This is a genomic window from Gracilibacillus halotolerans (assembly GCF_014206945.1).
Lineage (GTDB): Bacteria > Bacillota > Bacilli > Bacillales > Amphibacillaceae > Gracilibacillus > Gracilibacillus halotolerans.
Genome location: NZ_JACHON010000001.1, coordinates 294,543 through 409,885, shown reverse-complemented (window position 1 = coordinate 409,885; position 115,343 = coordinate 294,543). Strand labels below are relative to the sequence as shown.

The 115,343-nt window shown below is 35.9% G+C and carries 104 protein-coding genes, 1 other RNA gene, 1 pseudogene and 1 riboswitch (2 of these 107 cut by a window edge); of the genes and pseudogenes, 47 read left to right on the top strand and 59 right to left on the bottom strand.

The window, feature by feature from the left end; genetic code table 11:
* From panC to nth, 9 genes are all read left to right on the top strand, one after another.
* Positions 1-429: the final stretch of a pantoate--beta-alanine ligase gene (gene panC, locus GGQ92_RS01980; protein WP_184244027.1), read on the top strand. It extends 444 nt beyond the left edge of the window; 429 of the gene's 873 nt are visible here — the last part of the coding sequence; its start codon lies beyond the left edge, outside the window; the stop codon is at positions 427-429.
* A gap of 11 nt (positions 430-440) precedes the next feature.
* Positions 441-824, top strand: a complete 384-nt coding sequence (panD, locus tag GGQ92_RS01975; RefSeq protein WP_184244025.1) for an aspartate 1-decarboxylase — start codon at positions 441-443, stop codon at positions 822-824.
* Positions 825-1,224: 400 nt separating this feature from the next.
* Positions 1,225-3,915: an ATP-dependent DNA helicase DinG gene (gene dinG / locus GGQ92_RS01970; protein ID WP_184244023.1), complete on the top strand. Its 2,691-nt coding sequence runs from the start codon at positions 1,225-1,227 to the stop codon at positions 3,913-3,915.
* Between the two features lie 75 nt (positions 3,916-3,990).
* Positions 3,991-4,809, top strand: coding sequence for a ComEC/Rec2 family competence protein (locus tag GGQ92_RS01965; protein WP_184244020.1), 819 nt, complete (start codon positions 3,991-3,993; stop codon positions 4,807-4,809).
* A gap of 69 nt (positions 4,810-4,878) precedes the next feature.
* A complete protein-coding gene (locus GGQ92_RS01960) occupies positions 4,879-5,052 on the top strand; it encodes a YpmA family protein (protein WP_184244018.1) in 174 nt (57 codons plus the stop codon).
* Positions 5,018-5,542, top strand: coding sequence for a hypothetical protein (locus tag GGQ92_RS01955; RefSeq protein ID WP_184244016.1), 525 nt, complete (start codon positions 5,018-5,020; stop codon positions 5,540-5,542). The genes GGQ92_RS01960 and GGQ92_RS01955 overlap by 35 nt, the downstream gene beginning before the upstream one ends.
* A 19-nt stretch (positions 5,543-5,561) precedes the next feature.
* Positions 5,562-6,743 (top strand): pyridoxal phosphate-dependent aminotransferase, encoded by a 1,182-nt coding sequence (locus GGQ92_RS01950; RefSeq protein WP_184244014.1) that lies wholly within the window; start codon positions 5,562-5,564, stop codon positions 6,741-6,743.
* Between the two features lie 200 nt (positions 6,744-6,943).
* Complete coding sequence (locus GGQ92_RS01945; protein WP_184244013.1) at positions 6,944-7,618, top strand: DnaD domain-containing protein; 675 nt, start codon at positions 6,944-6,946, stop codon at positions 7,616-7,618.
* A 10-nt stretch (positions 7,619-7,628) separates the two neighbouring features.
* A complete protein-coding gene (nth, locus tag GGQ92_RS01940) occupies positions 7,629-8,285 on the top strand; it encodes an endonuclease III (protein ID WP_184244010.1) in 657 nt (218 codons plus the stop codon).
* A 63-nt stretch (positions 8,286-8,348) separates the two neighbouring features.
* Here the strand turns inward: nth and GGQ92_RS01935 are convergent, their stop codons facing one another.
* Both GGQ92_RS01935 and recU read right to left on the bottom strand, forming a co-directional pair.
* Complete coding sequence (locus GGQ92_RS01935; RefSeq protein WP_184244008.1) at positions 8,349-11,114, bottom strand: penicillin-binding protein 1A; 2,766 nt, start codon at positions 11,112-11,114, stop codon at positions 8,349-8,351.
* A 15-nt stretch (positions 11,115-11,129) separates the two neighbouring features.
* The gene (recU, locus tag GGQ92_RS01930; protein ID WP_184244006.1) at positions 11,130-11,720 is read right to left on the bottom strand and encodes a Holliday junction resolvase RecU; all 591 of its coding nucleotides are present in this window, start codon (positions 11,718-11,720) and stop codon (positions 11,130-11,132) included.
* 781 nt (positions 11,721-12,501) lie between these two features.
* Here recU and GGQ92_RS01925 point away from each other — a divergent pair.
* The 9 genes from GGQ92_RS01925 (at position 12,502) to GGQ92_RS01885 (ending at position 17,088) form a co-directional block, all read left to right on the top strand.
* Complete coding sequence (locus tag GGQ92_RS01925; protein WP_184244004.1) at positions 12,502-12,657, top strand: hypothetical protein; 156 nt, start codon at positions 12,502-12,504, stop codon at positions 12,655-12,657.
* 99 nt (positions 12,658-12,756) lie between these two features.
* The gene (locus tag GGQ92_RS01920) at positions 12,757-13,101 is read left to right on the top strand and encodes a DUF1798 family protein (protein WP_246383887.1); all 345 of its coding nucleotides are present in this window, start codon (positions 12,757-12,759) and stop codon (positions 13,099-13,101) included.
* A 3-nt stretch (positions 13,102-13,104) separates the two neighbouring features.
* Positions 13,105-13,506 (top strand): cytidine deaminase, encoded by a 402-nt coding sequence (locus GGQ92_RS01915; RefSeq protein ID WP_184244002.1) that lies wholly within the window; start codon positions 13,105-13,107, stop codon positions 13,504-13,506.
* Positions 13,507-13,598: 92 nt separating this feature from the next.
* Entirely contained in the window at positions 13,599-13,949 is a 351-nt protein-coding gene (locus GGQ92_RS01910) for a CotD family spore coat protein (RefSeq protein WP_184244000.1), read from the top strand.
* A gap of 151 nt (positions 13,950-14,100) precedes the next feature.
* On the top strand, positions 14,101-14,646 hold the full coding sequence (locus GGQ92_RS01905; RefSeq protein ID WP_184243998.1) for an SLOG family protein: 546 nt from the start codon (positions 14,101-14,103) through the stop codon (positions 14,644-14,646).
* Positions 14,647-14,701: 55 nt separating this feature from the next.
* A complete protein-coding gene (gene gpsB, locus GGQ92_RS01900) occupies positions 14,702-14,995 on the top strand; it encodes a cell division regulator GpsB (protein WP_184243996.1) in 294 nt (97 codons plus the stop codon).
* A 74-nt stretch (positions 14,996-15,069) separates the two neighbouring features.
* Positions 15,070-15,457: RNase P RNA component class B (gene rnpB, locus GGQ92_RS01895), an RNA gene on the top strand.
* 169 nt (positions 15,458-15,626) lie between these two features.
* The gene (locus GGQ92_RS01890; protein ID WP_184243994.1) at positions 15,627-16,763 is read left to right on the top strand and encodes a THUMP domain-containing class I SAM-dependent RNA methyltransferase; all 1,137 of its coding nucleotides are present in this window, start codon (positions 15,627-15,629) and stop codon (positions 16,761-16,763) included.
* Between the two features lie 46 nt (positions 16,764-16,809).
* The gene (locus GGQ92_RS01885) at positions 16,810-17,088 is read left to right on the top strand and encodes a DUF6123 family protein (RefSeq protein ID WP_184243992.1); all 279 of its coding nucleotides are present in this window, start codon (positions 16,810-16,812) and stop codon (positions 17,086-17,088) included.
* Here the strand turns inward: GGQ92_RS01885 and GGQ92_RS01880 are convergent, their stop codons facing one another.
* Positions 17,089-17,481 carry a ribonuclease HI family protein gene (locus GGQ92_RS01880; protein ID WP_184243990.1) on the bottom strand — a complete coding sequence of 131 codons (393 nt, stop codon included), beginning with the start codon at positions 17,479-17,481 and terminating at the stop codon, positions 17,089-17,091.
* 147 nt (positions 17,482-17,628) lie between these two features.
* Positions 17,629-17,829, bottom strand: a complete 201-nt coding sequence (locus tag GGQ92_RS01875) for a cold-shock protein (protein ID WP_184243988.1) — start codon at positions 17,827-17,829, stop codon at positions 17,629-17,631.
* A gap of 272 nt (positions 17,830-18,101) precedes the next feature.
* On the opposite strand from GGQ92_RS01875, the gene GGQ92_RS01870 reads away from it, so the two are divergent.
* Entirely contained in the window at positions 18,102-18,953 is an 852-nt protein-coding gene (locus GGQ92_RS01870) for a DUF72 domain-containing protein (RefSeq protein ID WP_184243986.1), read from the top strand.
* Here GGQ92_RS01870 and GGQ92_RS01865 read toward each other — a convergent pair.
* Positions 18,945-19,955, bottom strand: coding sequence for a C40 family peptidase (locus GGQ92_RS01865; RefSeq protein WP_184243984.1), 1,011 nt, complete (start codon positions 19,953-19,955; stop codon positions 18,945-18,947). The two genes, GGQ92_RS01870 and GGQ92_RS01865, sit on opposite strands and share 9 nt — an antisense overlap.
* A 131-nt stretch (positions 19,956-20,086) precedes the next feature.
* Between GGQ92_RS01865 and GGQ92_RS01860 the strand changes: the two genes are divergently transcribed.
* From GGQ92_RS01860 to GGQ92_RS01835, 6 genes are all read left to right on the top strand, one after another.
* On the top strand, positions 20,087-21,037 hold the full coding sequence (locus GGQ92_RS01860; RefSeq protein ID WP_184243982.1) for a thymidylate synthase: 951 nt from the start codon (positions 20,087-20,089) through the stop codon (positions 21,035-21,037).
* A gap of 10 nt (positions 21,038-21,047) precedes the next feature.
* On the top strand, positions 21,048-21,539 hold the full coding sequence (locus tag GGQ92_RS01855) for a dihydrofolate reductase (RefSeq protein WP_184243980.1): 492 nt from the start codon (positions 21,048-21,050) through the stop codon (positions 21,537-21,539).
* Between the two features lie 80 nt (positions 21,540-21,619).
* Complete coding sequence (gene tatA / locus GGQ92_RS01850) at positions 21,620-21,796, top strand: twin-arginine translocase TatA/TatE family subunit (protein ID WP_184243978.1); 177 nt, start codon at positions 21,620-21,622, stop codon at positions 21,794-21,796.
* 31 nt (positions 21,797-21,827) lie between these two features.
* Positions 21,828-22,007 carry a twin-arginine translocase TatA/TatE family subunit gene (gene tatA / locus GGQ92_RS01845; protein WP_184243976.1) on the top strand — a complete coding sequence of 60 codons (180 nt, stop codon included), beginning with the start codon at positions 21,828-21,830 and terminating at the stop codon, positions 22,005-22,007.
* A gap of 100 nt (positions 22,008-22,107) precedes the next feature.
* Positions 22,108-22,863, top strand: coding sequence for a twin-arginine translocase subunit TatC (gene tatC / locus GGQ92_RS01840; RefSeq protein ID WP_184243974.1), 756 nt, complete (start codon positions 22,108-22,110; stop codon positions 22,861-22,863).
* A 24-nt stretch (positions 22,864-22,887) separates the two neighbouring features.
* On the top strand, positions 22,888-23,109 hold the full coding sequence (locus GGQ92_RS01835; RefSeq protein ID WP_184243972.1) for a YozE family protein: 222 nt from the start codon (positions 22,888-22,890) through the stop codon (positions 23,107-23,109).
* A 94-nt stretch (positions 23,110-23,203) separates the two neighbouring features.
* On the opposite strand, the gene GGQ92_RS01830 is transcribed toward GGQ92_RS01835, so the two are convergent.
* Complete coding sequence (locus GGQ92_RS01830; protein ID WP_184243970.1) at positions 23,204-23,527, bottom strand: YolD-like family protein; 324 nt, start codon at positions 23,525-23,527, stop codon at positions 23,204-23,206.
* 100 nt (positions 23,528-23,627) lie between these two features.
* Between GGQ92_RS01830 and GGQ92_RS01825 the strand changes: the two genes are divergently transcribed.
* From GGQ92_RS01825 to GGQ92_RS01800, 6 genes are all read left to right on the top strand, one after another.
* Positions 23,628-24,779 (top strand): exonuclease SbcCD subunit D C-terminal domain-containing protein, encoded by a 1,152-nt coding sequence (locus GGQ92_RS01825; protein ID WP_184243968.1) that lies wholly within the window; start codon positions 23,628-23,630, stop codon positions 24,777-24,779.
* Positions 24,776-27,868, top strand: coding sequence for an AAA family ATPase (locus GGQ92_RS01820; protein ID WP_184243966.1), 3,093 nt, complete (start codon positions 24,776-24,778; stop codon positions 27,866-27,868). The genes GGQ92_RS01825 and GGQ92_RS01820 overlap by 4 nt, the downstream gene beginning before the upstream one ends.
* 140 nt (positions 27,869-28,008) lie before the next feature.
* Positions 28,009-28,656 carry a VrrA/YqfQ family protein gene (gene vrrA / locus GGQ92_RS01815; RefSeq protein ID WP_184243964.1) on the top strand — a complete coding sequence of 216 codons (648 nt, stop codon included), beginning with the start codon at positions 28,009-28,011 and terminating at the stop codon, positions 28,654-28,656.
* A 122-nt stretch (positions 28,657-28,778) separates the two neighbouring features.
* Complete coding sequence (msrB, locus tag GGQ92_RS01810) at positions 28,779-29,741, top strand: peptide-methionine (R)-S-oxide reductase MsrB (RefSeq protein ID WP_184243962.1); 963 nt, start codon at positions 28,779-28,781, stop codon at positions 29,739-29,741.
* 130 nt (positions 29,742-29,871) lie between these two features.
* A complete protein-coding gene (locus tag GGQ92_RS01805; RefSeq protein WP_184243960.1) occupies positions 29,872-30,075 on the top strand; it encodes a DUF6501 family protein in 204 nt (67 codons plus the stop codon).
* Positions 30,076-30,193: 118 nt separating this feature from the next.
* Positions 30,194-30,433: a ferredoxin family protein gene (locus tag GGQ92_RS01800; RefSeq protein WP_184243958.1), complete on the top strand. Its 240-nt coding sequence runs from the start codon at positions 30,194-30,196 to the stop codon at positions 30,431-30,433.
* Positions 30,434-30,459: 26 nt separating this feature from the next.
* Here the strand turns inward: GGQ92_RS01800 and GGQ92_RS01795 are convergent, their stop codons facing one another.
* A complete protein-coding gene (locus GGQ92_RS01795; RefSeq protein ID WP_246383884.1) occupies positions 30,460-30,729 on the bottom strand; it encodes an acylphosphatase in 270 nt (89 codons plus the stop codon).
* 383 nt (positions 30,730-31,112) lie between these two features.
* On the opposite strand from GGQ92_RS01795, the gene GGQ92_RS01790 reads away from it, so the two are divergent.
* From GGQ92_RS01790 to GGQ92_RS01770, 5 genes are all read left to right on the top strand, one after another.
* The gene (locus GGQ92_RS01790) at positions 31,113-31,856 is read left to right on the top strand and encodes a metal ABC transporter ATP-binding protein (RefSeq protein ID WP_184243954.1); all 744 of its coding nucleotides are present in this window, start codon (positions 31,113-31,115) and stop codon (positions 31,854-31,856) included.
* The gene (locus GGQ92_RS01785; protein ID WP_184243952.1) at positions 31,856-32,722 is read left to right on the top strand and encodes a metal ABC transporter permease; all 867 of its coding nucleotides are present in this window, start codon (positions 31,856-31,858) and stop codon (positions 32,720-32,722) included. Before GGQ92_RS01790 ends, GGQ92_RS01785 begins: the two co-directional genes overlap by 1 nt.
* A gap of 4 nt (positions 32,723-32,726) precedes the next feature.
* Complete coding sequence (locus GGQ92_RS01780; protein WP_184243950.1) at positions 32,727-33,689, top strand: metal ABC transporter substrate-binding protein; 963 nt, start codon at positions 32,727-32,729, stop codon at positions 33,687-33,689.
* Between the two features lie 186 nt (positions 33,690-33,875).
* Positions 33,876-34,304, top strand: coding sequence for a transcriptional regulator MntR (gene mntR / locus GGQ92_RS01775; protein ID WP_184243949.1), 429 nt, complete (start codon positions 33,876-33,878; stop codon positions 34,302-34,304).
* A 130-nt stretch (positions 34,305-34,434) separates the two neighbouring features.
* Entirely contained in the window at positions 34,435-35,934 is a 1,500-nt protein-coding gene (locus tag GGQ92_RS01770) for an FAD-dependent oxidoreductase (protein ID WP_184243947.1), read from the top strand.
* Between the two features lie 335 nt (positions 35,935-36,269).
* On the opposite strand, the gene GGQ92_RS01765 is transcribed toward GGQ92_RS01770, so the two are convergent.
* The 5 genes and pseudogenes from GGQ92_RS01765 to GGQ92_RS01750 all read right to left on the bottom strand — a co-directional run bounded on the left by GGQ92_RS01765 (position 36,270) and on the right by GGQ92_RS01750 (position 44,237).
* Complete coding sequence (locus tag GGQ92_RS01765) at positions 36,270-38,408, bottom strand: YhgE/Pip domain-containing protein (protein WP_246383881.1); 2,139 nt, start codon at positions 38,406-38,408, stop codon at positions 36,270-36,272.
* A gap of 573 nt (positions 38,409-38,981) precedes the next feature.
* Positions 38,982-39,077: pseudogene (locus GGQ92_RS01760) on the bottom strand (transposase); the annotation flags it as partial.
* Positions 39,078-39,470: 393 nt separating this feature from the next.
* Positions 39,471-41,174 carry a methyl-accepting chemotaxis protein gene (locus GGQ92_RS01755; RefSeq protein WP_184243945.1) on the bottom strand — a complete coding sequence of 568 codons (1,704 nt, stop codon included), beginning with the start codon at positions 41,172-41,174 and terminating at the stop codon, positions 39,471-39,473.
* A gap of 331 nt (positions 41,175-41,505) precedes the next feature.
* Positions 41,506-41,643, bottom strand: coding sequence for a putative holin-like toxin (locus GGQ92_RS16660; protein WP_221437191.1), 138 nt, complete (start codon positions 41,641-41,643; stop codon positions 41,506-41,508).
* A gap of 122 nt (positions 41,644-41,765) precedes the next feature.
* Positions 41,766-44,237: a LamG-like jellyroll fold domain-containing protein gene (locus tag GGQ92_RS01750; protein WP_184244759.1), complete on the bottom strand. Its 2,472-nt coding sequence runs from the start codon at positions 44,235-44,237 to the stop codon at positions 41,766-41,768.
* Positions 44,238-44,552: 315 nt separating this feature from the next.
* Positions 44,553-44,732, top strand: a riboswitch (Lysine riboswitch).
* Positions 44,733-44,845: 113 nt separating this feature from the next.
* Between GGQ92_RS01750 and dapA the strand changes: the two genes are divergently transcribed.
* On the top strand, positions 44,846-45,736 hold the full coding sequence (gene dapA / locus GGQ92_RS01745; RefSeq protein WP_184243943.1) for a 4-hydroxy-tetrahydrodipicolinate synthase: 891 nt from the start codon (positions 44,846-44,848) through the stop codon (positions 45,734-45,736).
* 39 nt (positions 45,737-45,775) lie between these two features.
* Here dapA and GGQ92_RS01740 read toward each other — a convergent pair whose 3' ends face one another.
* Positions 45,776-46,912 carry a M20 family metallopeptidase gene (locus GGQ92_RS01740; RefSeq protein WP_184243941.1) on the bottom strand — a complete coding sequence of 379 codons (1,137 nt, stop codon included), beginning with the start codon at positions 46,910-46,912 and terminating at the stop codon, positions 45,776-45,778.
* Between the two features lie 75 nt (positions 46,913-46,987).
* Here GGQ92_RS01740 and GGQ92_RS01735 point away from each other — a divergent pair, with 75 nt between their 5' ends.
* Positions 46,988-47,431, top strand: a complete 444-nt coding sequence (locus GGQ92_RS01735) for a YaiI/YqxD family protein (protein ID WP_184244757.1) — start codon at positions 46,988-46,990, stop codon at positions 47,429-47,431.
* On the opposite strand, the gene GGQ92_RS01730 is transcribed toward GGQ92_RS01735, so the two are convergent.
* Both GGQ92_RS01730 and GGQ92_RS01725 read right to left on the bottom strand, forming a co-directional pair.
* A complete protein-coding gene (locus tag GGQ92_RS01730) occupies positions 47,419-47,574 on the bottom strand; it encodes a hypothetical protein (RefSeq protein ID WP_184243938.1) in 156 nt (51 codons plus the stop codon). The genes GGQ92_RS01735 and GGQ92_RS01730 overlap by 13 nt on opposite strands.
* A 24-nt stretch (positions 47,575-47,598) precedes the next feature.
* The gene (locus GGQ92_RS01725) at positions 47,599-48,351 is read right to left on the bottom strand and encodes an alpha/beta hydrolase (protein ID WP_184243936.1); all 753 of its coding nucleotides are present in this window, start codon (positions 48,349-48,351) and stop codon (positions 47,599-47,601) included.
* A gap of 186 nt (positions 48,352-48,537) precedes the next feature.
* On the opposite strand from GGQ92_RS01725, the gene GGQ92_RS01720 reads away from it, so the two are divergent.
* Positions 48,538-48,828, top strand: coding sequence for a hypothetical protein (locus tag GGQ92_RS01720; RefSeq protein ID WP_184243934.1), 291 nt, complete (start codon positions 48,538-48,540; stop codon positions 48,826-48,828).
* Between the two features lie 138 nt (positions 48,829-48,966).
* Here GGQ92_RS01720 and GGQ92_RS01715 read toward each other — a convergent pair whose 3' ends face one another.
* From GGQ92_RS01715 to GGQ92_RS01645, 15 genes are all read right to left on the bottom strand, one after another.
* Entirely contained in the window at positions 48,967-49,614 is a 648-nt protein-coding gene (locus GGQ92_RS01715) for an SDR family oxidoreductase (RefSeq protein ID WP_184243932.1), read from the bottom strand.
* 299 nt (positions 49,615-49,913) lie between these two features.
* Complete coding sequence (locus GGQ92_RS01710) at positions 49,914-50,618, bottom strand: LutC/YkgG family protein (RefSeq protein ID WP_184243930.1); 705 nt, start codon at positions 50,616-50,618, stop codon at positions 49,914-49,916.
* Positions 50,611-52,041 (bottom strand): LutB/LldF family L-lactate oxidation iron-sulfur protein, encoded by a 1,431-nt coding sequence (locus GGQ92_RS01705; protein WP_184243928.1) that lies wholly within the window; start codon positions 52,039-52,041, stop codon positions 50,611-50,613. Before GGQ92_RS01705 ends, GGQ92_RS01710 begins: the two co-directional genes overlap by 8 nt.
* Positions 52,042-52,043: 2 nt before the next feature.
* Positions 52,044-52,766 carry a (Fe-S)-binding protein gene (locus GGQ92_RS01700; protein WP_184243926.1) on the bottom strand — a complete coding sequence of 241 codons (723 nt, stop codon included), beginning with the start codon at positions 52,764-52,766 and terminating at the stop codon, positions 52,044-52,046.
* Between the two features lie 94 nt (positions 52,767-52,860).
* The gene (locus GGQ92_RS01695) at positions 52,861-54,927 is read right to left on the bottom strand and encodes a bifunctional aldolase/short-chain dehydrogenase (protein WP_184243924.1); all 2,067 of its coding nucleotides are present in this window, start codon (positions 54,925-54,927) and stop codon (positions 52,861-52,863) included.
* A gap of 173 nt (positions 54,928-55,100) precedes the next feature.
* Entirely contained in the window at positions 55,101-56,360 is a 1,260-nt protein-coding gene (gene rhaA, locus GGQ92_RS01690) for an L-rhamnose isomerase (RefSeq protein ID WP_184243922.1), read from the bottom strand.
* Between the two features lie 12 nt (positions 56,361-56,372).
* Positions 56,373-57,764 carry a rhamnulokinase gene (rhaB, locus tag GGQ92_RS01685; RefSeq protein ID WP_184243920.1) on the bottom strand — a complete coding sequence of 464 codons (1,392 nt, stop codon included), beginning with the start codon at positions 57,762-57,764 and terminating at the stop codon, positions 56,373-56,375.
* A gap of 294 nt (positions 57,765-58,058) precedes the next feature.
* Positions 58,059-59,021, bottom strand: coding sequence for an AraC family transcriptional regulator (locus GGQ92_RS01680; RefSeq protein ID WP_184243918.1), 963 nt, complete (start codon positions 59,019-59,021; stop codon positions 58,059-58,061).
* 56 nt (positions 59,022-59,077) lie between these two features.
* Positions 59,078-60,337: a threonine ammonia-lyase IlvA gene (ilvA, locus tag GGQ92_RS01675; protein WP_184243916.1), complete on the bottom strand. Its 1,260-nt coding sequence runs from the start codon at positions 60,335-60,337 to the stop codon at positions 59,078-59,080.
* Positions 60,338-60,503: 166 nt separating this feature from the next.
* On the bottom strand, positions 60,504-60,941 hold the full coding sequence (locus GGQ92_RS01670) for a PH domain-containing protein (protein WP_184243914.1): 438 nt from the start codon (positions 60,939-60,941) through the stop codon (positions 60,504-60,506).
* Positions 60,942-61,060: 119 nt separating this feature from the next.
* The gene (locus GGQ92_RS01665) at positions 61,061-63,076 is read right to left on the bottom strand and encodes a beta-galactosidase (RefSeq protein WP_184243912.1); all 2,016 of its coding nucleotides are present in this window, start codon (positions 63,074-63,076) and stop codon (positions 61,061-61,063) included.
* A 168-nt stretch (positions 63,077-63,244) separates the two neighbouring features.
* Positions 63,245-64,168 (bottom strand): manganese-dependent inorganic pyrophosphatase, encoded by a 924-nt coding sequence (locus GGQ92_RS01660; RefSeq protein ID WP_184243910.1) that lies wholly within the window; start codon positions 64,166-64,168, stop codon positions 63,245-63,247.
* Between the two features lie 128 nt (positions 64,169-64,296).
* Complete coding sequence (locus tag GGQ92_RS01655; RefSeq protein ID WP_184243908.1) at positions 64,297-65,541, bottom strand: glutamate-5-semialdehyde dehydrogenase; 1,245 nt, start codon at positions 65,539-65,541, stop codon at positions 64,297-64,299.
* A gap of 31 nt (positions 65,542-65,572) precedes the next feature.
* Complete coding sequence (gene proB / locus GGQ92_RS01650) at positions 65,573-66,709, bottom strand: glutamate 5-kinase (RefSeq protein WP_221437190.1); 1,137 nt, start codon at positions 66,707-66,709, stop codon at positions 65,573-65,575.
* A 464-nt stretch (positions 66,710-67,173) separates the two neighbouring features.
* A complete protein-coding gene (locus GGQ92_RS01645) occupies positions 67,174-68,247 on the bottom strand; it encodes a branched-chain amino acid aminotransferase (protein WP_184243906.1) in 1,074 nt (357 codons plus the stop codon).
* A gap of 233 nt (positions 68,248-68,480) precedes the next feature.
* Here GGQ92_RS01645 and gltC point away from each other — a divergent pair, with 233 nt between their 5' ends.
* Entirely contained in the window at positions 68,481-69,380 is a 900-nt protein-coding gene (gene gltC / locus GGQ92_RS01640) for a glutamate biosynthesis transcriptional regulator GltC (RefSeq protein WP_184243904.1), read from the top strand.
* 27 nt (positions 69,381-69,407) lie between these two features.
* Here the strand turns inward: gltC and GGQ92_RS01635 are convergent, their stop codons facing one another.
* Positions 69,408-70,280, bottom strand: a complete 873-nt coding sequence (locus GGQ92_RS01635) for a 5'-3' exonuclease (RefSeq protein WP_343068735.1) — start codon at positions 70,278-70,280, stop codon at positions 69,408-69,410.
* Positions 70,281-70,381: 101 nt separating this feature from the next.
* On the opposite strand from GGQ92_RS01635, the gene msrA reads away from it, so the two are divergent.
* The gene (gene msrA / locus GGQ92_RS01630; protein ID WP_184243902.1) at positions 70,382-70,906 is read left to right on the top strand and encodes a peptide-methionine (S)-S-oxide reductase MsrA; all 525 of its coding nucleotides are present in this window, start codon (positions 70,382-70,384) and stop codon (positions 70,904-70,906) included.
* 86 nt (positions 70,907-70,992) lie between these two features.
* Here msrA and ilvD read toward each other — a convergent pair whose 3' ends face one another.
* The 7 genes from ilvD to GGQ92_RS01595 form a co-directional block, all read right to left on the bottom strand.
* The gene (gene ilvD / locus GGQ92_RS01625) at positions 70,993-72,672 is read right to left on the bottom strand and encodes a dihydroxy-acid dehydratase (protein WP_184243900.1); all 1,680 of its coding nucleotides are present in this window, start codon (positions 72,670-72,672) and stop codon (positions 70,993-70,995) included.
* 366 nt (positions 72,673-73,038) lie between these two features.
* Complete coding sequence (hisIE, locus tag GGQ92_RS01620; protein ID WP_184243898.1) at positions 73,039-73,686, bottom strand: bifunctional phosphoribosyl-AMP cyclohydrolase/phosphoribosyl-ATP diphosphatase HisIE; 648 nt, start codon at positions 73,684-73,686, stop codon at positions 73,039-73,041.
* Complete coding sequence (gene hisF, locus GGQ92_RS01615; RefSeq protein ID WP_184243896.1) at positions 73,676-74,434, bottom strand: imidazole glycerol phosphate synthase subunit HisF; 759 nt, start codon at positions 74,432-74,434, stop codon at positions 73,676-73,678. Before hisF ends, hisIE begins: the two co-directional genes overlap by 11 nt.
* A 27-nt stretch (positions 74,435-74,461) precedes the next feature.
* Positions 74,462-75,049, bottom strand: coding sequence for an imidazoleglycerol-phosphate dehydratase HisB (gene hisB, locus GGQ92_RS01610; RefSeq protein ID WP_184243893.1), 588 nt, complete (start codon positions 75,047-75,049; stop codon positions 74,462-74,464).
* Complete coding sequence (hisD, locus tag GGQ92_RS01605; protein ID WP_184243891.1) at positions 75,049-76,335, bottom strand: histidinol dehydrogenase; 1,287 nt, start codon at positions 76,333-76,335, stop codon at positions 75,049-75,051. The genes hisB and hisD overlap by 1 nt, the downstream gene beginning before the upstream one ends.
* Positions 76,328-76,951, bottom strand: coding sequence for an ATP phosphoribosyltransferase (hisG, locus tag GGQ92_RS01600; protein WP_184243889.1), 624 nt, complete (start codon positions 76,949-76,951; stop codon positions 76,328-76,330). Before hisG ends, hisD begins: the two co-directional genes overlap by 8 nt.
* Entirely contained in the window at positions 76,948-78,081 is a 1,134-nt protein-coding gene (locus GGQ92_RS01595; protein ID WP_343068734.1) for an ATP phosphoribosyltransferase regulatory subunit, read from the bottom strand. Before GGQ92_RS01595 ends, hisG begins: the two co-directional genes overlap by 4 nt.
* A 174-nt stretch (positions 78,082-78,255) precedes the next feature.
* On the opposite strand from GGQ92_RS01595, the gene hisJ reads away from it, so the two are divergent.
* Positions 78,256-79,059 (top strand): histidinol-phosphatase HisJ, encoded by an 804-nt coding sequence (hisJ, locus tag GGQ92_RS01590; RefSeq protein WP_184243885.1) that lies wholly within the window; start codon positions 78,256-78,258, stop codon positions 79,057-79,059.
* Positions 79,060-79,122: 63 nt separating this feature from the next.
* Here hisJ and GGQ92_RS01585 read toward each other — a convergent pair whose 3' ends face one another.
* The 4 genes from GGQ92_RS01585 to GGQ92_RS01570 form a co-directional block, all read right to left on the bottom strand.
* Complete coding sequence (locus GGQ92_RS01585; RefSeq protein WP_184243883.1) at positions 79,123-82,719, bottom strand: dynamin family protein; 3,597 nt, start codon at positions 82,717-82,719, stop codon at positions 79,123-79,125.
* Between the two features lie 69 nt (positions 82,720-82,788).
* Positions 82,789-85,239 (bottom strand): DNA topoisomerase IV subunit A, encoded by a 2,451-nt coding sequence (parC, locus tag GGQ92_RS01580; RefSeq protein ID WP_184243881.1) that lies wholly within the window; start codon positions 85,237-85,239, stop codon positions 82,789-82,791.
* An 18-nt stretch (positions 85,240-85,257) separates the two neighbouring features.
* Positions 85,258-87,210: a DNA topoisomerase IV subunit B gene (gene parE / locus GGQ92_RS01575; RefSeq protein ID WP_184243879.1), complete on the bottom strand. Its 1,953-nt coding sequence runs from the start codon at positions 87,208-87,210 to the stop codon at positions 85,258-85,260.
* Between the two features lie 236 nt (positions 87,211-87,446).
* On the bottom strand, positions 87,447-87,851 hold the full coding sequence (locus GGQ92_RS01570) for a CoA-binding protein (RefSeq protein ID WP_184243877.1): 405 nt from the start codon (positions 87,849-87,851) through the stop codon (positions 87,447-87,449).
* A gap of 285 nt (positions 87,852-88,136) precedes the next feature.
* On the opposite strand from GGQ92_RS01570, the gene plsY reads away from it, so the two are divergent.
* The 3 genes from plsY (at position 88,137) to yidD (ending at position 89,960) form a co-directional block, all read left to right on the top strand.
* A complete protein-coding gene (gene plsY / locus GGQ92_RS01565) occupies positions 88,137-88,721 on the top strand; it encodes a glycerol-3-phosphate 1-O-acyltransferase PlsY (RefSeq protein WP_184243875.1) in 585 nt (194 codons plus the stop codon).
* Positions 88,722-88,800: 79 nt separating this feature from the next.
* Positions 88,801-89,724: a GTP cyclohydrolase FolE2 gene (folE2, locus tag GGQ92_RS01560; RefSeq protein ID WP_184243873.1), complete on the top strand. Its 924-nt coding sequence runs from the start codon at positions 88,801-88,803 to the stop codon at positions 89,722-89,724.
* A gap of 11 nt (positions 89,725-89,735) precedes the next feature.
* Entirely contained in the window at positions 89,736-89,960 is a 225-nt protein-coding gene (yidD, locus tag GGQ92_RS01555; protein ID WP_184243871.1) for a membrane protein insertion efficiency factor YidD, read from the top strand.
* Positions 89,961-89,998: 38 nt separating this feature from the next.
* On the opposite strand, the gene GGQ92_RS01550 is transcribed toward yidD, so the two are convergent.
* The 6 genes from GGQ92_RS01550 to GGQ92_RS01525 all read right to left on the bottom strand — a co-directional run bounded on the left by GGQ92_RS01550 (position 89,999) and on the right by GGQ92_RS01525 (position 97,831).
* Positions 89,999-90,298 (bottom strand): hypothetical protein, encoded by a 300-nt coding sequence (locus GGQ92_RS01550; protein ID WP_184243869.1) that lies wholly within the window; start codon positions 90,296-90,298, stop codon positions 89,999-90,001.
* Positions 90,299-90,724 carry an acyl-CoA thioesterase gene (locus GGQ92_RS01545; RefSeq protein ID WP_184243867.1) on the bottom strand — a complete coding sequence of 142 codons (426 nt, stop codon included), beginning with the start codon at positions 90,722-90,724 and terminating at the stop codon, positions 90,299-90,301.
* Positions 90,721-93,000 (bottom strand): AAA family ATPase, encoded by a 2,280-nt coding sequence (locus GGQ92_RS01540; protein WP_184243864.1) that lies wholly within the window; start codon positions 92,998-93,000, stop codon positions 90,721-90,723. The genes GGQ92_RS01545 and GGQ92_RS01540 overlap by 4 nt, the downstream gene beginning before the upstream one ends.
* Before the next feature lie 34 nt (positions 93,001-93,034).
* A complete protein-coding gene (locus GGQ92_RS01535; protein ID WP_184243862.1) occupies positions 93,035-93,625 on the bottom strand; it encodes a TlpA family protein disulfide reductase in 591 nt (196 codons plus the stop codon).
* A 178-nt stretch (positions 93,626-93,803) separates the two neighbouring features.
* The gene (gene acnA / locus GGQ92_RS01530; RefSeq protein WP_184243860.1) at positions 93,804-96,509 is read right to left on the bottom strand and encodes an aconitate hydratase AcnA; all 2,706 of its coding nucleotides are present in this window, start codon (positions 96,507-96,509) and stop codon (positions 93,804-93,806) included.
* A gap of 248 nt (positions 96,510-96,757) precedes the next feature.
* The gene (locus GGQ92_RS01525; protein ID WP_246383860.1) at positions 96,758-97,831 is read right to left on the bottom strand and encodes an ATP-binding protein; all 1,074 of its coding nucleotides are present in this window, start codon (positions 97,829-97,831) and stop codon (positions 96,758-96,760) included.
* 232 nt (positions 97,832-98,063) lie between these two features.
* On the opposite strand from GGQ92_RS01525, the gene GGQ92_RS01520 reads away from it, so the two are divergent.
* Positions 98,064-98,549, top strand: coding sequence for a DUF2621 domain-containing protein (locus GGQ92_RS01520; RefSeq protein ID WP_184243858.1), 486 nt, complete (start codon positions 98,064-98,066; stop codon positions 98,547-98,549).
* Positions 98,550-98,618: 69 nt separating this feature from the next.
* Here GGQ92_RS01520 and GGQ92_RS01515 read toward each other — a convergent pair whose 3' ends face one another.
* The 6 genes from GGQ92_RS01515 to GGQ92_RS01490 all read right to left on the bottom strand — a co-directional run bounded on the left by GGQ92_RS01515 (position 98,619) and on the right by GGQ92_RS01490 (position 103,403).
* Complete coding sequence (locus tag GGQ92_RS01515; RefSeq protein ID WP_184243855.1) at positions 98,619-99,050, bottom strand: Na(+)/H(+) antiporter subunit B; 432 nt, start codon at positions 99,048-99,050, stop codon at positions 98,619-98,621.
* A 13-nt stretch (positions 99,051-99,063) separates the two neighbouring features.
* Positions 99,064-99,768 carry a cytochrome c biogenesis protein CcdA gene (locus GGQ92_RS01510; protein ID WP_184243854.1) on the bottom strand — a complete coding sequence of 235 codons (705 nt, stop codon included), beginning with the start codon at positions 99,766-99,768 and terminating at the stop codon, positions 99,064-99,066.
* Between the two features lie 165 nt (positions 99,769-99,933).
* A complete protein-coding gene (locus GGQ92_RS01505; RefSeq protein WP_184243852.1) occupies positions 99,934-100,161 on the bottom strand; it encodes a YneF family protein in 228 nt (75 codons plus the stop codon).
* Between the two features lie 130 nt (positions 100,162-100,291).
* Positions 100,292-102,292 (bottom strand): transketolase, encoded by a 2,001-nt coding sequence (gene tkt, locus GGQ92_RS01500; protein WP_184243849.1) that lies wholly within the window; start codon positions 102,290-102,292, stop codon positions 100,292-100,294.
* A 161-nt stretch (positions 102,293-102,453) separates the two neighbouring features.
* Positions 102,454-102,678: a DUF896 domain-containing protein gene (locus GGQ92_RS01495; protein ID WP_184243847.1), complete on the bottom strand. Its 225-nt coding sequence runs from the start codon at positions 102,676-102,678 to the stop codon at positions 102,454-102,456.
* Between the two features lie 62 nt (positions 102,679-102,740).
* Complete coding sequence (locus GGQ92_RS01490; RefSeq protein ID WP_184243845.1) at positions 102,741-103,403, bottom strand: YneB family resolvase-like protein; 663 nt, start codon at positions 103,401-103,403, stop codon at positions 102,741-102,743.
* 262 nt (positions 103,404-103,665) lie between these two features.
* Here GGQ92_RS01490 and lexA point away from each other — a divergent pair, with 262 nt between their 5' ends.
* The gene (gene lexA / locus GGQ92_RS01485) at positions 103,666-104,286 is read left to right on the top strand and encodes a transcriptional repressor LexA (protein ID WP_184243843.1); all 621 of its coding nucleotides are present in this window, start codon (positions 103,666-103,668) and stop codon (positions 104,284-104,286) included.
* 383 nt (positions 104,287-104,669) lie between these two features.
* Here lexA and GGQ92_RS16330 read toward each other — a convergent pair whose 3' ends face one another.
* The 5 genes from GGQ92_RS16330 to GGQ92_RS01460 form a co-directional block, all read right to left on the bottom strand.
* A complete protein-coding gene (locus tag GGQ92_RS16330; RefSeq protein WP_246383962.1) occupies positions 104,670-104,735 on the bottom strand; it encodes a Fic family protein in 66 nt (21 codons plus the stop codon).
* A 335-nt stretch (positions 104,736-105,070) separates the two neighbouring features.
* Positions 105,071-108,160: a type I restriction endonuclease subunit R gene (locus GGQ92_RS01475; RefSeq protein ID WP_184243841.1), complete on the bottom strand. Its 3,090-nt coding sequence runs from the start codon at positions 108,158-108,160 to the stop codon at positions 105,071-105,073.
* Positions 108,161-108,175: 15 nt separating this feature from the next.
* Positions 108,176-109,420: a restriction endonuclease subunit S gene (locus tag GGQ92_RS01470; RefSeq protein ID WP_221437189.1), complete on the bottom strand. Its 1,245-nt coding sequence runs from the start codon at positions 109,418-109,420 to the stop codon at positions 108,176-108,178.
* A complete protein-coding gene (locus GGQ92_RS01465; RefSeq protein ID WP_184243839.1) occupies positions 109,417-111,978 on the bottom strand; it encodes a type I restriction-modification system subunit M in 2,562 nt (853 codons plus the stop codon). The genes GGQ92_RS01470 and GGQ92_RS01465 overlap by 4 nt, the downstream gene beginning before the upstream one ends.
* 373 nt (positions 111,979-112,351) lie before the next feature.
* A protein-coding gene (locus GGQ92_RS01460) for a UvrD-helicase domain-containing protein (protein WP_184243836.1) crosses the window boundary here: on the bottom strand, positions 112,352-115,343 show its 3' portion. Its footprint extends 200 nt past the window's final position; 2,992 of the gene's 3,192 nt are visible here — the last part of the coding sequence; its start codon lies beyond the right edge, outside the window; it ends in the stop codon at positions 112,352-112,354.

Here is a 115,343-nt window from a genome sequence, read left to right as displayed (position 1 = left end):
AAGGATGCACAGCAGTTTGCTATTGTTAAAGGATTTGTAAAAGATTTCAACCTACCTGTTCATGTAGTTGGAATACCAACGGTGCGTGAAAAGGACGGATTAGCTAAGAGTAGTCGGAATGTTTATCTCAATACTAATGAACGAGCAGAAGCTACTCACCTTTACCAATCATTAATTTTGGCTCAACAATTTATCATTGACGGGAATCAAAATACTGATATGATAAGAGAGAAAGTAACGAAATATTTGGAAGAACATACGTCAGGTAAAATTGATTATGTTGATATTCTTAGTTATCCGAAGCTGGAACCAATAACAACTTTCGATAACCAATTTATTATAGCAATAGCGGTCTATTTTAATGGGGCGCGTTTAATTGATAATATTATTCTTGATCCTTCAGGGAAAATGATAGAAGTGATATCTTAGGGGGAAGAAACATGTTACGAACGATGATGAAAGCGAAAATTCATCGCGCAAGGGTAACAGAAGCGAATTTAAACTATGTAGGTAGTATTACCATTGATGAAGATATTATAGAGCGAGTTGGAATCCTCCCTCATGAAAAGGTGCAAATTGTTAACAATAATAATGGAGAAAGACTAGAAACGTATGTAATACCTGGTGAAAGAGGTAGTCGTACTGTTTGTTTAAATGGTGCAGCTGCTCGTCTTGTTCAGCCCGATGATATTATTATTATTGTAAGCTATGGAATCCTGTCAGAAGAAGAATTAATAGACTTCAAGCCAAAAGTAGCAGTAATGGATGAAAATAATAACATTAAGGAAATCATTGAACAAGAACCACCTTTATCGATTTTATAGTTTCAACTAAGAGGCTGTAGCAAAAGGAGTTCCATCGTTAATTCTAATCGTAATAATTAGTAATACTGGGTCACTGTACATCACTTCTTGCATGTAACGCCTCAATTTATTTTAAGACGCTTTGTTACGTTTAAAATAATTTAGGACAGTATATTAATGCAGAAGTCTTGTACTTGGCTCAGTTTTTGAATTCTCGTTTTTTAATATTTCGTTCCGTTTATTTAGCTTTTGATATCCGCCAGCTTGTCTTTTATAGTCTACGTCATTTATGTGGATTGTGATAGATCGTTCACCATTCTTGCGCAATTGCATGTACGTGTATAAGATGAGAGTAATAGGATTATTATGAGTATAAACATTCGTTCCAGAATAGTTGATATATTTAATGGGGTTGATTTTTTTGACACGTATTGCAGTTATTGACATTGAAACTACTGGCCAGTCAGCAACAAGAGGGGACAAGATAATTGAGATAGGTATTGTCCTAATTGAAAACAATAAAATAATAGGAACATATAGCCAATATGTAAATCCAGGTAAGTTAATACCGCCATTTATAACACAATTAACTTCTATTACGAATGAGGATGTATTGGATCAACCTACATTTAAAGAAGTCGCACCAAAAGTTATGGAGATTATTGAAGGAACAGTCCTTGTTGCTCACAATGTGTTATTTGATATCCCTTTTTTACGAACGGAGCTTGACTATGCTGGTTATTCATTAGGACGGAAACCAATGATTGATACTGTAGAGCTTTCACGTATTTTATTACCCCAAGCACCAGGATATAAGTTAACAGAGCTAAGCCAGTACTTGCATTTAGAACATTCTCAACCACATCGTGCAATTTCTGATGCTATTGTAACCGCGCATCTATTCCTTCATTTAAAAGATAAATTGAATAGACTACCGAATCAGACGATTCAACAGCTGGAAGAATTATTTGGAGGACTTAAAACAGATTTTGCTACATTAAGAAGAATGCTCCAACCAAAACAGAAGCGACAGGATCTTTTTTACTATAATGGTTTTTATTTAAAACGCGAATCTGATAAAACGAACACGTTTCATTCTATAAATATGGGTTCCTACCAAGAGTTTATAGATGCCTTTTATGGTCACGGGAAAATATTATCTACTATCTATAACGATTATGAAGAACGTGAAAGTCAGCAAAAAATTAGCGAAACAATATTTAATCAATTTAGAAGTAAGAGACATGCGATGATTGAAGCAGACACTGGGTCTGGGAAGACTATGGCGTATTTAATACCTGTTATGTATGAAAGCATTAAGTATGGGGATAGAGTGGTTATTAGCACCTCAACGACTAATTTACAAACACAATTGCTACATGACGAAATTAGGAAACTCCAACCTTTTCTGCCTAAGCCAATTCGCGTAACAATTGTGAAAGGAAAAAATCATTTCCTAAGTCTAGCAAAATTTTATAGTTATTTTAATGATAAAGATGCAAATAATGAATATGATTGTATTCTTAAAGGAAAAATACTAGTTTGGTTAACAGAAACGAAGACTGGTGATATTGATGACATTGCACTACATAGACAAGATAACCCAGTTTTTCAAAATTTACTTGTCGGTAGTGAATTACGTGAAAATCGAAGCTTTAAGAGTATCTGTTTCTATGAACGGATGAAGCAACGAGCTGCTGAATCTCAACTCATTATTACAAATCATGCTGTTGTTGCATTAGATTTATTGAAAAAGGAACAAATGTTACCTCCTTATAAAAAAATAATAATGGATGAAGCACATCATATAGAAACAGCAGTTACAAAACATATGGGAGAAACTATCTCCTATGTGCAATTCGCGATACTTTATAACCAAATTGAGAAACAAATACTGTCTCAATCCGATTTAAAGCTTCAACATCATTTAGAAGAGTTAAAGTATGAAACAGATCGATTATTCCGTTTCTTATTTACTTTTGTGAAAGAAAATAACCGCTTGAAGCAGCAGACGAATGATGTTGGTAGGTTGCAATTTATGTTAGAAGATTATTCCATGTCATTAAGAGACGATCTAAGAGAAATAATCGATCGTTTAAAAGCTATGTGTAAAGTGTTTCATTACGAATTAAAGGATCCTACCGAAACATTTCTATCATCTGAATTGCTACAACTTGAGGCTTATATTCAAGAATTAAGAGAAATATTACTTGACCCTAAAGATGAAGATGTATCGTGGATTGAAATCGATAAAAACGGTGCGGAAAATGCTGTTTATCTTTATAGAGAACCGATCAATGCTGGAAAAACGTATGTCCGGGCACTTCTAGAAGAGAAAAATACAGTTGTTTTAATTAGTGCAGCATTTACTATTAATCATGATTTTGACTACATGCGGAAAAAATTAGAATTATCAGACGATACTATTGACTTTTATCAATTTCCATACAATTATCCATATGGGGAAAATATTCAATTAATGATTCCAAATGACTTACCAGCGATTCAATATCCTTCAAATGATGAGTTTACGTATGCTATTACAGAAGCATTACTTTCTCTTGCTACAGCTAAAGTTCATAAAAAAATACTTGTTTTGTTTACATCCTACGATATGCTAAAGAAATGCTATTACCTGCTAAAAGAAACTGAGCTTGGCTCTGATTACGTCATGATTGGACAAGGTATTACAAGTGGCAGTAGGAACAGACTTATAAAACAGTTCCAATCATTTGAACGAGCTATTTTATTTGGTACCAATGCATTTTGGGAAGGGATTGACTTACCAGGAGAGGATTTAACTTGCTTAGTTATTGTGAAATTACCATTTCAATCACCTAGTCAACCACTGTTCAAGAAAAAGTCCGTACAAGCTAAACTTGAAGGAAAGAGCCCTTTTATGGAATTCTCTTTACCAGAAGCTGTACTACAGTTTCGTCAAGGATTTGGAAGACTTATACGAAAAAAAACGGATCATGGAATCATCTTTGTTATGGATGACAGGCTAATGACAAAATCGTACGGTAAATACTTCCTAAATTCTATACCTAAGGTAAATATCCAATATGATTCGCTTAATCAACTAATCGATAAAGCCAATAACTGGCTGTGATATTTTGTTTCCTTTTTAGCCATTCTAACGATAGGAAGAAATGAATGTCGAAAACTTTAGAAGGTTGGGAAGGAATTGACTTATTTGATTAAGTACCTGTTATTTATCCCTGCATGTGCACTTTTGCTTATTTCTGTGCCGACTTGGAATTTCTCGGATAATTATATAGATGTTATTTTTCTCAACATTCCTAATGGAGAAGCTACGGCTATTGTGGATTATGAGGATCAACAGGCAATTCTGATTAATACAGGCGCACCGTCGAGTCGTGATAAACTGTTAGAACATCTCGATCGATTATCGATAAAAAAACTTGACGCAATCTTTATTACAAACAAAGATGAGGAATACACAGGGAATTTGGAGTATCTCGTCAACAATTATTCCGGCGTCGATGTCTACGGGCCATCAAGTTTAAATACAATGGACTTACCAAATCTAAACCAATGGAATGATGTAAATAAAGATCTTGAATGGGGAGATTTAAGTTTTCGTATCGTGGACATATCTGCGAGAGGGAATATATCTTTTATCGCCCAATTTGGGGACGAGAATGTATTTTTCTTAAACGATGGTCAAGAGGATATTGATAATAATTTTATTCAAACTGTAGATATAGATATAATAAAAATTGCTGAATTTGCTAGCGGAGTAACTCCATCTGACCAAATACTTGCTGTGATGGATCCGTATGTTAGTATTGTATTTACAAGTAAAAGTCACCAAATAAATAATGATTTAATTAAATTATTGAACTCTAGATGGATTGACGTTTACTTTGTTCATAAAACAGGCAGTATTTATATTCGCTTTACGAAAGATGACTATGAAATACTTTCTAAAAATCAATCTGTGTTTAGGTATAAAGATATTTATGATAAAAAATTGGAATAATAGTTGAAAAATCAGTGCAAGTCTAGCAAAATAAGAAAAGAGACACCGATATAGGGAGAGGTAGTATAAATGAACAATTCAAAAATTACCACCCTGTCTACAGTCGAAGTCAAATATTCAGATGACTTATATAAAATTGTTGACAGTTTGAACCGTACATTAAAAAATGAAAATCTAATGTTCGGTTTGTCATTAAATGAGGGTGACGATGATAAAGCAATTTTCTCTATTTACCGAACATAAAAAAATCTTTATAACCGTAAGTGTTAGTCTAGTATTTATCTTGTTATTTATTTACGCAATAACGATTTATCAAGAAGTTATGGGTTCGAAGGGAGAGCAATTTGATGATGTAATTGCTTATATTGAAGAAATGGAACCAAATGCTGATATAATAGAAGTTAATAGATATCATGGCGATCAATTGTATTATATAATAGAGGCTATAAAGAGTGAAGAAAGTTATTATTATATAGTTGCTCCGGATGACGATAATTGGGAGATGTATACATTCCATACGAATGAGTTACATAGCAGAGAAGAGGCAATGGATGAATGGAAGAGTAGATGTAATGGATGCCAATATCTCCATGATGAGATAGGGGTAGATAATGGTTATATCGTGCTCGAAGTAAATTATAAAAATACGGAGCAACAATATGTAATGGAACATATTCTTTTAGAGGATTTGTCACATTATAAACTTACGTTAAAACGTTCTTTGGAACATTAGAAAGGTGAGAATAATTAGGATGAATTTAGCACAGAGAGTTCAAACTTTAACACCATCTACAACATTGGCGATCACAGCAAAAGCTAAGGAGTTAAAACAGGCAGGTCATGACGTAATCGGACTAGGAGCTGGAGAGCCTGATTTTAATACACCAGATCATATTTTAAATGCAGCCTCCAAATCGATGTATGATGGATTCACGAAATATACTCCTTCTGGGGGAACACTTGAACTTAAAAAAGCAATTCAAGCGAAAATGAGACAAGATCAGGGACTCACGTATGATATGGGAGAAATTATTGTAACTATTGGTGCAAAGCATGCTCTTTATACGTTATTTCAGGTTTTATTAGATAAAGGGGACGAGGTAATAGTTCCAGCTCCATTTTGGGTAAGTTACCCAGAACAAATCAAACTTGCAGAAGGTAACCCAGTCATCGTAAATGCAAAGGAAGAAAATGATTTTAAGCTAACACCAGAAGACTTAAAAGCTGCTATTACGGAGAAAACAAAAGCGGTAATTATTAACTCACCAAGTAACCCAACTGGTGTAATGTATGAAAAAGAAGAATTAAAGGCTTTGGGAGATATTTGCTTAGAGAATAATATCCTTATTGTCTCAGATGAAATTTATGAAAAGTTAATTTATGCAGATACAGACCATTATTCCATTGCTCAGCTGTCAGATGAGTTGAAAGAACAGACAGTTATTATCAATGGTGTCTCAAAATCTCATTCTATGACTGGTTGGAGAATTGGTTACGCACTTGGTAATGAAACAATCATAAAAGCGATGACAAATCTTGCTTCCCATTCAACATCTAATCCTACATCTATTGCACAGGTAGCGGCAGAAGCGGCTTATACTGGTAATCAAGAAGAAGTAGAAAAAATGAGAGTTGCTTTTAGCGAACGATTAGAAAAGCTATATGATTGGATAACAGCAATACCTGGAATTGAGTGTGTAAAACCTAAAGGAGCGTTTTATTTATTCCCCAACGTGAAAAAAGCAGCTACGATGAATGGCTTTGATTCAGTAGACGATTGGGTTGCAGCTTTACTAGAAGAAGAAAAAGTTGCTCTCGTGCCTGGCTCAGGATTTGGTGCTCCTGATAACGTTCGATTATCCTATGCAATTTCTATCGAGCAGTTAGAGGAAGCAGCAAAACGAATCAGACGGTTTGTAGAAACTCACCAATAAACACTGGTAAATTATATAGAGAAACAGGGCTGTCCAAAATTGTTGCCAAACTTTTTTAGGCAGTCCTCTTTTTGCTTAAACTCTCGTTAATTGTACGTAAATTGATTAATAAAATGGACAGTCGAGAAGAAATGTCGATTTTTGTCTTATTCAACCGAAAATACGTTTAAATAAAATGTATGTAATAAGGTGGCAGTAAAATGACTGAAATAAAACTAGACACGCTATTAGCTAATATGATTAATCTTCCCAAAAAACTACTAACAGATTATAAAAAGATTGGTTTAAATGAACAACAACTAGCTATTCTGTTGCAGATCCAAGTTGCTAAGTATTCCGACGTGTATTTTCCTACACCGGAAGAACTGGCAAACCATGTAACCATGTCGAAAGATGAATGCTCCATGATTTTGCAGACATTAATACAACATGGCTATCTAGAGATTATTGATGAAGAGGATAGGGGAATTCGAAAGGAGATCTATTCACTAGAACCTTTATGGAATAAGCTTTTAAACGAACCAAAAGATGAAGCAAAAGAGATTAAACAGGACTTCGGGGAGTTATTTCAACGTTTTGAAACGGAATTCGGTCGTCCATTATCTCCTTTTGAAATCGAACTTATCAACCAGTGGATAGATGAAGATCAAAATGATGTTGCTATCATATTAGCCGCACTAAGAGAAGCAGTGCTAATGAGTAAATTAAATTTTAAGTATATTGATCGAATTTTAAGTGAGTGGAGAAGAAAGGGAATAAAAACAGAAGAACAAGCAAAGGAAACGAGTAGAGGATTTCATAAAGTCGAGAATAAGCCAGCAAACAAGCAGAACTCATATGATAAATCCTTATACTATAATTGGTTAGAAGAATAGGGGAATAGGAATGCTTACAAAGAAGGATATTCGATTTGCTTTAGACGAAATAGGAAAAATGTATCCTGATGCACATTGTGAATTAACACATGAAAATCCGTTTGAATTATTAATTGCAGTTGTTTTATCTGCTCAGTGTACAGATGCATTAGTGAACAAGGTGACGAAGGATTTATTCCAAAAATATAAGAATCCGGAAGACTATTTAAATGTACCGCTCGAAGAATTACAAAATGATATTAAGTCTATCGGTTTATATCGTAATAAATCAAAAAACATTAGAAAATTATGCGAAACTTTAATTGAGCAATATGGCGGGGAAGTACCCTCCACTAAGGCAGAATTAGAAAAATTAGCTGGTGTTGGCAGAAAAACAGCAAATGTTGTAGCGTCTGTAGCTTTCGGAGAGCCAGCTATAGCTGTTGATACCCATGTAGAACGTGTATCAAAAAGGTTAGGTATTTGTCGTTGGAAAGATAGTGTACTGGAAGTGGAAAAGACGTTAATGAAGAAGATCCCTCGAGATGAATGGAGTCAAACTCATCATCGGCTGATTTTCTTTGGAAGGTATCACTGTAAGGCTAGAAGCCCTGAATGTGAAGTATGTCCACTGTTAGATATTTGTCGTGAAGGCCAAAAAAGAATGAAAGCAAAAGCACGAGCATAGTAGAAAAAAAGACTGCTATTCCATTTATATAAAGGAATAAGCAGTCTTTTTAATGGGTATTAATTACTCTTCTTGTTCATCTTGTTCTTGTGAAGCATTGTTTCCGTTATTCTGGTTATTTTGGTTATTTTCTTCCTCATTCTGTTCATTTTCTTCAGCTTCATCCGGATCTTCTTCGTTATCTTCTGGTGGTGGCGCCTGATTATTTTCTTCCTCTTTTGATAAGCCATGTGTTGAGATCTGGACTGAATTTGAAGGACCTCTCAATGATGGTTCTTTCAGTACCGGTGTAACAGTGACAGTGTACGTTTTCTCCGGTTGTAATTGTGTTAAATTCAGTTGATTTTTATTTGTTGTGAGATTCTCAATTGTTGAACCATCCATTTGGACGCTCACTTCAAATTCTACTGGATACTCACTAGAATATTGCCAGCTGACAAGTGCCTTTAAGGCATTTGGATTTAGTTCTTGACTTAATTGAGTTACCGCTTCTAGACTATCTGGTTGATCTGATTCAATTTCCACCGAAGTTGACGCAGGTTCACTTTCTAATTCTTCTGTAAAGGCGATAACTTGGATAAAGTAACTAGATCCTTTTTCGACACTTTCAATTGTCACATTAGTTGAATCTGTCGTCGTTAGTTCTCGTAAATTATCTTGAGATGTACCAACGGAAACTTTAAATTCAGCATCCTCATTGTCATGATCCCATGTTACATCTATACTTTCCGAATCTTCATTATATGTCGCTGATAGATTAGTAACAGCCTCCAACTCATCAAACGTTTCAGATACTTTACTTGGTTCTGTACCTTTAACAAATAGCTCTGTAATAATGTTAGAGGAAGGAGTATAGTCACTTGGAAGCTTAGGAGGATTGGTTCCTTTTTCCACCTTCACTTCGACAACAGAACTAGGTTTTTCAAAATCCTTTGTTTCTACGCCTTCGGAAATATATGTCATTGTTTCTCGATATAATTGTCTGGCTATGCCTTTTACATCCTTATCCAACACTTCTGTTGCTTTATCGTGGCCAGTCCATACAGAGATTGTATAGTTGGTTGTGTAACCAACAAACCATACATCCGGATTCCCACCACCAAGTTTTTCATCAAGATTTGTTGTACCGGTCTTTCCTGCCATAGGTAATCCACTTATATTCGCACTTTTACCCGTACCACTTTGGACTACAGATTTTAACATATCTGTTACCATATAAGCTGTATAATCTTCCATAGCTATTTCTGCTTTTGATTTAAATTCTTCCACTTTTCCATTAGGATATTCTATTTTAGTAACCGCATATGGTTCGTGATATACTCCACCATTTCCAAATGCTGCATATGCACCAGCCATTTCTAACGGTGTAGCAGTGGACGCTGTACCACCGATTGCATCTCCAATTGTTAATGAATCTTCATGGAAGGAGAGTCCAAGACCTTTCGCAAATTCTTTAGCGTTCTCATAACCAACTTCCTCCATAAGTTTTACCGTCGGCACATTTAGGGAACGGGTAAGAGCTTCACGAGCAGTTACCCAACCACTATAGTTTCGGCCTGCGTTTCTTATAACATCGTCTGTACCTTTAATAGGATATGGCTTATCATCTAACAACTGATGATACGTAGACATTTTCATATGTTCTACTGCAGGACCATAAACAGTTAGAGGCTTAATGGTGGAACCTGGCTGTCTGCCATCCCCATGTATCGCGTAGTTCCATCCATTGGAGTCTCTATTTCGTCCTGGTCCAACCGCACGAATGGCACCTGTTTGCGTATCTACAACCGTTAATCCAACTTGCATTTCCGGATCACTACTGTAATTAATCGGATTACTCTCATCATCACTCAATAGGAATTCGACATGTTCTTGTGCTTTAGGGTCTATCGTTGTATGAATTTTCAAACTGTCTTCATATATATTTAAACCTGTTTTTTCTTCTATTTCTTCCTCTACTTGTTGGATAAAGCCTTCATACTTCACATAATCTTTTCGCTTTGTTGTTAAGAGGGAAGTAACATCAACCTCTAAAGCTTCATCCGCTTCTGCTTGTGAAATTTTATTATGTCTGACCATTAAATTTAGTACGGTTTCCATTCTTTCCTTAGCTAAATCGGGATTAACGAATGGATCATATGCACTTGGACGCTGAGGTAAACCTGCGAGCAAGGCTGCCTCTGGTAATGTCAAATCATTTAAATCTGTTTTACCAAAGTAAACTTCAGCTGCTGTTGCGGCACCATAAGCACCTGCGCCATAGTAAATCTTGTTTACATACATTTCAAAAATTTCTTCTTTAGAATACTTTTGTTCGAGTTTTAATGATAACCATTGTTCTTGTACTTTACGCTTCATCGTTTTATCGTCGGATAAGAAGGAGCCTTTTACTACTTGTTGTGTTATCGTACTAGCACCTTGAGAACCAAATCCATCACTGAAGTTCGCTAACACAGCAGCACCAATTCGTCGGAAATCAATTCCTATATGGTTAAAAAATCGCACATCTTCTGTAGCTAATATTGCATCTTCTAATATATCCGGAATATCGTTGTAGCTAATTTTGGAACGTTTTTCTACCCCTAGATCAGCAAAAATATCTCCATTTATATCTAGTAATTTAGTAGAAGCAGGATCTGCTAATAATTCTTCATCTAGGTCTGGAGCTGTCACAACATAATATCCAAATACGGATCCAACACCAAGACCTATAAGTAAAATGGCTATAAGTGCGATCCGGAAAATACGTTTCCATAAAGGTTTATTTTTACTTTTTTGCTTTTGTGCCTGTTTTCTTCTTGCTTTTCTTGATGATTGTTCGTTCGCCATCATCATTCCTCCGTTCTAGACAAAATACTGATTCATTGCGGATAAATAATCCACCCTTGCTTGATATTGAATCGGTATTAAAATGCCTTCTTCTTTCACATTTTCATAGCTTATTGATTTTCTTCCACCGTTTTCCTTCTGTTGCCAATGAAAAAATAAGCGTTCAGCAGGAAAAAAGTATGTTTCGTTATGATAGGTAAAACGAATGATTAAAAAACTTAGTCCTTGTTGTGCAGTCACTTGTTTCATATGGTAAATTTGGTGTTCGTGTATATTATTCAGTGGAAAGGAAGTTTTATTTGATGTTTCTTTTGCTTCAAAGTCAATATATTTTCCATTATAAACTCCATTATAGTCTGTCGTCGACGGCTGCTTAAAATAGGCTTCTTTTATGACTGCAGCACTTCTACTAGGATAGTCGACCTTCACAATTTGTACAGGTGTCGGTTTTTTGTGGATGACTGCTTTATTCGTAGCTAAATAAAAATCATTTGTCTCATTAATATCTTCCTCTAATGTCATACCACGGTTACCATAACGAATTGGTGCCTTTCGATTGCTTTGAGTCAGACTACTCCTCTTTTGCCTACCGTTTGGATAGCGCATGATATTACCTCCAATTATTTCACCATTGATGCATGAGAATTATATAGTGAAATGCTAGGTTTATCATACGTCACCTCACCAATAAGTTCAATAAAGAAAACTTAGCTAGTATCAAGCCGAAGGCGCAGGTAATAGCTTTAGTTGCCCTTATACTTTGAACATAAAATTTCATCTTCGTCGATCAATCATCTCGCAAGAAATTGATTTGGACCAAAGTGAAAAGAAAACTTAGCTAGTACCAAGCCGAAGGCGCAGGTGCAAGTAATAAATAGCCTAGCCTCTTGTTTATTAATAAACGGAAGTGCAAGAGTAGTCACTAACTGTTATACCACAAGAAGACAAACTATAGTCTAATATTCGAATATCATCTTGATTTTTCTGTCGGTCTTTTCATTATTTACATATTTTCTAAGATTCATACACATAATGCTTATTAATAAGAAAGGTCGTTCATGCAATATACGCATCAACGACCTAATGAAAGATAGTTATACAGATGGTTTATTTGGGCCTTTTAATTTTTTATCATTTTGTGTGGGAATGGATTCATCTTCTCTTTTATTATGATTTTTTTGTTTACGTTGTTCTTTTGACATATCCTTTGACATGATTAATCAACCCTCCTCTTAAAAACAGTATTTCACACATTGTTAATATCATGCACTCTTACATGAAAAATATAGGATTCTTTGTCGCCCTGTTTCTAGTTTTGTCAGTCATGAAGGATTTAACGATAAAAAAAGGAATAAGAGAAGTAGTAGTAAAATTGGAGGGATTTATTATGACCGTTACTAAAAAAGAATTAGAAAGCAAATTACAAAATTTAATGAATATAGTGGATGAAATGGAGGTTCGTTGGAATTTCCGACACGCCGACATGCAGATCGATAATAAATGGCAAGTAAACCATGTTACGCTGAAAGAAGATATATCTTAATCATTCCTATTCGAAAAATATTGAGCAAAGTGATACATTAATAGTATAAAGAGCTAAGAAGGAGGACTTACACTGAAACTGAAAGAGCTAACCATTACTTTGCTTACACTCATAGAAGATTGTAAAAACCGGTATGAAAATAATGAAAAGCCAGAGAATAGAAGAGACATGGACTTTTTTGAATATGTTAAAAAAGAGACGGAAAAACCCTTTGAACAAATTGAACAGTGGGGAAAGGAATCAATGGAATTCGTAAAAAATAGAGAGGTATCTGTTCATCCTCAACAAATTGACTCTACATTAGAGAATTTGCGATTAGTAATCTTACACAGCTACTATATTGATGCTCGATTACGGAGGTATATGAACCTTCATACATCAATAAAATATGTTTTGGAGCAATTGTTAAAGGATATGAATAAATTAAAAAGTGAGGCTGAATAGATAATGAACCAAGACGAACTAATTAATCTAGCAATAGAAGCGCGTGAGATGGCATATACGCCCTATTCGAAATTTAATGTTGGAGCAGCATTACGTACTAAGTCAGGTAAAGTATATACAGGCTGTAATATTGAGAATGCTGCATATCCAGTCACTCTTTGTGCAGAGCGTGTAGCGATATTTAAGGCTATTTCAGAAGGTGAAAAAGAATTTGAAGCATTAGCCGTAGTAGCGGACACAAATCGACCAGTCCCACCGTGTGGCTCCTGTCGTCAAGTTATGAGTGAATTTTTCACGGAAGAGACAGAAATTTATATAACTAATTTACAACTTAATACAAAACAAACAACGATGGAGGAAATATTACCTTTTTCCTTCCAATCGGATGATATGAATAAAAAATAACAATAAAATTGCAAGAACTAGGTCATTGCCTCAGACAAACTCACTGAACGAACATATCTTAATATAGAAAATGAATAGAGAGGTGAGTTTAAATGAGTTTTAGAAGACCATGTTGCCGACCTTGTGGAGAAAAGACAATCGTATATCCAACTAAGTGTAATCAAACGCAATCTTGTAGTGAGAGTGTTGTAAATCATGTTCATCCATCCCACACAAACCATGTAAATAATCACATTATTAAAAACAAGCATTTCTATCCGCACACGAATTCACAACAAAATACAGTTAGTCAAGTCAACGTATTTGGCGGAAATACTTTCCCACCAGGTGGGGGAGGAGCTTTTAATCAAGGCGGATTTTTTAACACGGGTGGACCTGGCCCAGGTCCTGGACCATTTAATCAAGGCGGGCCTGGCGGATTTAATCAAGGTGGATTTTTCTAAACAAAAAATTCGAATAAGAACCATAAAACAGTCGTCTATTGACGGCTGTTTTTATTTCAAGTTTTACCTTAATTTTTGTTTGAAAAGTTAACAGTAGAAACTAAGACAGATTTACCATATACTTAAAGGAGAATGAATAGAGGTTGATGAAATGAAGACTATAACATTAACAGGAAATAGACCATGGGAATTAGCGATTCAGCACCCGGAGGATAAAAGAATTGCAATCATTAAAGAAGCAATTAGGCGTAAATTAATAAGTATGATTGATAACGGTTTGGAATGGGTCATTATGACTGGTCAAATTGGTGTTGAATTATGGGCAGCAGAAATTATATTAGATCTAAAAGAAAGTTATCCTATAAAGCTTGGCATATTTCCTCCATTTCTTGAATATGAATCTAGATGGCCGGACTTTTACCAAGCAAAATTTCAAGAAATTATAGAAGCTTCTGATTTTTATCAACCACTCTATCCAAAAACATACGAAGGACCTTATCAATTAAAAAATAAAGATAATTGGCTGATCGATAAAACAGATGGAGCTTGTATTTTAGGTGATGAAGAATACTTAGGATCTGTTACTTTTTTTGCAGAAAAAGCTAAAAAAGCGGTAGAAGCGGGTAATTATGAAATTCTCTTTATTACTCCGTTTGATTTAGAAGACGTGGCAAGAGAGATGGCGGAAGAAAATTGACAAGCTAAGGACTTTCTGAAAAAATGATGGTAATGATAAAGTAGAGGTGGAAATAATGGCAAATCAATTAAGTGGGAAAGATATTTTAGAAAAAAATTTTAAAACAACGATGAGAGGCTATAATCAAGATGAAGTCGATGATTTTCTAGATGTGATTATTCAAGATTATGAATACTTTCAAGAAGAAATACAGCGACTTAGACAAGAAAATGACCGATTGAAAAAACAATCAGAAACACGAATCCGTCCTACAACAAGTAATCATCAAATCAATTATGATATTTTAAAACGCCTGTCTAATTTAGAGAAGGCAGTGTTTGGCAAACGTACAGAAGACGAAGGTTTGTAAAAAATTCCCATTGAATATTCCAAGTGAAAAGAGTAAAATAGATAATAGATTCGAAAAGATTGTTTGTTTAGATGAATGTTGATGTAATTGCTGTATAGTCTAAACTATACAGAGGAAAGTCCATGCTCGCACAAGCTGAGATGCTTGTAGTGTTCGTGCTTGACGAAATCATAAGTCAAGGTAGCTATTTTAGCTAACGGCAGGGAAATTCCCTAAGTCTCTCAAGAGATAGGGGGAAAATACCTTGAAAGTGCCACAGTGACGTAGCTAGGTTGGAAACAATCTAGGTGGAACGCGGTAAACCCCACGAGCGAGCAACCCAAATATTGGTAGGGGCATCTTCTATTAGGGAATACGGAACCGAATGAAGGACAAGCATTTTGCTTGTAGACAGATGATTACACCTTTTGTACGAGGCTGACCACCGCTTGGAGTACGGAGGACAGAACATGGCTTACGGACATTCATCTGGTCATACATAAAATAGAATAGTGAACCCTCTTTTTCCTTTATTAATTTGGAAATAGAGGGTTTTATTGTGTCATAAACCAACACACGTTATAATAGAAAGCAGTAGGTTAGAGCGGGTATCTTTACCTAATGATTTTACATACTAGGAATGAGGGTTGTAATGAGCGCGGAATACAAATTGATTGCTACTGCAGCAATGGGATTGGAAGCTGTTGTCGCTAAAGAAGTAAAAAGTCTTGGTTATGAAGATGTAACAGTCGAGAATGGAAAAGTAATCTTTTCATCAGATGCGTTAGGAATTGCACGTACAAACTTATGGCTACGTACTGCGGATCGGGTAAAGCTAATAGTTGGTGAATTTACTGCATTAACATATGATGAGTTATTTGAAGGTACAAAAGCATTACCATGGGAGCAGTTTGTCCCGGAAAATGGTGCTATACCAGTCAATGGTAAATCACATAAATCCAAACTTTTTAGTGTTTCCGATTGTCAGGCAATTGTTAAAAAGGCTATAGTAGAACGTTTAAAGCAGAAACATGGAATAGCCAATAGACTTTCTGAATCAGGTGAGCAATATAAAGTAGAGGTTGCGTTACTAAAAGATAAAGTTACGTTAACCATGGATACTTCTGGTGCAGGTTTACATAAAAGGGGTTACCGCACAGGCCAAGGGGAAGCACCACTGAAAGAAACGTTAGCTGCTGCACTTGTCCAACTAACAAATTGGCGTGGAGATTTACCGCTGTATGACCTATTTTGTGGATCGGGTACCATTCCGATAGAAGCTGCATTGATTGGTCAAAATATTGCTCCAGGCTTTAATCGTAGCTTTGCTGCGGAAGAGTGGGGATTTATGAAGCAAGAGAATTGGGACAAAGCATTTGAAGAAGCGGAAGACTTAGCAAATTATGATCAAAAGTTAGAAATTATAGGTACAGATATCGATCATCGTATGATTGAAATTTCCAAAAACAATGCGATGGAAGCTGGCTTAGCAGACTTAATTGAGTGGAAACAGATGCAAGCAACGGACTTTCATACAAAAGCAGTAAATGGCTACATTATCAGCAACCCGCCATACGGAGAACGTATTGGAGATAAGAAAGAGACCGAGGACATGTATAGAGCTTTAGGGAAGGTTTTAAAGCAATATCCAAGTTGGAGTGTCTATATGATTACGGCAAATGAAAATTTTGAATCATTATTTGGAAGACAAGCATCTAAGAAAAGAAAATTGTTCAACGGTTTTATTAAGACAGACTATTATCAATACTTCGGCAAATGGGTTAAGTAAAAATAGAATAGATAATAAGAGGGAAGAAGAGGAGAAGAATTACAATATGAATGAAAGCGAGCTGCTGGCTCATTTTTTGGAAGATTTATGGGCAAAGGGTTTTAAGCTTACAGATGAAGAAGTAAGCTTCATCTACTTTTGTCAAAAATACACAAACGCATCCGCCAGTCATGCTATGTTTGCATTATCTCAAACGTTACGGTTACAGATGGCTTTTGATAGGGGTTTTTATATTAGTTTGTTGGAGTTATTCGTGAAAGCAAATGTTCAATCTAATCGAGAGGTAGTTTCCATATTAAAGCAAAATGGTCTCCTCTCAGATTAATTAAAGAGGATTGTGAATAGCTTTTTTGGCTAGTTGGTCTGCACTTTTATTTAGCTTTTCAGGAATCCATTTAATAAAAAAATAAGGAAACGTTTCAGCTAGTTCGTTTATTCTCGTTATATACGGCTGAAAGTTCTCATTTTTACTGAACTTTCTTTCGATTGCTTCCACTGCAGTTTTGGAGTCCGAGCGCAAGGATATAATTTCATTTGGATAATATTGCTGACAATATTCAAGTCCTTTTAAAATGGCTATAAATTCTGCTTCATGATTTGTGCAATGGCCAATATATTCAGATAGCCTAATTCTTTCATTGTTGATCTTTATGTATAATCCAATACCGCTTGGGCCTGGATTACCTTGGCAAGCTCCATCTGTATAAAGTTCTATCAATTAAACGTCACCTCATAACATTGGTTATATCCTATGTATGCATAATAAAAAGGCGATGATACGTCACCGCCTTTTTTATAGCATATTCTTATGGAATTTGTCTAGCTTCTACGCCTTACTTTTCTTTATACACTTAAACAAATGAACTTATTTTTTCTCAACGTTTGCTGCTTGAGGACCTCTTTCGCCTTCAACGATTTCAAAGGTTACTTCTTGCCCTTCTTCTAAAGTTTTAAAACCTTCTCCTTGAATTGCGGAGTAATGTACAAAGACATCATTTCCTTCTTCTACTTGAATAAATCCATAGCCTTTTTCTGCGTTGAACCATTTTACAATACCGTTTTGCATATTTTCTTCCTCCTAAAACTTTCACGCAATAACGTGGTAAATTGTCTAAAGGAGATGAAAGGACAAAAATAGGTAGCGACTATAGCAAAGTAAAGGATCATCATTCCAAATACTTCTATAGAAGCTACCTAGTAATAATGAACCCAAACATCTTCTTTACTCGTCTTTTACTATAGCTTATTATAAATATGGAGTCAAGGAAGAGAGTCTAAAGATATGCAGTACAACAACAAAGAAAACACTTTCAAACTAACGGAGAGGGTGTATACATAATGACAATTTGGATTGGATTAACCGGGTGGGGGGATCACCCAGCTTTATATAATCATCAAGTTGGACGAGTAGATAAATTATATACGTATAGTTCTCATTTTCCAGTCGTGGAAGTAGACACTTCATTTTATGCAATTCCAACAGCAACTCAATTTCAAAAGTGGGTAAGTAAAACACCAAATGACTTTTCATTTGTTATCAAGGCATATCAAGGCATAACTGGGCATGATCGTAAAGTATACACGAATGCAGAAATGAAAGAAATGATTCAACAACTACTGGATGCCATTCGACCGGTACAGGAAGCAGGTAAGCTCAATTGTCTGTTGTTCCAATTTCCACCTTGGTTCAAACCGAATACACAAAATATAGGGAAATTAAAGAAAATAAAGAAGTGGTTAGGTGGCGTACCAAGTGCGATCGAATTTCGAAACCGAAAATGGTACGAACCATTCGAAACTGAAACGGTAGCATTTTTGCAAAAAGAAGGCTGGATTCATGTTATATGTGATGAACCACAGGCAGGAGAAGGATCTATTCCATTTGTTATGCGTCCAACTTCCGACCATATACTAATACGTTTTCATGGGAGGAATGTTTACGGGTGGAATAACAATGGACAAGAAGATTGGCGTAAAGTTCGCTTTTTGTATCGCTATAATGAACAAGAGCTCGAGGAATGGAAGGAGCACATTCTCGAGCTACAGCAGCAAGCTAAATCCATTACTGTTTTATTTAATAATAATTCAGGGGGAGATGCTCACGATAATGCGAAACAATTAATGAATAAATTAGAAATAGAATATGATAACTTGAATCCTAAGCAGATGGATTTATTTGACTCATTCTAATACAACGCGCTTTGCACCTAAATATCTTTCGTTCCAGTAGGAGTTATCAAGAGAGCTAATCTCAACACCTCGTGATGCTCCTGCATGAATAAATTGATTGTTGCCAACATAAATACCGGCGTGAGATGGCCCGGTTTTATATGTTTGAAAAAAGACAAGGTCACCAATTGATGGTTGATCTACGAGTTTTGTAACATTCCAAATATCACTTACAGTGCGGGGAAGTACAATATCCTTCTCTGCAAAAACATACTGTAAATAACCGCTACAATCAAATCCAGAAGTAGAAGTACCTCCCCATACATAAGGGGTTCCAATATATTTTGTAGCAATTGCTGTTATGGACGATGCGTTCTTTGAGACCGTATCTGTCTTTACAGCATTAGGCTGCTCAACTTGTTCTGTATTCTCGTTTTGTAGACTAACTTCTACCTCTACAGGTGTTTCTGCAGTTACAACAGATGGTGGTGGTTCGGGTGCAGGTGCTTCGATATGTACGGCATCCAACCCTCTATCCTTTTTAAATTTATCAAGGGCTTTTTCAGTGAGTGGACCATATATACCGTCTAATTCGCCTTCGTAGTAACCGAAATATTGCAAGGATTCTTGAACATCATCCCATTCATTTTCTTCTTTATCTGGTAAATTATCTTGTTCCAGTAATTCAAGCATCTCTTCTTCTATTGTAATTAGTTGTTGAATGGTTTGTTTATTAGCTTGACCAGTAGTTTCTAATCCATTTGCTTCCTGAAATTTTTTTAATGCGTACTCTGTCAAAATACCGTAATTACCATCAATAGAAGAATCATAATAAGATAAATGCTGCAATTTATGTTGTAATACTCGCACGGTCTCATGTTGTGATCCATAGTTTAGATACTCTGCCATTTCCTCATTCATTAATGGATATGCGTCTACATAGAAAGAAAAAGGTTGGCTAAATGCAAAACTGTATGCAACGGAGTGTTTGATTGCATTGGAAATTTGTTGTTCTAATAACATCTCACCACTCCTTACTTATTTTAGTTTTACTTACCAAAAATTTATTGATAGAATAATAAGAATATGAGTTATTTATGATAATGTTAACGAATTGTAATATAAAAACGGCAAAAACATTGGAGTGACAAAGCATGACAAGTGAACAAGCTTATTTAGACCTTTGTAGAAAAGTTTTAGCAGAGGGGACACATAAATCCGATCGAACAAATACAGGGACAAAATCTCTATTCGGTCATCAAATGCGTTTCGATTTACAAGAAGGTTTTCCTCTTCTTACAACGAAGAAAGTACCTTTTCGACTAATAGTTACGGAACTACTTTGGTTTATAAAAGGCGATACAAATATACGTTATTTGTTACAGCATAATAATAATATTTGGAATGAATGGGCTTTTAAAAAGTGGACAGAAAGTGATGCATATAACGGTCCTAACATGAAAGACTTTGGAATCCGAGCAGGTAAAGATCCACAATTCAAATTAGAGTATGAACAACAAATGGAGAAGTTCAAGCGTTTAATCGTAGAAGACGAGCAATTCGCAAAACAATTTGGTGATCTTGGCTTAGTTTATGGTTCGCAATGGCGTGCTTGGAAGACTTCTCAAGGAGATACCATTGATCAATTAAAGGATGTAATCGAACAAATCAAGACAAATCCAGATTCGCGCCGATTAATTGTTAGTGCTTGGAATCCTGAGGATATACCAACAATGGCGTTGCCACCATGTCACACGATGTTTCAATTTTATGTGGCAGATGGAAAATTAAGTTGCCAATTGTATCAAAGAAGTGGCGATATTTTCTTAGGTATTCCTTTCAACATTGCTAGTTACGCGCTTTTAACTAGTTTAATTGCTAATGAGTGTGGCCTTGAGGTAGGCGAATTTATCCACACACTTGGTGACGCTCATATTTATTCTAATCATATTGAACAAGTTAAGGCACAGCTTGAGCGAACACCTCGTGCTTTACCAACATTGCAATTACCGAAAGATAAGTCGGTTTTTGAAATAGAGTTAGAGGATATACAATTAGAAAATTACGAACCACATCCAGCAATTAAAGCACCTGTTGCTGTATAGGAGGCTTATGATGATATCTTTACTTTTTGCAATGGACAAAAACCGTGTTATTGGAAAAGACAATGATCTACCTTGGCGACTTCCAAATGATATGAAATTCTTTAGAGAATTAACTACTGGTAATCATGTAATCATGGGTAGAAAAACGTATGAATCAATGAATGGCCCTCTTAAGAACAGAGAAAACATCATTGTAACACGAGACACAACTTATGAAGTAGCTGGTTGTAAAATCATTCATTCTATTGATGATATTATTCAAATGAATGAAAAAGAACCAAGTACTGAATGGTTTGTGATTGGTGGCGAAGAAATTTTTAAGCAAATATTACCTTTCGCTGATAAAATATATATGACCTATATCGATCATTCCTTTGAGGGGGATACATTCTTCCCAAAATGGGATGAGTCAGGATGGGAACAAATATCGAAGTCAAAAGGCGAGAAAAATGAAAAGAATCCGTTTGATTACTATTTTATTCAGTATGAACGAAAAAAATAGAGCGTTTAATAAAGACAACCTGTTAAAAACATGTTAAGATAAAGCTAGCCAATATGTAAATCATAATTGAGGTGAAGAATATGCCTGCAAGTATTGGTATTCCAGGATTGATACTAATTTTAATCATTGCATTAATTATATTTGGTCCGAAAAAATTACCTGAAATCGGGAAGGCAACGGGACAAACTATTCGTGAATTTAAAAAATCCGCACGAGAATTGACTGACGATGAAAAACAGGAAAATAAACAAGACTAAAAGCTACGATAGCATTAGAGGTGAAGGATAAATGTTCCAGAATATGGGGTTTCCTGGATTAATTTTAATTCTTGTAATTGCTTTAATTATCTTCGGCCCATCAAAGCTACCTGAAATGGGTAAAGCTGTCGGTAGCACGCTTAAAGAGTTTAAGAAAGCTACCAAAGATATTCTAGATGATGATACGAATGACCAATCAAAAAAGAAGTAAAAGACTCTCTCTTTTACTTCTTTTCTATGCTTATCTATATTTTTTAGCTAGAAGCCTTTACTATAGATATGCACTTTTTGATTTGAAGGGACGTTAGGGAATGAAAGACGAGAACAATATTGAGCATGGAAAGGAAATGGGCTATCTCGATCACTTATCAGAGCTAAGGAACCGCTTATTATGGTCAGCTTTAGTTTTTTTGATTTTTTTCGTGATAGGTTTCTTTATAGAAGATAAAATTCGAAATTTTTTTCTTAGCCATGTTGATTTTACATTAAACTTAATTTCTCCAGAAGAAATTCTTTGGATTATTATCACAATCGCTTTTATCGTTGCATTGATTGGGACATTGCCTTTTCTATGTGTTCAATTATGGCTATTTGTAAGGCCAGGATTAACGAAACACGAGCAGCGCGTTTCGCTCATTTATATACCAGCTGTTTTTTTCCTATTTATCGGTGGACTAGCATTTGGATATTTTATATTCATAGAGATGATATTGCCATTCGTACTATCGCTTAACAATGGTATGTTTGATACTATATTCACAGTAGAGAGATATTTCAAATTTATTTTTAATATTACGATTCCTTTTGCTATGTTCTTTGAGCTACCACTAATCGTAATGTTTTTAACAAGCTTAAATATTGTGACACCGCAATTTCTAAGGAAAACACGTAAATATGCTTATTTTATATTAGTTGTCATCGGTACAATGTTATCACCACCTGACTTTATCGTTCAGTTTGTTGTAATTATCCCATTGATTATTCTTTATGAAATAAGTATTACGATGTCGTACACGGTTTATCGTAAAAAACAAAAAAAGCATCAAGAATATATGAACGAAAATTAACATAGGTGAAAGGTTTGTTAGTGAATGAAAAGTTTTTATCATTTTATGATGCGTTATCGAGGGAATAAAGTGAAAAATGAGGAAAAACAGTTAGCAGATTGGATGTTTCTTGATACTAGTTTCCCTAAACAAAGCACAACATACGATGAAGTTAGTGATTATTTAGAATGGAATAGTCCTTTCCCGGACGCCATTCGAACGTTCGATCGGTTATGGGATGAATATATAGAGATTGAAGGGGATTAAACCATTCACTCCTACTTATATTCTTTCTACACCTTATATTGGACCGTTAAGGAGAAATTTTTCCTTAGCGGTCTTTTAGCTTAGTGTCTTTCATTCAATAGTTGACATCGCATATGTCCGTTATAGGGATGTTTATAATCTCGTTATCTAGGCATTGTATACGGAGAATCCTTTGTAAAGGATGAAAAGACGTAATGACTCCTTCTACTTTAGCGAGCTTATATTGCGTGAAATAGGTAATATTCACGCTTAACTTTGTATCAATCGCTTTTCTTAACTTATATTCTATTTCTTCTTTTTTGTCTTCAGATAAGATTGGTTTTTTTATACGATTTTCTTGAAAAAGTTCTTGTAAACTTTCTACATGCTCTGGAAGCATCAAGGAAGCCCATTTCATATTACCGCGATCATTTACCATTTCATCACCTCTTTAATAGTATACCAAACGTATGTTCTTTTACAATGGACAATTTCTTCCTTCTAATTTAAAATAAGGGGACAGGGAAAGGATGATAATAGTGAAATTTATACATACAGCAGACTGGCATTTAGGAAAAATGGTCCATGGCTTACATATGACAGAGGATCAATCCTATATACTTCAACAATTTCTTAACATTGTAAAGCAAGAAAAACCAGATGCAGTTATTGTCGCTGGTGATTTATACGATAGAGCGATTCCACCAAAGGAAGCAGTAGATCTATTAGATAATATCTTTACTAGTATTAGTAAGAAATTCGAGATTCCACTCATTGCCATTTCGGGTAATCACGATAGTCCGAACAGATTGCGATTTGGTTCCTCTCTATTTAGAAAGCATCAGTTACACCTAACTACACATTTAGAAGAAGCCTTTACACCTATTCGAATCGGCACTTCTGAAACAGCACACATTTATACGATTCCATATACAGAACCATTTGAAGCAAGGCAATATTTTGAAGACGACACCATTACCACCCACCAGCAAGCAATGGAACGAATTATAAACGAAATAACTAACAAAATGGATTACTCTGCTATTAATATACTTGTTAGTCATGCATTTATACGTGGGGGGACAGAGACGGATTCGGAAGAACAATTAACAATGGTAGGTAATACTCCTTCTATTGATTCAAGATTGTTTCAACCTTTTGATTATATTGCTTTAGGCCATCTACATAGAAGCCAATATGTTGATGATGAAAAAATACGATATAGCGGTTCTATTCTAAAATATTCCTTCTCAGAAGCAAAAGATACAAAATCTGTGACTGTTGTTGATGTATCAAAAGCAGAGAAAAAGATAAAACAGATCCCGCTTCAACCTAAAAGAGATTTAAAATGGATATCCGGTTATTTTGACGAGATTATAACAGGTAGTATCTTACCACCAACAGAGGATTATATAGGTATCGAATTGTTGGATGATGGTCAACTGATCGATCCTGTTTCAAAACTACGTACTATTTATCCTAACTTATTACATTTAGAAAAACGAACAATGAAAAACGACAATCGTACAACAGAACAAGAATCGATCCGAAAAAAGAGAGAAATGAGTCATGAAGAGCTATTTGCTGCTTTTTATAACGATATAAAAGGCCAAGCTATTTCAACGGAGAGGAAAAAGATCATTCAAGAAGTGACAGAGAGATTAATGCATGAAGAGAGGGAAATAGATTGAGAGTCTTAAAACTAGAAATGAACGCTTTTGGATCCTATCGAAAGCGACAAGTGATTGATTTTACGGAGCTAGAAGAAGAATCAATTTTTCTTATTACTGGACCTACAGGCGCAGGAAAAACGACTATCTTTGACGCAATTTGCTATGGACTTTATGGCAAAGCGAGTGGGTCAGAGCGTGACCAAGAAGCATTTCGTAGTCATTTCTCTAGTGCTGATGACTATACGTATGTTCAATTAACTTTCTCTCTCAAAGGAAAAGACTATAAGATAGAAAGATCGCCAAAACAATGGAAGAAAAAGACAAGGGGAGAAGGATATACGGAGGAACCTGCAAGTGCAGCTTTTTATACGCAAACGCACGACCAAAGTTGGAATTTAGAGGCGACAAAGATTAATGAAGTTAACGAGGCAATCGAGCATTTAATTGGTCTGGATTACGAGCAGTTTAAAAAGATGATTATGATTCCACAAGGGGAATTCAGAAAGTTAATATCGGAGAATAGTCGGGAAAGAGAAGAAGTATTACAAAAAATATTCCATACTTCTTTTTATCGAAAAATAACGGAGCGATTGAAAGAACAATCCACCGCATTAAAAAATGACATTCAATTGCTTGAAAATGAAATAATTCAGGAATATGAGAAAGCTGGTTTAGAGGATCATGAAAACCCTACAGTAGAAGATATAGAGGCGATAATTAGCAATCAAACGAAGCATAAGAAAGATTTAGAAAAGAAACGTCAAGAGATCCATCAAGAATTAAAAGCTCAGCAGAAACGATATACAGAACAGCAACAGCTAGCACTCTATTTTGAAGAATATCGTGAAAGACAATTAGAACACGAAAAGCTACTGAGCCAACAAGATGAATATCAAAAATGGGTAAACGAACTACAATTAGCTGATAGAGCAGAAAAAATTCAGCCTGATGCGTTGTTGTATTATGAACGACAAAAAGAATGGGAAGAACAAAAGAAAGCAACTGCTAAACTTTTTACTAATTTAGAAGCACTGCAAGTTGACTATAAAAAAGCAAAATTCCAGTATGAAGAAGAGATAAAAAGAGAAGTAGTCAGAGAAGAAAAGAAAATGCAATGGCAAAAATATCAAGAAGTAGCCCACCAGCTAGAAGACTATGAAAAAAACCGTATGATTTTAAAACAAAAAACAAGAAGTATACAGGACAAAAGTAAAGAATCAGAGCAATTACATGACCAAATCCAGCAGCTGCAACAAAAAGATAAATTACGAACAGAACTTGCTACGAACATACATGCAAACACCCAAGCAATGGAATCTACGCAACATGAATTAACAAGGATACGTCAGAAAGAAGAATATCTACAAGACTTGATCACATTAAAGAAAGAATTAGATTCGTTGGATACATCGTTAACCAATGAACAGATGCTTCTTCATCGCGTACAGCTTCAACTAGAGCAACAGACAGAAAAAGTTAATACTGTACAGGCACAATATGATCAAAATATGGCAGTTGCCTTAGCGGATCGTTTAATCGATGGAGAGCATTGCCCAGTTTGTGGCTCCACACATCACCCAATGAAAGCATCGAATGAACATCAAGAAGAGTACAAGGATGCACAACTGGAACAAGAAATGGAAAAACTCGCATCACTAGAACAAGAATTAAAGAAGAGAGAACACCAAGTAACCTTGCTCACAGAACAACTTCGGGTGAAAAATGAATTTGCTAAACAAATGGCAATGAAAATTACAGAAATCGTGCTACCTCTGTCCTTGGATTCGTTGCAGACACAATTAAAACACGTTCAGTTTACGATTCGTGAACTCTTAAGTGCCAACACTAAGTTAGAAGAAGAACGAGAACAAATGATAGGTAAACAGAAGGAAGTAAAAGAAGAACTAGATAAATTAGATAGCTTGGAAATACACTATAAAGAAACGATTCAGCAATTAGAACAACTTGAAGAGGAACATCGCGAAGCAGAAAAGAAGTTTTTTAGAATGGAAGCTTATTTACCAAAAGATTTTCACTCTGTAGAAGCTTTTTTACATGAAACAGAGAGTATTCGTAAGCAATACGAGCAATTAGAAACAATCTGGCTCGATGTAAAAGCACACTACGAAACAATTCGAGTAGAATATGAAAAAGTAAATGTACAATACGAACAAGCGTCACAGTACGAATCCCAACTTTACCAAAGATTCTATCAACAAGAACAACTATTTTATAGTCAATTGAAAGATAGCGGATTTGGCAATGAAACTAATTTTAGAGCTGCTTTGATCAATCAACCAACGAGAGAGCGGTTAGAAAAATATGTAGAGCAATATGAGGATTCCTTACAATCCGTGGTGAAAAGAATCGAAACTTTAAAAGAATGGACAGCAGGAAAAGAAGAACCTAATCTTTCATCGCTAGAAGAACAAATTAATAGGCTTGAACAACAAAGAGATGAAATGATTCGTGAACTTCAATTCATTGAACTAAAAATAAGTGATTTACAGCAGAATGTATTGAAAATCAAAGAATTAACGATTACTAGCAAGGAGCTTTCTGAAAAATATTATCACGTTGGAGAGTTAGCTGGATTAGCAAAAGGGGAAAACTCTATGAGGCTATCATTTGAAAGATATGTGCTTTCTACTTTCCTAGATGAAATTCTGCTCCAAGCTAACATCCGTTTGTCGCAAATGACGGATCATCGTTATCAATTAATAAGAAGTCAAGAACTTGCTAAGCGAGGAGCACAAAGTGGCTTAGATTTAGAAGTATTTGATCATTACACCGGCAAACAGCGATCAGTAAAAACATTATCAGGTGGGGAAGGATTTAAAGCTTCATTAAGTTTAGCACTTGGAATGGCGGATATTATTCAAGCACATGCTGGTGGAATTCAGCTTGATATGTTATTTATTGATGAAGGATTTGGAACGTTAGATGAACGTTCATTGGAGCAGGCGATTAGTTGTTTAAAGCTACTCCAAGAAAATAATCGTGTTTTAGGCATCATTTCCCACGTTCCACGCCTAAAAGAAGAAATTAGAGCAAAACTATTTGTCGAAAGTACCGTAGACGGATCGAATGCCTATTTTAAATTATAATTTTCTACTAATAATGACATCAATAAGAGAACTGTCGGTTTGTGCGCTTACCCGGGAAATGTTAAAAATTAATATTGCCCATTCCGTCTTTACTACTAAAACATATAATGTATATAAAAGACGGAAAAGAGGGATATAATATGTTCCAACTACCAAATCAAACACCATTCATGCAACAAGGTCCTGGTTTTAATCCAGGCTTTGGTTCTAATATACCTAATCCGTATCAACAAATACCAGCTTCAGTTGCACAACCAGCCCAAAGTAGAGGTTTGCAAGGACTTCTAGGACGGATATTTTCAAAAAATACTGCGAATGCACCATCCATGATGCAACCGATGCAGATCCCCGGTCAGGCTGCCAGTCAATTTGCAGGTCAAGTAGCAACACAACAAAGTACAGGAGGCCTTGCAAATACTCTTGGTAACGTTCAGCAAGTATTAAAGGTTGCTCAACAAGCAACACCACTGATTAAAGAATATGGACCAATGGTAAAGAATGCACCAAAAATTATGGGTATGATAAAGGCATTGAGTGAAATACAGGATGATGATGAAGAATCTATAGAAGATAATGAAATCGAAGAACAAGAGAATGAAGAACCGGATATCGAAGATTTTATATTAGATGATGACGATGCCGATCACAATGACGAATTGGATATAGATGATCTTTTTGAAACACGTTCAGAAAATGAGCATGTTGAACAGCCAACGATAAAAAAGACAAGGTCGAAGTCACTTCGGTCAAATCCTTCTGGAGAATCTACTCCAAAGCTCTTTATCTAACCAAAGAATCGGACTGTAGCGAAGGGTTGCAGTCCGTTCAAATTCAATCATAGTATTTGCATTTTTTGGTCGAACGATACAAAATGAGGAGTAAGAAGCGTTACAAAGGAGTGGATAATAGAATGACAGATAAAGGTTTGGATAAAGCAATCTTCGCAGGTGGATGCTTTTGGTGCATGGTAGAGCCTTTTGATGAGAGACCTGGTATCATCAAAGTTGTTTCGGGTTATACAGGCGGGGACAAGCCCAATCCGACTTATGAAGAAGTCTGCTCAGAAACTACTGGTCATAGAGAAGCAGTTGAAATTACGTATGATCCAGTTATTTTTCCTTATAAAAAATTGGTAGAATTGTTTTGGCAGCAGATCGATCCAACTGACGATGGTGGGCAGTTCCATGACAGGGGAGAATCTTATAAAACGGCAATTTACTATAGAAATGACGAACAAAGACAAATAGCAGAGCAGTCCAAACGTGAGTTAGAGGCGAGCGGGAAATTTAATGATCCTATTGTAACGGATATTTTACCAGCAAAAACATTTTATGTAGCAGAAGAATCTCATCAAGATTATTATAAAAAGCAATCTTTTCATTACCAGTTATACAAGAAAGGGTCTGGAAGGGCTGATTTTATTAAAAAGCATTGGAAAAATAATTTCTCAAAAGAAGAGTTACGTAAAAAGCTAACTCCAATTCAATACCATGTGACTCAAGAAAACGGTACAGAAAGACCGTATGATAACGAGTATTGGAACAATTTCGCAGATGGTATTTATGTAGATATTATAAGTGGTGAGCCACTATTTTCTTCTACCGATCAATATGATGCAGGATGTGGTTGGCCAAGCTTCACGCAACCATTAAGTCGTTCACGCTTAACTGAAAATCTAGATACTTCATTCGGTATGCGGAGAATAGAAGTAAGAAGTGAATCAGCCGATTCTCATTTAGGACATGTTTTTGATGACGGTCCTGCAGATAAAGGCGGTATGAGGTATTGTATCAATTCAGCTGCATTACGTTTTATACCAAAAGAAAAACTTAAGGAAGAAGGATACGAAGAGTACTTGCAACTATTTGAATAAGAGCATAGCTTCCTGTAGTCAACAGGGAGCTATTATTTGTTTGTTTCCAATAATAATATTATGTAAACTGTATTTTTCTTGTGAAATAATTCTTCTATGTTTATGATAAAGAAGAGGAGGAGGGAACAATATGTTACATTTAAAATGGGAAAACAATGAAACAATCAAGCAAATAAAATGTATTCACACAAATGCGAAAAAATATAAAGTTAATTCTGTTCTTACTGAGGGAAAAATATATGACGTAAAAAATGAAACAGAAGAATTTTATTTCGTAGTAGACAATACGAATAGAATGGCTGGTTTTCGTAAGGAATACTTCGAAGTCATATAAAGTCTTCGGTCAAATATAGATTTTTGATGAATAATTATTCATAAGTAGTACTAGTCCAATAATTTATGTTACAATAACAATTGGCAGTAAAAGAGATAGCATGAAGGAGGGAACAATCTTGGCTTTTGTAATCACTTCACCTTGTAAAGTAGAAAAAGCAGGCGAATGTGTAGAAGTTTGTCCTGTTGATTGTATAGAGGAAGGCGAAGATATGTTCTACATAGATCCGGATATTTGTATAGACTGTGGTGCGTGTGAAGCAGTATGTCCAGTCGAAGCTATTTTTATGGAAGATGAAATTCCGGATGAGGAACATGAATATATTGAGATAAATCGTCTGTTTTTCCAAAACAGATAAGAAATAGCCGGTGAAAACCGGCTATTTTACTTAATCTTAAAGGTAGTCTTTTCTTCAATATCTAAGTATGTAAGATCTACATTGTTAACTTTTGCAAATCGAGATGGTCCTTTTTTTATCTGCTCAATAAAGTTATTCAACTCTTCTTCATGTCCTTGCGCATCTACCGTTACTGTTCCGTCCTCCTCATTCTTCACCCAGCCTACTATGTTATACTGAATTGCTAAATGTTGGGTAAAATAACGAAATCCAACCCCCTGAACACGCCCTGAGATATTCATATAAACACGTTTCATCTTCATTCACTCCTATATCCATTCCACTTATATATATAATTATATCAAATTAATTTGCCTTCCGATTTTACAATTCCCTAGAAGAATTAAGCTAAAACCAATCACACTTCCCATCACTGTTTGTTGTAAACTGAAAAATTTCCAAAGGGAAACAAATTTAACTGTTTACAAAAAATCGTTTAGGTAATATAATGATTAATATGAAATGTTGCCTAAAGGAAAGATTATGCCTTTTAGCTATTTTACTCTTATCATTTTATTATTTATTAAAATTAACTCTTAATAATTAAGCTTAAAATATAATATCTCTAAAGCTTTAATATATTTTTTTAAACATAAAGTTTCCTAAGGGAAAAATATTTGGAGAAAGGTGGTATGTTCATATGACAACTTCTATAGAAGTGTCAGATTTATTTGTTTCTTATTTTGGTAAGCCAGCAGTTAGTGGGGTTCGATTTTCTATTCGTTCAGGAGAATTAGTTGGAATTATAGGACCTAATGGTGCAGGTAAGTCAACAGTACTAAAAGCCATTCTACATTTGATTCCCTTTGACAAGGGTGAGGTTAAGATTTTCGGAAAAAAAGTGAAACATATGCGCAAAAAAATGGCATATGTGCCTCAAAGAAGTGAAATCGATTGGGATTTTCCAATTCACGTCTTAGATACTGTTCTTATTGGGACATATCCAGAACTAGGGCTATTTCGCCGTCCAGGTAAAAAAGAAAAAGATTGGGCTATGGAATGTCTTAAACAAGTGGGTATGGAAAAATTTTATAAGCATCAAATAGGTGAACTATCAGGAGGACAACAACAGCGTGTATTCATCGCTAGAGCGTTAGCGCAAAGAGCTGAGATATTTTTGCTAGATGAGCCATTTGTAGGGATTGATATGACAAGTGAGGAGATGATTATTCAATTATTAAAGAGGTTAAGAGATGAAGGGAAAACGATTGTAGTTGTACATCATGATCTAAGTAAAGCAAATGATTATTTTGATGAACTAATTCTACTAAATAAGGAGCTTATTCATATGGGAAGTACAGAGACTGTTTTGCAACCTAGCATTATGTTAAAAGCTTACGAGAGAGAATTAACTTTCTTAAAAGAAATCGGAGTGGAAGCATAATGGAATTTTTAGATGCTTTACTTGAATACAATTTTCTTCAAAAAGCTTTACTTACTTCTATAATGGTTGGAATTATCTGTGGGATAGTTGGGAGTTTTATCATTCTAAGAGGAATGTCTCTAATGGGCGACGCCATCTCACACGCTGTATTACCAGGTGTCGCAATCTCATACATGCTAGGAATTAATTTCTTTTTTGGCGCTATATTTACGGGTTTATTAACCGCTATAGGAATTGGTTTTATAAGTCAGAACAGTAGAATTAAACACGATACTTCCATTGGAATTATGTTTACGGCAGCATTTGCTTTGGGGATAATCCTCATTACATTATTAAAAAGCAGTACGGATCTTTATCATATCTTGTTTGGTAATGTATTAGCAGTACGAACAACGGATATGTGGATTACACTAATTGTTGGTGTCATTGTTATTGGTGCCATTTACTTCTTATATAAAGAATTATTACTCACATCATTTGACCCGACAATCGCCATGGCATATGGACTTCCTAAGAATTTAATTCATTATATATTAATGACTTTACTCACTATGGCCACGGTAGCATCCTTGCAAACAGTCGGTATTGTGCTCGTAGTTGCAATGCTTATTACACCAGCAGCTACAGCATACTTAATAACAGATCGCTTATCGACCATGATTACTTTATCAGCAATTATTGGCGCTTGTTCGTCTATTATTGGTTTGTATTTTAGTTTTATTTATAATTTAGCATCGGGAGCTGCCATTGTAGTAGTAGCGACGGCGATATTTCTTTTAGCGTTTTTCTTATCACCTAAACACGGATTACTTTGGAGAAGCTTTCGTTCTAAAGCAAATTCAATATCTATTAAAAAGGAGATGTAATAGGATGAAAAAAAGAGGTTTCTTTATTTTTTTAGGGATTATATCCACCTTATTATTGTTAGTTGGATGTGCCGACAACGATAATAGCAGTAGTAAAGCAGAAGCAAAAGGAACAAACGATTCAGAGGATACTTTACTTGTAGTAACGACGTATTCGATTATCTATGATATTGTAAAAAACGTTGGGGGAGAACATGTTGAGATTCATAGCTTGGCTCCTATCGGTTCGAATCCACATGAATATGAACCACTCCCTGAAGATGTGCAAAAATCAACAGATGCGGACGCTATTTTTTATAATGGATTGAATTTAGAAGCTGGAAACTCATGGTTTGATAACTTAGTCGAGACAGCAGGTAAAACTGGTGATAATGCTCCTGTTTTCCGAGTAAGTGAAGGTGTGGAACCAATGTATTTAACAACGGAAGGTAATGAAGGAGAAGAAGACCCTCACGCTTGGTTAGATATACAAAATGGAATCAAATATGCTGAAAATGCTAGGGATGCTTTCATTTCCATCGATCCAGATAATGAAGAGATTTATCGCGAAAATACTGAATCCTATATAGCAGAACTCGAAGAACTACACGAAAAAGCGATTGATCAATTTAGTAATCTGCCAGACGGTAAAAATGTTTTAGTGACGAGTGAGGGTGCCTTTAAATATTTTAGTAACGCATATGGAATTGATGCTGAGTATATTTGGGAAATAAATCAGGAGAATCAAGGTACTCCGGAACAAGTTACTAGAATTGTAGATATTATTAAAGAAAATGGACTAGAGGCGTTATTTGTAGAAACTAGTATCGATCCTCGAAGTATGGAAATGGTTGCAAATGAATCAGGAGCTGATATTAAGGGAGAAGTGTTTACGGATTCATTAGGTAAACCAGGAGAAGATGGCGATACGTATTTAAAAATGATGGAATGGAATATTGAAACCATATATAATGGTTTAACAGAATAATTTTATAAAGGATGAAGGGCGGAGACATTAAACAGTCTCTGTCTTTTATTTTTAGCTATTGTATGAGACAAGATGCTCCAATTTTCTTAACGTTTAGAAAAGATTAAAAAGGTATGTATAGGAGAAGATTGGATAAAAAGCTGAATTGAGATATAATAGATATCAAAGTTAAAGGGAGGGAATCATTTGCCTACACCTAGTATGGAAGATTACCTAGAGAAAATCTATTTAATATTCGAACAAAAAGGATATGCACGAGCAACAGACGTTGCCTCCTCACTAGATGTTTTACCTTCCTCCGTTACAAAAATGATGCAAAAGTTAGACGAAAAAGGTCTCGGTGTCTATGAAAAATATCGTGGGTTCATACTTACCCCAAAAGGGATTAAAATAGCTAAAGATATTGCATACAAGCATCATATATTAGAGGAGTTCTTTCGAGTACTCGAAATAAAGTCAGACAATATTTACAATGAAATAGAAGGATTAGAGCATCATATTGGTGAAGAAATGGCACTTAGTATTGCTAGCCTTGTAAAATTCTTTGAAGAGAATCCTGGCATTAAGGCTTCTTATTTAAAATATCGTCAAGAAATGAGTAAGCAGGACAGTTAAATTACTTATTAATAGAAAACAAAGCGTATAGGTGGATTGTTATTCCCCTAGTTGCTTTGTTTTTTTATATGTTTAATAAAGAGCATAAATTGGGAATCATATTGACAATAACTAATAAAGGAGAATTGTCATGGAACATTCCCCAATATGGACTGAAAATGCAACTACATTTAATTTCCCTTCACTCAGGGAGGATACTAGGACAGAAGTAGTAGTAATAGGAGCAGGTATCACAGGTGTTACTGCTGCCTATTTGTTAGCTAAAAAAGGTGTAAATGTAATTCTGTTAGACAAAGATATGATTGCAAGGAGTACCACAGGTCATACTACAGCAAAACTTACTGTACAACACGGATTAGTGTATGATGAATTAATTAACCACTTTGGTATAGAAAATACACACCTTTATGTAAAAAGTCAGTATGATGCAATGGAAGAAGTCAAAAAAATTATCAAGAAGGAATCAATTGATTGCTCATATGAAGTTCAGGATGCGATTCTTTATACAAATGAAGAAGATAATGTAAAAAAGCTTGAGAAAGAATTGGAAGCATACCACAAGATAGGAATAGATGTTACAAGCATTCATGAGCTTCCATTTAATAAAATACCAATTCTTTCAGGCATTTCATTGCCAGAACAAGCACAATTTCACCCTCTATTATATGTCCATGCACTTATCACTGCATTACAGAAAATGAATGTACCTATTTATGAACATACACTAGCAGTTGATATTAAAAATGAACCACAACTAACAGTTAAAACGAAGAAATATGATATAAAATGTGATCATGTTGTTGTTGCTACTCATTTTCCGATATACGATCCAATGAAAATGTTTAGTACAAAAATGTACCCTAGTCGATCTTATGTTACTGCTTTCACTTCAGACGAAGACTATCCTAGTGGTATGTACTTAAGTATAGATAAATCCAAGCATTCATTAAGATCCTTTTCAGAAACAGATAAAAAGGTTTGGATATTTGGTGGAGAAAGCCATGATACAGGGAAATATAAGGATACTCTTAATCCTTTTGAGAAATTGACCGCTTTTGCAGAAGAAACACTTCCTGTCAAAGAGTGGCAGTACAAATGGTCAGCACAAGATTATACTACATTAGATAAAATTCCATATATAGGTAAAGTGAAAGAGAAGGAAGAAATCTATGTTGCTACAGGTTACCGTAAATGGGGAATGACAAATAGTACAGTAGCAGCAAAGTTAATTACTGATTTAATAATAGATAATCATAGTCCATACAAAGATTTGTTCAAACCGACAAGATTCAACGGTGACCCGGGTGTGAAAGAATTTATGAAAAATACCGGTAAGGTAACAAAGGATTTCGTAACTGGGAAAATAAGAACTGGTGACGAAACGTTGTCTGAATTGAAACCTGGGGAAGCTACAAAGATCCGTGACGATATAAATATTGTATGTGTATATAAAGATGAAAACGAAAAATTACATGCAGTTGATACGACATGTACACACCTTGGTTGTGAAGTGAATTGGAATAACGCAGAAAAATCATGGGATTGTCCATGTCATGGATCTAGATTCAATAAAGACGGAGATGTTTTAGAAGGTCCAGCAATCGAACCATTAAAGAAAATGGATATTTAATTTTCATTTTATCTCACTATCTCAAGTTTACTTTAAATTTGAGATAGTGATTATATATTTCGATACAACTTCCTATAATATATATTATGTAAACTAAAATTAATTATTATTAGAACAAGATTTTTTCCTCTCAAGTCCTGATCATATAATTCATTGAATGAATTATTGATAACTGTTCATCATTTCTGTAATAGCCTTGTAGCCCTACATAAAGAAACGAGGTTGGAATAAAAGTTAGTCATACACTTAGTAACAAGAATAACCGGCTCATTTATTGTTACACCAATTGATTATTCGTGCTCTAACCTAACTATTTCATTCCAAACTCGCCCTATTTAGTGAAACAGCCTACCACCTTTTGATTTAACCACTTTTGTCATTTTTGCTTGTACTGGTCCTTTTAAAAATACACCAGCTGAAATCGAGATGGTAGCAAACCCAATAAGAAATACGATGTCTGTCAATGCTCTCCTCCAAATGATGCCACCAACCGCTTCACGCATTAAATCGACACCATATGTAAAAGGTAAAAATGGATTTACCGACTGGAAAAATTCTGGAAGAAGTACGACTGGATATGTACCGCCAGAACTCGCAATTTGTAAGACGAGTAAAATAATAGCTACCGCCTTACCGATATCTCCTAAGATGGCAACTGCTGTATAAACGATGGACATAAACACAAAGCTAATAAGTAAACCAAATATGACGAACCAAATTGGATGACTTACATCTACACCAATGATGAACATATCACCCATCGTCACAATCAATGTTTGTAATAACCCAATCGATATAAATGTGAGTAATCTTCCTGTATATGTTATTTTCGAATTTAATGCTGTTTCTGGTACGTTCGGTGAAAGTAAGGAAATCAGCAATAACCCACCAACCCATAAAGAAAGCACTGTATAAAATGGCGTCATTCCTGTTCCATAATTAGGAACCGGGAATACTTCATTTCTATTTAAAACGACAGGCTCTGCGAAAAATCCTTTTTCTTTTTCCGAATCATTTAAAAGTAATTCAACAATTTCTTTTATATCTGTTTCATCTTGTACTTTACGAATCGTATCAGCAAGGCTGTTCACACGATCTTGGATTTGTGGATATGATGCAAATAATTTATCTAATGCCTCTTGCCCCTCTGAGATTTTCGTCTCCGTATTTCCTAACATCGCTTCAATTTCAGGAACTGTATCATTTATTTCTGTTAACTTATCCTTCGCTTGTTGTACTGTTTGTTGTCCTTTGTGGATTTCTGCTAACATATTCGGCTCGATTTCTTCCTCATATTGTTGCACAAATTTTTGTAAATCAATTTCTGTGACGACATTAATATTATCCTGTAGATCTTGATAAAATTGTTCATGCTGTTCGATAAATGCTTTTATATCTACTGTTTTACTTTCGACATGATTGATATCCTCTTTTATCATTTGCAAGTTGTTTATTAATTCCTCGATTTGATTGTTCGGTTCTGTTAATTCATCTTGTATCTTTTGCAAAGAAACAATCATTTCATCGATTTGCACAGCCATTTCTGGTAGTTCTTTTTCGATTGCTTCTATGTCAATAGCATCCTTTTCGGCTACAATCGCCTTTTCTATTTCATTTCTTTTCGTTTCTACATCTGTAAAAACAGTTTCAATTTCTTTTACTTCTTCTTTTAAGGCTGGTGAGATAGCTTTAATTTCACTTTCTACTTTTTGTAAAAAGGTATCTGTTTTATGTATCGCGTTTAGGCCTTTTTGCATTACTTCTTTCGCTTCTGGGATTTTGTTTGTTGCGATTTCAATCATCTTACTCGCCTTCGTTAATTGATCATCCATGTCAACGAGTTTTTCATGGATATTCGGTAATTCTTTTTCTAATGTGAATACATATTCCTCAAACTGCTCAATGTCTGGCATCGATTCTTCTAATTCCAAACCGATTTCATTAAACATTTCAAAAATAACACCATTAACTGTACTAATAAATTCACTACTCAATTCCTCTACAATAACAGAAGCACCTTTATCTGTTATTTTCGGTGCAATAGCGTTTATTTTTTCATTCACAAAATATTCCATCGTCGCTTTTTTGGGCTCTGATTGAATGACAGAACCTAATGTTTCAGAAAAATCTTTGGGTACGACAATCATTGCATAAAAAGTTCCATATTCAAGCTCTTCTATTCCTTCCGTTCGATTAACGAATTGCCAATTAAAATTATTATCTTCTTTTAAATAATCTTCCAAATCTTGTCCGACATCTATATCTTCTCCACGAATATTTGCACCTTCATCTTCATTAACGAACCCTATTGGAATTTGATTTGTCTGTGCATACGGGTCCCATGAGGCTTTAATATTTAACCATGCATATAACGATGGTAGAAATATAAGCCCACCAATTAATACGAGTGACATGACATTCGTGACGATACTTTTTACATCTAATTTGTATATATGAAATATGTTCTTCATCATTTTCCTTTCCTTCCTTATCATCTATTAACACTCTATTCTACTAGTGTAGACCATCTTAACAAATATCTTAAGTGAAAAATGCCCCTTTCCCAAAAAGGACATAATCAAAAAGGACATAATATTGTAAGAATATAAAATTATATGAGTTTAATTTACTTATTGAATTAAGTATTCATATGAGTCAATTTCATAATTGCTCTTTTTAAAAATACAGAGACATACAGAATTTCTAAATTGTATTTTTAAAAACAGAAATCGTGCAGTTTGTTGCTGATTTAATTGTGCATTCTCCGATCCGCAGCCAGCTTTGAAGTATTATAAACAAGCGTTACGAGGTCGAAATGTACTTTTGAACGTTTTCCGGGCGATGGGTAGGCTCCATCTTATATAATTCACGGATGCCAAATAAACTTGGTTGTCGTATAATGGTCAAAGGGAGCACTCCTTCTGTCTTTTTATGGTTTTGTGGTTAAAACTCATTATACAAGATTTGGGGAGGTGCTTCCTTTTTTATGTTTTTAAGCCCTTGCCACACAAGGGCTGGGAATTATGAAATTCGTTCACCTATCAATATTTTCCATATATTATTTGTCTTCTATATTTTGGTGCAAAAACGATATGGTACTTACAATTCTATGTTGTGTGTGCTAAACTATTCTTGTCCTTCATTGGACGTACCTCCTTCATGTGTGAGTTTTGTGGTCGGGAAACCAACATTATCTTACCATGAAGAGAGGTATTTTTTTACCACACGCTGAAAGCTTTCCGGAACCCCTAGCATAGCTAGGGGTTTTCAAAAACATATAATAATAAAGGTACTAGCTTTCTAGGAAAAGCTAGTACCAAATAATCTTATTTATTAAATGATGTTCTATTACACATATTTCAACATAAACAGGATTGGTAGAAGGTTCCATTTTCTTGATTGTATTATCACGAAAAGCCTCGCAACCATTGTTAACGCCCTGTTATGTTTAATTTTATACCCTGATTGGATTGATTAAAACGTGTTATTCTAATCCTCTAGAATAGCAATAATTATCCAACTTATGAGATTGTATTTTATATCTTAAATCGTTGAACAAGTTCATTTAGATCTTCTGATAGTTTTGCTAAATCATTTGCACTTCCTGCTACTTCTTCCATAGAACTTGTTGTTTGTTGTGTTGAAGCAGACGTTTCTTCAATTCCTGCTGCAGTTTCTTCTGATACTGCGGCGATTTCTTGAATGAAACCAGTCATTTGATGGCTTGTTTGTGAAATGTTTATCATGTTTTTTGAAATCATTGAAATGCGATTTTCTACTTGTTTAATAAAATCATTAATTTGTACAAACTTTTGATTTGTTTGTTGAATTTGCTGAGTCCCTAACTCTGTTTCTTTATATCCTTCATTTAATGCTTCGGTGACGACCGATATCTCATTCTGTATGTTTCCAACAATGAGAGAGATATCAGATACCGAAAGATTTACTTGCTCGGCAAGTTTTCGCACCTCATCAGCTACCACAGCAAAACCTTTTCCTTGTTCCCCTGCCCTTGCAGCTTCAATTGCTGCATTGAGAGCTAATAAATTTGTTTGATTTGCAATATCTTGAATTACTTCTACTAATTTCGTTATTTCTACTGATTGTGTCTCTAAATTAGTAACTTTTTCTACAGAATCTTTAACTAGGTGATTAATATTTTCCATCTGTTCTAAAGAAGTATTCATCAAAGTTGTTCCTTCATTAGTCATCGATAAAACTTGGTTGGTGTCTGATTGCGCACTTTCTGAATATTGAGTGGTTGTTTGGATATCTTCAGCAAATGATGTCATCATGTCAGATAACTCACTTGAATGATTTGCCTGAGATTCTGTTCCTGCTGCAATTTCTTCCATAGTAATAGATATTTGTTCAGATCCAGTTCTTACTTCATTAGAAGATTGTGTTAACTCTTCACTCTGTGCTGATACCGTTAAAGACACTGTTGAAATCTGCGTTAATATATTTTTCAGTTCTTCGTTTAATTGATTCGATGAATCGATAAGCTGACCAATTTCATCTCTACTACTAATTAACAAAGGTTCATGGTTTAGATTACCAGTTGTAATACTTGATAGTCTGTCCATCACTGTTCGAATAGGTTTACTAATAGAGATGGAAGTAATATTAGCGATAATGACCCCTAAAAGGACTACAAGTATTGAAATGATTATTGCTAACCACTTTGTTGTTTCATTATTTTGTTGAATATTTTTTGCAAGCTCTTGGATTTCTTGTTCTTTTTTAATCGCTAAGTCATGGAATCCTTGTACTAACTCATCACCTTGGCTCTGCACTTGAGCCTCCATAATACGAATTGCACCTTCTCTATCTCCATTATCTATCGCTTGAAACATTTCGTCAGTAGCATTACCCCATTCAATTTTTTTATCGATTAAAACAGGTAATTGATCCGAGGCACTATTCTCAATGGCATCATTTTCTAATTCTATACTTGTTGCTATACCAGCTTCAAATTCATTACGATACTGCTCATTATCCGTTAGTAGATAGGCACGTATTAAACTAATTCGATGTGTCATGTTATACGCAAGTTGTTCATCTGTAACTAATAAAGGTAACTCTCTGTCAAATACAGTTCTAAGATCCCGATTCGTTTGAGTAATAGAATATATTGTAAACAAACCTAATATAATTACTAATAACATCACAATGGCAAAACCAAATAAAATTTTTGCACGAACGCTCTTAAAATTTGTAAATAAGCTAAATCTTTTCATCCTTTAATTCCTCTCTATAGCCGGTATTTTTAAAGATTCAGAAATATCTTCCCTGAATTTATCGGTATAGATATTTTAAATTGAAGTAACGAGAAAAAATCCGGAATATTCTAATAATTCAGATATTAAATAAATACATGTGCTTACTCCAATTAAAGATGATCTTTAGCTTTATTTTTCCAAAAATTCAGGGTATACTAATAGTAGTTATAAGTAAAAACGACCGCTAAGGTGCTGGTAACACCTTAACGGTCTGACAATAGATTGCCCAAGTGGCAGTCACAAACTAGTTGTGTGCCACCTTGCTAGCAAAATTGCTAAGCTGGGTGGCTTATTCTTTGTCTTTTACAATCAGCACGATAAGACTAGCAAAACTAATCATGATAACCAGTGCTTCATACACAGACAAATTATCACCCCCCTTCCCTTCTCTGTTTCTTGTAGAGTCGGAAAACGGAGTGACTGCCACCCAAGGCGCTATTGCTAGTTTCCATTATACTATTCAAAACCATTATTTACTATAATTGGTCTGTGTTTTATTTAAAGTATTTTCTGAATTCATCATATTGTGTAATTTTCAGATGTCTAGCCTTAATTTACTGTTGCGAGCTGTTCAACTTGCTCTGATTGCAGCTCACCATTAAACACCATCAGTTCATCTATCCATCCTTTATACGGCTCATCCCAATGATTGACACCAATTGCAAAGTCAGCATTATTACCAATAAGTACGTTAGGGAAGTTATCTCCTTCAAACTCTAACTCACCATTGAGATAAACCTTTACTTCACCATGGTTAACAGAAAAGGCAACGTGCGTCCATACATCCGCTTCTACTTGGTAACTTGTTGGAGCATCGTACCATTCCTCACCAGACCAAAGCATCGTTTTATCGTCTACTGGTCCCATCGGTACGAAGCTAAGCCATTTCGTTTCACTTCCACCGAAAAATGTCGTTGTAAATGGGCTCAATTCTTCCGGCTTTATCCAATAAGAAATTGTGTATTCATAACTATTGACTAATTTATCTGGCAATTTTATACCTGATTGTCCATCCAGGTATACTGCTTCTCCAAATATTCCTTCGTCAAAGCTAATTGTGCCGTCTCCTTTATTAATTTCGATGCCTGTTACTTTACCATCACTAAAACTATCTGAACTTTCTTCCAAATTACCTTCGAAACCGTAATGAGCAGAAATGCTGGCTTCTTCGGTAGGGTTAACAGTTAATTCAAACGTTTTCTGTTCAGAGATTTCTCCGAGTTTAATGGTGGCAGTTAATGTTACCATGCCAATATCGTTTTCTTCTCTTGTAACGTTACCATCACTTGAAATTATTTCAGGATTACTGGATTCCCATTCGATTGTTGCTCCATTTGCGCCCTCTTTAGGTAAGTCGAGATCCTTGGATACTTCTTCAGAGCCAATATCAAGTTCTTCCTTAATCGCATGTACAGTTTCTTTGTCAGATGATCTAGCTTGTTTACTACCCCAGATTGAAATACCTTGGTCGGATTGTGCTGTAAATGTCATTACATATTCTTTTTGCGTTGGATCCCATTGTTCGATGAAGACACCTTTATATAAAGTGTTATCTATCGTAACATTTGCAAAATAATCATTCTTTTTATCCCACTCACCTTTAAAAGAACCAGTAATCTTATTATTTTTCTCTAGTTCAATATATGTGGAACGGTTAACATCGGCAGAATAATCTTGTCCATGGTTAATAAATTTATAGACACCTTCTATATCCGAGTTGTTCACTTTTTTAAGTTTTTTTCCTGTATATCTAAATGGCGATGCTACTGGCCAGTGATCTTCGTTCATAAATATGGAATGAACTCTTACTTCAAACGCTTCTCCTCGATTTGGAAATCGTGTATGAAACACTAAATGTCTTTCTTCTTTATCTTCGTCATATAAAACAGAATTATGTCCTGGCGATAGGTATCCAAAACCAAAACCTTTGTTGTCCTCTCCAATTTTTCGATCAAATAAGAAATTACCCATTATTTTATTACCATACATATGATTAGGTACATCACCTGGTAGAACAGCATTATCTCCTTTAGCATCTACATAAGGACCGTCAGGCTTCTCAGAACGAAAGACACGCATATTGTACCCACCATCTGCACCTAGCCAGCCATAGGTTACGTATAAATAATAATATTCTGTCTCTTCATCATAAATAACATAAGGACCTTCGCCGGATTTTGTAAATCCACCAGCAATTTTTGTTCCAAAATAACGGTCAACCATTCTACCATCTTCCGTCTTACCATCTTTTCCGGGATAGATTGGCAGTCCATTACTTTTATCCAACTCGAGAATAAAAATCCCACCAGACCATGAGCCATATGTCATCCATAACTTTCCATCCGTATCATAAAATAGATTAGCATCTATTGCATTTGGAAATAATGTATTATTATACGTGCCACCAGCACCAAACCATCTTGGACTGACTTCGTCTACTATTCCATCGGCAATTAACTGGGCAATATTTGTATTATCCCATTTTTTATTCACTTCACTATTTTCATCATACGATTCTTCTTTTGTGAATCCTGAATAAATAACCGTATCTTTGTATTCATATGGACCTTCTATATCCTGAGAAACAGCAATTCCAATCGCAGAACGAATATAGGTAGAAGAAGCACTATAATACATCATGTACGCTCCGTTCGAACCGTCCTCATTTAGGTAATCCTTATTATAGAAAATCTCAGGAGCCCATACAGCAAATCCCCCATAGCTATCTGCGTCATTTTCCCCTGCCCATTTAAATGATTCTGCTAAGTTTTTCGATAAATCACCATAAAGAGCATTTTCAGGAGTCGAATAACCATTCGTAAATCTCTCCCAAGACATTAAATCTTTAGATTTTGCAGCTTCAACGTGAGTACCAAATACGTAATAGGTATCTCCCTCTTTGTAAATAGATGGATCGTGCACCGAAACTTCTTTAAAATTTGGATTCATCGCTATCTGTCCTTCCTTATCTGTTTTCGTTACGTTCGTATTTTCAATACTTAAGTATGTTAACGGTATCATTATGATAATAATCAATACTAACCAAAATCTCTTTCGATAAATTAGTTTCAATAAATACTCTCCTTTCAATTTCTTTTTAATATATCGCTCTATCGCCTCAAATCATCAGTTAGTTATTAGTTAGGATTCTTGTACGTATAAGTATATGGTTAATGTTACAATATAAGTTTGTTACAATCAACATATTTATAACAAGATGTTCGTACAACAGTAAATTTGATCATCGTTTTATAAAAAACATTCCTTGCACACCTATTTTATATTTGTTATGATGGGTGTAACATCAAAAACATATAAACTTCAATTTTAAATTGAAGTGAGAATAGAGGTGCAAAGACCATTAGTACATTATCTGAGGAGATGTATCCGACGATGATAATGGAAAGGGGGATTTGCCGAAGCGGGAAAAAGTACATCCTTTTTTCAGGCTGGTTCTGCATTGAATAAATGCAGTGCTGTCATATAGTTATTACTATATGGAGGGCTATCTCACGCATCCGTTTACGGAAGCAGTAATGAGACCCTATCATTACTGTTTTTTGTTGAAACGGAATAGAGATAGCCTCTATTCAATGGAATGTTTAATACTTTGGATAGAGGTGTTTTAAATGAATTTTGGCAAAATTATTACAGCAATGGTAACCCCGTTTAACGAAAATGGTGACATTGATTTTAGTAAAGTGAGAAATCTAGTCGAATATTTACTTTCTAATGGTACAGAGGCTATTGTTGTCAATGGAACTACAGGAGAATCTCCTACTCTTACTAACAAAGAAAAATTAGACCTCATACAACTTGTAGTTGAGAATGTTGCAGGGCGTGTACCAGTAATTGCGGGAACTGGGTCAAACAATACACGCGCATCAATTGAGATGACGAAAGAAGCGGAAAGCCTAGGTGTTGATGCAGTCATGCTAGTTGCACCTTACTATAATAAGCCATCTCAAGAAGGTATGTATTTACACTTTCAAGCAATCGCTAATGCAACAACGTTACCTGTTATGCTTTATAATATACCTGGACGAACAGGTGTTAATATCGAGCCGGAAACAATTATCCGATTATCTAAAATTGACAATATTGTTTCGGTAAAAGATGCTACTGGGAATTTAGACGATATGGCAACAATTATTAGGGAGACAGATGATAATTTTTCTCTTTATTCCGGGGATGATCAACTAACTTTACCTGTGCTCTCTATCGGTGGAGCTGGTGTAGTATCCGTATCTAGTCATATCTATGGAAACGAAATGCGTGAAATGGCAGAGGCGCATTTTAAAGGGAGTAACAAACGTGCAAGTGAACTACACCAATGGCTCGTACCTAAGATGAATGCATTATTTATGGCGCCAAATCCCGTTCCAGTAAAAACTGCTTTAAATTATATGGGGATAGAAGTCGGAACGGTGCGTTTACCACTTATCCCACTTAATGATGAGGAAAAAACACAGCTATTGAATATTTTAAATCTATCGATTAACGGTACTAAAGTAGGTTGATAGATTTAATAAAGACCAAATCGGATTTCGATTTGGTCTTTATCTTTTGGTTAATTCTTCTATTACATGCAGTAATAATAACGTTCGCGGAACGAATGAGGAAAGATCCAAGTATTCATCTTCTCTATGTGGATTGCCACCAACAGGCCCTAAACCATCTACTGTAGGTACTCCTAATGCAGAAGGAAATGAGGCGTCTGAAGCGCCACCCGTTTCAGTATCTTTAATAAAAATTTGGAGTTCATCGCCAACACGCTTAATAATCCGAAGCAATTTTTCTGTCTGCTCTGTTTTCTCCATAGGTGGTCGATTAATCTCTCCTTCAAAACTAATTTTAGTTCCATCGACCTCCGTATTAGCCATGATATCATTTAATTTCTGCTCTATTTCTATCGCTTGTTCTTGGGTACGAAAACGAACATCTACCTGGGCTGTTGCGTGATCAGAGATAGTATTTGCGGATGTCCCTCCCTCAATGAGACCAACATTTACGTTAATACCTTCTTCTTCGTCCGTGATATCATGTAATTCAATAATTTTATAAGCTAATTCCTCTATCGCACTTCTCCCTCGCTCAGGTTCGATACCTGAATGAGCAGCCTTTCCTTTTACCTCGAGTGTAAAATTACCTTTTCCCCTACGAGCAGACACGATAGCTCCATTTTTACGTGCCGGCTCGAGAACAAGGCAATATCTTTTATTATGAGCATGTTTTTCAATTAAGTCTCTTGAATAAATAGAACCTATTTCCTCATCGGAAGTGATAAGTAATTCTACTTCGTGAATACTTTGGCGACTGAATTCTTTCAATGTTTTCATGACATAATAAATAGAAACAAGGCTAGCTTTCATATCGATAACACCTGGCCCATATGCACGATGAGTATCTCTACTAAATGGTCTATTTTTAGCAGTCCCTTTTTCGAATACCGTATCCATATGTGTTAGAATAAGGATAGAAGGGTGTACACACTCTTTGGAACGAATGACAAGATGGTTACCGACATCTTTTTGTTCATTAACAACAACGTCCATGCCTATACAAGTAAATAAACGTTGTAACTCACGACTAAATTGGTTTACTTCATGAATATCTAATGAACCACTGTCCATATTAACGAATTGTTCTAATAAATCTATCATCTCTGCTTCTTTGTTTATTAAATAATCATCCAAATTTAATACCTATCTTTCTTTAAAAATTAATAGTTAAAATTCCCGTATAAACGATATAAGGTGAGTGAATGTATGATGCGCATTTTTATAGATGCAGACGCCTGTCCCGTTACAGACATTATTGTAGAAGAGGCAGGAAAGGTTAATCTTCACGTTTTTCTTGTAAGAAGTTATGCTCATTATTCAACCTATTTGTATCCCGAGCATGTAACAACTCAATATATTGATACAGGTAACGATGCTGTAGATTATGCAATCGTTAGACAAATATGGCCTCATGATCTTGTTGTTACCCAAGACTACGGTTTAGCTGCACTATGCTTAGCAAAGAAGACTATTGTATTACATCATCTAGGTTATCAGTTCAAACAAGATAATATTGACAGTAAACTAATGGACCGTCACCTTCATGCTAAAGCAAGAAAAGCGGGGAAACGTACAAAAGGACCGAAAAAATTCACACAAGAACAAAAAGAAACGTTCCGTAAAAGATTACGCTCTCTTCTTTATTCAGGTTGATTCGTTTGTTCGTTATCGGCTAGCTCGGCTATTCGGCTAATTTCCCATCGGGTTGCAGTGTCATCGGCTACTTCATATACCTTACCTTTTCTAAGTAATTGTTTATTATAGGTTGTTTGTACAAGCATTTTTACTTTTGCCATTTATCTGACTCCTTTTTATATTTGCTAATCCATAAAATATCTCTGCATCCAAGCAGCACATAAATTCGTCCAATCTTTAGCTGATGGATGGTCAACAGCTAGTCCTAGACCGTGCCTTCCCTCTTGAAAAAGATGGAGCTCGTATGGAATTCTATATTTCTGTAAAGACTCTACGTATAACAAACTATTCCGAACAGAAACAGAAGAATCATTTACAGTTGACCAAATAAAAGCTGGGGGTGTTTCCGAATGTACCAGTTTTTCAGCGGAGAATTCATCTATTAAACGGGTAGTTGCATTTATTCCTAATAAGTTATTTCGACTACCTTCATGTGTGGATGGCCCCATCGTAATTACAGGGTAACATAGAATTTGAAAGTCAATTTCTCCAGGTTCGACTAAATTGCTTACCATAGCTGCTAAATGGCCACCTGCCGAAAAACCCAACACTCCAAGCTTCTTGTTCTTTAGATCGTGTTTATTATCCATTCTCTCTCTTACGAAGCGAACCATTTTTAAACCTTGTTGAATCGTTTCTTGTTTGTTAATTGGTTTTACTTTATATCGTGCTACACATGCATGAAAGCCTAGCTTGTTCAACCACCTCGCCACAGGCTCTCCTTCATGATAGGCGCGATGTCCATATCCTCCACCCGGAAAGACGATAATAGTTGGGCTAGACTTTGATTCTGCCAAAAAATAAGAAATCACTGCAGGACAATCATCATTCAAATCCTTACTCTCCCATTGATAATCTTTACCATCTATCCACTTCATAGGTTTTAACCTCTTTTCTATTATGGATAATTATATCACAATTTTAATATTGACACCCATCAAGCTAATAAAATATAGCCGTTTTTGAATAATACAAAAAGTATAGGTAAACGCCCTTTCCAAACAAAAGCCTACTGCATAGGCTAACATCAGTAACATGAATATTTTGTATGGAAGGTGAAAAGTATGTATTATCCAACTCATGATTATCCTGCTGCACCTCAACAGTTTCCTACTCGAGATGAACGCGTCATTGGACCTGTTGGAGCTGGTCTACTAGGATTTGGACTCGGATTCTTAGGTAATGAGATTATTCAAGGTCCATATCCACCATATGGTTATCCTTATGGCTATCCTCCGTTTGGCGGACCGTTTCATCCTCCCCATGGTCCTGGATTTGGACCTGGTTTCGGACCAGGATTTGGTCCCGGATTTGGGCCTGGTTTTGGGCCAGGGTTTGGACCCGGTCCATTCTAAGTATTATTAGACCGAAGAATTTTTGATATCAACAGTTGAAAAAGCTAAAATTGTTAATTTCATTCTTATACTATCAAAAAGCACAGAGAACAAATTGCCAGTAGCAACCTAGTTCTTCTGTGCTTTTACTTTTTAGATTTATTCAAATGCTTTAACTGCTACCTCTATTTCTGTTTCACCGTTTATAAGGTCAAATGATTTTTTGAGTGTATTTTCAGCCTTTAAGACAGATACAATCGTACTTGCAACATCTGCTCGTGTAATGGTTGATCGTTCGAGATTCTCAGCAATCTTGATCTTACCTGTAGCAGTTTCATTTACTAATATACCTGGTCTAACAATGGTGAAATCTAATGTACTATTAGCAAGTATTCTATCTGCATGATGCTTCGCTACAAAGTAAGGTTTAATCTGCTCACTCCAGTTTTCGCGATTATGTGCTTGAATGGCACTTACCATAATGTAACGTTTGACAGCCAGATTCTCAGCTGCCTCTATCGTTTTCGATGCACCGTCTAAATCTACTAATAAAGTTTTGTCCGGTCCTGTTTTACCACCTGATCCAGCCGTAAATACAATAGCATCGACACCTTGCATTGCCATCTCCAAATCCTTTACAGAACCTTCTAGATCTCCTACAACAGTTTGGACACCCTTTTCCTCGAATTTAGATTGTTGTTCTACATTTCTAATCATTGCGATTGGTTCGTAGTATTCACTTTGTTGTAACTGGTCAATTAAAATCTGACCTATTTGGCCATTTGCACCGATTACTAAAACTTTCATGAAGAAAACCTCCTCAAACTTTAGTGATAGTTTTATCTTATCACTGAAATTCCTTTAGGAGTAATAATTAAACTCATAAAGAAAATTTGGCTAGCGCCAAGCCTTGCGCAGGCGATTGCTTTGTTGGATTTATACAGTACGGTACAAAGGCTAACTACGCCACGTTCTGTGAAAGTGCCTTCGTAACCAACATCCTATTGGCCTAATTTTTTTATTTACTTAGAATGACTTCTATCGTTAAAAATTATGCTTTTTAACGTGCAAAAAGACCTGATTACTCATAACCAGGCCCTTAACAATCATCGATCCTCAATCACAATATAAGCTGCACGGACAGGACCATGTACCCCTACAACTAAATTCATTTCAATATCTGCACTGTTACTTGGTCCTGTTATAAAATTAACACTGGAAGCAATTGTTTCATTATTTTTTACTTGCTGATTTATTATATCTGTTGCTTGAGTCATTCTTTTCACTATAGACGATTTTGGTATAATCGCAATATACTTTTCTGGTAACAAACTAACGGAACGGCCTTGTCCTGGATTATTTAGTAATACAACAGTACCAGATTCAGCTAAAGTGATATCGCTAAAAGTTATACCGATATCTGCTTTTTCCGATTGTTCGATTGATTTCTCGCGGGATTCATTATCCCATTTAAAAGCTTTTTTCTCTATAAGATATTGTTCGATACCATAGTCACTAAAACGTGAATCATCTGAGTAAACAATAGATTCGGCTTCATAAAAACCAAAAACTTCTATTAGCTTAGATGGGAGATCGTCTACCGTTGTTATGAAGAAATCTGTATGGATTTGTGTACATTGATCGCTTAATAGTTGAACGAGTTCATCCTGACTTGCACCTCGGAGTACATTTCTTTGTGGAGAAACGGACCAGTTCGGTTTTTCTACAGGAATTTCTGGTGATATTCCGCCTACTTTGACACGTATGTTTGCAAGAAAGGAATCTCGATTATAAATCTCCCCCTTAGGCATTCTTTGACTTCCTCCTTTCACGCTTATCAAACCAATCTCTAAAACGCTCCCGATTCGGCTCAGGAAAGTCACGTGAATCTGTCCAGTTTTTGAGTGGGCCTATCCCCTTCGAAATCTTACCTTCTTTCGATAGTGGTGCAGTTAAAAATGGCGCCATTTTAGTAGCTGTGTTAAAGAGAGCTGGAGATTCTGCAGCCTTCCCAAAAGATTGCATTACTAAACGTTCAGCAAGCAGCGTTCTTTTTTCCTCTGCCATGTTTTTACGGTGCATTATTAATTGCTCATGAAGTGGAATTTTAACCGGGCAAACCTCTGTACAAGCTCCGCATAATGAAGAAGCATATGGTAGTTCTTCATAATCATCATATCCACCTAATAACGGGGAGAGTACAGCTCCAATAGGGCCTGGATAAATCGATCCATATGCATGACCACCGACATGACGATAAACTGGACAAACATTAATACAGGCAGCACAACGAATACAATGTAATGCTTCTTGAAATTCTGTTCCAAGTATATTTGATCTACCATTATCTACAATTACTAAATGAAATTCCTCAGGACCATCGGCCTCTTCTTCTAATTTCGGCCCAGTTAATGCTGTAATATAACTTGTTAATTTTTGGCCAACAGCTGCTCTTGTTAATAAACTAACGACTATATCTAGCTCTTCCCAACCTGGTACAATTCTTTCCATTCCCATAACCGTTATTTGGGTCTTAGGTAAAGCGGAAACCATTCTTGCATTTCCTTCATTTGTAACAAGCGCGATAGAACCTGATTCCGCAACTGCAAAATTACATCCTGTAATACCAATATCCGCTTCCAAAAATTCTTGTCTTAACTTTTCTCTAGCAAAAAGAGCTAATTCTTCTGGCTTATCTGTATTCTCATAACCAAGTTTTTCTTCAAACACATCTCGAATCTGTGATTTATTCTTGTGTAGAGCTGGTGCAACGATATGTGAAGGTGGATCATGATCATCTATCTGTAAAATGTATTCTCCTAAATCCGTTTCTATCACTTCACAGCCTATTTCTTCGAGTGCTTGATTCATCGAAATTTCCTCTGTAACCATCGACTTTGATTTTGCGATTTTCTTCGCATTTTTTTTCTGGGCTACATCTTTAATATATTGATTTGCCTCTTCTGCTGTCTCCGCAAAAAAAACATGACCACCTAGTTTAGATACGTTCTCACTTAGTAGATGTAGGTAGTAATCCAAGTGCTCAATCGTATGCGATCGTATCTCTTGACCTAATGTTCTCCAATCTTCCCAGTCACCTAATTCTTCGGCTGCGATAGCACGATTTGTCTGTAATCTTTCTTGCGCTGATCGAACAGCACCACGCATGAAATCATCTTCGATTCCTTGTTCGACTCTATTTTTAAATCCTTGCTCACTTATTTGCATTGGCATGTTTATTCACCTCTCGCATTCAAAATTTCTGCGATGTGCATCACCTTAACGGGTACTTCACGTCTAGATAATCGACCGCCGATATTCATAAGACAACTACCGTCCGCACCAATAAGTGTGTCTGCTTCTGTTTCTTTTATATGATTTACTTTTTCATCTACCATTTGTTCTGAGATATCATTCATTTTTACTGCAAATGTTCCACCAAAGCCACAACAATCACTACGGTTCGGTAAATCGATTAGCTGTAAACCTTTTACATTGCGTAATAATTTAAATGGTGCCTCTTTTACCCCTAATAAACGAGTCATGTGGCAAGACGTGTGATACGTTGCCACCCCATTGTATTCAGCACCAACATCTTCTATTCCTAGTACATCAACAATAAATTCCGTTAGTTCATACGTTTTTTCTTTTAAAGCACGTGCACGTATTTGCCATTCAGAACCTTCTTCAAATAGTCCCTCATATTCATGAACCATATAAACACATGAACCAGATATCCCGACAACATATTCTGCATGTTCGAACGCCTCAATCATATGCTTCGCAGCTTCTGCAGCCTCCTTATGATAGCCGCTGTTAAAGGCAGGTTGACCACAGCAGGTTTGCGCACGAGGAAAGTCAATCTCACAGCCAAGTCGTTCTAGCAATTCCACCGTATGCACTCCTGTATCTGCGTTAAAAACATCGCCTAGACAGGTTATAAATAACGAAACTTTCATCGCTGTTCTCTCCCTTTTTAGAAACGATTCACTATCGTCCCAAATAGCATGAAATGGATAAACCCTCAACAAGGAGAGCTTATCCACTTTTTAGTTACCTTGTAAACGCAGCTGCAACTCCGCCGTCTACCGTTATCATGCATCCTGTTGTTTTCTCTGCTTTAGATGAAGCTAGAAAAGCTATAGATTCTGCGATATCTTCAGGTAAAATATTCACATTTAAAATTGTACGCTTTCTATAGTGCTCTTCTAAATCACCTGTTCCAATTCCATAGGAAGATGCACGTTCTTTCTTCCAAGAGGAATCCCAAATTTTAGAACCACGAATAACTGCATCCGGAAGAACAGAGTTAACACGTATTCCATGTTGACCACCATCAGCTGCAATTGTTCGAGCTAAATGAACTTCTGCCGCTTTTGCAGTACTATATGCAGCTGCATTCTTACCTGCATAAATAGAGTTTTTAGAGCCAACAAAGACCATATTCCCACCAATTTCTTGGTCTTTCATTAATTTAAATACTTCACGAGCTACTAGGAAGTAACCAGTTACTAGAACATTCATATTCAAGTTCCACTGATCAATCGTAGTTTCCTCAAATGGACTAGAGCTTGCTAGACCTGCGTTGTTTACTAATACGTCAATTCCGCCGTACGTAAGTACACTATCTGTAATAGCTTTTTGTACTTCTTCCTCTTTTGTAACATCCATTTTAACAGCAATCGCGCGGTTTTTACCATACTTTTCATTGATTTCATTTGCTAGATTTTGTGCACCTTCTAAGTTAATATCAGCAATAACTGCGTGTGCACCTTCATCTATAAATCGATAAATTGTAGCTGTTCCAATACCTCCAGCTCCGCCAGTTACGAATGCAACTTGACGAGAGAATTCAGCTTCAGGTGGTGCCAAGCTAAGTTTATAGAGTTCAAGTGGCCAGTACTCAATTTTGAACGATTCATGTTCATTTAGAGAAACGAAATTACCTAACACTGTTGCTCCTCGCATAACTGCAATTGCTCGGTGGTATAACTGTTCACTCACATTAGCAGCGGACCAGCTTTTTCCTGTGTTTAACATTCCTAAACCAGGAATAAGGATGATACGTGGAGCGGTTTCCATTATTTCGTCGCCTTCTTCTTTATTGCGGTCAAAATATTCCACATATTCCTGTTTAAATGCATCTAATCCTGCCTTAAGTTTTTCGATTAATTCTTCACGATCCCCAGTCTGTGGATCCCATTCTACGAATAGAGGAACTCGCTTCGTATGAACAAGGTGGTCAGGGCATGCAGCACCTACTTGAGATAATTCCATTGCGTCATTACTGTTTACAAATTCGAGTACCTGAGGTGCATCATTATAGGAGACAAGCATTTTTTTATCTTGACTAACTTGTCCACGTACAATTGGCATAATCTCTGCAAAGATCTCTTTTCTTTGTTCTTCAGACAGCGACGTATATTTTTCTCCACCAAAGATTTTTTTCGTTTCTGCTTGTTTTTCAATATACGCTTCTGCTTCATTTATAATTTCAATTGTTTTATCATAAGACTCTTTCGATGTTTCTCCCCATGTAACAAGCCCATGCTTTTCCATAATGACTAGTTCTGCATTAGGATTATTTTGAACGCCTTCTGCGATCATTTTTGAAAGTAAGAATCCTGGACGAATATACGGTACCCATACAAAACGATCTCCATAAATCTCCTTTGCGATTGCTTGACCGTTATCTGCACAAGCGATACTAATAATCGCATCTGGGTGTGTATGATCAACATGTTTATAAGGTAGAAATGCGTGAAGTAATGTTTCAATCGATGATCTAGGATGTTTGGAATCTATCATACAATGTGATAAATACTCTACCATATCCTCATCCGTCATATCGTCTCGCTCCATTAATGGACGGATATCTTCCATTTTTAAGCCTGTGAAATGTTGTGCTTGCATGGTTGCAAGATCGGAACCACTACCTTTCACCCACATCACTTCTATGTCATTTCCTTTAAAGTCTTTTTCTATCGTTTTAGTAGATGTATTACCGCCACCTATATTTACAACAGATCGATCTGAACCAAGTAAATTAGAACGATACACTAGTGACTCTAAGCCGTTGGATTTTACCATTTCTTGATTATCCCACATATTTTGAACCAACTTGAACTCCTCCTTAAAAACTTCTGATTGTTTTTATTTCTTTTTGGTATCTATCTTTAATTATACACATAAACAAACATAAATCAACATAAATCAAAATACTAAATCATTTTTTATATTTGTCACGTGTTAGAAAAGGATGCGCAAGACATGATCTCACGCATCGTTACTAATTAAGAATTTCTTTTAGATAAGACTTCATCTTCATATTGTTTCACTTCGGCTAGCCAGTCTTCTTGCGCTGGTACATTCATTTCTTCACAATATTTATCCCATATTGCGCCAAATGGATACGTTTTAAATTCTTCTAATAAAGCAAGTCTTTCTGTATAGTTACCTTCGTCTTGTAATTGTTTTAAATGCTCATTCGGCATTAATAAAGCATAGAGTAATGATTTAATCATGTTACGCGTACCAATCGTCCAAGCAGCTACACGATTAATACTAGCATCAAAGAAATCAAGGCCTATAATAACGCGGTCAAGCGCATCATTACGTACAATCTCCAACCCTATTTCTTTTAGTTCATCATCAAGTGTCACAACATGATCACTATCCCAACGAACAGGTCTTGACACATGTAATGCTACTTTTTCACTAAATAAAAGCATGGAAGATAGTTTATTAGAAACCACTTCTGTTGGATGATAATGCCCTGTGTCCAATAAGCATAGTTTATTATTTTGCATCGCATATCCCATATAGAATTCATGTGATCCCACTACATAAGCTTCTGATCCGATACCAAATAATTTACTTTCTACTGCGTCCAGATTATAAGCTTCGTCTATCTCTACGGAATAAATTTCATCTAAAGCGTCTTTTAAGCGTTTTCTTGGTGTTAATCTGTCACTAGGAGTATCTTTATATCCATCTGGAATCCAAATATTCGTAAGTGCAGGTGTTCCTAATTCTTTACCGAAATATTCTGCTATTTTTCTAGACTTCATACAATGCTGAACCCAGAAATCACGTATGTTTTTATCTGGATGTGTTAGCGTTAAGCCATCTTCTGCTTTAGCATGTGAAAATAAAGTTGGGTTAAAGTCGAGTCCTAAACCATGCTCCTTCGCCCAGTTTACCCAGTTTTCAAAATGTTCCGGTTCGATTTCATCTCGATCGACTACTTTTCCATCTGTCTCTGCATAAATCGCATGTAAATTAACACGATGTTTCCCCGGAATCAAACTCATCGCTTTCTCCATGTCGCTTCTTAATTCCTCAGGAGTTGTAGCTTTACCTGGATAATTACCTGTTACGTCAATTCCTCCAGATAATTCTTGTTGGTTTACTTCAAATCCACCAATGTCGTCCCCTTGCCAGCAATGAATCGAAATAGGCACTTTCTTAAGCTTATCAAACGCTTCATCTACAGAGATTCCCCATTTTTCATATTGAGCTTTTGCATGTTCAAATACGATTTCTTTTGTCATTTTATCCACCTCTTATTTAAATTTGTGTATTTCAAACGATCGCTGAATAACAGATTTAGATTCTTCAAAGGAAGATATCTCTCCTGTTGCTACCATTTGTGCAATTATATTACCAATAGCGGTTGCCTCAGTTGGTCCAGTATAGATCGTCTTACCACTTTTTTCTGCAAGTTTTTCATTCAAATAGTTATTCTGACTTCCTCCGCCGATGACATGGATTGTAGAATATTCTCTGTTCGTTAGTTCCTCTATTTGTTTTGCCGTATTACAATAATCTTCTACTAAACTATTAAATATACAAGCTGCGACCTCACCTGGTTCGACCGGTATAGGTTGATTACTGTTTTTGCAGTAGGCTTGAATTTCTTCAATCATGTTAGAAGGACTTAGGAATTGTTCACTATTGACGTCAACAATAGATGGGAAATCTTCTTTTTCATATGCTAAATCCACAAATTCTGCAAAGCTATATTTGTTATCCCATTCTTTTCTCACTTGTTGAATCATCCATAGGCCCATAATGTTCTTTAAGAATCGAATCGAGTGATTGATTCCACCTTCATTTGTAAAATTGTAGGAGAAAGCTTTATGAGAGGTAATTGGTTTATCTAACTCAACTCCCATTAAAGACCAAGTTCCAGAACTTATATAGATCGTATCGAGTGATGGAACAGCAGCTACGGCAGAAGCGGTATCGTGTGTACCTGGCAAAATAACTTCTATACTTGTACCAAACTCTTCCTTTAATTCCGCTGTTATTTCTCCCAAAGAAGAAAGTGGCTCAGTCGGCGTCGAGAAAAGGTGCTTTGGTACATCCAATGATTGTAAAACTTCGTTTAACCAATCTTTGGAGCTTGCACCAAGTAATTGCGTAGTAGTTGCATTTGTATATTCATTTGATATTTTTCCTGTTAGGAGGAAGTTCAAATAATCTGGAATCATAAGAAAATAGTTTGCTTGCTCGAATACTTCTGGTGTTTCTTCCTTCAAAGCAGCTAATTGATACAACGTATTGAATGGCTGGAATTGGATTCCTGTTTCTGCGTATATCGTTTCTTTTGGAATTCTTTCAAAAACTTTTTCCATCATCCCGTCTGTACGATGATCACGGTACGCAATCGCATCTGTTAATCGATGATAGTCTTTATCAAGTAAAACGAAATCAACTGCCCAAGTATCAATTCCAATTGTGATAGGTTTGTACTTTTTTGTACTAAGTTGGATTCCCTTCTTAATTTCGTTAAAAAGGAAGTCAATGTCCCAAATTAGGTGACCGTTTTTCTTTTTCATTTCATTAGGAAAGCGGTGGATCACATCTAATTGCAGCTTCTCGTCTTCCATAAATCCAGCAATCACTCTTCCGCTTGATGCACCTATATCTACTGCTAAGTGACACTTTTGCATTGCCTCACCCTCCTGTGTAAGCGATTTAAATATTATTATAGTAGATGTTAACCAAGAAAAACATAACGTAATTTATTTAATTAGTGTCCTTTTTTGCAAATTAAGATTTTGAGAATATAGTGAATTGTTAGAAGGTATACACTGATGAGTAGGAAAATTATGTTTTATATCGATATGCAAGAAAGGAGCTAGTATTGTTTCAATACTGCAGCCCCTCTGGAGAATGTTTTGATAAGATTAGAATTATTTTTACGTCTAATAACTGATTAAATGATAGATAGACGTACATATCCATTATTTCATGGAGGATTGGTAGGCTTTTGGTGTCATACCGTATTTCTTTTTAAAGATACGATAGAAATAACTTATATTCTCATACCCTACTTCTTCTGCAATTGTTTGAATTGGTAAATCGGAATATAAGAGAGAATGTTTTGCCATAGTTAATCTCTTTTCTTGTAATAAGTCTTTAAAGTTTTTATTTGTTAATGTCTTGATTTTTCTACTCACTCCATAGCTTGTTTGATTTACAATTTTTGCTAAATCTTCTAAATTCGCATTCTTATACTCTTCTTCGATATACTCAAAAACAGTTTGTAGAAACTTCTGCTCCTCTGATAGTGCTTGGGATTGAGGTTGCTGCTCCATTAATTCAATAAGCAATAAGCCCATTAAAAACTTTATTTTAGAACGCGCGAATAGCGAATCACCATTCATCGTTTGAATCAACTGATCCATCATTTCACTGATTTGGTCATTACCTGATAAAGGGTAAAATAAAAATTCCGCTTGTTGATTATAGTCAAACATACTATTAAATAAAAAATGAACCATTTGAGTTTGAATAGTACCAGATGCGATATTTGGTAAAATAGAATCAAAAAAGGCAGGGTGAATGATAAAATTAATGACGATATCTTCTGTGTTACATGCTTTTAATTCGTGCTCTACATATTGATTTAACAGCAATATATCTCCTTGCTCTAAGGAAATTACTTGATCTCCTATTTGCTGCTCGAAAGTCCCATGGTAAACGTAATTCATTTCAATAAAGTCATGTGAATGCTTAGGAAAATGGATATAACGTGGATGTTTACGAATCATAATTAAATCATCATTCAGTAATTTCTCACTCTGAACAACAAAATTGGAAGTAAGGCCCGTATATATTTCTCGATTAACCTCCTGATTCCCTTTTAATATTTCCTTCTCTTCTTCTGTCAATTCCATTAGCTGTTCAAGTAAAGTTCTATCCATGCAAATCTCTCCTCTAATGAAAAGAGGAAGCAACATGCCTCCTCTTAGCGTAACCATCAGATTAATAAATGAAACAACTGTTCGTCCTTATTAATCTCGATATATGTGTAATTATGTTCTTTCATTCGTTGAATCATAGGGTAATAATCTTCAGCTTTGTTTAGCTCAATCCCAACAAGAATTGGACCTTCATCTCGATTATTCTTCTTCGTGTATTCAAAGCGAGTAATATCATCATTTTCACCTAGCACTTCATCAATAAACTCTCTTAGTGCACCTGCTCTTTGAGGAAAATTAACAATAAAATAATGCTTATAGCCTTCGTAAATCATCGATCTTTCTTTAAATTCTTGCATGCGATCAATATCATTATTACCGCCACTTACGATACATACAACATTTTTCCCTTTTATCTGATCTTTATAGAAATCTAGTGCTGAAATTGGTAAGGCACCTGCTGGCTCAGCAACAATAGCATTTTCATTATATAAATTCAATAGAGTTGTACAGAGCTTACCTTCTGGTACGATCACAATATCATCTACGACTTCTTTAGCAATATTAAAATTAATATCACCTACTTGCTTCACACTTGCACCATCAACGAACTTATCTACTTTGTCTAGCTTAATTACTTTATCTTCTTTCAACGCTTGCGTCATCGAAGCGGCACCTTCAGGCTCTACGCCAATAATTTTTGTGTCAGGGCTAATGCTTTTCATATAGGAACCGACACCAGAAATTAGCCCGCCACCACCGATTGCAGCGAATACATGAGATATCGGGTCTTCCATACTATCTAATATTTCTAGACCTACTGTACCTTGCCCCGTGATTGTACGCACATCGTTAAATGGGTGGATAAAGGAAGCATTATGTTCTTCGCAATACGCCATTGCTTCATCATACGAATCATCATATGTATCACCAGTTAAACGAATATCAACAAATGAACCTCCAAAAAATGCGACTCGGTTCACTTTTTGGCGAGGAGTTGTGTTTGGCATAAAAATAACACCTTTTACACCTAATGTTTTACAAGAATACGCAACACCTTGTGCGTGGTTCCCTGCGCTTGCACACACGACACCGTTCTTCAATTCTTCCTTCGACAAGCTATGCATGAAATGATAAGCGCCACGAATTTTAAAGGAACGGACTACTTGTAAATCTTCTCGTTTTAAATATACATTACATTCATATTTTTCAGATAATATAGGATCAAGCTGTAAAGGTGTTTTCACGACAACATCCTTTAATACTTGATTTGCAATAATTACATCTCTTACTTGAATTGGGTTCACTCTTTTAGTCATACGAAAGATCCTTCCTACTTCAATAATTAAGTTTATAGTAACATAGAAATATGTAATCTACCTTCTATTATACACGAATAACGCAAGAAAAAAACCGTTGAAATACGGTTTATCATTCCAAGACTATTAGACGGCTCACCATATAGATAGAAGCATAAAAGAATTATCATTCTTCTAGCTGTATGTGGGGTCCTCGATTTTTCAGTTCCTTGATAAATTCACTCTTATACTCAGGTGAAATTTTTATACTTCCATAAAATGTTGTTTTATTGTAAATCTCAAGTGCATCTCTTGAGGTTAGTACGCCATGACCAGTTAAAATTGCATGTGTTCCTGTTATTTTCGTTATACTTTCGTATGGTATTTTACTTTTAAAGGGTCCGCTTTTTATTAGTAAATAGTTTTCATAAAAAATATATTTAACAGAAAGATTTAACCATAGAAACAAAGTAGTGAAGATTATAAATATAGAAGTCAATATTAAAATTGCCGACAATGGAGCACCCTCTATAAATATAGGAAAAAGGGTTACCAATCCAACTACTATGATTACTGTAATCATTAACTTCACATAATAAGCATCCATTTTTGAATGAAAAACCATGGAATCATTTCACCTCCTTAACAATGTACGAATTTTCTTATGTGAATGTTTCAATTCATTATTAGAGTTTAAAAAAAAGGATAACTAGTCGTAGTCAGACTAACTATCCTTCTTATTTCTTACGATTTAATATCAGATCTCAAAATAACTAAGTCTGTTCCAGGTACAGTCACTGTTTCGGATACATCCTTAGATTCTAAGCAGTTGAAATACGTTTTATCGAGATTTATTGTAACTTCTGTACGGTTATGATTAAGAATAAAAATAAACGATTGATCCTTTGTTTTTCTTTCTGTTACCTCTACATTATTTGGTACTTGCATCGGTGATGAAATTTTCAATTCTTCTAATAAACCGTGAATAAAATTATTCAAATAGGCTTCTTCAGGATTTGTTCCAATATAAAAAGCTCTTCCCTTTCCAAAGTTATTGACGGTGACTGCTGGTTTACTATGGTACCAATCGTCTTTAAAATAAGCAGCAGCCTTAGCACCTTCTAATTGAATAATATCTGCCCAGTGTGTCGTTCTGTGCTCCTGCCCGTTGGATATGATCATATTAGATTGCTCATCTGCCATAGGAGCAAATTCTTCTACTGTGATACCCAAAAGCTTTCTTATCGGAGCCGGGTAACCACCAAGGTGAATGTGATCATTCTCATCAGCAATTCCACTGAAAAAAGTTACGATAAGATTGCCACCAGCTGATGTATACGATTGTAGATTATCTGCCGTTTTATCTGTCATCAAATAAAGCATTGGAGCAATAACTACCTTATATTTTGACACGTCCTGTTCAGGGTGAACAAAATCTACAGCAATATTTTGTTCAAATAACACTTTATAATATTGATAAACTTGATCTAAATACGAAAGTTTATTGTGAGGCTTTCCTTCATGCTCAACTGCCCACCAGTTTTCCCATTCAAAAATAATTGCTACCTCGGCATCTGTTGTAGCTCCTACTAAATCATCTAATTTTTTTAACTCATTCCCTAATTGTTTTACTTCCTGATATGTTCTACTCTCTGGGTTGTTGGAATGAGGAACCATCGCGCCATGAAACTTCTCCGCTCCGGCTCTTCCTTGTCGCCATTGGAAGTACATCACACCATCTCCACCTCTAGCAACGTTGGAATAGCTCCATAACCTCATTTCGCCAGGTCCTTTTGTTAAATTAATATCACGCCAATTTACATGAGAAGTAACCTGTTCCATCAAATAAAACGGTTGGCCATTTTTTAAGCTTCGCATTAAGTCATGATGCATTGCATGTCGGTATGGTTTCCCTTCACGTGGATCTGGATAAGAGTCCCATGTAACCAAATCAAGCTCTTTTGCCCATTGAAAATAATTCAAAGGTTTGAATTCATACATAAAGTTAGTGAAGATTGGTATATCTGGTGTCATTTCTCGCAGTATATTCTTTTCTAGTAAATATAAATCAAAGATAGAATCATTCATAAATCGTTTATAATCTAATTTTTGACTTGGATTATAAAATGTTGGTAAATTAACAGGAAACTGAATTTCATCCCATTCGTTGTAACGCTGGCTCCAAAATGCTGTTCCCCAGCTCTTATTTAGCTCATCAATTGTTTCATATTTGTCTCTTAACCACTTACGAAATGCTTCTAGACTTTCATCACTATAACATTCCGCTAAATGACACGCATATTCGTTATTTACGTGCCACATCTTTAGAGCTGGATGATTACCGTAGCGTTCCGCCATTTTCTTTACTAATTTCTCCACAGAATTTCGGAAACGCTTACTATTCGGCGAATAATGCTGACGTGATCCAGGTTGATAAGGTACACCGTTTGGTTGTACAGCTAGAATGTCAGGATATTTTTTTGATAACCATGCTGGCGGAGAGGCTGTTGCAGTTGCAAGTGAAATACCAATACCATGGTCATGAAGGATGGATATAACACGATCCAACCAAGAAAAATCAAATTGGTCCTCATTTCTCTCTATCATAGACCAACTAAATATAGCAACTGAAACAAGATTTACTCCTGCTTCCTGCATTAATTTCGCGTCCTCTAACCAAACCTCTTCATCCCACTGCTCAGGATTATAATCGCCTCCGAAAGCTATATGAGGTACCATTTCAGGTATAGATTTTACCATTAATATTCCTCCTACTATTCATTATAAATACATACGTACATATTAAACGAATACGCTTACATTATCAAGCTAAACATTTTACTAAATATTTAGTAAAATTTATCCGTCAGAAAATGAAATCGGACGCTCCATTGGAAACGTCCGATTATATAGGTTGTTACGCCTCTATTAGAATGCGCTTTGTAAGTTTGGTACTACTTGTTTTTTACGGGAAACAACACCTTTTAGTAATGCAGTATTATTGTCTAAGCTTACATCAAATGCTTGCTCAACCTTATCTGCATGATCTCCTACCGCAAGTACTACTGAATCACTTTCGAGTATATCTGTAATTACTAAGGCAAACAGAGACAATCCTTTCTTTGTAATGGTATTCTCCATTGCTTGCTCTAATTTCTCTTGCAATACTAGCACATCGTTAACATCTACAGTATTTACTTGAGCAATCTCAACTTTATTACCGTTCATTTCGAATTCTTTCGCATCAAGGCTAATTAGCTGTTCTGGTGATTTATCACTTAAATCAGCACCTGCTTTTAACATTGCTAATCCATACTCATCAATATTAACACCTGCGATTTCTGCCAGTTCTTTTGCAGCTGCAATATCTTCCTCTGTACATGTTGGTGATTTAAATAACAAAGAATCTGAGATAATTGCTGATAACATTAACCCTGCAACTTCTTTTTTTATTTCAATGCCATTTTCTTTGTAAAGTTTCTTTAAAATGGTCGCTGTACAGCCAACTGGTTCCGCTCTGTAGTATAGTGGATCCTTTGTTTCAAAATTAGCAATACGATGATGATCAATTACTTCTAGTATTTGAACACGATCAATGTCCTCGGCACTTTGCTGGCTTTCATTATGGTCTACTAAAATAACTTGATCTACTTCATCTGCCACATGTTCTACCATGCGTGGTGCTTCTTGTTTGAAATAGTCTAATGCGTATTGTGTTTCACTATTCACTTCACCTAGACGAACTGCTTCTACATCTAGTCCTAACTCCTGTTTTAATTCTGCATACGCAATCGCGGAACAAATTGTGTCTGTGTCTGGGTTTTTGTGTCCAAATATTAAGATCTCTGCCATTATATAAACTCCTTTAAATAAAATTGTCCTTTTCCATTATATCGGAGACTTCTATCTGTCTCCAGTTTTTCAGTGTTTTAAAATCGAAGCCAATTATCTTAGTCGAGCTATTTACTAGGAAAATAGATTTATTTTATCTGACCTTCCCCATGTAATTGATATTTCATAGAAGTAAGAGCTTCAAGTCCCATTGGTCCTCGAGCATGTAGCTTTTGCGTGCTAATTCCTATCTCAGCACCAAAGCCAAATTCGAAACCGTCTGTAAATCGTGTGGAAGCATTATGATAAACTGCTGCTGCATCTACTTCATTTAAAAATTGTATAGCATGTGCATCATTTTCTGTGATGATTGATTCACTATGACTAGTGCCATACGTATTGATATGTTGTATTGCCTCATCTACGGATTCAACAGTTTTAATCGCAACAATGTTATCCAAATATTCCGTAGCATAATCTTCTTCAGTAGCAGGAACAACATTTTCTGCATGTTTAACTGTCCAGTCGTCACCGTGAATTTTTACATTTGCTTCCTGAAGCTGACTTAATAGCTCTGCACCGTTTTTATCTGCCCATTTCTGATCAATTAAAATTGTCTCTATCGCGTTACATACAGATGGTCGTTGTGTTTTTGCGTTAATCGCAACTTCAATCGCCATGTTTTTATCCGCTGATTCATCTATATAAAGATGGCAATTCCCCGCTCCAGTCTCTAGTACAGGTATGGAAGAATTTTTGACAACTGTATTTATTAATTTTTGTCCACCTCTAGGTATAAGTACATCTAAATATTCATTCAATTGAAACATTTTTGCTGCTGTTTCTCTAGATGTGTCTTCCAATAACTGCACAGCTTCTACAGGTACATTCGTTCCCTCAAGCGCTTCATGGATCACCTTTTCTAGAGCCTTATTCGAATGAATAGCAGATGAACTACCTCTTAATAATACCGCGTTACTTGTTTTCAAGCTCAGGCTCGCAGCATCAACCGTAACGTTAGGTCTAGCTTCGTAAATCATCCCAATTACACCAATTGGAACACGAACTTTCTCGATCTTCAAGCCATTTGGTCGAGTCCATTCCTCCATTACACTTCCAATTGGATCATTTAACTCTGTTAATTGGACAAGAGCATCTGCCATGTCAATGATACGTTGTTGATTTAATACTAAACGGTCGATTAACGAATCGTGCAGACCTTGATTTCTTCCACTCTCAATATCCTTTTTATTTTCACTTGTAAGATAGTCTACATTTTTTCTAAGTCCGTCGGAGATTGCTAGTAAAGCTTTATTCTTATCTTCGGTACTATTTTTAGCAATTTCTCGTGCGGCAAGTTTTGCGTTCTTTGCTTTTGTTAATAATTCACTCATCTTTAACCCTCCTAATAAAATAAAAAACCTTTTATGATTTATATTTCATCGTTGGTATCATATCTTGATAAATAACAAGCCGATCTCGATGAATAACCTCTGGACGATTTCCTAGTGTTAGCTTCATAGCTACCTCACTAGGCTCTCCTTTTGTCTTCATCATTTCTTCTGACGAATAGTTGACTTGACCTTTTGCTATAATTTGATCTTTATAGATGACTTCGACAACAGCACCTGCCTCGAAGGAACCATGTACTGAAATGACACCTGCCGGTAAAAGGCTCTTTCCATGGTTTAAAATTGCTAAACTAGCACCTTCATCTATATTAATCTTCCCAGCTACCTGCGAATGGAAAGTAATCCATTGCTTTTGCTTTCGGTAATTTGGTTCTAATTTTTCACCAATATAAGTTCCGTCTCCCCTATCAGCCATAATATCTAATAGCTTGTTTGTACCCGTACCGCTTCCTACGAATACTTTCACACCTAGGGATAGTGCGGTTTGAGCAGCTAACAACTTAGACTTCATACCACCCGTACCTACTTTTGATCCTGCTTCATCTTTTGTTTGGTCAAGTATGCTATCCGTTATCGTTGGTAAGCGATCATATCTTTTAGCATCCGTAAAATGCGCTGGGTTTTTATCATAGAGACCGTTAATATCTGTCAACATGATAAGAAAGTCCGCTTGAATCAGACCACTTACTAACGCAGACAACATATCATTATCCCCAAAAGTTAGTTCTTCGATTGCAACAGAATCATTTTCATTAATAATAGGAATAACGTTCCTCTTCAAGAGTTCCATTAATGTATTATATACGTTGCTGTATTGTGTTTCATTGACAAAAACATCGCGTGTTAACAATAATTGCGCTGCTGTCATTCCGTATGCTCGAAATTCATCTGTATACGCTTGAACGAGTAGTCCTTGACCTACAGCTGCAGCTGCTTGTTTTCCAGCAACTGTTACTGGTCTCGACGGATAACCTAAGTCATAGAAACCAGCTGCTACTGCACCTGAGGATATTAGAATAACCTCGTGATTCGCTTGCTTCAGTTTTGCAATTGCTTCTGTATGTTCTTTAAGTTTTAGGAGATCCAGACCACCATTTTTATTCGTTAAAGAACTACTGCCAATTTTCACTACAATCCGTTGCTTTGCCATGATTGTTTCACGCCTTTTATAATTAATCGATAAAATAAAACCCTAAAACTTGTTAAAGAAATTGACTAGTGCCAAGATCTGCGCAGAAGATCGCTAGAGTTGGACTAACACAGTATAGTAGGCAGACACATAACGCGATGTCTTCTGGCAACATCCTTGTGGCCAATATTTTATTAACCTAATGTAAAAAAACTCTTCTCTCCCTGCATTGCAAGGACGAAAAGAGCTTCCGCGGTACCACCGTTGCTTGATAGATAAGTCTATCCACCTTTACCCATTAACGCTGGGTTACGTTACGAGAACTGTTCATAGAGTAGGGTTCATCAACGTATCCAGTAATGGGATTTTTCAGCCTAAGAATCCCAATCTCTAATACTTTTACGTAGATTACTGGCTCTAATCATTACATTTTTAATATTCTGAATACTATTATTATACGAGAAATAGCTGCTTTCCTCAAGTAATTATTTTACTTTAACTACCCAATTAAACGGATCTTTTACAGTACCGTATTGGATACCTGTTAGGGTCTGATATAGCTTCGAAGAAATTGCGCCTGTTTTCCCGTCGTTAATTATCATGTGCTCATTATTCCAAGCGAGTTCACCAATTGGCGAAATAACAGCTGCTGTTCCTGATCCAAACGCTTCTTCAAGCTCCCCATTAATATAATGGTCGTATAACTCTTCCATTGAAATCTTTCTTTCTTCAACTGGAATATCCCAATGCTTTAACATTTGTATAACAGAGTTTCTAGTTACACCTTCTAAAATACTACCATTTAAAGCGGGTGTAATAACCTTTCCGTTTACCTTGAAGAAGACATTCATACTACCGACTTCCTCAATATATTTCTTTTCCAAACCATCCAACCATAGTACTTGAGCATAACCTTCTTTATCAGCTACTTCTTGAGCGATAAGGCTTGATGCATAGTTTCCTGCTGTTTTTGCCTCTCCAGTACCACCTTTTACTGCGCGAACATAATTGTTTTCCACAGCGATTTTAACTGGGTTAATACCAGATTCATAGTAAGCACCCACTGGTGATAGAATGACAATAAACTGATAGTTTTTAGAAGGTCTTACTCCTAAAAATGGCTCTGTAGCAATAATAAATGGGCGAATATAAAGGGATGTTCCTGGAGCACTTGGTACCCATTCTTGGTCAATATGTAAGAGATGTTTAATAGCATCGATTGCAAATTCTTCGTCTACTTCTGGGATACACATTCTTCTATTCGAACGATTTAAGCGTTCCATATTCTTATCTGGTCGAAACAGTTGCACATTTCCTTCCGCTGTACGATATGCTTTTAGTCCTTCAAAAATTGTTTGGCCGTAATGAAAAATCATTGCAGCTGGGTCAATGACTAACGGTTGATATGGTACAATTCTTGGGTTATGCCACCCTTTTTCTTCTGAATAATCTTGAATAAACATATGGTCTGTAAAAAATTTACCAAACGGTAGATGATCTGAATCGGGTTTTTCTTTTGGTTGTTCATTTTTAATAAATGTAATCGTATATTCTGACATTATTTAAGACTCCTTACTTCTCATAATTCATCAATCGTTTACTTATAACTTCTATTTTATTACTTTATTGTACGGGATTACAACCTTTATTATCTATCAAAAAAAATACTACACTTTCTAGTTAAAGTTAACGATTCAAAATGGTTGCATCTTGCATGATAAAGATTGCTCTCTTACAATAAACTAAGAGAGATTATTTTTTATATCTTAAAGCATTTAAATGAGGTGTACAGATGGAGCTACGTCAATTACGTTACTTTGTTGAAGTGGCGGAAAGAGAACATGTATCCGCCGCTGCTGCCGAACTTCATGTAGCACAATCTGCGTTAAGTCGTCAAATAGCTAATCTTGAGGCAGAATTAGGGGTAGACTTATTCGAAAGAGAAGGCCGTAATATTCGGTTAACGCAAATTGGGAGGATCTTCTTAACTCATACGAAGTCCGCACTAAAAGCAATTGATTATGCAACAAAGCAAGTCGATGAATACATAGATCCAGAGCGAGGCTCAATAAAAATTGGCTTTCCGACTAGTCTAGCAAGTAACCTTCTACCAACAGTTGTTTCTGAATTTAAAAAGCTATATCCTAAGGTCGGTTTTCAATTAAGACAAGGTTCTTACAATTTCTTAATTGAAGCAGTAGAAAATAGAGACATTGATATCGCATTTTTAGGACCTGTACCACAGGATCAAACGAATATTATTGGAAACGTACTATTTACAGAAAAATTTTACGCACTAGTACCTTCCTCTCATCACTTAGCAAATAAGGAATCTATCGACCTAATTGAATTAAAAGACGAACCTTTCGTTTTATTTCCAAAGGGTTATATTCTGCATAAACTCGTATTTGATGGTTGCAGTCAAGCTGGATTTGAACCAAAAGCCTCTTCAGAAGGAGAAGACTTGGATGCGATAAAAGGTTTGGTTGCAGCAGGAATCGGTATCACAATGCTACCAGAAAGCGCATTTAGCGATTTACAGTCATTAAATTCATCAAAAATTCCGATTAAAAACCCAATTATCGACCGTACTGTTGGAGTGATCATTCCAAGAAATAGAAAACTAGCTCCTTCTGAACAGGTTTTTTATAATTTCATCATTGATTTTTTCAAATACGCAAAAGGTAAATAAATTGCGAAGGTAGTTGCGTAAAACCTTTTATATCTTACTGAGCCAACGATCAGAGTTTTTAAATTCTAATTCATCTGTTAAAAAGAATTCTATCTTCTGTTTCTCTTTTTTCCAGATGCACGCTTCAGTGGAATACGTAAGAGGTACTTCTTTAAATATTTTAGCTAAGCTTCGAGACACCGTTAAATCATCATCATATATTTGCAATTTATTCTGAATGCCTTTTGGTAGGTTTTCTATATTTTCCAACATATTGTCAATGGATTCGTATTCTCTAATTAATTTAAGTGCGGTCTTCTCGCCAATACCTTTTACACCTGGATAATTATCCGAAGCATCTCCCATTAACGCTTTAAGGTCTATTATTTGATGTGGTAATAGGCCAACTTTGTCATAAAAATTGTCCGTATTATACACTTCATAGTTACCGACACCTTTTTTCATAATAGCTACTTGAATGCGATCTTCTACCAACTGTAATAAATCGTTATCTCCACTTACAATAACGACTTCGTCACCCGAATCAGCTATTTGTTTCGCAAGAGTACCAATGCAATCATCTGCCTCATAACCTTTTACTCCGATATTTGGAATTGAAAAAGAATCTACTATTTCTTTCGCTAAATCAAACTGTGGTACGAGCTCTTCAGGTGGGCTCTGTCTATTTGATTTATACTCTCTATATAGTTCATTACGGAAGGTTTGACTTCCCATATCCCAACAACAAATAATATGGCTAGGCTTAAATACGGAGATGGAGTCCGTAAAATAATTTAAAAAACCAAACAAACCGTTTCTAGGTATATTCTTACTATTGACCATATAATTTCCTGTAAAAGCGGTGGCATAGAACCCTCTAAACAGCAGAGCCATACCATCTATCAATAAAAATTTATTCACAATCCATATCCCTCTCCAATTTTAATTCTTTCTATTTTTCTATAAAAATAGTATCTTTATAATTATAACATATTAAAATTTACAACTTAGGGGTAATGACTATGAAAAATATAGAAAAAGCAACCTTTGCTGGCGGATGTTTTTGGTGCATGGTAAAACCATTTGATCAGTTTGATGGAATAGAGCAGGTAGTATCAGGCTATACAGGTGGGAATATAGAAAATCCGTCTTATGAACAAGTAAAGACTGGTAAAACTGGTCATTATGAAGCTGTACAAATTGCGTTTCAACCAAATATATTTAGTTATCAAAAACTACTCGAAATCTTTTGGCAACAAATTGACCCAACAGACGACGGTGGGCAATTTCATGATCGAGGTTCTCAATATCGAACCGCTATCTTTTATCATACAGAAGAACAAAGAAAACTAGCCTTGGAATCTAAGCAAGCTATCATTTCTTCTAATCGCTTTAAAAAAGAAATCGTTACAGAAATATTGCCAGCACGAATTTTCTACCCTGCAGAATCCTATCATCAGGACTTCTATAAGAAAAACAGTGAAGAATATCGTCTAGATAGAGATAAATCGGGAAGAGATACGTTTATAGAACAGCATTGGAAATGATAATCGCAAAGAAAAACAGTGCATGAATGTTTCAAGCATCCATCGCACTGTTTTCTTTGTTTGTCCAAAGTTTATATGTTGACTGATTATATTTTCATTACGCCACCAGTATTTGCTGATGTAACAAGCTTGGAATAACGACCTAACCAACCCTTTTTAACTTTTGGTTCGAATCCTTTCCAATTCGCTTTTCGCTTATTGAATTCTTCATCAGATATTTCTAAATTCATCGTACGATTATTTAGATCAAGCTCAATCATGTCACCATCTTCAACAAAGGCAATTGGACCACCTTCAGCAGCTTCAGGAGAAATATGACCAATAGAAATCCCTCTAGAGGCACCTGAGAATCGTCCATCCGTTATTAAACCTACTTTAGCACCAAGTCCACGACCAACAATTTGAGAAGTTGGAGCGAGCATCTCTGGCATACCAGGGCCACCCTTTGGACCTTCATAACGAATAACAACAACGTGACCTTCTTGAACCTTTCCTGCTTCTATACCCTCTAAAGCTTCCTCTTGTGAGTCAAAACAGATAGCAGGTCCCCGATGATATCCTCCAACCTCAGGGTCTACAGCACCTACTTTAATAATTGCGCCATCTGGAGCAAGATTACCAAATAAGACTGCTAAGCCTCCACGTTCGGAATGTGGATTATCTAACGTATGAATCACATTCGTATCTTTAATTTCAGCATCTTGGACAGTTTCTCGTATTGTTTTTCCTGATACGCTTAGACAGTCTCCATTAAATGCGCCTGGTTTTTTCAATAATTCATTAATAATTGCACTGATTCCACCCGCTCGGTCAACATCTTCAATATGATAATCAGATGCTGGTGCTACCTTTGCTAAATGTGGAACGCGATTCGCTACTTCGTTTATCCTCTCAATTGGATAGTCAATCTCTGCTTCTTGAGCTAATGCCAATGTATGCAAGACAGTATTGGAAGAACCACCCATTGCCATATCAAGTGCAAACGCGTTATCGATTGCTTCCTTTGTAACAATATCACGAGGTTTCAGGTCTTTTTTAATCAATTCCATTAATTGTTTTGCTGATTTTCTAACGAAGTCTTTACGTTCTTCTGAAATTGCTAGAATTGTACCATTACCTGGTAAGGCTAGACCAATGCCTTCAGCTAAACAGTTCATAGAGTTTGCGGTAAACATACCAGAACAAGAACCACATGTAGGACAAGCATTTTGCTCTAATTCTAGTAATCTAGCCTCATCAATTTTACCTGCTTGATAGGCCCCAACACCTTCAAACACAGAAGATAAAGATAACGGGTTACCTGCACTATCTGTTCCAGCTTTCATTGGTCCACCACTAACAAAAATGGATGGAATATTTACTCGAAGAGACGCCATTAACATACCTGGTGTAATTTTATCGCAGTTTGGTATACAAACCATTCCATCGAACCAATGCGCATTCGCAACAGTTTCTACAGAATCCGCAATAATTTCACGACTTGGCAAGGAATATCTCATTCCAATATGCCCCATCGCGATACCGTCATCTACACCTATCGTGTTCATTTCAAACGGAATACCACCAGCTTCTCGTATTGCTTCTTTGACAATTTTACCGAATTCTTGTAGATGGATATGCCCTGGAACAATATCTATATAAGAATTAACTACCAATATAAATGGTTTATCTAAATCTCTTGTTTTTACCCCCGCTGCATGTAGTAAACTACGGTGTGGTGCACGATCAATTCCTTTCTTGATCATATCACTTCTAAGTTGTGCCATTGTATTCCCCTCTTCCTCATCATTCTCTATCTATTTAATCTAGCAATAAAACTTAATTTATTCTAACATTTCTTTTAATAGAAGTGTAGACAAAAATCCTAATTTTCCGAAAATTTATAACATTATTCTACAATAGAGAAAAGAAGGTGCCGGGATATAACTAAATCTTACAATATTAAAGGCGAACAATTAAAAATGAAATATAAATTACGCAGCAAAAACACGTAGACTCCTGCAGGAAAGCGAAGTGTTTTAGCGAAGTAATTATAAAAAGCGCACAAACCGAACTGATTCTATCGAATAGTTCGGTTTGTGCTATGATTAAATAATTTTGTACCAATCTCTAGTTATCTAGTCATATTCCTTTTACCAATCTTCAATTTCTGCTCGTTCACCTTTGTTATTGCCTTTTTTAGAGAAGCGCTTTGTTAACTCACGTTTGACATCATCTAACGTTACGCCTTGATTAGCCATCATGACGAACGTGTGATAAAGTAAATCACTTACTTCATTTGTCAATTCTTCTTTATCATTGTTTTTAGCTGCTATAACAACCTCGCCAGCTTCTTCAATTACTTTTTTACCAATTTTGTCGACACCTTTGTCAAATAGATAATTCGTGTAGGAATTCTCAACTTGCTTCGTTTTTCTTGTCTCTACCTCTAGCATAACCTGTTCAATAATTGCAGGATCGTAGTCAATCTTACTTTCCTTCACTGGATGGAAGAAGCAACTGTACTCTCCTGTATGACAGGCAGGTCCATTTGGAATAACTTCTATTACGACCGTGTCTTTATCACAATCAAGCGTTAAAGATACAACCTTTTGAGTGTTACCACTTGTTGCGCCTTTATGCCATAACTCATCACGTGAGCGCGAATAAAACCAAGTCTCATTCGTAGATAAAGTCTTCTCATAGGATTCCTCGTTCATGTAAGCTACCATTAATACTTCTTTTGTATTGAAGTCTGTAACAATAGCGGGTATTAAACCTTTTGAAAAATCAGGCTTCACGCATCTCCACTCCTTGTTCTTTACATGCTGTTTTCACATCATCTACCGTGAAGGTATTTTCATGAAAGACAGATGCCGCTAGAGCTGCAGCTACCTTTGTCTCTTTAAAAACATCCACAAAATGTTCTAAAGTACCGACACCACCAGATGCTATAACAGGTATTTGTACTGCCTCTGATACAGCCTTTGTAAGTGGAATATCAAAACCATTTTTGACACCATCCGTATCAACGCTTGTCAGCAATATCTCTCCTGCTCCTAGTGATTCTACCTCTTTCGACCACTCCACGACATCGAGTCCAGTATCTTTACTTCCCCCATGTGTCACTACATTCCAACTGTCTCCATATTTTTGAGCATCTATCGCTACAACAATGCGATCAGATCCGAATTTTTCCGCTGCTTCTTTTATAAGCTGAGGATTTTTGACAGCTGCAGAATTAATTCCAACTTTACTAGCTCCAGCATCTAATACACGCTGTATATCTTCGATAGAGCCAATGCCTCCACCAATAATTAATGGAATAGTAATATTTTGAGAGACATTTTGAATGACGTCAATTACTGTTTCTCGTCCTTCTGTTGTAGCGGAAATATCTAACACAACGAGTTCATCAGCACCGTCATTGGAATACTTTTTCGCTAGCTCTACAGGATCTCCTAGTTCCCGCAAACCTACAAAATTTGTCCCTTTTACTACTTTCCCATCTTTTGTGTCCAAGCAAGGAATAATACGTTTTGCTTCCATCAAATTTCCCCTTTCGCTTTCGCGTTTTTATTCAATTAATCCTTTTGTGGAATTAACTCCTTTAATTTCTGGGTTTTTCGTAATTGCTTCTCGCAAGGCCTTTCCTAACGCTTTAAATATAGACTCTATTTTATGGTGAGTATTCTCTCCATAAAGCACATCCACGTGAAGGGTGATCCCTGCTTGAAAAGCAAAGGCTTGTAAAAACTCTTGTACAAGCTCTGTATCAAAATTACCTAGCTTTGGATTGTTAAACTCTGCTTGGAAAACGAGGAACGGTCTTCCGCTAATATCTAAAACTACTCGACTAAGCGACTCATCCATTGGCACATAAGATGTTCCATAACGATTGATACCAATTTTATCACCAAGTGCTTCTCTTATCAGTTGTCCGAGGACAATACCAACGTCCTCTACTGTATGATGACTGTCAATGTGTAAATCTCCATCCACATCCACCTCAATACCAATTCGACCATGGCGAGCAAATAAATCTAACATATGATCAAAAAAACCAACACCCGTATTAATTTTCACAATCGATCCATCATCTAAATTTACAGATGCTTGAATCTTTGTTTCAAACGTTTCTCTTTTCTTTGTAGCCGTACGCATTAATTATCCTCCTCAAATCGAATGTGCACTGCCTTGCCGTGACCATCTAACTGTTCAGCTTCTGCGATTCGAATGACGTGTTGACTCGCGTCATATAGTGCATCCTTCGTGTAATATAAATACGTTGTTTTTTTAACAAAATCATCTACGGACAAGCCTGATGAAAATTTTGCTGTTCCAGATGTTGGTAACACATGATTGGGTCCAGCATAATAATCTCCTAAAGCTTCTGGAGTATAGTGTCCTAAAAAGACAGACCCAGCATGGCGAATCTTACTAAGATACGGAAGTGGATCATTTGTTTGTACTTCTAAGTGTTCTGGTGCAAGTATATTCGAGATTTCGAAAGCTTCATCAAGGGACGTTACAAGGACAGCTGCTCCTTTTTCTTTTAATGAAGTACTTGCAATTTCACTGCGTGGTAGACGAGCTAATTGATTTGCGAGCTCTTTTTTTACTTCTTCTATAAGTGTTTGAAAAGTAGATAATAGGAATGCTCTCGCATTCGTGTCATGCTCAGCTTGTGCTATTAAATCAGCAGCTACGTATTTTGGATTAGCGGAATCATCGGCAATAACCGCCACTTCACTAGGGCCCGCAATCATATCAATGCCGACATCACCAAATACTAACGACTTAGCAGCAGCCACATACGCATTTCCCGGTCCGACAATTTTGTCGACGGCAGCGATTGTTTCTGTACCATAAGCTAATGCTGCGATTGCCTGAACACCACCAACCCGATAAATTGTAGTTACACCAGCTATATCAGCAGCTACACTAAGAAATGGTGCGATCTCACCGCCATCCTTAACGGGTGTTACCATTATCACTTCTTTAACTCCTGCTAGAACTGCCGGGATGGCATTCATTAAGACAGATGAAGGATAAGTTGCGGTTCCACCTGGAACATAGATACCTACTCGGTCAATTGGACGAAATAATTGTCCTGAAATGATTCCAGCTTCGGCTTGCATTAAACGAGATTGTTGCAATTGTTTATCATGAAAACTTCGAATATTTTCTGCTGCTTTTTTTAAGGAATCAATTAAATCTGGATCAACGTTTTCCCATGCCGCTTTACGTTCTTCATCGGAAACAATAAACGTAGATGGCGCAGCACCATCAAACTTCTCACAATATTTTCGTACAGCTATGTCTCCATTTTCCTCCACATCCGTGAGAATAGAGCGTGTTGCTTGTAGTATTTCTTCTTGGCTATTCTGGCTCGCTTTATTAGATTTTAAAGAAGCTAAAAATTCTTCCTTTGATAGGGTCTTAATCACGACTATAAGCTCCCTTCTTCATTGTTTCGATCACTGGTGTTAAACTTTTTCTTTTTAATTTTAACGAGGAACGGTTTGCAATTAATCGTGCGCTAAAGTCTAAAAATTCATCCACTACGACTAAGCCGTTTTCTTTTAACGTTGTACCTGTTTCTACGATATCAACGATACCATCTGCTAAACCTAAAATAGGTGCCAACTCAACAGATCCCTCTAGCTTAATAATGTCGACAGATTCACCTTTGTTTTTAAAGTAATCCTTTGTTATATTGGTAAACGTACTTGCTATCCGTTTTTTCTGATCTGGCCACTGATAGTCTTTTTTTGTTGCTAACGCCATTCTACATTGACCAAAAGGCAATGGAAATAAATTATAGACATCCGGTTGATGCTCGTAGAGTATATCTCCTCCAATAACACCTAAATCAGCAATTCCATTCTCCACATAGGTTGCTACATCAGGTCCCTTTGCAAAGAAAAAAGAAAATTGCTCCGTCTCTATTCTAAGTTTACGTCCTTTGTCTTTTAACGGGGCGATATCATAATCCATTTGCTCAAAAAATTGAATAAATTGCTTTTCTAGTCGACCCTTTGTAAGTGCAATTACCGGCTTCATCGTTCTACCACCTTGTATGTTTCTCTGTCTTTAATAACATGATAAATTCTATCGTAAACCAATTCTGAATCGACAGAATATCGAATATCTATTCGTAAATCTGGATGCTCGATACGATATTGTTCCGCATAAGCATGGGTAGTGGAGTCTACTATGAAACATAGTTTTTCAGAAGGTTGAATGACAGGCATGTGCTTGGCAAGTACATCTACATCAAATGCTAATCCAACAGCTGATGTTTGGAGCTCAAACTGCTTGTATAATCGATCATATCTACCACCTGAGAAACATGTTGATCCATCTTCCACCAGGAAGCCACGGAACATAATCCCATCATAATAAGGTAAGTTTTTCACTCTACCTAAATCAATAATAACTTCCGGAACCTTTGCTTGTTCCAATAAGCGAATTAATTCTTCAATTTGGTCTAATATTTCAAGCAGTGATGGGGTATCCTGCCAACGTTGTTTGTATTCATCAATGATTTCGCGTGAGCCATATGCGTCCATTAATTCGATTAAAGGTTGAATTAACGATTCTGCGTTCGTATTTTTCAATATCTCTTTAACATAATCTTCTTGCTTTTCGTACATTGCATCGTGTAACTGACGCTTTTGTTCATCGTTTAATGGGTATAGCGTTAAAATACCTTCAAAAATTCCGGTATGACTCAATTCGATAACGTAATTGGATATATTTAATTCATTTAAGTATGCCGCTGCCGTTAAAAGACTTTCGCTCTCACCAAGAAATCGTTCTTCGTGGACAATCTCGATACCTGCTTGCCTATTCTCCGTTCCATGTTTATCCATTCGAAATACGCTGCCTTGATACGTCCATTTTCGTTCGGATGGATGTTGGGAAGCAATCGCACGAGCAATAGCAGCAGTCCAATCTGGACGAAGGACTTCTATCTCTCCATCTGAGTTAAACCACTTTAACATCCATTGCAAATCCATACCAGCCACATCGTTCGTAAACGTGCTCGCATACTCTACCACGGGTGTTGATATTGGTCTGAAATTTCTTGAATTTGTAATTCTTCGAAAAATCTCTAAGGCTGTTAATCGATTTGATATTAGATTTCCTGTTTCATCTTGACTTCCTTCTGGTAAAAACAACGTGTTCACATCCTATATCACTTTATTGTTTTACCACTCTACCGTAGTAAAGCGTGGTATTCATAATTTATCATAATCACAAACTACTGTCAACGGGTTTTTATATTTTAAAACGTTTAATACTTTCCTAAGTAGATAAAAACATCTACAATAAAATGAAACACTATAATAAGGAGTTCAAATATGCGTATTCAAGGAGATTACCATGTACACAGTCCATTTTGTCCACATGGAACGACGGATCCATTAAAATCCTATATTGAAAATGCTATACAGCAAAATTTAGTAGAAATTTCATTTACAGAACACGCCCCTTTACCTGAGAATTTCAAAGACCCAACACCTGAAAAGGATTGCGGTATGACACTCGTTCAAACGGATGCTTACATAAAAGCTGTTGAGGAACTTAAAGCGGAGTACAAAAACGATATTAAGATCCATATTGGGCTAGAGGTTGATTATATTGAAGGCTATGAAGAAGGTACTAGGAACATATTAAACACATATGGACCATATTTAGATGATTCTATTCTTTCCGTTCATTTACTAAAAGCACCTACCTCGGAATATGTGTGTTTGGATTATAGTAGTGATGTGTTTGGCGAGATTGCACAACTATTTGGTTCTGTTGATCATGTTTATAGTAAGTACTATGAAACGATTAAACGAGCAATCTTATCCGATTTAGGTACATATAAGCCGAATCGAATTGGCCATTTAACACTGATAGAGAAATTTAAAAAACGTTATCCTGTCAAGAATGACTACAACTCTACCATTTCAGCCTTACTAGATTTAATCAAGGAGAATAGTCTGTCTTTGGACGTTAATACAGCTGGTTTGTTTAAAGAAGAGTGTCAATCGATTTATCCTCCATTGCCTATTATTCATATCGCCAAAGAAAGAGGGATACATCTATACCCTGGTTCGGATAGTCATTCAGCTGAAACAGTAGGTAGAGCATTTGAACAGTTGAAGGGAATGTAATCGAAACAAATCCGAATTGACGAAATTCATCATGTCAATTCGGATATTAGTATCTCTCCTTATCTATTGAACAAGATTGGATAAGGACTGAAATATTTTTTCGTAGGTTTGCTTATCGGACTGATCTACTTCCAAACTTTCTCGTAACAAGTTATAATGCGAGGTAATTTCCTGTTTTCTCTTTAGTTTCCACTCACGATTTCTTTGTTGCCATTCTTCTTTATAATGGGTTTGAAACTCACTATATACATCGTTTGCTGTATTCTCCCACCGCCTACTAACAATACGATAAACCGATTCTTGCAGTTCATCTCTTCTTCCCTCTGCAAAGAAACTTTTTGTATCCTTAAAAAGTTGACTAAGTTTGAGTATTTCTTCTTCTTCCAATTCAATTCCATCGTTGAGGTCATTTTTTGGTTCGATAGCGAAAAATTCAATTGGTGAGAAAAGAAAATCGTTAACCTCTTCCCCTACTTCTTTATTTAATACCTCGTACATATGCTTGAATGCTTCATTGATTTCTTGTTCAATTCGAATATGAAGAGCCTTTAATTCGCTCGTCATCTTTTCATGAATAGTCCGATTTAAGAAGTATAACGACTTTTTCAATTCGTCTCTACCTGCTTTACCATTCGTCGAAATACTTCCTGGATGAATAACACTTTTGAACATATCACCAAATTGAATATGAAATCTTTGATTCATAAAATGTCGCTGTTTTTGTAAACGTTGAACAATTCGCTCAAAATATAAGCTATCATCTGTTTGTTCACTAAGTTCTATTAGCCTATCTTCATACTGGTTAAATTTTTGTCTTTGCTGCTCTTTTGTTTCTTCATCACTATTTAACATTTCTAGTAAATGGGTTATATAGGAGTAAGATCGTTTTATATCGTGATAGACGGCTTGCATACTGATTTGGGTAAGCTCTTCCTGAATAAAATGATAGAAATCTTTCTCAAAAAGTTGAAACCTCTCATCAATATTTCCCTGTTTCTTTTTAGTAAAGGCTTCTTTACTAGAAAGTGGGTATAATCTTGGTTCCAAAATTTGAAACGTTTGAAGTTCTGTTTGAATATAATCTTGTACTAATTCTACTTCGTTATCACTATTCGCTAAATCTACCGCATTAATAATAAAGAACATTTTATCCAGTTGAAAGGCATCTTTTACACTTCCCAATCGCTCTAAAAACTGTTGGTCAGGTTTTGAGAACGGATGGTTATAATAGGTTACAAATAATACAGCGTCGGCATCTTTAATATAGGAGAAAGCTAAATCTGTGTGACGTGCATTCACGGAATCCGCTCCTGGTGTGTCAACAAGTGTTATGTTACTTCGCGTTAGTTCACAGTCATAAAAGACTTCGATTTCTTGAACGAAACAAGCTTTCTCTTCTTTTTGAACATAATCATTAAATTCACTAAAATCTATTAGAAACGATTCTCCGATTTTACCCTTCATCGTTTGATAGCCATTACGAAATGCGAGAATAAAGCTTAAATGTTGTTCTTCTAAGTCTAATTTCTGTAGTTTGGCTTTATCAACCCACTGATAGCATTCTGACAAACTGGTAAATTCCTGCTCGGTAATGAACTTCATATCATTTAGTAAATCATCTTCTGATTTGAGCGTTACATACACATCACCATGTGAGAACTCATTCATAGGTGGGCTTATCTTATTAATTGCAGCAGTAGTAGGGTTTGGTGATACAGGTAGCAATCGTTCACCGATTAGTAGATTAGCAAAAGATGATTTACCCGCACTAAAGGCTCCAAATAAGGCAACCGTATAATGACGATTTTTTAGTCTGTTTTTCTTTTCGCTTAAATCCTTCCTTATATCTGTTAATGAAGAGTCAGGCTCTAATAGGTTGAGCGCCTCGTCAACATGTTTTAATGTTTGCTCATAAGACAATGAATTAGCGTCTTCTTTAATGGCTGTATCTAAAGTTACAAGCTTCTTTTGCTTAGTATCTTGAGATATAGGTAGACTAGCCTCTGTACCAAGCTGTTTTTTCTTTGAAAATTGCAATATATTCTCTAAAAGTACGCTTTCATTTATACTGGCATGTTCTGTTTCGAACACTTTATTTAGATTATCGTGATAACTTTCTAGCTCTCTATCTAAAGTGTTAATTTGATTCTGTAAATTCTCTTTTTCTACTAATAAATCATAAAGTTGCTTCCATTCGTTACGTTGTTTCTCTAATGGTTTTAATGCATTACCTCGTACTTCCTGCCATATATTTAAAAAATAGTGGCGGTATTGTTTGCGGATAAATGACGCTAATTTATCGGAATAAACGAGGGTATACTCATCGGAATAACTAGCCGCTGAGTCAACCAAATTCTTCATGTCTTCTTTTGTTACTAGCTTAGGAAACAACTGATCATTCACAGCGATTGGGTAATATTCTGAAATAAAAGCGGTTGCTTTTTCACGAAGTCTCCATTCTAGCTGTTCAGATACAGATACTTGTAATTCACTATATAGTTGATGAAGGCGATTATCTCGTTCCATCTCTGTCCGCTTTTTGGACGCGAAAAAACCCGCTTTAAAAGATGGTTGCATACTTTCGATTAATTTTGCTGCTCTTTCTCTATGTTCAAACGTCATTATTTGTGCATTTTTGATAGACGGAGAAATAACACCTTCATATTGTTTGTCTAAGTTTTCAATTATGGATGATACTTCCTCCAGTTGCTTCTCTACTTCTTCTTTCGTTAAATCTTCTGGGATAGTCATCTTATTCATTTCTTGGTGCAATAATCTTTGTTTAGCAGAAATGTCTTGTTCTTTTTTTAGCATACTTTGCTTTACACTAAATTGGATACTTTGATAGAGCGATTGATTGAACAAATCATTTCTAAGCTCATTTCCAAAAGAAGAAATTGTTTGTTTTAGCCGAGAAAACTCATTAATAGGTGCTTTATCTTCTTTCATTGACGTAAAGAAGTAGTCCGTTGGGTGTATATCCCATGTATGAAATACATCAATAAGACTCTGTTTAAATGCTTGAAAAGCTATTTCCTCTTCGTTATGCTTATCTACTTGGTTTACGACAACAAGGAATGGTTTATTACGTTGTTCTAATTGTTTTAAAAAAAGAGCATTTACTTCAGATTGGACATGATTATAATCCATTACATATACAAATAAGTCGACCTTATGTATGGCTGATTCCGTCATTAATCGATCGGCATCGTCAGCAGCATCAATTCCAGGAGTATCCATAATGACGACTCGGTTATCCATATTCTTAATGTTTTGATAAAGGTCAATTTTATTTATTTCTTCACCATCTTGACATAATGCATGTAGTTTCTCTGTTTCTGGTAATGTTTCGAATTGGATAAATTCTTTGTTTGTAAAGTGAATGATTGCTTTTTCAGCACCGTTCTTTATTTCTACAATATTGGCACTTGTTGGGATCGGACTCTGTGGTAGCAACTCCTGCTCCATCATTCGGTTAATCAAAGTGGATTTACCTGCAGAAAAGTGACCACAAAAGCAGATATGTACAAATCCATCACGATATTTTTCGGTATAGTCGAGAACTTGCTCTTTGTAAACCTCTTCATTTTGTTCCTCGAAAATATGATAAAGCTTCGAAAGCTGAGAGGCATGCAGCTTTTTATGTTCCAGTGTAATCATGTTAATCTCCTCTCAAAACCAAAATCAGCTGAGAACCCTTCGGTTACTGGGTTCTCAACTAAAATTGAGTTACTCTTCTCGTTCGAATGGCTGAAGTAACGATACTGCCGGATACATGGCTATCACTTCACCTGTATGATCGGTATCTGCAATATAAGAGCCATTGCTATAGCGATCGCTTATAGGAAGTTCAAGTGGCATTACCGTAAGCTGTTCATTTTGCTCTGTAATTAGAAGGTATGACGTATCCTGTTTAATTCGTTGAAGTCCCTTCAGTTCGTGTGGCTTAGCTTTTAATGTACGTAAGATTAAAGTTCCTTTTTTAGCTCGAGATGATTTTTCAATCGCTTGAACCGACATCCGCTTACATGCTCCTCGTTGTGTCGCAATAAATAATTGGACGTCTTGTTCAAGTTCATCAAACATTACGGCGTTTACTACATACTCATCTTCTTTTAATTGAATTGACTTCACACCAGCTGCACGCTGACCAACTGGTGTAACCTCTGACTCATGGTACCATAGACCGTAGCCCTTATTTGTTGCAATAAAGATGTCATGATTTCCATCACTTAGATAGACGTTTACTAGTTCATCTTCTTTCTTTAAGTTAACCGCTATAAGTGGTCGCGTAAAACGTTGAGATTGATATAAATCAACAGTACTTCGCTTAATCATCCCTTTTTTGGTGAAGAAGGTGAAATACTTATCATTAGAGAACTCGCGAATCGGAATAGCATCAACAATTATTTCGTCTTTATCAATTGCTGAAATGTTGGATAAATGTTGTCCTAAATCCTTCCACCTTATATCTGGTAATTGATAAACTGGCATTGGTACAAATCTACCATGATTCGTAAACAATAATACATGATCCGTCGTGTTTAATTCCAGAAGACGTAATAAATGATCGTCGTCTTTTCGCATAAAGTCTTCCATACTAGATGCACCGTAGGACCTTAAACTTGTTCGCTTAACATATCCATGTTCTGTTACGGAGACAATAACATCCTCACTAGGGATTGTAACTTCTACATTGATTTTTAATTCTTCTATTTTTTCTTCAATTTTCGTGAAACGCTCCGTTGTATATTTTTTCTTCATTTCACGTAAATCTTTTTTAATTACTTGTAGTAATTTTTTTTCGTCATCTAAGATTGCTCGATATTCGTTGATTGCCTGATTAAGCTCTCTAGCTTCCTTCTCCAACTCCGTTATATCTGTATTTGTTAAACGGTACAATTGGAGCATTACAATCGCTTCTGCCTGTTCTTCTGTAAAACCAAATCTATCCTTAATACGTTCTTTCGCATTTTGTTTATCACTTGAAGCCCGAATTAACTGGATTAGTTCATCTAAAACAGATACTGCCTTAATTAACCCTTCCACAATATGAGCTCTTTTTTCTGCTTTTTGTAAATCAAATGCCGTTTTCTTAGTAACAACTTCTTTCTGATGATTAATATAAGAGTCTAATAAGTCCACTAAACCTAATAATTTCGGTGTTTTATCTTTAATTGCCACCATATTAAAATTATACGTAATTTGTAAGTCAGTATTCTTATATAAATAATGAAGGACACCTTGACTATCAGCGTCTTTTTTTAATTCAATAACAATACGCAAGCCTGTTCTATCTGACTCATCACGGACTTCTGCAATCCCTTCAACCTTACGATCAATTCGAAGTTCGTCGAAACGTTTTACTAACAAAGCCTTGTTTACATCATACGGGATTTGATCAATAACAATCTGTTCCCGATTTCCTCTCATTGATTCGATGGTTGCATTTCCACGAAGTATTACTTTTCCTTTACCTGTTTCATAAGCCTTCTTTAAACCTTCATACCCTTGAACAATACCGCCAGTTGGGAAATCCGGTCCTTTTAAAATAGTCAATAACTTCTCTAAAGAAACATTTGGGTTGTTTAAGCGCTCGATTACCGCATCAATTACCTCATCCAGATTATGGGGAGGTATCTCTGTTGCGTATCCTGCGCTTATTCCGGTTGCTCCATTAATTAATAAGTTAGGAACTCGCGCCGGCATCACGACTGGTTCATCTGTTGTATCATCAAAGTTAGGTATATAATCTACCGTTTCTTTATCGATATCACGAATTAATTCTGATGCTACTGCTGATAGACGAGCTTCCGTGTAACGCATAGCAGCAGGTGGATCACCATCAATACTTCCGTTATTTCCGTGCATTTCAATAAGAGGCTCTCTTACTTTCCATGTTTGGCTTAGTCGTACCATCGCTTCATAGACAGATGAATCTCCATGTGGATGATAATTACCTATAACTGTACCAACTGTTTTGGCTGATTTTCGATATGCTTTATCGTGGGTGTTTTTTTCTACATGCATAGCGTAAAGAATTCGTCGCTGTACAGGTTTTAATCCATCTCTTGCATCAGGTAGCGCACGCTCCTGAATAATGTATTTACTATATCGTCCAAAGCGATCACCCATTACTTCTTCTAATGGGAGATCTAAATACTTTTCTCCTGTTGCCAAAAGTATTCCTCCTACCTATTATAATTGAATGTTTTCATTATCAATAATACTCTCGTCTTCCTCTAAACCAAATTGAACATTGGATTCTATCCATTTCCTTCTCGGTTCTACTTTATCTCCCATAAGAGTGGTAACTCTTCTTTCAGCTCGAGCGATATCATCGATTGTTACACGAATAAGTGTACGAGTTTCCGGATTCATCGTTGTGTCCCAAAGCTGATCAGCATTCATCTCCCCTAAACCTTTGTAACGCTGAAGCGTATAGCCTGTTTTCCATTTTTTTGTGATTCGTTGCATTTCTTCATCGCTCCAAGCATATTCCAATTGTGCTTTAGCGCCTTTTCCTTTGGTTATCTTATATAAAGGGGGTAATGCAATGAATACTTTGCCTGATTCGATTAATGGTCTCATGTAACGATAAAAGAATGTTAGTAGTAATACTTGAATGTGTGCCCCGTCTGTATCTGCATCCGTCATAATAATAACTTTATTATATTGTATGTCGTCGAGAGAAAACTCCGTTCCGACTCCACCACCAATAGTATGAATAATCGTTGATATTTCTTCATTCTTTAATATGTCAACAAGCTTTGCCTTCTCAGTATTAATTACTTTACCACGTAATGGTAATACAGCCTGAAAGCGTCTATCTCTACCCTGCTTTGCGGAACCTCCGGCAGAGTCTCCCTCCACAAGATAAATTTCATTTTTTTGTGGATTTCTTGACTGTGCAGGCGTGAGCTTACCACTTAATAAGGCATCTTTTCTCTTTTTCTTTTTACCACTTCTCGCTTCTTCTCTTGCTCTTCTAGCAGCAAGTCTTGCTTCCTTTGCTTTAATAGCCTTCTTTATAAGCATTGAAGCAAAATCAGAATTCTCCTCTAGGAAATATAGTAAATGTTCGGAAACAATCGCATCCGCGACAGATCTTGCTTCGGACGTGCCAAGTTTACCTTTTGTTTGACCTTCGAATTGTAATTTACCTTCTGGTATTCGCATTGATATGACGGCTGTCAAACCTTCACGAATATCATTTCCTTCTAAGTTTTTATCCTTTTCCTTTAACAGACTAACTTTTCTAGCATATTCGTTTACTACCCTTGTAATAGCAGCTTTTACCCCAGATTCATGAGTTCCTCCATCCTTTGTTCGAACATTGTTTACAAAGGAAAGGATGTTTTCTGCGTATCCATCGTTATATTGAAAGGCAAATTCCAGTTCCATGTCTTGATTCGTTCCCTCAAAAAAGGAAACTGGATGTAACGTATCTTTCTCTTCATTTAAGTAGTCAACGAATTGTTTTAAACCTTCTGGATAAACATAAACTTCCTCTACGGTTTCTGATTTACGCTGATCGACTAACTCAATTGTAATACCTTTTAACAAATATGCTGCTTCCCGAAGACGTTCAGAAAGAATTTCAAACTGAAATTGATCTGTCGAAAAGATGCTTCGGTCTGGCTTGAAAGTAATACTTGTACCTGTTTTTCTCGTTTTCCCTTTTTTCTCTAGTGTTGTAACTGGTTTCCCACCATTTTCGAAGCGTTGATAAAAAACATGACCGTCACGTTCGATTGTCACTTCTAACCATTCTGACAATGCGTTTACTACTGACGCTCCTACACCATGCAGTCCCCCGCTTGTTTTATAACCACTTTGTCCGAATTTTCCACCTGCGTGCAACACAGTGAGGATAACTTCAGGAGTAGGGCGACCAGTTGGATGCATACCTGTTGGCATTCCACGTCCTTCATCCTTAATCGTAACACTGTTATCAGAATGTAAAATGACTTGGATTTTTTCTCCATATCCAGACAGCGCTTCATCAACGGAGTTGTCTAGTATTTCAAAGACTAAATGATGCAACCCTCTCGCATCTGTACTACCTATATACATTCCAGGTCTTTTTCTAACTGCTTCCAAACCTTCTAGAACTTGAATGGAATCATCTGTATATCTATTGTCTACCATCTTCATCCGATCCTTTCTAAACGCGAGCCTTACCAACAAAGAGAACTAGCTATACAGTATACGTTACTATAGATAGATGCTCTTTACTGTTAGTGGCATCTTAAATATTCTATTTTAGCCTTTTTTTAGCCTAATCATAGGATTTTCTCTTATATATAATATAGAACGTGCGTTCTTATAAGTAAAGTATAAATAAAATTATGATAAGATTGATAGCTATTTCACTATCAAATAAATTACATTAAAACCGCATGGGCAACTTTAATACATTGATTCATTATTACCTTCTTTCCAACCTCTGTTAATGTTTCATAAGCTTTATTGTTTTGGACACCCTGTTGCATCCAAACATATGGTATATCCGTTTTCGCTAAATTTTGTGCTAATTCCTCTACATACTCTGAACGTCTAAAAACATTAACTAGATCAATTTGTTCTGGAACATCATGTATGGTCGCATATGCTTTTTCACCTAACGATTCATTAATATGGGGATTCACTGGAACAATTTTGTAGCCTTCTTTTTGCATTGCTTTTGCTATTTGGTAAGATGTTCGGTTAGGATTATCTGATAATCCAACAACTGCAATGGTTTTCGAGTTTTTAAGCATTTCTATCATAAGGCTTTTTTCATCTGCCATAAATATACTACATCCTTTCTGATATATTATATAGAATTAGTTAGCACAGAGTTAAACTATAAAGTGATGACTTATTTCGATATTCTCCTCATGATAATTTAGTCGGTCCCTATTTCCCTATAGCCTATTAGATTCACTAGCTTATTTGTATCTTCGTTTTCTCATTATACACGAAATAAGGAAAGAAGTTCATGCAATTGGAAAAATACTTAACCGATGATACTCTTTTTTTACTGTTCATGTTAAAATAAGAATTCAAATCAAGTATAGATAAGGGTGTTTATTATGGACTATGTAATATTTGGACTAATAGCGTATTTATTAGGATCGATACCAACTGGCCTTATAGTAGGAAAAGTAGGCTATAAAAAAGATATTAGAAATCATGGAAGCGGCAACTTAGGAGCTACGAATACATTTAGAGTTTTAGGATTTAAAGCTGGAATCATCGTAACAGTAGTTGATATACTCAAAGGTACTTTAGCTGCAGCTTTACCTGTTCTCTTTGGTGCTGATCATGTATACCCGTTAGCTGTTGGTATTTTTGCCGTGATCGGTCATATGTTTCCAATCTTTGCGAAATTTAAAGGTGGTAAAGCTGTCGCGACTTCTGCGGGCGTAATTTTAGGTGTTAATCCATTCTTATTTCTCATTATGATTGCTACATTTCTAGTGATTTTATACCTATCCAAATACGTTTCACTAGCATCGATGTTGACAGGTATTGTGACCATTATTGTAACCATTATTCAAAGAGAATTAGGCCTATTTATCGTTACTTCTATTCTAACTATCTTTGTCATCTATCGTCATACAGCGAACATAAAACGAATTATAAATAAAACAGAACCAAAGATTAAATGGATGTAATAATCTTTTTGTAAGCATTTTGTTGTATTATCAGCTTGTGATTAAGTATACTTTGAAATAGTTAGAAAGGAGTCACACCATGGTACAGATAGATAGAAAAAAACTTCCTTCTAAGGAAGAAAGGCATAAATTATTTGGCTCCGTTGAACCAGGTGAGCGTACGAAGCCAACAGAAAAAAAAGATATGTCAGACCTTCAAAACGTAAAGAAGGATTTTTTATTTAAAATAGATCAAGTTGGGATAGCTAATGTGAAACATCCTATACAAATAGAGAGTGGCCTAGTGCCTAAGCAACAAACAACTATCGGAAATTTCGAGATGACATCCTCGATTAAACAGAATCATAAAGGTACTAATATGAGTAGATTTACTGAGTTACTTCATGAGTATAGTAATGGACATGCCTTCCCCATTTCTATCAGTAAATTAAAATTGTTTATGAAACACCTGACAGATAAACTAGAACAAAACGATGTGAAGATTAGCGTAACCTTTCCATGGTTTTTCGAACGAAAAGGACCTGCCAGTGGTTTACCAGGCATGAATTATGCAAATGCAACAATTGAGGCTTCTTATGATGTAGAAAATGGATACACATTTTATGTAACATTAGATGGAGCTATTACGACACTCTGTCCTTGCTCGAAGGAAATAAGTGAATATAGCGCTCATAATCAAAGAGGTAATGTCTCTATTAGGGTGTTACTGAATCAACAGTACGATGAGCAAGCCTCAGATTGGAAAGCAGATTTATTAGAAGCTGCCGAAAGTAATGCGAGTGCTAGAATTCATCCTGTTTTAAAGAGACCAGATGAAAAGATGGTCACAGAACAGGCATATGAAAACCCTCGATTTGTGGAAGATATCGTACGATTAGTTGCAGCTGATCTTTATGAAATGGAATATGTAGATCAATTTACAGTTACTTGCCAAAATGAAGAGTCTATACATCTACATGATGCCTTTGCAAAAATAACCTACGATAAAAGAGAAGACCAGTAAGGGGTTAACCAATGAAAACAGTAGCGATTGGACTAATTAAAGGTTATCAAAAGTTTATTAGTCCCTTGTTTCCGCCAAGTTGTCGTTTTTATCCGACTTGCTCACAATATAGTCTACAATGCTTTCGTGAGTTTTCTTTTCCAAAAGCAACTTATTTAACGATAAAACGCCTTTTGAAATGTCATCCGTTTCACCCTGGTGGTATCGACCCTATACCAAATAAAGACAAATCTTGAAAGCACGGAGCTATGATTATCCGTGCTTTTCTAGTGTTTTATAAACGAAACTTATTAATTTGCTCCCATTGATTTTCTTTCATTAATACTTCTTTTTGAAGATCACCGAATAAATCGAAGTGAGGATACTTAGGATCCATATGAATCCACTCTCTTCTTAAACCATACCGCTTTCCCCACTCCACTAATTTCTTTTGATTACTACAACCAACTTTGGTGACAGTTTTACACCCTGGAAAACGATCATCTAACCAGTAATGCGTTAAAAATGCAATTTCTCCGTTCTGTACTTCTTTTTTCCACTTTACTAATGTCTCTCTAGTAATTCCAAATGCCATTTAATCTTCAACCTTTTCATAAGCTTTTAAATAGGCTTCATGCCAATTCGGAAATCTTTTCTTTAATGATAAAGGTCGGAACCGATCTTTTTGTACGATAACATGCTCTGTCGTACCAGTAACTGCTACTATGTCATCCTCATCCACAATTTGATAACCATAAGTAGTTCGGATACCATTATAACCCTCTATCCATGTTTCAACATACGCCTGTTGACCATATCGAATTGGTTGCTTAAAATGAACATCTGCATGGATAACAGGGGATACCACACCTTCTTCTTCCATCTCATGGTATTGAAATCCAAGAGCCTCCACAAAGGCAGTTCGACCTATCTCAAACCAAATCAAATAATTAGCATGATATACTACCCCCATTTGGTCTGTTTCAGAATATCTTACTTTTATTGGAGTTTTTGTTCTCATTTTCTCTTCCCCCTAATCGACTTCCACGCAAGCTCAATGTCTTCCCTAGTTAAAATAGTTATTTTATCTAATTCCGTATTATCCATTTGAATTCGGAATGCTTGATATTGTGCAGCTTCATTAATAAGGTTTACCACAAATCGACCATTACCTGCTACTGACTCTTCTTCATACTGTTTTTTCAAATAATCAAGAGCCTCATCTTCCAAGTGATACTTATAATTATCCACATAAAATCTTGTCATCTCTAATAATTCTTTCGCTGTATAATCTTGAAAGTGGAAATATTTTTTAAATCTAGATTCTAACCCTGGGTTACTACTTATAAATTCTTCCATTTCATTCTTATAACCTGCAAGAATTATAACTAAATTTTCGTTATGCTTTGTCATTTCGTCAACTATAGTATCGATGGCTTCTTTTCCAAAATCTTTTTGTCCACGATTTAACGCATATGCCTCATCTATAAATAGCACACCACCAAGCGCCTCTCGTATTTTATTTCGAGTTTTAATAGCAGTTTGCCCAACATATCCTGCCACTAGATCTGTTCGAGAAGCAATTACTAAATGACCTCTTTTTAATAATCCACACTGCTTTAATATTTGCGCAAAAATCTTGGCTACCGTTGTTTTTCCTGTCCCTGGGTTACCTGAAAAAACAGAATGCAATTGAATTGGAATAGAAGGTAACCCTCTAACTTTTCTTTCTTGTTGAACGGTCACAAAGGCAGATAGCTTTTTTACCTCTTCTTTAATCTCTGACAAACCAATTAGTTCATCCAATTGTTCATTTGGATTTTTATCTGTGTTTGGTTCATCTAATTTTTCGATATCAGATAAAGATATCCTCATGTGGTCTAACCAATCCCCTTGCATTGGAATGTTTTTAGACGCACCAATATGAAAAATTACTTTTAACACAAGGTCATTTACAGTTCGCGCATTTCCAAATGAGTCATCTACTCTTGCTTTCTCTATTAAGGACTTAAATCTTTCGCGTGCTTTGGTGGTAAAGTAATAATCATTTCTAAGCGCAGCATCTTCCGCTATAATCATTAGCTCTTCATCATTAAAATTAGGTAATTCAATAAAATTACTATCTGGAAATCTGCTTCGTAATCCTTGATTAGACCATAGGAAATGACGCATTTCCTCCGGATATCCAGCAATGATCAATGCGAATTTTCCTTGATATTCTTGGCTTGTCATAGCAGAAACTATCGTATCAATGACTGCTTGACCATAATCATTTCCTGTTTGATCTTCTCGCTTTAAATTGTATGCTTCGTCAATAAATAGAACTCCGCCAATTGCTTTCTTAATGTAATTTAGCGTATTTTCTTCTGTTTGCCCCATAAACGAACCAATCAATTGGGAGCGGGTTACTTCAATGACCTGATTTGTATCTAGTAAACCTAATTGATAATAGATATCTGCTAACAAACGAGCAATTGTTGTTTTACCTGTACCTGGATTTCCTGTGATGACCATATTTAGCCCTTGTTCGTCTATCATTTGAAATCCTTTTTCTTTTCGCTTTTTTTGGTATTTTAAATAATGATAATATTGGTGAATAAACTGCTTTACGTCGACAAGCCCTATCATCTCATCTAATTGTTCAATTGGATCTTTCTCTTGTTCTTCTTTAATAAAACTCGGTAAATATTCATGGAACATTATGATTAAACTTTTCAATTTATCAATCATTTCATTATATATAGCCATATCATGACCTGATCTTCGTTGTTCCAATAAGAATATAACTTCATTCAATATTTTTTTTGTTTGGTCTATCACATGTAACAATTCATCATATACTTTTGTTAATTTGTCCTCTGTAAGAGTACCCTCATCTGATACATCAGCTCGTAATTCACTAATTTCATTTAGGAATGCTTTTGCTTTTTTTAATTTTACTGGATCAAAATCAGTTTCACGTATATAGTACTGATTAAAATCCAACTCCTCTAATTCCGTATAGAAAGAAAAATACTTTTTAACTGAGAGAAGTTGACGTGCTACATCAGGTAGTTCTTCATCAATGTAGGATGCCAAGTACGAAATGAAAACGTCTTCCGAGACATCACGTTTCATCCGATGATAGATTAATACACTATATAAATAGACTTGATCATAGACAGATATTTCTTCTTTTTGTTCATTAATCTCGTCTAATAATCGTAACGCACCTATTTCGGTAAAAGGAGGCTCTTTCTCAATGGATTTCCATTGATGTAATATTTCTCTGTTTTTACCCCATTCATTGTGCTCCATTTTTTGTCGACCTCCTTATCTCTTTATTACTATATTATTTAGTATGTTCTTCTACAATATCAACCATTTGCTCGTATTTAAGAGCACCATCCACTCTTTTAACAATTTCATGTGTTTCTGTATCCACGAAAAAAGAAACCGGTAGATTTATTAATTTGAGATGGTCATATACCTCGCCTTTTTTATCCAGAAGAATTTCGAATGAAAATTGATGTTCTGTTTGATAGTCTTGGACCTTATTTTCGCTCGTTTCTGTGTTCGTTACATTTATCGCAAATACATCTATTTGTTCGCTTTTTTCCTGGTGAAGTTGATCAAGGTCAGGCATTTCTTCTTTACAAGGAGGACACCATGTTGCCCAAAAATTAATCAGCACTATAGGTTTAGAACTATCATAAATCGATACTATATCCCCTTCTAAGTTAGATAACTCAATATCAAACATAGTGTCGCCCTCTTTCCACCTATTAGCATTAGGAGGGGAAATTGCGACTCCTTCTACTGATGTATCACCAGTTACATCCACGACATTATAATTTTCTTCCTTATTCCAATCTATTTGGTTCCATGCAACGATCCCTACAAGAATAAGAATGACTGCAATGGAAAGTATGTTTCGCCACATTAAGCATACGCCCTTTATGAAATTATTCCGCTCTATTACCTTATTATAAAGGATATGTAGAAACAGGTCTAACAAGGAGAATTTTTGGGGTTGTTTAGGGAGAATGTTAAGTAGACGCATAATTATTTTTAAATAAACAAAAAACCCCGGCTTTTCAATAACCGAGGCTTTAATATACTTAATTAGCTAATTTATTACGTAAAACCATTTGTAGGATTCCACCGTGGCGGTAGTAATCAATTTCTACTTCACTCTCAAATCGAGCAATAGCATCGAATTCCGTAACGTTACCTGCTTCATCTGTAGCAGTAACTTTAACAATATCACGTGGCTTAACAGATTCATCGATTTGAACTTCAAATGTTTCTTTTCCTGTTAATCCTAATGAATCGGCACTGTCACCGTCTTTAAACTGTAGAGGTAGTACACCCATCATAACTAAGTTAGAACGGTGAATACGCTCGAAGCTCTGTGCAATAACTGTTCGAATACCAAGTAAATTCGTACCTTTTGCTGCCCAGTCACGTGAACTTCCCATTCCATAGTCGTTACCAGCCAATACTACTAAACCTACGTTATCCTCTTGATACTTCATAGCAGCATCATAGATTGGCATAACTTCTTCAGTCGGCCAGTAAGTAGTATATCCACCTTCTGTACCTGGAGCTAACTGGTTTTTAATACGAATGTTAGCAAATGTACCACGCATCATCACTTCATGGTTACCACGACGAGAACCATACGAGTTAAAATTACGTGGAGAAACATCTTTCTCCTGAAGATACTTACCTGCTGGCATATCCTTTGCAATTGCCCCAGCTGGTGAGATGTGATCCGTTGTAACAGAGTCGCCGAACTTTCCAATAGCACGTAACGCATGTAATGGTTCTACTTTACCTGCATCTTTAGAAAGATTCTCGAAGAATGGTGGATTCTGAATATATGTAGAATCCTCATTCCATTCATATAACGGTTCGTCTGTTGTCTGGATTGCATTCCATTTATCGTTAGAATCGAACACATTTTCATATTCTTTTCGGAACAGTTCAGGCGTTACTACTTTAGCTACTTCTGCACGTATTTCTTCAAAAGTAGGCCAGATATCATCGAAATAAACATCGTTTCCGTCTTTATCCTTACCTAATGGTTCCTTTTTCAAGTCTGTATCTACTGTACCTGCAAGTGCATAAGCAACTACTAACGGTGGAGATGCTAAATAGTTCGCTTTTACAAGTGGGTGAATACGTCCTTCAAAGTTACGGTTACCTGATAAAACAGAAGCCACTGTTAAATCGTTATCGGCGATAGCTTGCTCTATTTCTTCACGTAGTGGTCCTGAGTTTCCAATACATGTTGTACAGCCATATCCTACTAAGTTAAATCCTAATTCGTTTAGGTATGGCATTAATCCTGCATCTTCTAAATAACGAGTAACAACCTTAGAACCAGGTGCTAGAGATGTCTTTACGTAGGATGGTACCTCAAGACCTTTCTCTACCGCCTTTTTAGCTAGTAGACCTGCGCCAAGCATAACATACGGGTTGGAAGTGTTTGTACAAGATGTAATAGCTGCAATCGCTACTGCACCTGTTTTCATTACAGACTTTCTTCCATCTCCATGGTCTACTTCTACTTCTTTTTTGAATTCTGATTTATCTAAACCAAAACCTTGGTTTCCAGCAGGTGCTGTAACCGCGTCGTTGAAAGATTTTTTCATATCAGATAGCAAAATTAAATCCTGTGGACGCTTTGGACCTGATAAACTTGGCTCAAGCTCTGATAAATTAATCTCAACTAATTCAGTAAATTCTGGATCTGCTAATTCCGGAGAATACCATAAATCATTCTCTTTACAATATTTTTCTACTAGAGCAATTTGCTCTTCACTACGACCTGTTAAGCGAAGGTAATTAATCGCTTCAGCATCGACCGGGAAGAAACCACAAGTAGCTCCATATTCAGGTGCCATGTTAGAAATAGTTGCTCGATCCGCTAATGGCATATCTTTTAGTCCAGGACCAAAGAATTCAACGAATTTACCAACTACTTTCTTTTCACGAAGCACTTGAGTAACTTTTAAAGCTAAGTCTGTTGCAGTTGTTCCACCTGGAAGACTACCAGTAAATTTCACACCAATAACATCTGGTTGAGGGAAGTAAGATGGTTGTCCTAGCATTCCTGCTTCTGCTTCAATACCTCCAACACCCCATCCAAGAACGCCAATACCGTTAATCATGGTCGTATGGGAGTCTGTACCTACTAAAGTATCTGGATATGCTTCAATTTCTCCATTGTCATTTTCCATAGCGTGAACAACATTAGCAAGGTACTCTAGGTTCACCTGGTGAACAATCCCTGTTGCTGGTGGTACTGCTCGATAATTATCAAAAGCTTTTTGTGCCCAATTAAGGAATTCATAACGCTCTGCATTACGCTTAAACTCGAGCTCCATGTTTACACGGAGAGCATCTTTTGTACCATATTGATCAACTTGTACAGAATGGTCAATTACAAGGTCTACAGGAACTTCAGGGTTAATTTTTTCTGGGGACCCTCCTAAATCAACCATTGCCTTTCTTAATGACGCTAAGTCTACAACTGCCGGCACCCCAGTAAAATCCTGTAAGATGACACGGGAAGGTTTGAATGGAACATCTTCATTTCCGCCTTTACCCCAGTTAGCAAGACTTTTTACATGATTTTCATTAATCACATGTCCATCATACTGTCGGACGAGTGATTCTAATAGCACACGAATAGAGTAAGGTAAGCGACTGATTTTTCCTAAGCCGGCTTCCTCTAATGCGCGTAACTGATAGTAATGATACGTTTTACCATTCAGTTCGAATTGTTTTTTTGCATCAAATGCATTCTGATTCGACATTGTTTCGTGTTACCCCCTTAAATAAGTTCGACCGTTTCTTAGATTACACTGTCTCTTATACTATTAAAATAGTACACACTCTATTATTTTAAATGAAATCGGTTTATAAGTAAAATAATTCAACCATTTTAATTAAGGTGAATACGATTCTGAACACAGAGAAGTGGTACTTTTTACAGGTGTATAATTATGTAATAATTTCAAAAGTATGTTTAAAAGTTTGTTACTTCTCTAATAGTTTGTGAATCTTACTGGCTTCTAGGAAGTTCGATCGTGAAGACGCTTCCTCTACCTATATCGGACTTTATCGATAACTTACCGCGATGTGATTCAATTATTTGGTTCGATATCATTAGTCCGAGCCCAGTACCATTCTTTTTTGTGGTGAAGAATGGTTCTTTTAATTTATGGATTAAATGATGCGGTATACCCGGCCCCTCATCCCGTATATGGACAAATGAACGTTCATCTTTCGCGTCTACTATTATTTCGATTTTTCCACCAGAATCCATCTCTTCAATCGCATTTTTAATCAAGTTTATGAACACTTGCTTTAGCTGTGACTTGTCACAATATACCTTAACTTCTTCTAATATATCTAGTTGAATATCAATATTATATAAGTTAGCTTGTGTGTTTAATAGAGTTACGACATCACTCAGCATAATACTCATGAATTCTTCGTCTTTTTCATCTGTCATAGGCTTCGAAATGAATAAAAGTTCAGAAGTAATCGTATTAATTTTTTCTAACTCTTCCATCATGATTTTATAATAAGCATCTTTATTATTAATCCCTGCTTGTAGCAACTGTATAAACCCTTTTAATGATGTTAATGGATTTCTAATTTCATGTGCTATTCCAGCGGCTAGTTGTCCTGCGATTGACATTTTTTCGGATCGAATTAACATTTCCTCTGCTTGCTTCTTATCCGAAATATCTTTTGCGATGGAAAGAACACAAAGTCTACCTTCCCATTCAATAAATAGAACAGACGTTTCAAAAATTATATATCTTCCATGTTCATTACGTAAATGTATAAAGAATTTCTGCGTTTCATTACTATTTTGGTTAATGTTGGCGGTTAGATGTTGCCAATCATCACGCAGAATAAAACGGAATGCCAATTTGCCTACCGCTTTCTCCTTCGTATACCCCAACACTTTTTCGATAGATTTAGAAACATAGATAATCCTCCCACTTAGTTCACTTAAGCATATTAAGTCATATCCATTTCGTTCAACATGCTCCAGTAATTGTTCAGGAAAATCTGCAATGGACAGCATTTTTCTCTCTATACTTGTTCCTGACTCATTGAACAAAAAATACACCTCACTTTCCAACAAAAGTATTCTACATTTAGCTCCATGAGATTATAACAAAACCGGATAGTTAAGAAAAAAGTCAGTTTATGCTATAATTAGTTCACTTACTATATAGTTATGAGAATTTTGGAAAACCATGACTGTAAATTTGATTCATGATTATATTACTATACTTTTCCTAAAAATAAAATGATAGATATTGAATAAAGGATTTGGAGAGTGTTACGACATGGCATTTAATTTTATGACAATGATTGTGGTATGGACATTTATCCTCCTTGGCTTACTAGCAATCGGCGGGTATTTTATGTTTCGTAAATTCTTGAAAAGTTTACCTAAAGAAGATGGGAAATCCGATTTAGATTGGGAAAAATATTATATAGAAAGAACGAAGCATTTATGGAATGAACAAGAGAAGGATTTTTTAGAAGAATTGGTATCACCTGTTCCGGAACTGTTTCGGGACGTTGCACGTCAAAAAATAGCAGGAAAAATTGGTGAACTAGCTCTTGAGAATAAAGCGAACAAAATTACTCGAGATACAGTAATTCAAGGTTATATTATCGCAACACCTAAACGTGATCATCGCTTTTTAATTAAAAAGCTAAAGGAAAAAGGGATTCCTATTAAGCCTTATGAACCGTATTTCAAGTTGTCTCCTGAAGGGTATCGAAATCGAACCAATTTGTTGAGAAAAAAAGAAGTAACAAAATAAGACTCAAACATAAAAGTAGCGAAGCGGATAAATCTACGCTTCGCTACTTTTATAATTTCAATATTCGTGTTAGTTACGATCTCGTGAAATAGTTAAAATAATCGTCATCGTTACACCGATAACTGTTAAATATACCCCTAAATCAAAAAATAAAGCAGTGGCTAACTCAACTTCACCAAAAATAGGTAAGTTAACATACGTAAATGTATGGCTTAAAAATGGTTGATTAAAGACAAAAGACCCTATTCCTGTTAAGACAGCGATGGCTAATCCAATAATGATTAATAATTTAAAATCAATTGGCAGCACTTTATTAACTGTTTTTTCTCCATAAGCCATATACATTAATAGAATTGCTGCAGAAGTCATTAACCCCCCAACAAAGCCCCCACCTGGCTCATTATGCCCTGCGAAGAACAAATGGACTGCAAACCCAAATAAAATAAAAGAAATAAGAACTGTAAATGTCTTTAAAATTAAGTCATTTGTTTTTACGTGCATTTTTACACCTCCGTTAGAAACCTTTAAATCCAAATAGTCCAGATAAGTATGATGTTAACATAGTCATTAAGTCAAAGAACAGGAAGAAGCCCATAAATATCATAACATATCCGCCTATTTTAACCATTTTAGCAGAATTTCGTCTTATCCATTGTAGTTTTCCTACAAAAAATGCTAATACAAAGAATGGAACCGAAAATCCTAGCGCATAGGCAGACATTAAAATAGCGCCACTTTCAGGGTTGTTGGCTGCTAATCCGATAACTGCCATTAAAATAGGTCCAGTACATGGGGTCCATCCTAATGAAAATGCCATACCTATAAGTAGTGAACCAAAAAACCCTGCAGGTCTGTTCTTAATATGGAATTTCTTTTCTCGCATTAAAAATTTAAAATTAAGTGCTCCTATAATGACTAAACCGAAGAAAATAATGAGAATCGCTCCAACTTGACGAATAAGGTCATCCCAATCTTTTAAGAATTGTCCAAAAACCGTTGTGGAAAAACCTAAAAGTATAAATATACTCGAGAAGCCAATTAGGAACATAAGTGTATGTATGATACTTTTCGTATTAAACATTCCTTTGTCTTCTTTTATATCATTAACACTCATACCAGTAATATACGAAAGAAATGCAGGATACAAAGGGAGCACACATGGGGAAATAAATGATAAAAATCCCGCTCCAAATGCTGCAAAAATACTAATTTCACCCACTATTTATCCTCTCCGCTCTTCTATAACTCTCTATTCCATCATAAAGGTCTGACTACAGTTTCGCAAGTAATCGATTTCGAACGTTTTGTTACAGAAATACAGAAAAACCACTCTCATGAGAAAGTGGCTTTTATACGAACTCATCCATCATATTTAATGGAAATATTATTTTGTATTATCCATTTGACCATTCATAGCACGCATCATTTGCTTAATTTTCTTTTGAGATGGTTTTTGACCCATTTGCATTAATAATGTTCGTAACATTTGCTCATTAATTGGTGGGTTTTTCTTTAAATAGTTCATCATATACTTTCGAGCAATAAAAAAGCCCAATGCTACACCAATTAAGAGGGCTAATATTGCGATAAGTACGACCCAAAGTGTGCTCATTCTTTCATTTCCTCCTTCAGCTTGTCTCTTTTACAGTATAGTAAATGTCTTTTTATAATACAAGTAACACTCAACAGGAAAAGAAGAAATCCTTAGCCAGCGCTAAGGATTTCTCCTCAAATATCTGTTATTAGAATAGCTCGTTTACATGTTTAACAACATTTTCAACTGTAAATCCGTATTCTTCGATTACTTTGTTTCCATTTGCTGACGCACCGAAACGATCAATTGCAATAATCTTTCCGTCAAGTCCTACGTAACGTTCCCAACCTAATGATGAAGCCATTTCAATACCTACACGCTTTCTAACTGAGCTAGGTAATACGGATTCTTTATAGCTATCATCTTGTTGTTCGAAACGATCCCATGAAGGTAAGCTTACTACACTTACATCTTTTCCTTCTTCCTTCAACGCAGCTTGTGCTTTTACAGCTAATTGTACTTCTGAACCAGTAGCAATTAGTATTGCATCTGGGGTTTCTTTCTCAGAAGGACTTACTACGTAGCCACCTCGTTTAACACCTTCATATGCTTTTTCAGCAGTACCTTCTAGTGTTGGCAACCCTTGACGAGTAAGTACTAATGCAGTTGGCTGTGAAGTAGATTCAATCGCTAAACGCCATGCAGCTTGTACTTCATTTCCATCAGCTGGACGAATTACAGATAAACCTGGCATAGCACGGAATGCTGCTAATTGCTCGATAGGCTCATGTGTAGGTCCATCTTCCCCAACTGCAATGGAGTCATGAGTAAACACGTAAGTTACTGGTACTTGTTGAATAGCTGAAAGTCGTACAGCTGCACGTAGGTAATCACTAAATACGAAGAATGTACCGCCGAACACTTTTAGTCCGCCATGTAACGCCATACCATTTAACGCTGCAGCCATTGCGAATTCACGAACACCAAACCAAATGTTTTGTTTATCTGGCTCAGCGGCAGAGAAATCTCCCAAGCCTTTTAATGTAGTATTGTTAGAGCCTGCAAGGTCTGCACTACCACCAAATAAGCTAGGAACTGTTTTTGCTATAGCGTTTAACACTTCACCTGAAGTTGCTCTTGTAGCCGCAGTATGACTACCTGCTTCATAGGACGGTAAATCTTTATCCCATCCTTCAGGCAATTCTTTGTTGATTGCAGCTTCTAATTCTGCGCCTAATTCAGGGTAATCCTTTTTATAAGCTTCGTATAACTCGTTCCATTCTTGTTCTTTCTTTTTACCATTTTCAACGATTTTCTTTTCGTAATCCTGGTAAACTTCTTCAGGAACTTCGAAAGGTTCGTGATTCCATTTGTAATATTCTTTCGTTAACGTTACTTCATCTGCACCTAATGGAGCACCGTGAGATGCCGAAGATCCAGACTTGTTTGGTGAACCATAACCAATAACCGTTTTTACTTCGATTAGAGTTGGTTGATCCGTATTTTGTTTTGCTTGTTCAATCGCTTTAGAGATAGCTGCTGTGTCATTTCCTTCTTCCACACGAATTACTTGCCATCCGTATGCTTTAAAACGATCTTCGACATTTTCCGAGAATGATTTGTTTAGCTCTCCATCTAATGAAATATCATTAGAATCGTAAAGAGCAATTAACTTACCTAATTTTAGATGTCCAGCAAGTGATGCTGCTTCGTGTGAGATACCTTCCATAAGATCACCATCACTCACAATAGCATACGTGAAATGATCCACAACATTATAGTTATCTCTGTTATACTTCGCAGCCAAATGTTTCTCGGCCATTGCCATCCCAACACTCATAGCAATACCTTGTCCAAGTGGTCCAGTAGTCGCTTCTACACCATCTGTATGATGTACTTCAGGATGTCCAGGTGTTCTTGAATCCCACTGACGAAAGTTCTTTAAGTCATCAATCGTTACATCATAACCTGAGAGATGAAGCAAGCTATACAGTAACATGGAACCGTGTCCAGCAGATAAAACAAAACGATCACGGTTAAACCATTTTGAGCTTTTCGGATTATGGTTCATATGTTCTGTCCATAATGTATAAGCCATTGGAGCAGCACCCATTGGTAGCCCAGGGTGTCCTGAGTTTGCTTTTTCAATCGCATCAATTGATAAAGTACGAATCGCATTGATGGACTTTTGTTCTAATACATTTGACATCATGTTTCCCCTTTCATTTCCGTGAATATGTACGCACATTTATAATCGTATAATGAATTTGTTTTTTAGACAAGTATATGACATAAAAAAACAAAGAATTGTAAGAATATTATAACTTTTTCAAAGAGTGCGTACTTTTTATAGTGCACGTTTCACATAAATTAGTGATATTTTTTTAAATTATTAACTTTTTCAGGTGTTACATCTTCACCATTTGGATCAATAACTTTCATATTTTCGATTGTACCCTTGAATGACTTTCTTATATTTTGCAAATATTGTTCTCTTAATTGCTGTTGTTCCTTTTTCTCTTGGCTCGTTAGACCTTCACTTTTCGACTTCTTTGCTAACTCATTAATACGGTTTAGTTTTTCCTTAGATAGCATTTCTATATTCTCCTTTTTCAAAAGAAAAAGAGCTTACATTCGTATGTAGCTCTTCTTTAATACTATATGTTTTCTCCACTTTTTTCAACTAATTGGTATTCCTTAAAACGACGGTGTACAGTCGCTTTGGAGACATGATAACCCATTCCTCTTAGAATGGAAGCTATCTCTTCGAACGTAAGGTTATTATCGCGTAACTTGACAACTTCATCAATAGGAAACTGTATTCTTTCCCTGCCTCTCGCAAGATGTCGATTCTTCAAGTTCCTTGTTGGATCGTATCCATTATGAACAGCCTTCTTCATTCCTCGTTTAATTTTTGCATTATGGAGTTTTCTCTGGTATTCTTCGACAATTGATACAATCTGAAGAACCATATTGTCTCCTTCTGATAATTCTATTTCACCATTGTTCACGAGTGTATATATTGTTATGTCGTGCTTTAGTAATTGATGTAATAATGCAATTTTAGCGTTACCCCTGCCTAGTCTCGTTTCATCCTGGATTAGTAAAACAGAGGCTTTATTTTGATTAAACATGTCAAGCATCGTAAAAACGCCATCTCGATCAATAGCAAAACCACTCTCTTTCTCTTCAATACACGACACGACAGACAAGTTTCTTTCTTTCGCAAGTTGTAAAAGTTCTTCTTTTTGCCTATGAAGAGAGGTGTGTTGTGCTTCTTTGTCCGTACTTACTCTACAATATATGATGGCCTTGTCCACTATTAAGTCCCTCCCTCTTATATTACGCTAAGAGCAGTGCCGTATAAGAATATAAGCGACAATACAAATAAAACAAAGAAAATAATATCCGTAAAAGTAATATTTTTTAACATAAATAACTACCTCCAAAACGTTTGTTCGTATTTCCTATTATACACGAACAGATGTTCATGTCAACCGTTTATTCGAACGAATGTTTGCAAACATACTTTCTGTATGATATAATTCCGTTAACAAATAATATGTTAGAGGTGTTATGTGCATGACAAATTTATCTAAAAGACAGGAGGAAATCCTTTCTTTCATAAAAAATCATGTCGATGCAAAAGGATATCCACCATCTGTTCGTGAAATTGGGGAAGCAGTCGGGTTAGCATCAAGTTCTACTGTTCATGGTCATCTTGCTCGCCTTGAGAAAAAAGGTTTCATACGTCGAGATCCAACAAAACCTCGAGCAATTGAAATCTTATTACAAGAAGAGGAAAATAGTATTCCTAAAACGAGTGCATCCTTTATACCGGTAATTGGAAAAGTAACAGCTGGGATTCCGATTACAGCAGTAGAAAATATTGAAGAGTATATTCCTGTTCCGAATAGTACAATACATTCCGATGAACAGCTTTTCGTGTTAATTATTGATGGGGATAGTATGATTGAAGCAGGAATACTAGATGGTGATAAAGTTATCGTGAAGCAACAACATACAGCTGAAAATGGAGATATTGTTGTAGCAATGACAGATGAAGGCGAAGCAACTGTTAAACGATTCTTCAAAGAAAAAGACCACATTCGTCTACAACCTGAGAACTCTTCTATGGATCCACTCATTTATTCGGATGTTTCCATACTTGGTAAAGTAGTTGGGTTATATCGAATGCTTTAAACTCGTATAATATGAAACTAGGAATCCTCATAATTTTATGGGGATTTTTTATATACATAAATATCCCCCTACAGTAGTTTCCTAAGTGTCTACTTTAGGGGGAGCGTATTAAAATTTGCCTAGTTTTTTTTCAAATTGTCCTTTATAAAAGGGACACTTTACTCAGAGCATCTGAGCCAACCCTATTCTAATTTACTTTACCTACAAACCATCTATTTTAGTATTATTCAATTGCACTTAAATACTAGTCAAAAGAATCCTCTACTTCCTTTGCAACTAACTGAATAAAATCCCCATAATCCTCTTTGATCATGTGCCTTATCCAAAGCTTCATAATAAGCAAGTCGGTTCTCTACTTTAATGACAATTAGTGGGAAACCATCTTACATAAGCTCTAAATTTTGTAATAGACGCGAAGTTCGTCCGTTACCATCAATAAACGGATGCATTCCAACAAAAATTACGTATACCAACGCACCACGAGTAACTGGACGCATGTGTTGTTTCATGCTTATACCAATTCAATAATTGCTCCATTTGTTCCTTTATCCGATATGGAGATGGCGGTGTATGTCTAGCATCCTAAATAAATAGTTGCTAAATCTGAGAAGTACCTGCATAATCATCATGAATACCTTTTAATATCAGACGATGTAAATTCTTTATTTGCCATTCTGATAAAGGTTCCTTACTTTGAACAAACTTCTCTACAAATGAATTAGCTTCCCTGTTATTGCTACACTTTGTTATATTCTCTATTTAAATGGTGACACGAACCGCTTTTTTATTTATACTTCCTTTTAATTTTCGGTACAATCTCTGGTAATACTTTCATTAGTTCTATATTATGCTCTAATTGATTACTTGTTTTCGGATGCTTAATAGAATAGTAATCCACAGTTCTCGTGATGTCATCAATATAAGGAATTTCTTTTGGATTGGCAGTAGAATAAGACTCTACTGATCTTTCAAATATGACTTCGTCGATACCCCATTCTTGTGAAATCTTATATATTTCAGCGCGTAATTTGCTTCGCTTCCATTCTTCATATGCATCATCAAAGTTCATATCACTCGCTATATTCCCAGGTATTAATTCCTCTTCAACAAATTGTTTCAAGAGCTCTGCTTGTTCAAAATCCCCCATATTACTTAGTTCTTCGATATGTTGATAAACAATCCGTAATGTTTCTGCATCAACTATTTGTTTTCCATCTGTTGAAGTGGCTTTATCCCCGATTAATTGAATAATATAATACGCATCAATTTTTTGGGTACCAGCTAGTTTTGTTTCACCTAAAGGCAATACCGGTAAATCTTCTGGATTATCGTCCGGATTATCATCTCTCGTTACGTTACGATAGGCACCGACATAACGCATCCACTCATGCTCTGTTATACCGAATGCTTCGTCTACCCAAGCAAATTCATAATATTGCTGAATCGTATTTAGTTGACTGTTCGCCTTTTTAAAAGCTTTTACGAAGATTTCCTTTGCCTCTTCATCTTTTTCTAAGGCTTGCCATGCCGTTGGATCTTGTAAAATATCCATCACTTCTTGTGAAGATTTTACAAATTCATCTACAGCTACAGGATAAGGTTCTACAATTGCCTTACTACTCTTTCCGCCACTTCCATATAAAATTAGTGCATCATTTACTGTTTCTTCCGTTATTCTTGGGTATTGGAAGTTAATAATAGTACCAAATTCCTTTTCCTTCCCATAAATACGGTTTGTTCGTGAATAGGCTTGAATTAATCCTTGTAGTGCAAGTGAACGATCCACATATAACGTATTAATAAATTTAGAATCATAACCTGTTAGTAACTGATCTGCAACAATAACAAGGTCAATGTTTTTCGGATTCCGACCACTTCCTCCGCGTGTTGCTCGTTCAACGACATCTTCATAATAGGCTTCTTCTCCTCGTCGTTTATCACCGTAAGCATATTCAATTCCAGTGAACGCTGCATAATCCTTAAACATCGTTTTAATTAGTTCCGGGTCGGTAGGTTCTTTATCCGCATCTGTTCCAAAACTAAATGTCATCGCCACGTTAATCGCAATATCATCACGTTCTGCTAATTGCTTTTTAAACTCTTCATAGTAAGCTATTACCCGGTGCTTAAATGCGACCGTTAAAATGGCATTAAAAACTTTATGTTGTGATTGGTCATCCCAGTTGTTTAATATTTCCTCAACCACCCTAGGAATATGCGTCTCATCATGGTAAAACAATATTTTCCGATTTCTTGCTTCCTTTTCAACTTCTAACTCAGAAAGTTCATATACTTCTCGTTCGAGTTTTCTTTTCGGTATATCTGGTTGTTCAGCTAGTTTATACTCAACAATTTTCTCGCGTAATGTATCATAGCTTTCAAACTCTCCGGTGTTTATATAGTCAACATGAAATCCTAACACGTTTTTGTCTGCTATCGCTTCATCTATCGTATATTGATGCAATAGTGGCCCGAAAAGCTTTTCTGTTGTGTCGATGAGTTCACTCTTTTCATTGACCATTCCTTTTATCTTATTCTCGTCAAATAAGGGGGTCCCAGTAAATCCATAAAACAGACCATTTTTCCGGAAGTAATTTTTAATGGTTACCATCATGTCACCCATTGTCGTTCGGTGAGCTTCATCAATAATAAAGACGATTTTCTTATTTGCTAAACTATCATCCTTCGCTTCAACTAAATCTTTCACAAGGTTATTTAACTTAAACGTTGTCGTTACAACGATACCTGTACTAGCAGATGATAGTAGTTTACGTAATTGATAGGTATGTGCTGTATCATCAACGGTTACTGATTCGTATTGTGCATATGCTTTGAAATTATCACTCGTACGACTGTCAAGCTCCTTACGATCAACTAAGAAAACAACGTTATCAAAACCTGCTCTGGTTGATAAAAATAAAGCTGTTTTAAAACTCGTGATCGTTTTACCAGAACCTGTTGTATGCCAAACAAATCCACCATGAGGCATTTTATCCTCATTATCCCATCCTAGTGCAGCACCTTCGATAGCTTGTAAGGCATGTACTTGATAAGGCCGTAATAACATATGTTTACGATTTTCCTCTTCTCTTGCTTCGTCAATGACTAAATAATCGCCAACCATTTGGTGTGCCATCGGAATCATTAAGAAGTGACCAATGACATCTTCCCAATGATTGATCGGTTGATTATGTTTGTCTGCCCAATGAAAAACAAAACTTGGATTAAACGCTTGAATGGACTTTGGAGTTGCAAAGTAACGAGTAGCTACTTCTGACGTCATCACCATCATTTGTGAAAATGCCATGAAATTATTCACATATTCACCGTCTGCATAATAACGTTTGAACTGATTAAATGCTGCTTCTAATGATTTATCTGTACGCTTTTGTTCAATGTTAATGAGTGGTAAACCATTAATGAGCAAAACAATATCAAAACGATTTCCGTTTGGTGTTTCTACTTCTCTAGCGATATTATAGCTCGAATCTCCGCCACGAACTTGTGCTTTTTTAAAGATGGTCAATGTAATTTGTTCACGTGTTACGTCTGGATGAGCATCTCGATAAATGCCATCAATCTTCCCAGTCGATTGTTCCATTGCTAATAACTTTGCCGCTTCATAACTGTTATCAATTTGCGATACTTTTGCCATTACCTGAGCAAATTCATTATCTGTTAAAGGAACACTCTCCAAGACATCTGCATTCATTCGATTTAGTTCCTTGCGCCAATGATTGACTAAATCTTGTACCGTTACTTTTTGTCTGTTTCCATCGAGAAAATCTGGTGCATTCCATTTATATTGTTGTAATTTTGCAACGAACTTGTCTTGAAAAGCTTTTTCAGCCGCATTCTTTCGCCCATTGCTCATTGAATAGCCTCCTCTCTACACAAACATCTCTTCTAAATATGCCTCTTTCATTTTCTTTAGCTTTTCTAGCTTTTTCTCTTTAGTTGTAATTTGATTATCTAGGTTTTTGAAGAACTGACCGATTTTTTGTTGTTCTTTTACGGATGGTAATTTTATATTGATTTCCATTACTCTATTTTTAGAAATATTATATCTAGATATACCTTGTGCTAAAGTTTTCATTTGTTTACGAAATATTTTTGCTCTTAACAGGTAACCCATAAAATAATAATCCAGATATACAGAAGGTCTTAGCCCAAAGCAAAAACTGTTTAAATATACATTTGATCTATCATCTAACCACACTGAAGACATTCCTACCTCATTTGGCGTCTCAGAAGATGTAGTAAATAGTAAATCTCCATACTTTAACTGTGTTTGTTTATCATCCCTTATTACTTTTTCTGTAGCTTTTATATCTGATATTGTATTACTAAAAACGTTCATGTAAGTAACAAATTCAGCTGTTCCATGACCAAAATCCTTTTTTGTTTTCCCTGATAGTCCGGAAAATGTAGTACCTATACTTCCAAGTTTAATCGTTTTCCATTCACCTTCAAACCCTTTAAATCTTCTCTTAGGAACTGTTTCTCCTTCTTGTGGGAACATTTCGGTTAAATAAGCAGACTTTAATGCCTTTACTTTAGAGATCTTCCGTTCTTGATTTGCAATTCTTTCATCTAAAACCTTAAAAAACTCCCCGATTTTTTGTTGTTCTTTAATATGTGGGTAGTATAACGTAACATTCATTAAATCTTCATTATAAATATGAACAACTGAAGACCCTTGCGCAAGTTTAATCAATTCTTTCTGAGGTGCTCCGTTTGACATACTTAACGCTAAAAATACAGGGTCTAACTTATTTGATGTTTTAATTATGTTTAAATCTCCACCAAGTATTATATTAGCCTTGGCAATCACTGATGCCCGTGCAATATCTTCCTTTGTTTCACCAGAAGAAGGAACTACAACCTCCCCGCCCTTACTTATTACAGAATTTTCTTGCTTTACTGTGTAGGTATCTACACTATTTATGATAGTTTCATAATTTGTATATAACCTACCATATAAAATTAATGGATGTCCCGAGTCTCTGAGGTCTTTCTTTGAATAGCCTTTTCCCTTTGAAAAAATCGATAGTTCCCCTAGTTTACTTTCTGTCCAATTTCCTACAGTTCCTGCAACTCTTCTTCTCGGTACCAATTTCATTTCTTCCATCATTCCGTCACCACCAGCTCTTGCATCATTACTTCAAACTGCTCTTCCAGTGATTTACTTTCTTCTTCAATGGTTTCTAACGTATCAGCATATCTTTCCTTTAACTCTTTCAATGTATCTAGTTCATTTTTAAGAGGTACTTCTACAAGTTTTGTGGTGTCTTCTATTAATGAACCAAACCACTTTTTATACATGAGTTGATCGATTTCTTTATTCGTTAAGTTTTCTATTCTTTCTTCAACATGTTCAGTCAATGCTTTTTCTTTTTCTCTAATTGCTTTGGTTAAAGATGATCTTTCATCTAATAGTTTTCTAACCTTGCCTAATAAGACATATTCATCTGTATCATTTGCAACTTTCTTTAATTCTGCTTTTACCGCTGATAAAGTAAAGTCGTCTTCTCTAGCATTTAATGCATCACCAAAAATTTGCGCTTCTTCACTTTCTTCTACTTTTGCTGCTTCAACGAGTTCATTTATTTCATCATTAATAGCTGCTAGAGCTTCTTTTTGTGTTTCCACATCACTTAGTTCCTCTGCATAAAGTTCCTTTAATATAAGTTCATTCGGCACTATTGCTCCAACCCAACCATCTTGTTCTGTTCGCTTCGTTTTACCAGAACCTTTTGTAACCATGTTCGCTTCACGTGTTTTTCCTACTGTATAAAAGTCACTAATGGCAATTTTCTCTATATCTTGGGATAATGTATTTTCCCATAACACCGCAATAATTTGATAACCATCATACGTATTAACGTGATTAAATTGTTTCAATAGCTGTTTAATTTCCGTCAACATTTCTTCTTTTAAGGGTTCAATATCATTTACATCAGCCACTGTTTTTAACTTTTCCCAATAGGCATCCATATAGGATTGCGTTGCTTCTGTTAATGCTGCGACTTGTTTTTGTACATTTTCATGCGTTAATACTTCCTCTGTTAAGTCTTCAACTGATTGTGCTAATTCCACATAGCCCGGACGTACTTCAGTAAGTGAATTATATAAAACATCTTTCGTCATTTCGTTTAGTACTATTAAATTTTCTATTTGGCTTAATGGAATACCACCATATAAATGTGCATCTACATCATGGGGAATTTCTTCTTCTACCGCTTCAATATAACGTGGAATATTTAGATTATATTCATTTTCTATAATGTCTTTTTTCGTTGCTAGATAACTATAACCTGGTACATTCGTGCGTTCGATATATGTATCTACAATTTTAGCGATATCTTTCTCTTGTAAGACGTGCTGCTTTCCTTCTTTTACAAACGATTTAGAAGCATCAATCATAAGAACAGGATCATCTAGCTTTCTGTTCTTTTTCAAAATCATTACCGTTACAGGAATGCCTGTATTGGTAAACAATTTATCTGGCAAGCCGATGATTGTATCAATATAATTCTTCTCTAATAATCGTTTACGAATTTCCCCTTCTGCCCCTCCACGGAATAACACACCATGTGGAAGTACAATTGCCATCGTACCTTCTTGCCCCAAATGGAATAAACCGTGTAATAAAAATGCATAATCACCTTTGGAATCTGGTGGTAAAACGCCTGCAACTTCAAAACGTGGGTCTGTTACTTTTATATCTTCTTGATTCCAATTTTTAACCGAGTATGGTGGATTCATCACGACCGCATCAAACTGAACACCTTCATTGGGACGTTCTGGATCTTCAGGCCAATCTTGCCCTAATGTATCACCATTTTTCACAGTCATTTTTTCCGGTCGAACACCATGTAATAACAGATTCATTCGAGTTAAGTTATAGGTAGCCGTATTTTTTTCTTGCCCATAGTAATGGAGATCTTTTCGGTTATCTTCTGTTAAATGTCGACTAACTGTTAAAAGTAAGGAACCCGATCCAACCGTAGGGTCATAGATCGATTTTACCTTCGTAGTTTTAGCAACAATTTGTGCCATGACTTCACTTACTTGACGTGGCGTATAGAACTCTCCAGCTTTTTTTCCTGATTCCATCGCAAATTGTCCGATTAAATATTCGTAAGCATCCCCTAACACATCACCTTTTTGGAGTGCTACCATGTCTAAATCAGCAAATAACTCAATTAATTTACGAATGTTTTTACTTCGAGCGTTCAAATTACTTCCTAAAGCAGTATCTGTTAAATCAATCGTCGAACTAGAAAAAAGTCCTTTAAAATCATCAATATCTCCAGTTGTAGCAACCGTACGCTCGAAACTTTGTAAACTCTCTGTTACTTTCTCTAATTCAAATGTACCTTCACGAATATCTTTTAACCATGTCTGGTATAAGTGTTGAGGTAATACATAATATCCAAGCACATTTTGAATCATATTGATGAGATTGTCCCCATAACTTTCGTAAGCCTGTTCATAAGCTTGGACAATTTCTTCCTCATTCCCTTTCGTACCACTTGTTGTTACAAAAGTTTCAAGTGTTTTATCACTAAGGAACTTATAGAACATTAAACCTAACATATAATCCTTATAACGGCTGGCATCCATTGACCCTCTTAGATCATTAGCACCATCCCATAATCTTCTTTTAATATCATCTGATGTAATCATGCTCTTTCACCCTCAATTAAATCTATTTTCTCGTAAGATATTGTCCAACCTATATGGAAGGTCGATATTTTTTTCCAATACTTTTTTTAATTTAAATACTTGTTTTGTAGCATCCATATCATCATGCTTCCATATCATGATTTGCAAACCAGGTCTTTTATCCCAATTCATTATGGATACTTATATCTTAGAATAACATGTTGTCGTGATGAATTCATTAATTGTTGTTCATCTAAAAGCTATTATTGAAGATGTTCGAAATACATTGATTCAAATCAATTACCATTAAGTTCTCATTGGCATACTTAGATGAATCCTCATTTTGCGCCTTCCTTATAACTAAAAGGGGCCAGCATAGAATAGCCGCTTGCATTTATTTCAAAGATTCTTCAACAGTTTCTGAAAAGAAAAACAACTTAACATCTCTAACCTTTTCCCCAGTCATATGCTCCCAAGCGTTTTGATAAAACAGAATTTGTTCATGATAGAAATCTTTTAACCTGCTAAAATCATTCGCTTTCTTTGCTCGGTCGGTTTTGTAATCGACAATAAACCATTCCCCATCAAGCTTATAAATTAAATCAATTATCCCAGTAACATAGACATCTTGCTGCTGGTCCTCCATCGGCATCAGAGAATATAGCTGGTCATCCTGAGATACTTTGAGGTTAAATGGCACTTCTGTAAGAACTTCCTCGGCTGAATCCAGCATCATCCATATATCCGAGTTCTTAAAAGCTTGGATATATTCATAAACCTCTACTTCCCGTTCGAGAGGTAAATCGTGCCTAGACAGCGCATTTCGCACAAAATGGGTTACGTCTTCTTTCTGCACGACTTTCTCAAGTACATCATGAATGACGGTTCCCCACTCCTTTCCACCGCCAACTTCCCTTTCCATCGCTAAAACTCCCTTATCATCGGTTGGACTCCACCACTCATACGTTGCTTCTTTACGTTTATCTAGCCAGTCCAAGGGATTCCTTGTTTCCCGATGATAGTCTGTTATATGTAGATAGGCAGGTTCGGTTGTTGATAACTCTTCATCACTTATTTCTACTTCTTCGATATTCTCAATCGTCAACAATTCTTTCCAAGGATTATTTTTATTACTTTTCGCACTAGAACTTATAATTAATGCTTTTTCTGCTCTTGTAGCAGCGACATACAGAATCCGTATCTCTTCTTCGATTAAATAACTCAATTCTTCCTCTCTCCATGCGTCCCACTCTAACGGAAGGGCGACAGGCTTTTTGTTGATAGTAAAGGAAAAATAACCTTTCGAGCCATGGTCATCCCTTTTGATATGTTTGTCTACGATTGATGCTGTTTTCACTTGTTTACTAGGATGTGCCAAAAATACAATTGGTGCTTCAAGTCCCTTTGCCTTATGAATATTCATGACACGTACTGCACTAGCATCTTGCTCTAGATTAGCTACTTCCGTTTTTTCATTCACCATGTGACAAAACGTTTGGAAGATTGAATGATACGTTGTATTCCCTATGGATTCTTCTTTCTTTAGTCGTTCGAGAATTTGTAATAAGCTTTTATGTGCAGCTTTTCCTAATTGGTGATGGACAAGTAAGGCATAAAAACCTATATCCTCCATAATCTTCTCTATCGCAACCGTTGGGGTAAAATTTCGAATCCATTTTTGATAGGTGGAAAGTTTGCTTAGGGCAAGCTCGAACTTTTTCTTTGTTTCTTCCGGTATATCCTCTGGAATGGCACTGTACAAAGTAAAGGAACCTTTCGCTTGTTTCCACTGGTACAAATCCTCATCACTAATGCCGAAAAAATTGCTACGAAGCGTCGCTACAAACGCAACAGAATCAGTCGGATCAATAAATGTTTCGAGGACTGTCAGCATGTCACGGAACTCTATTAACTCACCAATTTGAATACTACCACTAACACTCACCGGTATACCTAAGTCTTCGATTGCCTGTGCATACGTTGCAATTCCTTCATTGTAACGATTTAATACCATAAAATCTTTAGCTGGATAGCCCTCGTTTATTCGCTCTTTGATATAGCGTGCGATATTGTCTGCATCTTTTGCGAGTACGTCATTTTTCCTAGAATAATCTACAGGTACGGTAATTTGCTTAATACCCGTTAAAGAGGTGCGGTCATCCTCATGATACGCATGTAAGGCACGATAAGCTGCTTGATAAGTTGTTTCCTTTTCTGGCAAGAGCTGTTCAAACACTTGATTTAAGCTTTCTGTAACGGTATTAACGGTTCGGAAGTTCATTATTAGCTGTAAGACTTCCCCACCATGTTCCTCGATTAGCTCTTTAACACGGTTATACGTATCAATATCTGCACGTCGGAATCGATAAATAGCCTGCTTAGGATCACCAACTACAAATAACGAACCTGCTCTAGGCTTACAGTTTGTCCAAACTTTTTCTTGCAAGTCTTCACTAGTTAGGAAAAACATCATTTCGGCCTGAATAGGATCCGTATCCTGGAATTCATCAACAAGCAAGCATTGATATTTTTGTTGAAAATACCCTCTAACCTCTGCATTTTCTTTCAAAAGGGACGTAGCTTTCAAAAGTAAATCTTGATAATTTAATAAGGAACGTTGCCGCTTCAACTCTTCGTAAGCTTCTAAGGCACCCGCTAAAAACTTGATGACGATTGGATGAGAATACTCCCACCACGATTGGAGTATTGGTTTTATAGATTTCTCAAATTCGTCTGTAATTTTTTCACTATAGTACCTAACGTCTTCTTTATATTCAGGTTTCCAACGATTAAATGTTGGCTTTAGCTTCTTGTTAAATAGCTTAAAAATCACCATTATATCATTATCCTTGCTTTCATCCATGTGACGAATTTTCATTAATGCACTAATGAGTGATTTTTGCAGTGGGTCATAACCTTTTTCAGGTTCCTCATTTGGTAATAATCGTGCAGCTTCCTTAATCAAAAGCGAAAATGAATGGAAGGATGACTTCAAATCAGGTTTGTCAATCCTCTTGGTTACCCATTCCAAGTCTGTGTAATCCTTCATCTTCGTTGTCTTAAAGTAATTAAATAAATCATCCTCATTAATCCCAAGCTCATTAACATCCTTTAACTCTTGTCCATGGCTATCTTTTAACTGATAAAGGTATAGATGCCATGCCTCTTCCAATAGCTCATCGTCTTCCGCTTCTTCTAATTCCTGAAAATTGATGTCAAGCTTAGCTTCCATTGGTCTTTCTCTTAATAGTTTTGAACAGAAGGAATGAACGGTACCAATAAAGCACTTTTCCATATTTTGAATTGCAACACTAAGTCTTTTCTGTTTCGTGGTATCCGTTTCATCTTTCCATTTCTTTTCTAATTCCACTTGAAAGCGGAGTTTC

What these genes read in the sequence shown, in the direction of transcription:
- GGQ92_RS01645 (WP_184243906.1), bottom strand. Translation starts at nt 68,247, where the DNA reads ATGTCAGAATATACGATTACATTTATTAAAAATGAACAACCAAAAGAA.
- GGQ92_RS01680 (WP_184243918.1), bottom strand. Translation starts at nt 59,021, where the DNA reads ATGGATAGAACTTTACTTGAACAGCTAATGGAATTGACAGAAGAAGAG.
- GGQ92_RS01765 (WP_246383881.1), bottom strand. Translation starts at nt 38,408, where the DNA reads ATGATGAAGAACATATTTCATATATACAAATTAGATGTAAAAAGTATC.
- GGQ92_RS01855 (WP_184243980.1), top strand. Translation starts at nt 21,048, where the DNA reads ATGATATCTTTACTTTTTGCAATGGACAAAAACCGTGTTATTGGAAAA.
- nth (WP_184244010.1), top strand. Translation starts at nt 7,629, where the DNA reads ATGCTTACAAAGAAGGATATTCGATTTGCTTTAGACGAAATAGGAAAA.
- rhaA (WP_184243922.1), bottom strand. Translation starts at nt 56,360, where the DNA reads ATGACAAAAGAAATCGTATTTGAACATGCAAAAGCTCAATATGAAAAA.
- GGQ92_RS01755 (WP_184243945.1), bottom strand. Translation starts at nt 41,174, where the DNA reads ATGAAAAGATTTAGCTTATTTACAAATTTTAAGAGCGTTCGTGCAAAA.
- ilvD (WP_184243900.1), bottom strand. Translation starts at nt 72,672, where the DNA reads ATGGCACAACTTAGAAGTGATATGATCAAGAAAGGAATTGATCGTGCA.
- GGQ92_RS01715 (WP_184243932.1), bottom strand. Translation starts at nt 49,614, where the DNA reads ATGAAAGTTTTAGTAATCGGTGCAAATGGCCAAATAGGTCAGATTTTA.
- GGQ92_RS01700 (WP_184243926.1), bottom strand. Translation starts at nt 52,766, where the DNA reads ATGAAAGTTTCGTTATTTATAACCTGTCTAGGCGATGTTTTTAACGCA.
- GGQ92_RS01870 (WP_184243986.1), top strand. Translation starts at nt 18,102, where the DNA reads ATGACAATTTGGATTGGATTAACCGGGTGGGGGGATCACCCAGCTTTA.
- GGQ92_RS01950 (WP_184244014.1), top strand. Translation starts at nt 5,562, where the DNA reads ATGAATTTAGCACAGAGAGTTCAAACTTTAACACCATCTACAACATTG.
- acnA (WP_184243860.1), bottom strand. Translation starts at nt 96,509, where the DNA reads ATGTCGAATCAGAATGCATTTGATGCAAAAAAACAATTCGAACTGAAT.
- GGQ92_RS01550 (WP_184243869.1), bottom strand. Translation starts at nt 90,298, where the DNA reads ATGGCATTTGGAATTACTAGAGAGACATTAGTAAAGTGGAAAAAAGAA.
- vrrA (WP_184243964.1), top strand. Translation starts at nt 28,009, where the DNA reads ATGTTCCAACTACCAAATCAAACACCATTCATGCAACAAGGTCCTGGT.
- tatC (WP_184243974.1), top strand. Translation starts at nt 22,108, where the DNA reads ATGAAAGACGAGAACAATATTGAGCATGGAAAGGAAATGGGCTATCTC.
- tatA (WP_184243976.1), top strand. Translation starts at nt 21,828, where the DNA reads ATGTTCCAGAATATGGGGTTTCCTGGATTAATTTTAATTCTTGTAATT.
- GGQ92_RS01540 (WP_184243864.1), bottom strand. Translation starts at nt 93,000, where the DNA reads ATGGAGCACAATGAATGGGGTAAAAACAGAGAAATATTACATCAATGG.
- hisG (WP_184243889.1), bottom strand. Translation starts at nt 76,951, where the DNA reads ATGAAGCCGGTAATTGCACTTACAAAGGGTCGACTAGAAAAGCAATTT.
- GGQ92_RS01915 (WP_184244002.1), top strand. Translation starts at nt 13,105, where the DNA reads ATGAACCAAGACGAACTAATTAATCTAGCAATAGAAGCGCGTGAGATG.
- rhaB (WP_184243920.1), bottom strand. Translation starts at nt 57,764, where the DNA reads ATGCAAAAGTGTCACTTAGCAGTAGATATAGGTGCATCAAGCGGAAGA.
- GGQ92_RS01705 (WP_184243928.1), bottom strand. Translation starts at nt 52,041, where the DNA reads ATGCCAATGCAAATAAGTGAGCAAGGATTTAAAAATAGAGTCGAACAA.
- GGQ92_RS01905 (WP_184243998.1), top strand. Translation starts at nt 14,101, where the DNA reads ATGAAGACTATAACATTAACAGGAAATAGACCATGGGAATTAGCGATT.
- GGQ92_RS01805 (WP_184243960.1), top strand. Translation starts at nt 29,872, where the DNA reads ATGTTACATTTAAAATGGGAAAACAATGAAACAATCAAGCAAATAAAA.
- GGQ92_RS01720 (WP_184243934.1), top strand. Translation starts at nt 48,538, where the DNA reads ATGTATTATCCAACTCATGATTATCCTGCTGCACCTCAACAGTTTCCT.
- GGQ92_RS01465 (WP_184243839.1), bottom strand. Translation starts at nt 111,978, where the DNA reads ATGATTACATCAGATGATATTAAAAGAAGATTATGGGATGGTGCTAAT.
- GGQ92_RS01955 (WP_184244016.1), top strand. Translation starts at nt 5,018, where the DNA reads ATGATAAAGCAATTTTCTCTATTTACCGAACATAAAAAAATCTTTATA.
- GGQ92_RS01865 (WP_184243984.1), bottom strand. Translation starts at nt 19,955, where the DNA reads ATGTTATTAGAACAACAAATTTCCAATGCAATCAAACACTCCGTTGCA.
- GGQ92_RS01470 (WP_221437189.1), bottom strand. Translation starts at nt 109,420, where the DNA reads ATGATGGAAGAAATGAAATTGGTACCGAGAAGAAGAGTTGCAGGAACT.
- parE (WP_184243879.1), bottom strand. Translation starts at nt 87,210, where the DNA reads ATGGTAGACAATAGATATACAGATGATTCCATTCAAGTTCTAGAAGGT.
- GGQ92_RS01710 (WP_184243930.1), bottom strand. Translation starts at nt 50,618, where the DNA reads ATGCCTAAGGGGGAGATTTATAATCGAGATTCCTTTCTTGCAAACATA.
- hisF (WP_184243896.1), bottom strand. Translation starts at nt 74,434, where the DNA reads ATGGAAGCAAAACGTATTATTCCTTGCTTGGACACAAAAGATGGGAAA.
- GGQ92_RS01885 (WP_184243992.1), top strand. Translation starts at nt 16,810, where the DNA reads ATGAATGAAAGCGAGCTGCTGGCTCATTTTTTGGAAGATTTATGGGCA.
- ilvA (WP_184243916.1), bottom strand. Translation starts at nt 60,337, where the DNA reads ATGACTAAAAGAGTGAACCCAATTCAAGTAAGAGATGTAATTATTGCA.
- panD (WP_184244025.1), top strand. Translation starts at nt 441, where the DNA reads ATGTTACGAACGATGATGAAAGCGAAAATTCATCGCGCAAGGGTAACA.
- GGQ92_RS01520 (WP_184243858.1), top strand. Translation starts at nt 98,064, where the DNA reads ATGGCATTTAATTTTATGACAATGATTGTGGTATGGACATTTATCCTC.
- GGQ92_RS01505 (WP_184243852.1), bottom strand. Translation starts at nt 100,161, where the DNA reads ATGAGCACACTTTGGGTCGTACTTATCGCAATATTAGCCCTCTTAATT.
- GGQ92_RS01785 (WP_184243952.1), top strand. Translation starts at nt 31,856, where the DNA reads ATGGAATTTTTAGATGCTTTACTTGAATACAATTTTCTTCAAAAAGCT.
- hisB (WP_184243893.1), bottom strand. Translation starts at nt 75,049, where the DNA reads ATGCGTACGGCTACAAAGAAAAGAGAAACGTTTGAAACAAAGATTCAA.
- lexA (WP_184243843.1), top strand. Translation starts at nt 103,666, where the DNA reads ATGACAAATTTATCTAAAAGACAGGAGGAAATCCTTTCTTTCATAAAA.
- GGQ92_RS01655 (WP_184243908.1), bottom strand. Translation starts at nt 65,541, where the DNA reads ATGAGTGAATTATTAACAAAAGCAAAGAACGCAAAACTTGCCGCACGA.
- GGQ92_RS01735 (WP_184244757.1), top strand. Translation starts at nt 46,988, where the DNA reads ATGCGCATTTTTATAGATGCAGACGCCTGTCCCGTTACAGACATTATT.
- tatA (WP_184243978.1), top strand. Translation starts at nt 21,620, where the DNA reads ATGCCTGCAAGTATTGGTATTCCAGGATTGATACTAATTTTAATCATT.
- GGQ92_RS01660 (WP_184243910.1), bottom strand. Translation starts at nt 64,168, where the DNA reads ATGGCAGAGATCTTAATATTTGGACACAAAAACCCAGACACAGACACA.
- plsY (WP_184243875.1), top strand. Translation starts at nt 88,137, where the DNA reads ATGGACTATGTAATATTTGGACTAATAGCGTATTTATTAGGATCGATA.
- tkt (WP_184243849.1), bottom strand. Translation starts at nt 102,292, where the DNA reads ATGTCAAATGTATTAGAACAAAAGTCCATCAATGCGATTCGTACTTTA.
- msrB (WP_184243962.1), top strand. Translation starts at nt 28,779, where the DNA reads ATGACAGATAAAGGTTTGGATAAAGCAATCTTCGCAGGTGGATGCTTT.
- GGQ92_RS01935 (WP_184244008.1), bottom strand. Translation starts at nt 11,114, where the DNA reads ATGGCGAACGAACAATCATCAAGAAAAGCAAGAAGAAAACAGGCACAA.
- GGQ92_RS01475 (WP_184243841.1), bottom strand. Translation starts at nt 108,160, where the DNA reads ATGAGCAATGGGCGAAAGAATGCGGCTGAAAAAGCTTTTCAAGACAAG.
- GGQ92_RS01875 (WP_184243988.1), bottom strand. Translation starts at nt 17,829, where the DNA reads ATGCAAAACGGTATTGTAAAATGGTTCAACGCAGAAAAAGGCTATGGA.
- GGQ92_RS01770 (WP_184243947.1), top strand. Translation starts at nt 34,435, where the DNA reads ATGGAACATTCCCCAATATGGACTGAAAATGCAACTACATTTAATTTC.
- yidD (WP_184243871.1), top strand. Translation starts at nt 89,736, where the DNA reads ATGAAAACAGTAGCGATTGGACTAATTAAAGGTTATCAAAAGTTTATT.
- gltC (WP_184243904.1), top strand. Translation starts at nt 68,481, where the DNA reads ATGGAGCTACGTCAATTACGTTACTTTGTTGAAGTGGCGGAAAGAGAA.
- folE2 (WP_184243873.1), top strand. Translation starts at nt 88,801, where the DNA reads ATGGTACAGATAGATAGAAAAAAACTTCCTTCTAAGGAAGAAAGGCAT.
- GGQ92_RS01860 (WP_184243982.1), top strand. Translation starts at nt 20,087, where the DNA reads ATGACAAGTGAACAAGCTTATTTAGACCTTTGTAGAAAAGTTTTAGCA.
- GGQ92_RS01725 (WP_184243936.1), bottom strand. Translation starts at nt 48,351, where the DNA reads ATGAAGTGGATAGATGGTAAAGATTATCAATGGGAGAGTAAGGATTTG.
- GGQ92_RS01750 (WP_184244759.1), bottom strand. Translation starts at nt 44,237, where the DNA reads ATGATACCGTTAACATACTTAAGTATTGAAAATACGAACGTAACGAAA.
- GGQ92_RS01960 (WP_184244018.1), top strand. Translation starts at nt 4,879, where the DNA reads ATGAACAATTCAAAAATTACCACCCTGTCTACAGTCGAAGTCAAATAT.
- GGQ92_RS01665 (WP_184243912.1), bottom strand. Translation starts at nt 63,076, where the DNA reads ATGGTAAAATCTATACCTGAAATGGTACCTCATATAGCTTTCGGAGGC.
- GGQ92_RS01585 (WP_184243883.1), bottom strand. Translation starts at nt 82,719, where the DNA reads ATGATTACACTGGAACATAAAAAGCTGCATGCCTCTCAGCTTTCGAAG.
- GGQ92_RS01535 (WP_184243862.1), bottom strand. Translation starts at nt 93,625, where the DNA reads ATGTGGCGAAACATACTTTCCATTGCAGTCATTCTTATTCTTGTAGGG.
- recU (WP_184244006.1), bottom strand. Translation starts at nt 11,720, where the DNA reads ATGCGCTATCCAAACGGTAGGCAAAAGAGGAGTAGTCTGACTCAAAGC.
- GGQ92_RS01730 (WP_184243938.1), bottom strand. Translation starts at nt 47,574, where the DNA reads ATGGCAAAAGTAAAAATGCTTGTACAAACAACCTATAATAAACAATTA.
- GGQ92_RS01830 (WP_184243970.1), bottom strand. Translation starts at nt 23,527, where the DNA reads ATGGTAAATGATCGCGGTAATATGAAATGGGCTTCCTTGATGCTTCCA.
- GGQ92_RS01835 (WP_184243972.1), top strand. Translation starts at nt 22,888, where the DNA reads ATGAAAAGTTTTTATCATTTTATGATGCGTTATCGAGGGAATAAAGTG.
- GGQ92_RS01670 (WP_184243914.1), bottom strand. Translation starts at nt 60,941, where the DNA reads ATGGTTTTTCATTCAAAAATGGATGCTTATTATGTGAAGTTAATGATT.
- proB (WP_221437190.1), bottom strand. Translation starts at nt 66,709, where the DNA reads ATGGCAAAGCAACGGATTGTAGTGAAAATTGGCAGTAGTTCTTTAACG.
- GGQ92_RS01790 (WP_184243954.1), top strand. Translation starts at nt 31,113, where the DNA reads ATGACAACTTCTATAGAAGTGTCAGATTTATTTGTTTCTTATTTTGGT.
- GGQ92_RS01570 (WP_184243877.1), bottom strand. Translation starts at nt 87,851, where the DNA reads ATGGCAGATGAAAAAAGCCTTATGATAGAAATGCTTAAAAACTCGAAA.
- GGQ92_RS01495 (WP_184243847.1), bottom strand. Translation starts at nt 102,678, where the DNA reads ATGCTATCTAAGGAAAAACTAAACCGTATTAATGAGTTAGCAAAGAAG.
- GGQ92_RS01925 (WP_184244004.1), top strand. Translation starts at nt 12,502, where the DNA reads ATGACCGTTACTAAAAAAGAATTAGAAAGCAAATTACAAAATTTAATG.
- GGQ92_RS01780 (WP_184243950.1), top strand. Translation starts at nt 32,727, where the DNA reads ATGAAAAAAAGAGGTTTCTTTATTTTTTTAGGGATTATATCCACCTTA.
- GGQ92_RS01795 (WP_246383884.1), bottom strand. Translation starts at nt 30,729, where the DNA reads ATGAAACGTGTTTATATGAATATCTCAGGGCGTGTTCAGGGGGTTGGA.
- gpsB (WP_184243996.1), top strand. Translation starts at nt 14,702, where the DNA reads ATGGCAAATCAATTAAGTGGGAAAGATATTTTAGAAAAAAATTTTAAA.
- GGQ92_RS01910 (WP_184244000.1), top strand. Translation starts at nt 13,599, where the DNA reads ATGAGTTTTAGAAGACCATGTTGCCGACCTTGTGGAGAAAAGACAATC.
- GGQ92_RS01545 (WP_184243867.1), bottom strand. Translation starts at nt 90,724, where the DNA reads ATGAGAACAAAAACTCCAATAAAAGTAAGATATTCTGAAACAGACCAA.
- GGQ92_RS01515 (WP_184243855.1), bottom strand. Translation starts at nt 99,050, where the DNA reads ATGCACGTAAAAACAAATGACTTAATTTTAAAGACATTTACAGTTCTT.
- GGQ92_RS01890 (WP_184243994.1), top strand. Translation starts at nt 15,627, where the DNA reads ATGAGCGCGGAATACAAATTGATTGCTACTGCAGCAATGGGATTGGAA.
- GGQ92_RS01945 (WP_184244013.1), top strand. Translation starts at nt 6,944, where the DNA reads ATGACTGAAATAAAACTAGACACGCTATTAGCTAATATGATTAATCTT.
- hisJ (WP_184243885.1), top strand. Translation starts at nt 78,256, where the DNA reads ATGCGTATTCAAGGAGATTACCATGTACACAGTCCATTTTGTCCACAT.
- msrA (WP_184243902.1), top strand. Translation starts at nt 70,382, where the DNA reads ATGAAAAATATAGAAAAAGCAACCTTTGCTGGCGGATGTTTTTGGTGC.
- dapA (WP_184243943.1), top strand. Translation starts at nt 44,846, where the DNA reads ATGAATTTTGGCAAAATTATTACAGCAATGGTAACCCCGTTTAACGAA.